The 114,356-nt window shown below is 73.1% G+C and carries 114 protein-coding genes, 1 pseudogene and 1 riboswitch (2 of these 116 cut by a window edge); of the genes and pseudogenes, 42 read left to right on the plus strand and 73 right to left on the minus strand.

Features of this window, described 5'->3' with window-relative positions:
• The 3 genes from tilS to dacB form a co-directional block, all read right to left on the minus strand.
• Positions 1-760 carry the 5' portion of a tRNA lysidine(34) synthetase TilS gene (tilS, locus tag GV155_RS17155; protein WP_160009923.1) on the minus strand. 248 nt of this gene lie to the left of the window's left edge, so 760 of the gene's 1,008 nt are visible here — the first part of the coding sequence; it begins with the start codon at positions 758-760; its stop codon lies beyond the left edge, outside the window.
• A 16-nt stretch (positions 761-776) separates the two neighbouring features.
• Positions 777-1,850, minus strand: coding sequence for a zinc-dependent metalloprotease (locus GV155_RS17160; RefSeq protein WP_236554392.1), 1,074 nt, complete (start codon positions 1,848-1,850; stop codon positions 777-779).
• Positions 1,851-1,965: 115 nt separating this feature from the next.
• Entirely contained in the window at positions 1,966-3,390 is a 1,425-nt protein-coding gene (gene dacB, locus GV155_RS17165; protein WP_160009925.1) for a D-alanyl-D-alanine carboxypeptidase/D-alanyl-D-alanine endopeptidase, read from the minus strand.
• A 118-nt stretch (positions 3,391-3,508) separates the two neighbouring features.
• On the opposite strand from dacB, the gene GV155_RS17170 reads away from it, so the two are divergent.
• Positions 3,509-4,000 carry an inorganic diphosphatase gene (locus GV155_RS17170; RefSeq protein ID WP_160009927.1) on the plus strand — a complete coding sequence of 164 codons (492 nt, stop codon included), beginning with the start codon at positions 3,509-3,511 and terminating at the stop codon, positions 3,998-4,000.
• A gap of 54 nt (positions 4,001-4,054) precedes the next feature.
• On the opposite strand, the gene GV155_RS17175 is transcribed toward GV155_RS17170, so the two are convergent.
• From GV155_RS17175 to GV155_RS17210, 8 genes are all read right to left on the minus strand, one after another.
• The gene (locus GV155_RS17175; protein ID WP_160009929.1) at positions 4,055-4,732 is read right to left on the minus strand and encodes a class I SAM-dependent methyltransferase; all 678 of its coding nucleotides are present in this window, start codon (positions 4,730-4,732) and stop codon (positions 4,055-4,057) included.
• Positions 4,729-5,310 carry a hypothetical protein gene (locus GV155_RS17180; RefSeq protein WP_201300221.1) on the minus strand — a complete coding sequence of 194 codons (582 nt, stop codon included), beginning with the start codon at positions 5,308-5,310 and terminating at the stop codon, positions 4,729-4,731. The genes GV155_RS17175 and GV155_RS17180 overlap by 4 nt, the downstream gene beginning before the upstream one ends.
• A 17-nt stretch (positions 5,311-5,327) precedes the next feature.
• Positions 5,328-7,376, minus strand: coding sequence for an acyl-CoA dehydrogenase family protein (locus GV155_RS17185; RefSeq protein WP_160009933.1), 2,049 nt, complete (start codon positions 7,374-7,376; stop codon positions 5,328-5,330).
• Positions 7,377-7,441: 65 nt separating this feature from the next.
• Entirely contained in the window at positions 7,442-8,839 is a 1,398-nt protein-coding gene (locus tag GV155_RS20525) for a C40 family peptidase (RefSeq protein WP_201300222.1), read from the minus strand.
• A 283-nt stretch (positions 8,840-9,122) separates the two neighbouring features.
• Positions 9,123-10,178 (minus strand): phosphatase PAP2 family protein, encoded by a 1,056-nt coding sequence (locus tag GV155_RS17195; protein ID WP_236554393.1) that lies wholly within the window; start codon positions 10,176-10,178, stop codon positions 9,123-9,125.
• Between the two features lie 34 nt (positions 10,179-10,212).
• Positions 10,213-11,235, minus strand: a complete 1,023-nt coding sequence (locus tag GV155_RS17200) for an ABC transporter ATP-binding protein (RefSeq protein ID WP_160009935.1) — start codon at positions 11,233-11,235, stop codon at positions 10,213-10,215.
• A gap of 19 nt (positions 11,236-11,254) precedes the next feature.
• The gene (locus GV155_RS17205; protein ID WP_236554394.1) at positions 11,255-12,922 is read right to left on the minus strand and encodes an ABC transporter permease; all 1,668 of its coding nucleotides are present in this window, start codon (positions 12,920-12,922) and stop codon (positions 11,255-11,257) included.
• Positions 12,919-13,959 carry a thiamine ABC transporter substrate-binding protein gene (locus GV155_RS17210; protein ID WP_236554395.1) on the minus strand — a complete coding sequence of 347 codons (1,041 nt, stop codon included), beginning with the start codon at positions 13,957-13,959 and terminating at the stop codon, positions 12,919-12,921. Before GV155_RS17210 ends, GV155_RS17205 begins: the two co-directional genes overlap by 4 nt.
• A 52-nt stretch (positions 13,960-14,011) precedes the next feature.
• Positions 14,012-14,118, minus strand: a riboswitch (TPP riboswitch).
• Between the two features lie 46 nt (positions 14,119-14,164).
• Between GV155_RS17210 and GV155_RS17215 the strand changes: the two genes are divergently transcribed.
• The 5 genes from GV155_RS17215 (at position 14,165) to GV155_RS21165 (ending at position 17,925) form a co-directional block, all read left to right on the plus strand.
• On the plus strand, positions 14,165-15,106 hold the full coding sequence (locus GV155_RS17215) for an alpha/beta hydrolase fold domain-containing protein (protein WP_160009937.1): 942 nt from the start codon (positions 14,165-14,167) through the stop codon (positions 15,104-15,106).
• A complete protein-coding gene (locus GV155_RS17220; RefSeq protein WP_160009939.1) occupies positions 15,103-15,543 on the plus strand; it encodes a GNAT family N-acetyltransferase in 441 nt (146 codons plus the stop codon). Before GV155_RS17215 ends, GV155_RS17220 begins: the two co-directional genes overlap by 4 nt.
• Positions 15,544-15,548: 5 nt before the next feature.
• The gene (locus GV155_RS17225; RefSeq protein WP_160009941.1) at positions 15,549-16,025 is read left to right on the plus strand and encodes a hypothetical protein; all 477 of its coding nucleotides are present in this window, start codon (positions 15,549-15,551) and stop codon (positions 16,023-16,025) included.
• Between the two features lie 219 nt (positions 16,026-16,244).
• Positions 16,245-16,406 (plus strand): hypothetical protein, encoded by a 162-nt coding sequence (locus GV155_RS17230; RefSeq protein WP_160009943.1) that lies wholly within the window; start codon positions 16,245-16,247, stop codon positions 16,404-16,406.
• A gap of 1,081 nt (positions 16,407-17,487) precedes the next feature.
• Positions 17,488-17,925, plus strand: a complete 438-nt coding sequence (locus tag GV155_RS21165) for an HNH endonuclease signature motif containing protein (RefSeq protein ID WP_442938872.1) — start codon at positions 17,488-17,490, stop codon at positions 17,923-17,925.
• A gap of 104 nt (positions 17,926-18,029) precedes the next feature.
• Here the strand turns inward: GV155_RS21165 and GV155_RS17240 are convergent, their stop codons facing one another.
• From GV155_RS17240 to GV155_RS20860, 4 genes are read right to left on the minus strand one after another with little or no spacing between them, the layout of a single operon-like run.
• Complete coding sequence (locus tag GV155_RS17240; protein WP_160009945.1) at positions 18,030-18,563, minus strand: hypothetical protein; 534 nt, start codon at positions 18,561-18,563, stop codon at positions 18,030-18,032.
• Entirely contained in the window at positions 18,560-18,838 is a 279-nt protein-coding gene (locus GV155_RS17245) for a hypothetical protein (RefSeq protein WP_160009947.1), read from the minus strand. The genes GV155_RS17240 and GV155_RS17245 overlap by 4 nt, the downstream gene beginning before the upstream one ends.
• Positions 18,835-19,416, minus strand: a complete 582-nt coding sequence (locus GV155_RS17250) for a MafI family immunity protein (protein ID WP_160009949.1) — start codon at positions 19,414-19,416, stop codon at positions 18,835-18,837. The genes GV155_RS17245 and GV155_RS17250 overlap by 4 nt, the downstream gene beginning before the upstream one ends.
• Positions 19,417-19,468: 52 nt before the next feature.
• Entirely contained in the window at positions 19,469-19,717 is a 249-nt protein-coding gene (locus GV155_RS20860) for a hypothetical protein (RefSeq protein ID WP_236554396.1), read from the minus strand.
• Positions 19,718-19,740: 23 nt separating this feature from the next.
• Between GV155_RS20860 and GV155_RS17255 the strand changes: the two genes are divergently transcribed.
• Entirely contained in the window at positions 19,741-20,355 is a 615-nt protein-coding gene (locus GV155_RS17255; RefSeq protein WP_236554397.1) for a DUF4291 domain-containing protein, read from the plus strand.
• Here GV155_RS17255 and GV155_RS17260 read toward each other — a convergent pair.
• The 12 genes from GV155_RS17260 to GV155_RS17315 form a co-directional block, all read right to left on the minus strand.
• Positions 20,324-20,881: an SMI1/KNR4 family protein gene (locus tag GV155_RS17260; RefSeq protein WP_160009951.1), complete on the minus strand. Its 558-nt coding sequence runs from the start codon at positions 20,879-20,881 to the stop codon at positions 20,324-20,326. The genes GV155_RS17255 and GV155_RS17260 overlap by 32 nt on opposite strands.
• Positions 20,878-21,282 (minus strand): DUF7919 family protein, encoded by a 405-nt coding sequence (locus GV155_RS17265; protein WP_160009953.1) that lies wholly within the window; start codon positions 21,280-21,282, stop codon positions 20,878-20,880. Before GV155_RS17265 ends, GV155_RS17260 begins: the two co-directional genes overlap by 4 nt.
• Complete coding sequence (locus GV155_RS17270) at positions 21,279-21,770, minus strand: hypothetical protein (protein ID WP_160009955.1); 492 nt, start codon at positions 21,768-21,770, stop codon at positions 21,279-21,281. Before GV155_RS17270 ends, GV155_RS17265 begins: the two co-directional genes overlap by 4 nt.
• Positions 21,771-21,803: 33 nt before the next feature.
• Positions 21,804-22,124 carry a hypothetical protein gene (locus tag GV155_RS17275; protein WP_160009957.1) on the minus strand — a complete coding sequence of 107 codons (321 nt, stop codon included), beginning with the start codon at positions 22,122-22,124 and terminating at the stop codon, positions 21,804-21,806.
• The gene (locus tag GV155_RS17280) at positions 22,121-22,621 is read right to left on the minus strand and encodes a HEAT repeat domain-containing protein (protein WP_160009959.1); all 501 of its coding nucleotides are present in this window, start codon (positions 22,619-22,621) and stop codon (positions 22,121-22,123) included. The genes GV155_RS17275 and GV155_RS17280 overlap by 4 nt, the downstream gene beginning before the upstream one ends.
• Positions 22,618-23,040: an ankyrin repeat domain-containing protein gene (locus tag GV155_RS17285; RefSeq protein ID WP_160009961.1), complete on the minus strand. Its 423-nt coding sequence runs from the start codon at positions 23,038-23,040 to the stop codon at positions 22,618-22,620. The genes GV155_RS17280 and GV155_RS17285 overlap by 4 nt, the downstream gene beginning before the upstream one ends.
• A gap of 103 nt (positions 23,041-23,143) precedes the next feature.
• Positions 23,144-23,545, minus strand: coding sequence for a hypothetical protein (locus tag GV155_RS17290; RefSeq protein ID WP_160009963.1), 402 nt, complete (start codon positions 23,543-23,545; stop codon positions 23,144-23,146).
• On the minus strand, positions 23,536-23,922 hold the full coding sequence (locus GV155_RS17295; protein WP_160009965.1) for a hypothetical protein: 387 nt from the start codon (positions 23,920-23,922) through the stop codon (positions 23,536-23,538). Before GV155_RS17295 ends, GV155_RS17290 begins: the two co-directional genes overlap by 10 nt.
• A 44-nt stretch (positions 23,923-23,966) precedes the next feature.
• Positions 23,967-24,314 (minus strand): hypothetical protein, encoded by a 348-nt coding sequence (locus GV155_RS17300; RefSeq protein WP_160009967.1) that lies wholly within the window; start codon positions 24,312-24,314, stop codon positions 23,967-23,969.
• Positions 24,315-24,458: 144 nt separating this feature from the next.
• On the minus strand, positions 24,459-25,058 hold the full coding sequence (locus tag GV155_RS17305; RefSeq protein WP_160009969.1) for a hypothetical protein: 600 nt from the start codon (positions 25,056-25,058) through the stop codon (positions 24,459-24,461).
• A 49-nt stretch (positions 25,059-25,107) separates the two neighbouring features.
• Positions 25,108-25,461: a hypothetical protein gene (locus GV155_RS17310; RefSeq protein WP_201300224.1), complete on the minus strand. Its 354-nt coding sequence runs from the start codon at positions 25,459-25,461 to the stop codon at positions 25,108-25,110.
• On the minus strand, positions 25,458-25,730 hold the full coding sequence (locus GV155_RS17315; protein ID WP_160009971.1) for a YrhB domain-containing protein: 273 nt from the start codon (positions 25,728-25,730) through the stop codon (positions 25,458-25,460). The genes GV155_RS17310 and GV155_RS17315 overlap by 4 nt, the downstream gene beginning before the upstream one ends.
• A 259-nt stretch (positions 25,731-25,989) precedes the next feature.
• On the opposite strand from GV155_RS17315, the gene GV155_RS17320 reads away from it, so the two are divergent.
• On the plus strand, positions 25,990-26,280 hold the full coding sequence (locus GV155_RS17320; protein ID WP_160009973.1) for a DUF6572 domain-containing protein: 291 nt from the start codon (positions 25,990-25,992) through the stop codon (positions 26,278-26,280).
• 52 nt (positions 26,281-26,332) lie between these two features.
• Here the strand turns inward: GV155_RS17320 and GV155_RS17325 are convergent, their stop codons facing one another.
• From GV155_RS17325 to GV155_RS17345, 5 genes are all read right to left on the minus strand, one after another.
• Positions 26,333-26,497: a hypothetical protein gene (locus GV155_RS17325; protein ID WP_160009975.1), complete on the minus strand. Its 165-nt coding sequence runs from the start codon at positions 26,495-26,497 to the stop codon at positions 26,333-26,335.
• Between the two features lie 147 nt (positions 26,498-26,644).
• On the minus strand, positions 26,645-26,821 hold the full coding sequence (locus GV155_RS17330; protein WP_160009977.1) for a hypothetical protein: 177 nt from the start codon (positions 26,819-26,821) through the stop codon (positions 26,645-26,647).
• Between the two features lie 308 nt (positions 26,822-27,129).
• Positions 27,130-27,498: a hypothetical protein gene (locus GV155_RS17335; protein WP_160009979.1), complete on the minus strand. Its 369-nt coding sequence runs from the start codon at positions 27,496-27,498 to the stop codon at positions 27,130-27,132.
• A complete protein-coding gene (locus tag GV155_RS17340; RefSeq protein ID WP_160009981.1) occupies positions 27,498-33,053 on the minus strand; it encodes a DUF6531 domain-containing protein in 5,556 nt (1,851 codons plus the stop codon). Before GV155_RS17340 ends, GV155_RS17335 begins: the two co-directional genes overlap by 1 nt.
• An 82-nt stretch (positions 33,054-33,135) precedes the next feature.
• Positions 33,136-33,420 (minus strand): pyrophosphorylase, encoded by a 285-nt coding sequence (locus GV155_RS17345; protein WP_236553877.1) that lies wholly within the window; start codon positions 33,418-33,420, stop codon positions 33,136-33,138.
• A gap of 278 nt (positions 33,421-33,698) precedes the next feature.
• Here GV155_RS17345 and GV155_RS17350 point away from each other — a divergent pair, with 278 nt between their 5' ends.
• The gene (locus GV155_RS17350; RefSeq protein WP_160009983.1) at positions 33,699-35,711 is read left to right on the plus strand and encodes a serine/threonine-protein kinase; all 2,013 of its coding nucleotides are present in this window, start codon (positions 33,699-33,701) and stop codon (positions 35,709-35,711) included.
• 11 nt (positions 35,712-35,722) lie between these two features.
• Here GV155_RS17350 and GV155_RS17355 read toward each other — a convergent pair whose 3' ends face one another.
• The 4 genes from GV155_RS17355 to GV155_RS17370 form a co-directional block, all read right to left on the minus strand.
• Positions 35,723-36,205, minus strand: a complete 483-nt coding sequence (locus GV155_RS17355) for an Imm26 family immunity protein (RefSeq protein WP_160009985.1) — start codon at positions 36,203-36,205, stop codon at positions 35,723-35,725.
• 21 nt (positions 36,206-36,226) lie between these two features.
• On the minus strand, positions 36,227-37,123 hold the full coding sequence (locus GV155_RS17360; protein ID WP_160009987.1) for a hypothetical protein: 897 nt from the start codon (positions 37,121-37,123) through the stop codon (positions 36,227-36,229).
• Entirely contained in the window at positions 37,120-42,552 is a 5,433-nt protein-coding gene (locus GV155_RS17365; protein ID WP_160009989.1) for a DUF6531 domain-containing protein, read from the minus strand. The genes GV155_RS17360 and GV155_RS17365 overlap by 4 nt, the downstream gene beginning before the upstream one ends.
• A 144-nt stretch (positions 42,553-42,696) precedes the next feature.
• A complete protein-coding gene (locus tag GV155_RS17370) occupies positions 42,697-42,981 on the minus strand; it encodes a pyrophosphorylase (protein ID WP_236553877.1) in 285 nt (94 codons plus the stop codon).
• Between the two features lie 169 nt (positions 42,982-43,150).
• Here GV155_RS17370 and GV155_RS17375 point away from each other — a divergent pair, with 169 nt between their 5' ends.
• A complete protein-coding gene (locus GV155_RS17375; protein ID WP_160009991.1) occupies positions 43,151-43,588 on the plus strand; it encodes a hypothetical protein in 438 nt (145 codons plus the stop codon).
• Positions 43,589-43,613: 25 nt separating this feature from the next.
• On the opposite strand, the gene GV155_RS17380 is transcribed toward GV155_RS17375, so the two are convergent.
• The 3 genes from GV155_RS17380 to tmk are packed head-to-tail and all read right to left on the minus strand — an operon-like array spanning position 43,614 to position 47,085.
• Complete coding sequence (locus GV155_RS17380; protein ID WP_236554398.1) at positions 43,614-45,239, minus strand: alpha/beta hydrolase; 1,626 nt, start codon at positions 45,237-45,239, stop codon at positions 43,614-43,616.
• Entirely contained in the window at positions 45,236-46,396 is a 1,161-nt protein-coding gene (locus GV155_RS17385) for a DNA polymerase III subunit delta' (protein ID WP_160009993.1), read from the minus strand. Before GV155_RS17385 ends, GV155_RS17380 begins: the two co-directional genes overlap by 4 nt.
• The gene (tmk, locus tag GV155_RS17390) at positions 46,393-47,085 is read right to left on the minus strand and encodes a dTMP kinase (RefSeq protein ID WP_160009995.1); all 693 of its coding nucleotides are present in this window, start codon (positions 47,083-47,085) and stop codon (positions 46,393-46,395) included. The genes GV155_RS17385 and tmk overlap by 4 nt, the downstream gene beginning before the upstream one ends.
• Before the next feature lie 134 nt (positions 47,086-47,219).
• On the opposite strand from tmk, the gene GV155_RS17395 reads away from it, so the two are divergent.
• A complete protein-coding gene (locus GV155_RS17395; RefSeq protein ID WP_160009997.1) occupies positions 47,220-47,606 on the plus strand; it encodes a DUF805 domain-containing protein in 387 nt (128 codons plus the stop codon).
• Between the two features lie 151 nt (positions 47,607-47,757).
• On the opposite strand, the gene topA is transcribed toward GV155_RS17395, so the two are convergent.
• The 5 genes from topA to GV155_RS17420 form a co-directional block, all read right to left on the minus strand.
• Positions 47,758-50,517 (minus strand): type I DNA topoisomerase, encoded by a 2,760-nt coding sequence (gene topA / locus GV155_RS17400; protein WP_160009999.1) that lies wholly within the window; start codon positions 50,515-50,517, stop codon positions 47,758-47,760.
• Between the two features lie 109 nt (positions 50,518-50,626).
• Positions 50,627-52,129, minus strand: a complete 1,503-nt coding sequence (locus GV155_RS17405; protein WP_160010001.1) for a DUF7059 domain-containing protein — start codon at positions 52,127-52,129, stop codon at positions 50,627-50,629.
• Between the two features lie 76 nt (positions 52,130-52,205).
• The gene (locus GV155_RS17410) at positions 52,206-53,012 is read right to left on the minus strand and encodes a metallophosphoesterase family protein (RefSeq protein WP_236554399.1); all 807 of its coding nucleotides are present in this window, start codon (positions 53,010-53,012) and stop codon (positions 52,206-52,208) included.
• A gap of 85 nt (positions 53,013-53,097) precedes the next feature.
• Entirely contained in the window at positions 53,098-55,470 is a 2,373-nt protein-coding gene (locus tag GV155_RS17415) for a sodium-translocating pyrophosphatase (RefSeq protein ID WP_160010005.1), read from the minus strand.
• A gap of 154 nt (positions 55,471-55,624) precedes the next feature.
• Positions 55,625-55,963, minus strand: coding sequence for an STAS domain-containing protein (locus GV155_RS17420; protein ID WP_160010007.1), 339 nt, complete (start codon positions 55,961-55,963; stop codon positions 55,625-55,627).
• Positions 55,964-56,160: 197 nt separating this feature from the next.
• Between GV155_RS17420 and GV155_RS17425 the strand changes: the two genes are divergently transcribed.
• Positions 56,161-58,440: a DEAD/DEAH box helicase gene (locus tag GV155_RS17425; protein WP_236554400.1), complete on the plus strand. Its 2,280-nt coding sequence runs from the start codon at positions 56,161-56,163 to the stop codon at positions 58,438-58,440.
• Positions 58,441-58,474: 34 nt separating this feature from the next.
• Here GV155_RS17425 and GV155_RS17430 read toward each other — a convergent pair whose 3' ends face one another.
• The 8 genes from GV155_RS17430 to GV155_RS17465 form a co-directional block, all read right to left on the minus strand.
• A complete protein-coding gene (locus GV155_RS17430; protein ID WP_160010009.1) occupies positions 58,475-58,843 on the minus strand; it encodes an Rv3654c family TadE-like protein in 369 nt (122 codons plus the stop codon).
• Positions 58,840-59,205 carry a TadE family type IV pilus minor pilin gene (locus tag GV155_RS17435; protein WP_236554401.1) on the minus strand — a complete coding sequence of 122 codons (366 nt, stop codon included), beginning with the start codon at positions 59,203-59,205 and terminating at the stop codon, positions 58,840-58,842. The genes GV155_RS17430 and GV155_RS17435 overlap by 4 nt, the downstream gene beginning before the upstream one ends.
• A gap of 2 nt (positions 59,206-59,207) precedes the next feature.
• Entirely contained in the window at positions 59,208-59,441 is a 234-nt protein-coding gene (locus tag GV155_RS17440; protein WP_160010013.1) for a DUF4244 domain-containing protein, read from the minus strand.
• Positions 59,442-59,581: 140 nt separating this feature from the next.
• Complete coding sequence (locus GV155_RS17445; RefSeq protein WP_236554402.1) at positions 59,582-60,352, minus strand: type II secretion system F family protein; 771 nt, start codon at positions 60,350-60,352, stop codon at positions 59,582-59,584.
• Positions 60,349-61,170, minus strand: a complete 822-nt coding sequence (locus GV155_RS17450) for a type II secretion system F family protein (RefSeq protein ID WP_160010015.1) — start codon at positions 61,168-61,170, stop codon at positions 60,349-60,351. Before GV155_RS17450 ends, GV155_RS17445 begins: the two co-directional genes overlap by 4 nt.
• On the minus strand, positions 61,167-61,535 hold the full coding sequence (locus tag GV155_RS21050) for an ATPase, T2SS/T4P/T4SS family (RefSeq protein ID WP_442938850.1): 369 nt from the start codon (positions 61,533-61,535) through the stop codon (positions 61,167-61,169). The genes GV155_RS17450 and GV155_RS21050 overlap by 4 nt, the downstream gene beginning before the upstream one ends.
• Positions 61,536-61,891: 356 nt before the next feature.
• Positions 61,892-63,310 (minus strand): MFS transporter, encoded by a 1,419-nt coding sequence (locus GV155_RS17460; RefSeq protein WP_160010017.1) that lies wholly within the window; start codon positions 63,308-63,310, stop codon positions 61,892-61,894.
• The gene (locus tag GV155_RS17465) at positions 63,307-64,098 is read right to left on the minus strand and encodes an acyl-CoA thioesterase (protein WP_160010019.1); all 792 of its coding nucleotides are present in this window, start codon (positions 64,096-64,098) and stop codon (positions 63,307-63,309) included. The genes GV155_RS17460 and GV155_RS17465 overlap by 4 nt, the downstream gene beginning before the upstream one ends.
• Positions 64,099-64,152: 54 nt before the next feature.
• On the opposite strand from GV155_RS17465, the gene GV155_RS17470 reads away from it, so the two are divergent.
• From GV155_RS17470 to GV155_RS17480, 3 genes are all read left to right on the plus strand, one after another.
• Positions 64,153-64,776 (plus strand): TetR/AcrR family transcriptional regulator, encoded by a 624-nt coding sequence (locus GV155_RS17470; protein ID WP_160010021.1) that lies wholly within the window; start codon positions 64,153-64,155, stop codon positions 64,774-64,776.
• The gene (locus GV155_RS17475) at positions 64,764-65,534 is read left to right on the plus strand and encodes an alpha/beta fold hydrolase (RefSeq protein ID WP_160010023.1); all 771 of its coding nucleotides are present in this window, start codon (positions 64,764-64,766) and stop codon (positions 65,532-65,534) included. Before GV155_RS17470 ends, GV155_RS17475 begins: the two co-directional genes overlap by 13 nt.
• Before the next feature lie 82 nt (positions 65,535-65,616).
• Positions 65,617-66,027, plus strand: a complete 411-nt coding sequence (locus GV155_RS17480) for a MaoC/PaaZ C-terminal domain-containing protein (RefSeq protein WP_160010025.1) — start codon at positions 65,617-65,619, stop codon at positions 66,025-66,027.
• 60 nt (positions 66,028-66,087) lie between these two features.
• Here the strand turns inward: GV155_RS17480 and GV155_RS17485 are convergent, their stop codons facing one another.
• Together GV155_RS17485 and GV155_RS17490 are read right to left on the minus strand one after the other, a co-directional pair.
• Positions 66,088-67,572 (minus strand): aldehyde dehydrogenase family protein, encoded by a 1,485-nt coding sequence (locus GV155_RS17485; RefSeq protein WP_160010027.1) that lies wholly within the window; start codon positions 67,570-67,572, stop codon positions 66,088-66,090.
• A 113-nt stretch (positions 67,573-67,685) separates the two neighbouring features.
• Positions 67,686-69,050, minus strand: a complete 1,365-nt coding sequence (locus GV155_RS17490) for an MFS transporter (RefSeq protein ID WP_160010029.1) — start codon at positions 69,048-69,050, stop codon at positions 67,686-67,688.
• A gap of 221 nt (positions 69,051-69,271) precedes the next feature.
• On the opposite strand from GV155_RS17490, the gene GV155_RS17495 reads away from it, so the two are divergent.
• The 4 genes from GV155_RS17495 (at position 69,272) to GV155_RS17510 (ending at position 73,170) form a co-directional block, all read left to right on the plus strand.
• Positions 69,272-70,204: a LysR family transcriptional regulator gene (locus GV155_RS17495; protein WP_201300225.1), complete on the plus strand. Its 933-nt coding sequence runs from the start codon at positions 69,272-69,274 to the stop codon at positions 70,202-70,204.
• A 154-nt stretch (positions 70,205-70,358) separates the two neighbouring features.
• Positions 70,359-71,261: an NAD(P)-dependent oxidoreductase gene (locus tag GV155_RS17500; protein ID WP_160010031.1), complete on the plus strand. Its 903-nt coding sequence runs from the start codon at positions 70,359-70,361 to the stop codon at positions 71,259-71,261.
• Positions 71,262-71,380: 119 nt separating this feature from the next.
• Complete coding sequence (locus GV155_RS17505) at positions 71,381-72,601, plus strand: serine hydrolase domain-containing protein (protein WP_160010033.1); 1,221 nt, start codon at positions 71,381-71,383, stop codon at positions 72,599-72,601.
• 275 nt (positions 72,602-72,876) lie between these two features.
• Positions 72,877-73,170, plus strand: coding sequence for a YciI family protein (locus GV155_RS17510; RefSeq protein WP_160010035.1), 294 nt, complete (start codon positions 72,877-72,879; stop codon positions 73,168-73,170).
• A gap of 368 nt (positions 73,171-73,538) precedes the next feature.
• Here GV155_RS17510 and GV155_RS17515 read toward each other — a convergent pair whose 3' ends face one another.
• Both GV155_RS17515 and GV155_RS17520 read right to left on the minus strand, forming a co-directional pair.
• On the minus strand, positions 73,539-74,069 hold the full coding sequence (locus GV155_RS17515; protein ID WP_160010037.1) for a flavin reductase family protein: 531 nt from the start codon (positions 74,067-74,069) through the stop codon (positions 73,539-73,541).
• Positions 74,066-75,403, minus strand: a complete 1,338-nt coding sequence (locus tag GV155_RS17520) for an NtaA/DmoA family FMN-dependent monooxygenase (protein WP_160010039.1) — start codon at positions 75,401-75,403, stop codon at positions 74,066-74,068. Before GV155_RS17520 ends, GV155_RS17515 begins: the two co-directional genes overlap by 4 nt.
• A 217-nt stretch (positions 75,404-75,620) precedes the next feature.
• Between GV155_RS17520 and GV155_RS17525 the strand changes: the two genes are divergently transcribed.
• The 5 genes and pseudogenes from GV155_RS17525 (at position 75,621) to GV155_RS17545 (ending at position 81,384) form a co-directional block, all read left to right on the plus strand.
• Complete coding sequence (locus GV155_RS17525) at positions 75,621-77,183, plus strand: DHA2 family efflux MFS transporter permease subunit (RefSeq protein ID WP_160010041.1); 1,563 nt, start codon at positions 75,621-75,623, stop codon at positions 77,181-77,183.
• A gap of 32 nt (positions 77,184-77,215) precedes the next feature.
• Positions 77,216-77,977 (plus strand): annotated as a pseudogene (locus GV155_RS17530) (NADPH-dependent F420 reductase); the annotation flags it as partial.
• A 159-nt stretch (positions 77,978-78,136) separates the two neighbouring features.
• Positions 78,137-78,718, plus strand: coding sequence for a TetR/AcrR family transcriptional regulator (locus GV155_RS17535; RefSeq protein ID WP_160010045.1), 582 nt, complete (start codon positions 78,137-78,139; stop codon positions 78,716-78,718).
• Between the two features lie 260 nt (positions 78,719-78,978).
• Complete coding sequence (locus tag GV155_RS17540; RefSeq protein WP_236554403.1) at positions 78,979-80,760, plus strand: exonuclease domain-containing protein; 1,782 nt, start codon at positions 78,979-78,981, stop codon at positions 80,758-80,760.
• Positions 80,761-80,877: 117 nt separating this feature from the next.
• Positions 80,878-81,384 (plus strand): hypothetical protein, encoded by a 507-nt coding sequence (locus GV155_RS17545; RefSeq protein ID WP_160010049.1) that lies wholly within the window; start codon positions 80,878-80,880, stop codon positions 81,382-81,384.
• Between the two features lie 277 nt (positions 81,385-81,661).
• Here GV155_RS17545 and GV155_RS17550 read toward each other — a convergent pair whose 3' ends face one another.
• The gene (locus tag GV155_RS17550; RefSeq protein ID WP_160010051.1) at positions 81,662-82,306 is read right to left on the minus strand and encodes a TetR/AcrR family transcriptional regulator; all 645 of its coding nucleotides are present in this window, start codon (positions 82,304-82,306) and stop codon (positions 81,662-81,664) included.
• Between the two features lie 103 nt (positions 82,307-82,409).
• Between GV155_RS17550 and GV155_RS17555 the strand changes: the two genes are divergently transcribed.
• The 3 genes from GV155_RS17555 to GV155_RS17565 are packed head-to-tail and all read left to right on the plus strand — an operon-like array spanning position 82,410 to position 85,170.
• On the plus strand, positions 82,410-83,951 hold the full coding sequence (locus GV155_RS17555; RefSeq protein WP_201300226.1) for a DHA2 family efflux MFS transporter permease subunit: 1,542 nt from the start codon (positions 82,410-82,412) through the stop codon (positions 83,949-83,951).
• Positions 83,952-84,009: 58 nt separating this feature from the next.
• Positions 84,010-84,708: an SDR family oxidoreductase gene (locus GV155_RS17560; protein ID WP_160010055.1), complete on the plus strand. Its 699-nt coding sequence runs from the start codon at positions 84,010-84,012 to the stop codon at positions 84,706-84,708.
• 39 nt (positions 84,709-84,747) lie between these two features.
• Entirely contained in the window at positions 84,748-85,170 is a 423-nt protein-coding gene (locus GV155_RS17565; protein ID WP_160010057.1) for a tautomerase family protein, read from the plus strand.
• Between the two features lie 849 nt (positions 85,171-86,019).
• On the opposite strand, the gene GV155_RS17570 is transcribed toward GV155_RS17565, so the two are convergent.
• On the minus strand, positions 86,020-86,424 hold the full coding sequence (locus GV155_RS17570) for a hypothetical protein (RefSeq protein ID WP_160010059.1): 405 nt from the start codon (positions 86,422-86,424) through the stop codon (positions 86,020-86,022).
• A 189-nt stretch (positions 86,425-86,613) separates the two neighbouring features.
• Here GV155_RS17570 and GV155_RS17575 point away from each other — a divergent pair, with 189 nt between their 5' ends.
• Positions 86,614-87,063, plus strand: coding sequence for a hypothetical protein (locus tag GV155_RS17575; RefSeq protein ID WP_160010061.1), 450 nt, complete (start codon positions 86,614-86,616; stop codon positions 87,061-87,063).
• 83 nt (positions 87,064-87,146) lie between these two features.
• On the opposite strand, the gene GV155_RS17580 is transcribed toward GV155_RS17575, so the two are convergent.
• Genes GV155_RS17580 through GV155_RS17590 form a run of 3 tightly spaced genes read right to left on the minus strand, consistent with a single transcriptional unit; the run spans position 87,147 to position 91,400 of the window.
• Positions 87,147-88,040: an ATP-binding protein gene (locus tag GV155_RS17580; protein ID WP_236554516.1), complete on the minus strand. Its 894-nt coding sequence runs from the start codon at positions 88,038-88,040 to the stop codon at positions 87,147-87,149.
• Complete coding sequence (locus tag GV155_RS17585) at positions 88,030-90,150, minus strand: hypothetical protein (protein WP_160010065.1); 2,121 nt, start codon at positions 90,148-90,150, stop codon at positions 88,030-88,032. The genes GV155_RS17580 and GV155_RS17585 overlap by 11 nt, the downstream gene beginning before the upstream one ends.
• On the minus strand, positions 90,147-91,400 hold the full coding sequence (locus GV155_RS17590; protein WP_160010067.1) for a hypothetical protein: 1,254 nt from the start codon (positions 91,398-91,400) through the stop codon (positions 90,147-90,149). Before GV155_RS17590 ends, GV155_RS17585 begins: the two co-directional genes overlap by 4 nt.
• A gap of 161 nt (positions 91,401-91,561) precedes the next feature.
• Between GV155_RS17590 and GV155_RS17595 the strand changes: the two genes are divergently transcribed.
• A complete protein-coding gene (locus tag GV155_RS17595; protein ID WP_160010069.1) occupies positions 91,562-91,972 on the plus strand; it encodes a hypothetical protein in 411 nt (136 codons plus the stop codon).
• A 303-nt stretch (positions 91,973-92,275) separates the two neighbouring features.
• On the opposite strand, the gene GV155_RS17600 is transcribed toward GV155_RS17595, so the two are convergent.
• Entirely contained in the window at positions 92,276-92,590 is a 315-nt protein-coding gene (locus tag GV155_RS17600; RefSeq protein WP_160010071.1) for a hypothetical protein, read from the minus strand.
• Positions 92,591-93,104: 514 nt separating this feature from the next.
• Between GV155_RS17600 and GV155_RS17605 the strand changes: the two genes are divergently transcribed.
• Complete coding sequence (locus GV155_RS17605) at positions 93,105-93,917, plus strand: HAD family hydrolase (protein WP_160010073.1); 813 nt, start codon at positions 93,105-93,107, stop codon at positions 93,915-93,917.
• 268 nt (positions 93,918-94,185) lie between these two features.
• Here GV155_RS17605 and GV155_RS17610 read toward each other — a convergent pair whose 3' ends face one another.
• Positions 94,186-94,935 carry an oxidoreductase gene (locus GV155_RS17610; RefSeq protein ID WP_236554404.1) on the minus strand — a complete coding sequence of 250 codons (750 nt, stop codon included), beginning with the start codon at positions 94,933-94,935 and terminating at the stop codon, positions 94,186-94,188.
• Positions 94,936-94,979: 44 nt separating this feature from the next.
• On the opposite strand from GV155_RS17610, the gene GV155_RS17615 reads away from it, so the two are divergent.
• Positions 94,980-95,879: a class I SAM-dependent methyltransferase gene (locus GV155_RS17615; protein ID WP_160010075.1), complete on the plus strand. Its 900-nt coding sequence runs from the start codon at positions 94,980-94,982 to the stop codon at positions 95,877-95,879.
• On the opposite strand, the gene GV155_RS17620 is transcribed toward GV155_RS17615, so the two are convergent.
• Positions 95,863-96,612, minus strand: a complete 750-nt coding sequence (locus GV155_RS17620; protein ID WP_160010077.1) for a sirohydrochlorin chelatase — start codon at positions 96,610-96,612, stop codon at positions 95,863-95,865. The two genes, GV155_RS17615 and GV155_RS17620, sit on opposite strands and share 17 nt — an antisense overlap.
• Positions 96,613-96,651: 39 nt before the next feature.
• Here GV155_RS17620 and GV155_RS17625 point away from each other — a divergent pair, with 39 nt between their 5' ends.
• The 9 genes from GV155_RS17625 (at position 96,652) to GV155_RS17665 (ending at position 106,732) form a co-directional block, all read left to right on the plus strand.
• A complete protein-coding gene (locus GV155_RS17625; RefSeq protein ID WP_160010079.1) occupies positions 96,652-97,764 on the plus strand; it encodes a sensor histidine kinase in 1,113 nt (370 codons plus the stop codon).
• Positions 97,761-98,540, plus strand: a complete 780-nt coding sequence (locus GV155_RS17630; protein WP_160010081.1) for a LytR/AlgR family response regulator transcription factor — start codon at positions 97,761-97,763, stop codon at positions 98,538-98,540. Before GV155_RS17625 ends, GV155_RS17630 begins: the two co-directional genes overlap by 4 nt.
• A gap of 40 nt (positions 98,541-98,580) precedes the next feature.
• Complete coding sequence (locus tag GV155_RS17635) at positions 98,581-98,946, plus strand: hypothetical protein (protein WP_160010083.1); 366 nt, start codon at positions 98,581-98,583, stop codon at positions 98,944-98,946.
• Positions 98,943-100,481: a sodium/solute symporter gene (locus GV155_RS17640; RefSeq protein WP_160010085.1), complete on the plus strand. Its 1,539-nt coding sequence runs from the start codon at positions 98,943-98,945 to the stop codon at positions 100,479-100,481. The genes GV155_RS17635 and GV155_RS17640 overlap by 4 nt, the downstream gene beginning before the upstream one ends.
• Before the next feature lie 131 nt (positions 100,482-100,612).
• A complete protein-coding gene (locus GV155_RS17645; protein ID WP_160010087.1) occupies positions 100,613-100,969 on the plus strand; it encodes a DUF485 domain-containing protein in 357 nt (118 codons plus the stop codon).
• Positions 100,966-102,582: a solute symporter family protein gene (locus tag GV155_RS17650; protein ID WP_160010089.1), complete on the plus strand. Its 1,617-nt coding sequence runs from the start codon at positions 100,966-100,968 to the stop codon at positions 102,580-102,582. The genes GV155_RS17645 and GV155_RS17650 overlap by 4 nt, the downstream gene beginning before the upstream one ends.
• A gap of 193 nt (positions 102,583-102,775) precedes the next feature.
• Positions 102,776-104,755 (plus strand): acetate--CoA ligase, encoded by a 1,980-nt coding sequence (acs, locus tag GV155_RS17655; protein WP_160010091.1) that lies wholly within the window; start codon positions 102,776-102,778, stop codon positions 104,753-104,755.
• A gap of 138 nt (positions 104,756-104,893) precedes the next feature.
• Positions 104,894-106,237 carry a Na+/H+ antiporter NhaA gene (gene nhaA / locus GV155_RS17660; protein ID WP_160010093.1) on the plus strand — a complete coding sequence of 448 codons (1,344 nt, stop codon included), beginning with the start codon at positions 104,894-104,896 and terminating at the stop codon, positions 106,235-106,237.
• Positions 106,238-106,327: 90 nt separating this feature from the next.
• Positions 106,328-106,732 (plus strand): phage holin family protein, encoded by a 405-nt coding sequence (locus tag GV155_RS17665; RefSeq protein WP_160010095.1) that lies wholly within the window; start codon positions 106,328-106,330, stop codon positions 106,730-106,732.
• A gap of 36 nt (positions 106,733-106,768) precedes the next feature.
• On the opposite strand, the gene GV155_RS17670 is transcribed toward GV155_RS17665, so the two are convergent.
• Genes GV155_RS17670 through nth form a run of 4 tightly spaced genes read right to left on the minus strand, consistent with a single transcriptional unit; the run spans position 106,769 to position 109,966 of the window.
• A complete protein-coding gene (locus GV155_RS17670; protein ID WP_160010097.1) occupies positions 106,769-107,944 on the minus strand; it encodes a MarP family serine protease in 1,176 nt (391 codons plus the stop codon).
• Positions 107,941-108,669 (minus strand): NUDIX hydrolase, encoded by a 729-nt coding sequence (locus tag GV155_RS17675; protein WP_236554405.1) that lies wholly within the window; start codon positions 108,667-108,669, stop codon positions 107,941-107,943. The genes GV155_RS17670 and GV155_RS17675 overlap by 4 nt, the downstream gene beginning before the upstream one ends.
• Entirely contained in the window at positions 108,666-109,220 is a 555-nt protein-coding gene (locus tag GV155_RS17680; protein WP_160010099.1) for a TlpA family protein disulfide reductase, read from the minus strand. Before GV155_RS17680 ends, GV155_RS17675 begins: the two co-directional genes overlap by 4 nt.
• On the minus strand, positions 109,217-109,966 hold the full coding sequence (gene nth, locus GV155_RS17685; RefSeq protein ID WP_160010101.1) for an endonuclease III: 750 nt from the start codon (positions 109,964-109,966) through the stop codon (positions 109,217-109,219). The genes GV155_RS17680 and nth overlap by 4 nt, the downstream gene beginning before the upstream one ends.
• Positions 109,967-110,150: 184 nt before the next feature.
• On the opposite strand from nth, the gene GV155_RS17690 reads away from it, so the two are divergent.
• Positions 110,151-110,828, plus strand: coding sequence for a Crp/Fnr family transcriptional regulator (locus GV155_RS17690; protein WP_160010103.1), 678 nt, complete (start codon positions 110,151-110,153; stop codon positions 110,826-110,828).
• A 34-nt stretch (positions 110,829-110,862) separates the two neighbouring features.
• Here the strand turns inward: GV155_RS17690 and GV155_RS17695 are convergent, their stop codons facing one another.
• The 4 genes from GV155_RS17695 to GV155_RS17710 are packed head-to-tail and all read right to left on the minus strand — an operon-like array spanning position 110,863 to position 113,224.
• Positions 110,863-111,726, minus strand: a complete 864-nt coding sequence (locus GV155_RS17695; protein WP_328820813.1) for an MBL fold metallo-hydrolase — start codon at positions 111,724-111,726, stop codon at positions 110,863-110,865.
• Positions 111,723-112,607, minus strand: coding sequence for an NUDIX hydrolase (locus tag GV155_RS17700; RefSeq protein ID WP_160010105.1), 885 nt, complete (start codon positions 112,605-112,607; stop codon positions 111,723-111,725). The genes GV155_RS17695 and GV155_RS17700 overlap by 4 nt, the downstream gene beginning before the upstream one ends.
• Entirely contained in the window at positions 112,604-113,065 is a 462-nt protein-coding gene (locus GV155_RS17705; protein WP_160010107.1) for a RidA family protein, read from the minus strand. Before GV155_RS17705 ends, GV155_RS17700 begins: the two co-directional genes overlap by 4 nt.
• A 3-nt stretch (positions 113,066-113,068) precedes the next feature.
• Entirely contained in the window at positions 113,069-113,224 is a 156-nt protein-coding gene (locus GV155_RS17710) for a DUF4177 domain-containing protein (protein WP_160010109.1), read from the minus strand.
• 43 nt (positions 113,225-113,267) lie between these two features.
• On the opposite strand from GV155_RS17710, the gene GV155_RS17715 reads away from it, so the two are divergent.
• Entirely contained in the window at positions 113,268-113,966 is a 699-nt protein-coding gene (locus GV155_RS17715) for a hypothetical protein (RefSeq protein ID WP_160010111.1), read from the plus strand.
• Here the strand turns inward: GV155_RS17715 and GV155_RS17720 are convergent.
• Positions 113,963-114,356, minus strand: partial view of a CoA transferase subunit B gene (locus tag GV155_RS17720; RefSeq protein WP_160010113.1) — the 3' portion only. Its footprint extends 239 nt past the window's final position; only the last 394 of its 633 coding nucleotides appear in the window; its start codon lies off the right edge, out of view; the stop codon is at positions 113,963-113,965. The two genes, GV155_RS17715 and GV155_RS17720, sit on opposite strands and share 4 nt — an antisense overlap.

Here is a 114,356-nt window from a genome sequence, read left to right on the forward strand (position 1 = left end):
AGACCGTGGCCAGGGCGCCCTCGGCCCACGCGTCGAGCGCCTCGGTGTCGGCCCGCAGCTGACCGGCCGTCCGGGCCAGGGTCTCGGCGACGCCGGGACCGAGCTCCTGCTCCAGGACCGGCAGCACCCGGTGCCGGACCCGGACCCGGGTGAAGCGGGGGTCCTCGTTGTGCGGGTCGTCCCACACCTCGAGGCCCTCGGCGGTGCAGTACGCCCGGGTCTCGGCGCGACGGACGTCGAGCAGCGGCCGCAGGAACGGCCCGAAACCGGGACGCATGCCGGCCACGGAGCGGCCGCCGGAGCCGCGGGCCAGTCCGAGCAGCACGGTCTCGGCCTGGTCGTCGAGGGTGTGGCCGAGCAGGACCGCGGCGGCGTCGAGGCTGGCCGCGACCTGCTCCAGCACGGCGTACCGCGCCTCGCGGGCGGCGGCCTCCGGCCCGCGTCCCTCGGTGGTGACCTGGACCCGTGCGGTGAGGGTCTCGTCGGCGCCGATCGCGGCCATCTGCGCGACCACCCGGTCCGCGTGCCCGGCCGAGCCGTCCTGGAGGCCGTGGTCGACCGTGGCGCCGACGACCCGGGGCGCCGGGGCGCCCGCACGGGCGGCGCGCGCCACCTCGGCGACGGTCGCGGACAGCAGCGCCAGGGAGTCCGCTCCGCCGGAGCAGGCGACCACCACCGGTCCGGTGCTGCGAGGGTCGAGACCGGCCAGGGCGTCGCGGACCGCGCGGCGGACCGCGACGACGGCGTAGTCGTGGCTCATCGGGGGCGGGCCCGGATCAGAGGACCCGGCGGATCCACGCCCCGTGGTCGAGCAGCTCGGCCTTGGTGGGCAGGTGCTCGGGTCGCTCCCAGACGGCGTTGAAGCGCTCCATGCCGACGGTGTCGACGACCCCGCGGACGAAGGCGGCGCCGTCGCGGTACTGCGCCATCTTGGCGTCGAGCCCGAGCAGCCGGCGCAGGACACGGTCCAGCGTGCCGACGCCCTGCCGGCGCCGGTCGAAGGAGGCGCGGATGCGCTTGACCGACGGGATCACCTGCGGTCCGACGCCGTCCATCACGACGTCCGCGTGCCCCTCGAGCAGCGACATCATCCCGGTGACGCGGTCGAGCACGGCCTTCTGCTCGGGGCTGCCGAGCAGGTCGAGCAGCCCGCCCTGTCCCATGCCGTCGCGGCGCACGGCCCGCACGGTCTCGGTGAGCCGCTTGAGGGTCTCGTCGATCGGGGCGTCGGGTCGCACCGTGGCGGAGAGGTTCTCGATCTCGGAGAAGAGGTGCTCGCGCATCCACGGCACGGCGGTGAACTGCACCCGGTGCGTCTCCTCGTGCAGGCAGACCCACAGCCGGAAGTCGGTCGGGTCGACCCCGAGCTCGTCCTCGACGGCGACCACGTTGGGCGCCACGAGCAGCAGGCGTCCGGCCGGGTCGGCGAACGGGTCGAACTGGCCGAGCACCTTGCCGGCCAGGAAGCCGAGCAGGCCGCCGACCTCGGCGCCGGTGATCCGGGAGCCGACGGCGCGGGTGAGGCCGCTGGGGGGCTTGGCGCTGGTGATCCGGTCCGCGAGGGGGTCGATGATCCGGCGGAACCCGTCGGCGTTGGCCTGGATCCAGCCCGGCCGGTCGACGACCAGGACCGGGGCGCCGTGGTCCTCGGCCTCCAGGCCGGTGAAGTCGCGCACCAGCCCGGTCGAGCGGTCCGCGTCGGCGCGCAGCTCGGCGACGGCCGCGACGGCGCGGTCCCGCGGCACCCGCGGCCCCTCCCCCGCGAGCCGGGAGGCCAGCGAGACGGCGAGGTCCCAGTCGATCATCGACGGGCCGGAGGAGGACGGGCCGGTCGTGGCAGGGGAGCTCATGTCCTGCAATCTAGCCGGGCCCCTCCGCCGAGATGACCCTCGCGGACAGCCGAGATGACGCTCGCGGCGCGTCGAGATGACGGTTGCGGACACCCGCCGGGGGCGTACGGAGGCCTCAGCGCGTGCAGCGACAGCCGGCCAGGGCCGCGGCAGCACGGTCCAGCGACTCCAGGGCCAGCGAGGTGCGCGAGAGCCGGATCCGGTCGGCCATCAGCGCGAAGACGACCGGCCGCCCGTCGGCGCCGACGGCCAGACCGGCGAGCCCGAAGACGTTGGACAGGGTCCCGGTCTTGGCCCGTACGCGCCCGGGTGCCCGCGGGTCGCCGGTGTCGAACCGGTCGGCGAGCGACCCGTCGAAGCCCGCGACGGGCAGGCCCGTGACGACCGCCCGCAGGTCGGGACGGTCCTCGGAGGCGGCCAGCTGGAGGACGTCGACCAGGAGGTCGGGGTCGAGCAGGTTCTCCCGCGACAGCCCGCTCCCGTCCCAGAGCACCGACGGCGCGGCCAGGTCGACCCCGGCGGCGGCGAGCTCCTCCTGGACGCCGGCCCGACCGCCGTCGAAGGAGCCGGCCCGCCCGGTCGCCAGGCCGACGTGGCGCAGCAGGACCTCGGCGCCCTCGTTGTCGCTGACCCGCAGCACCTGCTCGACGACCGCCGAGAGCGGGGCGGACTCCACCGAGGCCAGGTCGCGCGCCGCCGCGGGAGCCGTCACGGGCGCCGGAGCGCCGCGGACCCGGATCCCCTCGGCGCGCAGGGCGGCGGCGTAGGCGTCCGCGGCCGACCGCGGCGGGTCCACCACCCGGAAGCCATTGGTGTCGATCCCCTGATCCACCCACAGCGCGTGGATCGGCGTCACCACGTCGGGCAGGTAGGTCGCGGGCCACCGGGGGCTCACCGACGGACCGGCGAACAGCGTGTCGTCGTAGCCGACCCGGACCGCTCGCACGCCGTCGGCGCGCAGGGCCCGGGCGCTCTGGCGGGCGAGGTCGACGACGTCGGCGACCGGCGGGTACGCCTCCTCGCCGTCACCGGGCGGGGCGGTGGTCAGGAAGGGGTCGCCCCCGCCGACCAGCACCACGCGGCCGGGGCCGCCGGCCACGACCCGGGTCCTGAAGGTGTGCTCGGGGCCGAGGGCGAGCAGCGCCGCGGTCGCGGTGACCACCTTGGTCGTCGAGGCCGGCACGGCGACCTGGCCCGGTCCCGTCCCACCCAGCTCCCAGCGGGGACCCCCGTCGAGCCCGGCGACCGAGGCGACGACGTGCCGCCCGAGGTCGGGGTCGGCCAGGGGCCCGGCCAGCGCCCGCCGTACGGCCTCCGGAGCGACCGGTGCGGAGGGCGCGGCGTCGGCCACCGCGGGGGCCGGACGGGCCTGCGGCAGGTCGAGCCCGGGGGGCGGGGCGATCCCGGCCGGACCGGGCGGCTGCCGGGGCGGCTGGCGCAGCGCGAGGTCGGTGGTCACGGCGAGGACGACCGCGAGGACGGCGACGACCAGGACCACGAGGGCGCCCCGGCCCCGACGCCGCCCGGTCTGCTCGCTCACCGCTCCATCATGGCGTGCCGACGGCCGGTTCCGGGCGGGCGCCCCGGGCCCGGCCCCGGCCTGGCAGGATGAGCGCGCCACGGCCGCGGCGGTCGCGGCAGGCGAGAGAGGTGGACAGGTGCTCGAGTTCGACGTGCTCATTGAGATCCCCAAGGGCGAGCGCAACAAGTACGAGGTCGACCACGAGTCCGGGCGCATGCGCCTGGACCGGATGCTGTTCACCTCCACGCAGTACCCCACCGACTACGGGTTCATCGAGGGCACGCTCGGCCAGGACGGCGACCCGCTCGACGCCATGGTGCTGCTGCAGGCCCCGACCTTCCCGGGCTGCCTGATCAAGTGCCGCGCGATCGGGATGTTCCGGATGACCGACGAGGCCGGCGGCGACGACAAGGTGCTGTGCGTGCCGTCCACGGACCCCCGCGCGGAGCACATCCGCGACATCAACCACGTCCCGAAGTTCGACCGGCTCGAGATCCAGCACTTCTTCGAGGTCTACAAGGACCTCGAGCCCGGAAAGTCCGTCGAGGGCGCCGACTGGGTCGGGCGCACCGAGGCCGAGGCCGAGGTCAAGGCGTCCTTCCAGCGCCAGATCGACGAGGGTCACTGACCCCTCCGGGTCTGCCTGGCGCGCCGAAATCGTCATCTCGGCGCGCCGCGAGCGTCATCTCGGCTGTCCGCAAGCGCCATCTCGGCGGGCGCGGAGGTAGCCGAGCGCGCCGCTGACCTCCAGCTCCACGTCGACCATCCCGTGCGCGGCGAGCAGGTCGCGGACCTGGGCGGCGGTGACGCCGGGGCCGAGGATCCCGCCGATCCGGCCGCCCACGCGCATCGGCCACCAGCGCGGGCCGGCGTCCTCCAGCACGGTGCTGCCGGTCAGGACCCCGCCGGGCCGCAGCACGCGGGCCATCTCGGCCACCGCGGCGGCGGGGTCGGGGAAGCAGTGCAGCCCGGTCAGGGTCAGCACCCGGTCGACGTGCGCGTCGGGGTACGGCAGCGCGCCCACGTCGGCCCGCACCGTCGTGACCTGGTCGCCCACCCCGCGGTCGTGCGCGGCCTCGCGGGTGCGCCGCAGCATCGCCTCGCTGACGTCGACCGCGAGGTAGTCCAGGCCCTGCCCGGGCCTCAGCCCGCGCAGCGCCACGCCCCCACCGCACGGCACGTCGAGCACCCGCGTGCCCGCGGGCAGGCTGCCGAGCTCGTACGTCGCCTCGTGCAGCAGCCGCAGCGGTGAGCCGAGGCCGACCCGGAACGCCGCTCCCCCGGCCACGGGGTGCTCGACCATCCAGTCGTAGACGTGCGCCCACAACGGGTCCTCGGACCAGCCGCCCACGACCTTCACGGCGTCACCCCCACCTGGCGGGCGAGCGCCGCCAGCGCCTCGCCGACCCGGTCGAGCACCGCCGCGGAGACCGCGGCCTCCCCGGGCAGGGCCAGGCCGTGGTCGGCGGCCTCGACCTCGAGCACCTCCACCGACGCCGCACGACCCAGACCGGCCGCGACGGCTGCGTCCCAGTACGCGTCGGCGGTGCCGCCCACCAGCAGCTGCGGCGCGGGGTTCGCGGCGATCCCGGCACGGCAGGACGCGTCGTCCAGCAGCGGGGTCAGCCAGGCCGCGGACCAGCCGCGGGAGGCGGCGTTCGCCGCCGCGCGGGTGCCGAGCGACTTCGCGACGACCAGCACCGCGCCCGCCCTCCCGGGCTGCAGGTCGGCGGTGGCGGCCCGGAGGTGCCGGACGACGAAGTCCTCCGCGACGCCCGGGTCGACCTCCCCGGGCAGGGGCGCCGGGCCGTCCCACGCGAGGCGCCGGACCTCCCACCCCTCCGCGGCCAGCACCTGGCCCGCACGGGCCAGCAGGGGCGCCGAGACGTCGTAGGCCCGACCGGGCAGGAGGACGGCGCAGCCACGCTCGCCGGGCACCACCGGAGCCCCGCTGCCTAGTGGGTCTCGCCGGGCGCCGTGCGGGTGGCGTTGGCGTAGGCGTCGACCAGCGCGGGCGCGCGGAGCATCTCCGGCGGCACCCCGAAGCCGTCGACGTAGGCCTCGGCCAGCGGGCGCACCCGGCGGCACAGCGCGTTGACCTCGCGGCTGATCGCCTTGGACCGCGGCACCGAGAGCCGGCCGTGCTCCATGAACCAGGCCCGGTCGTCCTCGATCGTGCAGAGCGCGTGGAGGTCGCAGAGCAGCTGCAGCGCGTCGCGCAGCTCGCCCTCCGGCAGGCCGCGCACCTTCGCCACGAACGCCTCCAGCACGACCCGCTGCACGTGCGAGCGGGCCGCGGCGATGACGTGGTCCTGCACCTCGGAGAAGACCACGCCCGGGTTGCCGCCGGCGTCGATCCCGCGCTTCAGCCGGCGGGCCACGCCGCCGACCTGGTGCTCCTCGCGGAAGCGCAGCATCGTCAGGTGGTAGTCGGTGTCCCGGACCCCCTCGACGCCCTCGTCGTCGCCGCCGGGCAGCACGCCGCGCAGCCGCTCGAGGAGCTTGTGGACGCTGGTGCGCTCCACGACGGTGTCGACGGCCATCCCGGCCACGAAGCGGGCCATCCCGAGCGAGTCGAGGTCCTCGAACTCCTCGGCGTAGTTCGTCAGCAGGCCCTTGGCGACCAGCTGCAGCAGGACGTGGTTGTCGCCCTCGAAGGTGGTGAAGACGTCGGTGTCGGCCTTGAGCGCCGGGAACCGGTTGACGGCGAGGTAGCCCGCGCCGCCACAGGCCTCGCGGCACTCCTGGATGGTGTCGGTGGCGTGCCAGGTACCGAGCGCCTTGATGCCCGCAGCCATCGTCTCCAGCTCGCGACGGCGGGTGTCGTCCTCGACCTGGTCGGTCAGCACGGTGTGCAGCTCGGCGGCCAGCGCCTCCTGGGCGAAGTGCATCGCGTAGCCGCGCGCCAGGCGCGGGAAGAGCCGGCGCTGGTGCATGCCGTAGTCCATGACCAGCTGCTCCTCGTCCTTCGACGCCGCCTCGAACTGGCGGCGGCGCAGGCCGTACTTCACCGCGACCGCCAGGGCGACCTTGGCGGCGTTGATGCCGGCGCCGCCGACGCAGACACGACCGGTGATCAGGGTGCCGAGCATGGTGAAGAAGCGCCGGTTCGGGTTCTCGATCGGGCTGGAGTAGACGCCCTCGGCGCTCACGGCGGCGAAGCGGTCCAGCAGCGCGTCACGCGGCACCCGCACCTGGTCGAACCACAGCCGCCCGTTGTCGACGCCGTTCAGCCCCATCTTGAGGCCGTCGTCCTCGATCCGGACGCCCGCGCAGGCCTCCCCGCCGGAGCGGATCGGGACCACGAAGGCGTGCACGCCGTGGCCCTCGCCGGCGACGCGGAGCTGGGCGAAGACGACGGCGACCTCGCCGTGCTGCGCGGCGTTGCCGATGTAGTCCTTGCCGCCCTGCTCGGTCGGCGTGTGCAGGACGAACTCCTCGGTGTCCGCGTCGTACGTCGCGGTCGTGTCCAGGGCCTGCACGTTGGAGCCGTGGCCGGTCTCGCTCATCGCGAAGCAGCCGAGCAGCTCGCCGGTGATCAGCGGACGGAGGTAGGCGTCGTGGTGCCGCTTCGTGCCGAGCTGCTGGATCGCGCCCCCGAAGAGCCCGAACTGCACACCGGTCTTCACCAGCACCGACAGGTCGCCCAGGGCCAGCGTCTCGAAGGCGGCCACGGACGCGCCGATGTCGCCGCCCCCGCCGTACTCCTCGGGGAAGCCCATCCCGGTCTGGCCGGTGGCGGCCATCTCGAGCACGATGTCCTTGACCCGCTCGCGGTAGTCCGCGCGGCTCATCGTCTCGGCGTCCTCGAGCACGGAGGCGTACTCCGCGAGGTTGGAGCGCACCAGCGCCCGCACCTCGGTGTAGCGCCCGTCGAGCAGGCGGGTCATCGCGGCGGGGTCGAACGCCCCCTCTACCGGGGTGCCGCCGGGGGCGTGGGTGGCGTCGGTCACGCCCTCGCCCTCCGGCGTCGTGGAGCGCGGGGTCACGGTGTCAGTGGACATGTGTGCACGCTACCGCCAGCGAGCGGGTCGGGGGAGGTCTCCGCAAGGGCGGGTGCGCGCCCGGCTCAGGGGCGGGCGTAGAAGTCCGGCAGCCGCCAGTAGTAGATGGACTCCTCGACGACCGGGCGACCCGTGCGCGGGGCGTGGATGATCATGTCGTCCCCGGCGTAGAGCGCCACGTGGAAGATCGACCCGGGGTCGGAGGAGTCACCCCAGAAGACGAGGTCGCCGGGCTGCAGGTCGGACGGCGCGATCGGCGTCGAGGCCTCGTACTGTGCGACGGAGTAGTGCGGCAGGGGCGTCCCGCCGGCGGCCCAGGCGCCCATGGTCAGGCCCGAGCAGTCCCAGGAGTCGGGACCGTCGGCGGCCCAGACGTACGGCTCGCCGAGCTGCTGGCGGGCGAAGGCGACGGCAGCGGCTCCGCCGGTGGCGGACGGGGCTGCCGCTGCGGCGGCCGGAGCGGGGGCGGCCGGGACGGCGGGGAGGGCCGGCAGCGGTGCGGGCGCCGGCGGGACGTCCGGGATCGCGGGCAGGTCGGTGAGGTCGGGCGTCACGGGCGGCGGGACCGACGCCGGGGCGCGGTCCGTGGCGACGTCGAGTCCCTGGTCGGCCTGGTCGGTCGCGTCGGACTGGCCGGACTGGCCGGCAGCGGCGGCCTGCTCCGCGGCCTGGGCGGCGACCTCGGCCTGCGCCCGGGCGGCGGCGCGGGCCTCGAGCCCGGCCTGGCGCCGGGCGGCGAGCGCGGCGCTGACGCCCTGCAGCGCCGCGGCGCGGGCGACCAGGGCGTCGCGCTGGTCGGCGACCAGCGCGGCCTGGCTCGCCGCGGAGCGGGCGGTGGCGGCGGCGAGGTCGCGGGCCTGCTCGGCGTCGTCCGCGGCGGCGTCGGCGGCGAGCCGGTCGATCACGGCGGTGGTGCGCTCGGCGGAGGCGCTGCGAGCGGCGCCCTCGGCCTCGCGGGTGCGCTCGTCGAGCGCCTCGGTGGCCATCCGCAGCGCGCTGGTGCGGTCGACCACGGAGCCGATGCCGTCGGCGCGGGTCAGCGAGGACAGCGCGGTCATCGTGGGGGCCTGCTCGTAGCCGGTCAGCACGGCGTCGGCGTAGGACTGCCGCAGGTCGGCGGCCACGTCGGCGGCCACGTCGGCGAGCACCTCGCGACGGTCGGCGGCCTCGTCGGCCTCCTCGGCGCGCCAGCGGGCGCCGTTGTAGGCCTCCGCGGCGCGGGCGGCGCGCTCGGCCGACTCCTGGACCTCGAGGTCGGCCGCGGCGAGCTGGGCCCGCACGGTCGCGAGGTCCATCTCCGCGACGTCGGCCTCGCCGGCGGCGGCGTCGATCTCGGCGCGGCTGGGGACCGGGACAGCTGCCGGGTCGGCCTGGGCAGCCGGCACGCCGAGGACGCCGGACAGCACGGTGAGCGCGATCAGGGAGGGGGCGAGGCGACGGACCGTTCCGCGGGGGCGGTGCACGTGAGGGACTCCTGGCTGACGACGGACACGGGAGCGCTCGCGAGGTGGGTTCCCATGCGGCACTCGCGTCACGCTAGTGCTCACGAGTCACAAAAGAAACATCTTCACCAAGAAAGTCACCTCGACGCGGCGTGTCGACTTGCGAACTACAACGATGTAATTCACGTCGTACGGGTCGTGGGACGTCATGCGGTCCGCGCGCGGGCCGACCGCACAGGCGTATGACGTCCCGCGCCGGGAGGCGGGGACGCGGTGACGCGGTGACGCGGGGTCGGTCAGGACCTCAGCGGTCGACCGGGACCTTGTCGGTCGTCGTGGTGGGGTGGGAGCGCAGGCTGCCGCGCTCGAACTTGTGCCCGCTGGCCAGGCCGCCGACGTAGAAGGCGACGAAGGCGATGAAGATGCCGGCGACGTCGTCGAGGATGTAGTGCCAGCCGAAGTAGAGCGTGGCGACCACCGTGATCCCGAAGTTCGCCCAGAACACGATCTTCAGCGTCCGCGACTGCAGCGTGAACTGGACCATGAGGGCCACCAGCAGCGTGATGGCGGTGTGCAGGCTGGCGAAGCCGGCCACCGAGTTCACCAGGCCCTCGGCCCCGTCGAGCTGGCTGAGCACCGTGGCGCGCGAGTTGGACAGCGAGTCCATCAGGTCGCCGCTGGGCGTCCCTGCGTCGACGACGTCCTTGTACTTCGCGGAGTACTCGAAGCCCGGCCCCAGCGTGGGCAGCAGGTAGTAGGACAGCGTGCCGAGGGTCCAGGCGATGCACTGCGAGGTGGCGAACCAGTACCCGTACGACAGGTTCTTGGGGAAGACCAGCCAGGCGGTCAGCGCGATCGGCACCAGCGGCAGGAACCACAGGTAGATGTAGGACAGCACGTGCGCCGAGATGCCGGTGCCGAGCACGGCGTGCAGGACGTCGGAGGGGTCGCCGCCGAACATCAGCACCCGGTCGACGAGGTGCAGCTCGCGGTCGTACTTGGTGTCGATGACCTCGGGCAGCACGGACTTGAGGTTCCGGTAGCTGACGTAGGTGATGTAGAAGCAGAAGACGCCCAGCGCGACCAGCGTCAGCCGGTCGCGGTCCCAGTGGGTGCGCAGCCGCTCCCGGACGATGCCGGGCATCGTCTTCGGGTTGCCGCGGGAGAACCACAGCGTGCGGGGCAGCAGGTCGAGCAGCAGCGCGCCGAGCAGCAGCAGCGGCAGGCGCAGCCACGTCGGGCCGAGGAAGCTGCCCTCCGGGTCCAGCAGCGGCCGGTCGTAGAGGTAGGACACCGCGAAGGCGAGCACGCCCATGGTGGCGGCGATGCCCACGAGGAGGGTCCAGGCTCTGCGATGCACGGGCGTCAGTCTAGGTGGGCCGTTCACGGCCCGTTCACACGACGGCGAGGCGGTCCGCGTCGACCGTGACCCGGACCTCGTCCCCGACGGCGAGCCCGGCCGGCGGGCCCGACGCCCCCGCGACGGCGTCGACCTCCCCCGCGCCGGGCACGTCGAGCACCAGCCGGACCTGGTCGGGCGTGGCCCGCCAGGAGACGACGCGCCCCCGGAGACCCGCCGTGCTGCCCCGGTCCGCGAGGACCAGCGCCGAGCGCCGCAGGGCCACCGCGGACGACGGCCCCAGGCCGGCGGCGGCCAGCACCGGGGTCGCCGCGTCACCCTCCAGCACCCGGGCGTAGCCGAGGAACAGCGCCGTCGCCGCGTCGTGCGGGTGCCGCCAGACCTCGGCCGTCGCGCCCTGCTGGACGACGACGCCGTCGCGCATCACCGCGAGGCGGTCGGCCACGGCGTACGCCTCCTCGTGGTCGTGCGTGACCAGCACCGTGGTCGTGCCGGCGGCGCGCAGGATGTCGCGCAGGTCGGTGGCCAGCCGCTCGCGCAGGCCGGCGTCGAGGGCCGAGAGGGGCTCGTCGAGCAGCAGCAGCCGCGGGTCGGCGGCCAGGGACCGGGCCAGGGCCACCCGCTGCCGCTCGCCCCCGGACAGCGTCGTGGGCAGCCGGTCGGCGTACCCCCCGAGCCCGACCAGGGCGAGCAGCTCGGTGGTCCGCCGGCGCCGCTCCGCGCTCGGGGCGCGCCGCAGGCGCAGCGGGTACGCCACGTTCCGCCCGACGGTCATCTGCGGGAACAGCTGCCCGTCCTGGAACATCAGCGCGAAGCCGCGCCGGTGGGTGGGGACCCGGGTCAGGTCCTCGACCCCGCGCCCCTCCCCCGCGACCCAGCCGATCGTCCCGGCGTCCGGCGGCTCCAGGCCGGCCACGGCGCGCAGCAGGGTGGACTTGCCGCAGCCGGACGGGCCGAGGACGGCCAGGGTGGACCCGCCCGGCACCTCGAGGCTGGCTCCCCGCACGGCCGGCACGCCGTCGTACGACACGGACAGGTCGCGCACGCTGAGTCCCACGGTCCTCCTCACGTCCCTCTCACCAGGCCCCGAGCGACGGCACGCGCAGCCGCTCCACGGCGAGCATGACGCCCGCGGTGGTGGCGGCGAGCACCACCGACGCGGCCAGGGCCATGCCGTAGTTGAGCTCGCCGGGGTTGCCGAGCAGCCGGAAGATGACGACCGGGACGGTCGGGTGGTCGGGGCGGGCCAGGAACGAGGTCGCACCGAACTCCCCCAGCGAGACCGCGAAGGCGAACCCGGCAGCCCCCACCAGCGGCTTCCACAGCACCGGCAGGTCGACCGCGAGCAGGGCACGGGCCGGGCTCGCGCCCAGCGACGCGGCGGCCTGGCGGAGCCGCTCGTCGACCGAGGCCAGCACCGGCACCAGGGTGCGGACCACCAGCGGCAGGGCGACCAGGGCCTGGGCGACCGGGACCAGCAGCGGGTTGTCGCGCAGCTCCAGCGGAGGCCGGCCGAGGGTGACCAGGAAGCCGAAGCCGAGGGTGACCGCGGAGACGCCGAGCGGCAGCATGAAGAGCCCGTCGAGCAGGGACCGGACCCGCCGCTCGGCGCGCGAGCGCGACCGGCGGGTGACCACGGCGGCGACGAGCAGCCCGAGCAGGACCGACATCCAGGTCGCGTCGACGGCGGTGCGCAGGGAGTTCAGCAGGGCGTCGGTGACCGGGACCAGCAGCGCCTGCCCGCCCGCGTCACCGGGGTCGGCGCCCAGGGCGCGGTACGACGCGAGGCTCCACGCCCCGTCGACCCGCAGCGACCCGACGACCAGCGCAGCGATCGGCGCGGCCACCGCGAGCAGCACCAGCGCGGTGACCACGACCGGGACGAGGTCGCCGCGGGCCGGCCGGCGCGGCGCGGCGACCACCCGCGAACGGGTCGGGTCGGCGGTGGTGCGCAGCCGCGCCGAGACCAGCAGCAGGGCGACCACGGCCAGCAGCTGCACCAGGGAGAGCGCGGCGGCGGCCTGGAGGTCGAGCAGGTTCGCGGTGAGGAGGTAGATCTCGGTCTCCACCGACGCGTACCGGACCCCGCCGATGACCAGCACGACGCCGAAGGCGGTGGCGCAGAAGAGGAAGACGACGCTGGCCGCCGAGACCACGGCCGGGCGCAGCGCCGGGACGGTGACGGTCCACCAGACCTGCCACGGGCCGGCCCCGAGCGCCGCGGCCGCCTCCGCCGGCCGACGGTCGAGCCCCTCCCAGGTCGCGCCCACGCTGCGCACGACCACGGCCACGTTGAAGAAGACCAGGCCCGCGACGATCGCGGCCGGGGTGCCGGCGAGGCCGAGCCCGGCCAGCGGGCCGCCGTCGCGCAGCAGCAGGTCGAAGGCGACCCCGACCACGACGGTGGGCAGCACGAACGGCACCAGCAGCAGGGCCCGGACGAGCCCGCGCCCGGGGAACCGCAACCGGTGCAGGACGTAGGCCGCGGGCAGGCCGAGCACGACCGCGACCACCGTGCCGAGGGTTGCGGTCCACAGCGTGAACCAGACGACCCGTCCGGTGCGCGGCCGGGTGAGCACCTCCAGCACCGCACCGGGGTCGAGCACCCCATCGGGGCGCAGGCCGCGGTCGACCATGCCGGCCACGGGGAGCAGGAAGAACAGCCCGAGGACGGCCAGCGGGAGCGCGGCCAGCGCCGCCGTGGTGGCCAGCCGGCGGGTGGTGGTCGAGGTCGCGGCCGTCACCGGCTGGTGACGTCGGCCCACTCGCGCAGCCAGGTGTCGCGGTTCGCGGCGATCTCGGCGGGGTCCACGGCGTACGGGTCGGTCGGCCGGTCGGCGAAGCGGGCCCAGTCGGCCGGCAGCGGGGTGTCCTCGACGACCGGGAAGACGTACATGCTCTCCGGCAGCGCCTCCTGGACCTCCGGCGAGAGGAGGTACTCGACCAGCGCCGCACCGCCCTCCGGGTTCTCGGCCCCGGCGAGCACCCCGGCGTACTCGACCTGCTGGTAGCAGGTGTCGAGCAGCGCGCTGGTCGCACTCTCGCCGCCGTCGACGGTGAAGGCCGGCGAGGAGTCGTAGGAGACGACGACCGGGCGGTCGCCGTCGCCGCCGCCCTGGGTGAAGCGGGACTGGTAGGCCTGCTCCCACCCGGAGGTGATCTCGGCGCCGTTGTCGACCAGGGCCTCCCAGTAGGTGGGCCAGTCGTCGCCGTACTCGTCGATCGTGGCCAGCAGGAAGGCCAGGCCGGGCGAGCTGGTGGTGGCCGCGGGGAGCGCGAGCAGGTCGGCGTACGCCGGGTCGACGAGGTCGTCGAGGGAGGCGGGGGGCTCGAGGTCGCGCTCGGCGAACCAGGTGTCGTCCACGTTGACGCAGACGTTGCCGTCGTCGACCGGCGTCAGCAGGCCCTCGTCGTCGCCGGGCATCAGGTCGTCCTCGACCCCGGCGGGGAGGTCGTCGGGCAGGGCCGGCACGAAGACGTCCTCCTCGAGTGCCCGGGAGGCGAAGGTGTTGTCGACGCCGAAGGCGACGTCCCCGGGGGGCGTCCCGGCGGCGAGGACGAGCTGGTTGGTCATCGCGCCGGCGTCGCCGAGCGGGCGCTGCTCGAGGTCGTAACCGGTCTCCTCGGTGAAGCCGCGCAGGACCTTCTTCGGCAGCACGAACGAGTCGTGGGTGACCAGCGTGACGGTCCCGCCGGCCTGGCCCGCGGCGCCGTCGGAGCTGCTCGTCGCCTCGTCGTCGTCACCGCCCGCGAGGCTGCAGGACGTGGTGAGCAGCAGCACGGCGGCCCCCACCCCCGCCAGGAGCGGTCGCGCGGCACCTCGGGTGCGTGCAGGCAGCATCATCATGACTCCCTTCGCCGGTACTAGCCGGAGCAGGTTCAAGGGTCTGCGGCTGGTCCGCACTCTCAGCACGCTGCGCGTGCTCCCCTGTCGTACGGCCACCATACGGGGCGTTCCGCGTGGATCGGCGTGGGAGGCTGCGGCGGTGACCCCGAGCCTGCGCCACCAGCTCCTCGCCACCCTCGTCCCGCGGTTGCGCGGATCAGCCGACCTCGACGTCTCCGGCGGGGTCGAGGTCGCCGCCGCGGCCGAGCGCGACCGGGTCACCCGCCACCAGGAGGGCCTCGACCGGTCGCTGCCGACCGGCCTGGTCCCCGGTCTCGGGCGGCGCTGGGTCGTGCGTCGCGAGCTCGTGGCCGGCGCGGACGGGGAGCTCCCGGTCTGGGTCCTCGAGCCCCGGGGCGCCGAGGCCACCTCGACCGTCTACCACCTGCACGGCGGCGGGTTCGTGTCGCCGACCGACGCGGCGCACGTGCGGTGGGCCACGAGGGTCGCCGGGCCGCTGGGGGCCCGCGTGGTGCTGCCGGACTACCCGCTGGCCCCCACGCACGACTGGCGGTCCTCGCGCGCGGCCCTCGTCGACGACGTCGCGCGGTACGCCGCCCTCGGGCGGGTGGTCCTGACCGGCGACTCCGCCGGGGGCAACATCGCCCTGGCCGTCGCGCAGGAGCTGCGCGACCGCGGCGGGCCGGCGCCCTCGCGGATGGTCCTGGTCTCGCCCTGGGTCGACCTCAGCGAGTCGACGCCGCGGACCGCCACCCTCGACGGCACCGACCCCTGGCTGCACCTCGCCAAGCTCCGGCTCTACGCCTCGTGGTGGGCCGGCTCCGACGACCCGGCCGAGCTGGCGCGCCCGGAGCTGTCACCCGCGCTCGGCGACCTCGACGGGCTGCCGCCGACCCTCGTGCTCTGCGGCACCCGCGACCTGCTGCACCCCGGCTGCCGGCTGCTCGCCGACCGGGCCGCCGCGGCGCGGTGGCCGATGACCTACGTCGAGCGACCGGACCTGATCCACGTCTACCCGCTGCTGCCGGGCGTCCCCGAGGCGCGCACGGCCGGCGCCGCGGTGGCAGAGTTCGTCCGGTGACCAGCACCCGCGTAGAGGTCCGGGCGTTCGAGGACCTCGACGTCGCGACGGCGTACGACGCCTGGCGGCTGCGGCAGGACGTCTTCGTGATCGAGCAGGACTGCCCCTACCCCGACCTCGACGGGCGCGACCGCGAGCCGGCCACGCGCCACGTGCTGCTGCGCGAGGGCGACGTCCTGCTCGGCTACCTGCGGGTGCTCGACGACGGCGACCACGCCCGGGTCGGGCGGGTCGTGCTGGCCCGCGCCGGGCGCGGACGGGGGCTGGCGGACCTGCTGATGCAGGCCGCGCTGGCCGAGACCGGGGACCGCGCCGTCGTCCTCGACGCGCAGTCGCCGCTGGCACGGTGGTACGCCACCCACGGCTTCGCCGTCTCGGGCCCCGAGTTCCTCGAGGACGGCATCCCCCACCTGCCGATGCAGCGCGAGGGGCGCTGAGCGCGGTGCGACGGCGTACGGGCGCGGTCCTGGGCGGTGTCCTCCTCGCCGGGGCCGCCGCGCTGTCGGCACCCGGCGGCGCCCCGCCCGCGTCGGCGTCCTGCGCCGGCCCGACCCTGGCGGTCGAGGACGCGCCGGGATCGCGCGGAGCCGTGCCCGAGGTGGAGGCCGGGGGCACGCTGGTCGTGGACGGCAGCTACTTCGTGGACGGCTGTGACGACACCGGCAGCCAGGCCGGTGGCTGCTCGGCGCCGGAGGTCACCGAGCGACCGCTCACCGACGTCACGCTGACCCTGAGTCGCGCCGACCGCGTCGTCGACCTGGGCGCCCGCGACGCCGGGACGGCGGCCGAGCAGCAGCTCGGCGACGTCCGCTGGGAGGCCACCCTCCCCACCGACCTGGCGCCGGGCCGCGCGGTGCTGGCCACCGACGCGGTCGAGGGCGGTCGGCTCGTGGTGCGGGTCGTGACCCCGCCCGGCTGACCCGCGCCAGGTCGGCGGTCGAGGAGCGAGCAGCACCGCGGCGGTCGAGGAGCGAGCGCCAGCGAGCGTCACGAGACCCGCGCCAGCACCCCGACGGTGGTCGAGGACGGACGCCCGCACCACGGTGGTCGAGGAGCGAGCGCAGCGAGCGTCACGAGACCCCTCCACAAGGACATAGGTCCACTGACGATCGAACGCATGTTCGACTATACTAGATAAATGACCACCACCGCCCACACCAACGACGACAGCACCGGGCCCGACCCGATGCTCGACGTCCAGGTGGAGGCCGTCATGTCCCCGGACCCCTCGTTCCTCGACTGGGTCACGAGCTCGACAACCGCCGCGAAGCCACCAGGGCCGACGCACTCGCAGTCGTGAAGAACGCACGTGCAGTCCGCGCAGCGGCCGAGGTCGCGGTCCTGCAGTCGATCGTGGAGTGGTGCGTGATCAACGAAGCCCTCCGTGACGACGAGGCGATGTGGATCGCCGGGTGCGGCGACCACGGCCTGTCCCTCGGCGGCGTCGGGTGCCCCCTGGTCCGCGAGTCCGCGGTCATCGAGATCTCCGCGGCGTTGGAGGTCTCGACGAGGTCCGGTGCCGACCAGATCGCGATCACCCTCGAGCTCCGCTACCGCCTCCCCAGGCTCTGGGAACGCGTCGTGTCCGGGGCCTGCCCGGCGTGGCGGGCCCGGCTCGTCGCAGAGAAGACCATGGCCCTGTGCGAGGACGGTGCCGCGGAGGTCGACCGGCTCGTCGCTCCGTTCGCGCACTCCATCTCCTATGCCCAGCTGAGCCGCCTGACCGACGAGGCACTCCTGCGGTGGGACCCCGCCGCGGCAGAGGAGAAGCGGAAGGCTGCCGCCGACGGCCGGTACTGCCGCATCGGCCTCTCGCAGCACGTCGACGGCACCGTCCAGCTCGACGCCGGCCTCGACCTCGCCGACGCCATGGCATTGGAAGCCGCTGTGCGGGACCGGGCGAAGGCCTACGCCCAGGACGGGTCGACGGAGTCCCTCGACGTCCGCCGCTCAATGGCCCTCGGCTCGCTGGCCACCGGTCAACCCACCCTTCCCGAGGGTTCGGAGGGGCCGGCGGCGCCGGTGGGGCCGGCCCTGGTGCTGTTCGCCCACATCCCCGGCGGCGTGTTCAACCCGCTCTTCTGTGCCGGCGCCGGCGACGTCAACGACACCCTCGTCTCACGCCTGGACAACCGGCACCCCGCCAAGGGCCCGATCACCACCGCCCAGGTCCGCGAGTGGGCTCAGACCGCGGCCAGCATCACGATCCGGCCGGTCCTTGACCTGGCCGAGACCATCCACTGCGACTCCTACGANTCAACTGCACCCCCGATGAGTCCGGGGAGAAGCGCGACTGGGTCAAGGGTCGGCCGGGTCCGCAGAAGCTCGGTGAGGCGTTCTGTGAGCTGATCGAGAACTACCCCCGACAGAACGCACCCAAGCTGGGGCGCACCGACGGGACCTTCATCGCGACCACCACCTTCGAGCTCCTGACGACCGCCCTTGGGACCGCCACGTTGGACGACGGCACACCGATGACCGCCGCCCAGGCCATGCGCCTGGCGTGTGAGGCGCGGATCATCCCCGTGGTCCTCGGCGGAAACGGTGAGGTCCTCCACCAGGGCAAGGCCCGACGCAAGTACACCGCCGCGCAGACCTACGCCATGCACGCCCGGGACAAGTCCTGCACCGCCAAGGGCTGCGACTGGCCACCGGGGCTGTGTCACGCCCACCACGACACCATGTTCTCGAAAGGTGGGAAGACGGACATCGAGGACGGACGGCTGCTGTGTCCGCACCACCACGCCCGCGCTCACGACCCCGCCTACGACATGACGATCCATGCCGACAACAAGGTCACCTTCCACCGGCGGACGTAGGCCGAGGGTCTCGTGACGCTCGCTTCGCTCGCTCCTCGACCGCCGGTTCGGCGCGCCCTCGACCACCGGGGACCCGCGAGTGCGCCTCGGCGAGGCCTGACGGATCAGCGGTCCTTGCGGTGACGCTCCAACCGGTCGAGCAGATCGTCGGCGTCGAACCCCGCCGGCACTCGGCGGTAGCGGAACGTCCGCCCCTCTCCCACCTCGTCGTACAGCGACGCGCCGACCGGACGCTGCAGCAGCCAGTCCCGGCAGGACTCACCGCGCTCCCCGGCCCGTACGCACCCCGCCCGCACCGCGGCGGCGAAGTCCAGGCCGGCCCGGTCACAGGCTCGTGGGAGCAGGTCGGCCACGACGATCACGTCCCGCCGGTCCAGGGGTCCGCCCTGCAGCAGCGCCAGGGCGAAGGCGGCCTGCTCGGCGAGCCGGAGGCTGCCCTCCCGGCCCACGAGCGAGGCAGCGAGTTCCACGAACCCGAGCAACTGCCAGGACCTCCCGTCGTCCAGCTCGTCCACGGCAGCAGTCCACCGATCAGGTTCGCGAGACAGCGAGTCGGCGATGTCCAGCGCCCACCGCGTCGGTACGTCGTGGTCGCGCTCGTCGGTCGGCTGCGACAGCAGCTCGAAGACACCACTCATCGAAGGCTCCTCAGCGCCTGCGCGCACGCGACCACGTCGTTCGCGGGCGGGGCGTAGGCCCAGCTGTCGACCACCTCGTGCGCGAGCTCGTCGAGCAGCCGTACGGCTCCTACCCGGTCGCCGCCGCGCAGCCGGTCCCCCGCCCTGGTCACCCGGTCGACGGCACCGTCCAGCGACTCGTCGCTCGCGCCGGTCGCTCGCTGCGTCCGCGGACGGGTCCGCTCGGCCTGCAGCGCCACGAGCAGGTTCGCGAGGGCGTCACGGGTGGACGTCACGACCCGGGTTCCTGCTCGGCGGACCCGACCACGGCACTCGTCGTGCGTTCGTGCACCGCCTGCTCGTGAAGCGTCCGACGCAGGACGTCCAGGGCGGTCTGCTCCGGGCGTACCCCGGATGCGTCCTGGAGGACGAGGTCGTCGAGCCCGCCCATCCCGCGGTAGAGGCCGAGCACCGTGACCAGCAGCTGACGCCGCTCGTCGGCCGGACGGGGCGCGACGGCCTCGTCGGCCAGGGAGCCCAGCAGTGCCGCCCAGCGCGGCTCGCCGGTGCGGTGGAGCAACGACGACAGCGCGCGCAGCGACCCGGCGACCCCGTCGGGTGCGGCTGCGGTCGTCCCCCGCAGCGAGCGCCAGACCTCGTCGCGCAGGCCCATCTCCTCGCACAGTGAGCGGACCAGCCGCACCGTCTCCTCGTCGACCGCCGCGTCGTGCTCGACGAGCTGGGTGGCCACCAGCTCGACGGCGACGCCGGTCTCGTTCGCGTCGAGGAGGTCCCAGGCGTTCTCCACGTCGCGGCGGGTCAGCTGGTCCTCGACCAGGACCACCAGGCCACGAGCCCGACCCAGGACGTCCACGCCGCCATGATGACAGTGGGCAACCCGCCTCCGCTCCGACCGGCCCCGGTCACTACCCACCGGGTCCCCGAGCGGGAAAGGCCCGGGCCAGGCGCGCCAGCAGGTCCTCGGCGGCCTCCTCGAGCGTGGGGTGGCGGCGCTCCCCGGTACGTCCGCCGCGCTCGGCGTAGTAGACGCTCCACCGGCTGCCCTCATCGCACAGGACCCACGCCTCGTTCGCCGCCGCACCGTGGCCGAGGACGACGGCGTCAGAGGGCACGTCCAGCCGGGCCACCCGGGCACGCACCTCGTCGAGCGTCATCGTCCTGCCTCCATGATGGTCCCGTGTCCCCGTCGACCCCGCCGCTGCGCCAGGTCCGCGCCGCCTACGACGACCAGACCATCACCGTCTACCAGGCCTACCCCGACCGGGTCGCCGACGCCGCCCTGGAGGCCGGGACGTTCGTGCCGCCCTTCAAGCGCGAACGGATGACCTGGGTCAAGCCGTCGTTCCTGTGGATGATGTACCGCTGCGGCTGGGCGACCAAGCCCGACCAGGAGCGCGTCCTGGCCGTCCGGATCACCCGCGCGGGCTTCGAGGAGGCACTTGCGTCGTCCTGTCTCAGCCACCTCGACGCCGAGATCCACCCCGACCACGACACCTGGGCCCGGCTCAAGGCGACCAGTCCCGTACGCGTCCAGTGGGACCCCGAACGCTCCAGGACCCTCGACCCGCTCCCGTGGCGCTCGATCCAGGTGGGCCTCGGTGGCCGCACGGTCGCCTCCTACGTCGGCGAGTGGATCGTCGACCTGACCGACCTCACCGCCGAGGTGCACGCCATGCGTGCGGACCCCGTGCTGCGCCGCACCCGACCCGACCGCGAACGGCCCTACCCGCTGCCCGAGGCCGTGGGCGCGCGGATCGGCCTCAGCCGGCCCCTTCCGCAGCACGAGCAGTGAACCGGGGCTGCGCGGACGGCACGTCCGACGGGAATGCGCGTACTCGCTCCCGGCCCGAGAGCACCGCCAGCAGGAACCCCGTCGCGGTCAGGTCGAAGGTCTCCCACCCCGGCCCGCGGGCCTCGTTCACGACGACTCCCCACCGGTCCGGGTCGTGACGCGGGGAGCACCGCCAGAAGCAGACGTCGCCGTTGTCGGTCACCGCCCACGGGAGCAGCTCGCCGCCGTCCTCGCCGACGTCGTACGGCACCACCTCGCCGCCCGTGGCCAGCGACCGCAGCGCCTCGAGCCTGACGCGTGCCTGCTCCACCAGGTCGAGGTGCCGCTCCTCGGCGCCGGGCGCGAGCAGCCACAGGAAGTCGTCGAACGCGCCCGGCCCGTAGGTGTCGAGCAGCGCGCGGTGGTCGTCGGGGAGGGTGACACCGAGGGACGCCTCGGCAGCGAGCCGTGCGGCCGGGGTGGCGTACGCCCCCGGCGCCGGCGGCGGTGGGACCAGCGCGACGAGCTGCTGGAGGTCGGTGGTCACCGCACTGTCCCGTAGGTCTCGACCAGCGGCGCCGGCGGCAGGTAGCCGTGCGCCGTCACGTAGTGCAGCACCAGGTTCGGCGCCTGCCAGGTCCGACCACTCATGTCACGGACCTCGATCGCGGCGCTCCCGAGCCACAGCTCCGACCCGTCCGTGGTCCGGTAGTGCGTCGGCCAGAACTCGGCATCCGGGCAGAACGGGCATCGGTGGAAGCCGCGCGTGCGCCCGACCGGCGACCGGGCCGCGTCCTCCAGCACGCGCAGGAGGGAGTCGGGACACTGACGGGGAGGTCCGAGATCACCGGGTCCGAGCCAGCCGAAGGCCAGGCTCCCCGCGGCCGGACCACCGGCTTCGGCGTAGCCGTCGTCGGGGACCTCTGTCCCGTCCTCGTAGACGGTCATCCGGAGCTCTCGTCCTCGGTGACGTCGACGGCGCCGGACGCCTCGAGCACCCACGCCAGCGCGCCCAGAGCGACCGGCCACCCCGGCACCTCCACCCGGACCCGGACCAGGTCGGGGGCGACGACCTCGGCGTCCCACCACCGCCACGGGCGGTCCGACGGGTCGAACCAGGACAGCCAGCTGCGCGCCGTCCAGCGTCGCTCGTCAGGTGAGCGCGCGCCCTCGGGGGCGCAGGCCTGCCGGAACCACGGCGGGAGGTGGCGGTCGGCGTCGGGCGATGCGTGCTCCTCCGCCGGCAGCAGGACCGCGGCGAGGAGCACCTCGTTCACGCGTCGCAGGACCGCCCACGCCTCGTCCTGGGCACCGTCGACGGGTGGCGGCACCCGCGCCCGGACGGTGACCAGGCCCGCTCCACCCGGGCTGCCCCCTGCGGCCGGGTCGCCCCGCAGCCGCATCAGCTCGGAGCCTGCAGCCGCTGCGTCGGTCATGCCCCGGAGCGTAGGAGACCCCACCGCGCCGGACTACCGCCCGCGCCCCCACCACGGCCCGAAGATCGCCACGCGCAGCGCCTCCTGGTAGCCCGCGGCGGCCCTCCTGATCGCGCCGGCCTCCGCACGCGCGTGGTCGGCCTCGTCATGCATCGCGTAGAAGACGAACCACAGCTTGCCGGCGAACGCCGTCGGGATGGTCTCGGCGACGGCGCCGCTGTCACCGATCTCGTGGACCAGCGCGCGCAGCTCGTCCAGCGCCTGACCGTTCAGGGACTTGTCTGCCCGCAGCGGCATCAGGACCCGCGTGGTCAGCTCGTCCAGACGGCCCTCGAAACCGCTGAGGTCGGTCACGGGTCCACTCCTTCGACGTCGGTACGGCGGTCGAGCACCCGTCGCACGCGGGGACGCAGGGCGTGGTCCTCGTGGCTCAGCAGGGCCTGGAGTGCATCGCGGGCCTCGTCGGCGGGGATCCGTCCCAGCGAGTGGATCGCCTTGACGGCCAGCTGGCGTGACTCGTCGTAGTCCAGGTAGTCGGGCACCCACCGGGTCGCTCCGACCAGGGCGGGGACCGCGTCCACGCACCCCACCCGGCCCAGCATGAAGGCAACGTCCTCGTGCCGCGTGTGCCAGTCCTGGCCGAGCAGGTCTGCGAGCGGGTCGCACCAGCGGTGGTCGTACCCGAAGGCGTCCCCCAGCTTCAGGGAGGCCTCCACCGTGGCCGGGTCCTGCGCGGACCGCGCGCCGGCCAGCTCCTCCCACGCCCACGACGACACGTCCCCGACGCCCAGTGCGTCCGCGAGGTCGTGCTTGCCGAGGGTGAAGACGAGGTGCTGCTGGTCCGGGCTCATCCGGACAACCGGATTCCCATGAGGTCGGCCAGGTCCTGCCGCTCCATCAGGCGGACCATCGTGGCCGTGCTGGAGCCGTGGGCGTTCGGGGACTCGGGGTCGGCCCCGTGCGCCATCAGCTCGTTGATGACCAGCTCCAGGTCCTGGGGCGCCTGCATCGCGGACCTCAGCGGGTCGTTGCCCAGGGCGTTCTGCGCCCTCGGGTCCGCGCCGGCCGCCAGCAGCACCCGGACACCCTCGAGATTTCCCTGCTGGGCCGCGAAGTGCAGCGGGGTGAACCCCCGCCCGTCCACGGCGCGTACGTCCGCGCCCTCGTCGAGCAGACGGCGCACCGTCACGTTGTCGGCGTCGACGGCGGCGTAGTGCAGGGCGCTGCGGCCCATCGCGTCCCTGCGGGCGGGTCCGGACGGCGAGGTCACCCCGCCATCCTCACCCATGAGTCGCTCCGGCAGCGGCTTGAACAGAAGAGCGTCTCCCCGCCGGACCGCGCCGGACCGCGCCGGACCGCGCCGGACCGCCCCGTCAGCCGAACAGCTCCTTCGACCGCTGCACCCGCAGCTCCCGCAGGCGAGCCCTCGCCGCGGGCCACCCCTCCCCCGCGAGCAGGTCCTCGATCTCGTCGAGGTGCAGCTGCAGGAACCGGGCGTACGACGCGTCGAGGAGTGCCGAGGACTCCGGCCGGCCGGTCCACAGCCGGCGGAGCAGGTCGATCGAGTACCAGTCCCCCGGGTCCTGGACCGGCTGGACGTCGGCCATCAGCTGCCGACGGTCGCAGGTGAAGCGGATCCGCAGGCCCTCGGACTCGACGACCAGCAGGCCGTCGCCCCCGTTGCTGCGGTCCGCGCGGGAGTCCGTGATCTGGAAGCGACCTCCGCGCCACAGCCACGACAGGTGGTCCGCCACGAAGCTGAGGATCAGGTCCACGGCTGCCGTCCCAGGACGAACGACACGACCGACGGAGCCTCCGCCGGGTGGACGAACACGGCGAGACGGTGCTCGCCAGGCGCCACCGGGACCGTGACCAGGTCAGACGCGACGACCGATCCCACCTCGATCGCGGTCGAGACCGTGATCCGGCCGTCGAGCACGCGGGTCCCGGCCTCCGCGTCGTCACCGAGCAGCACCCGTACGAGCACGTCACCCGCCGTGTCCGGTCGGGTCGCGACCACGACGGCCCGCTCGGAGTGCACCGCCGCCTCCGACCCGGTCACCCAGTCCGGGAGGTCGGTCGTGCCGCGGTCGTGTGCGGAGACCTGCGCGTGGAGTGGCAGGACGCGTGCCTCGGCGAGCAGCTCGTTCATCGTCCCGACTCCTCTGCCGCGGGCCTGCTGGGCCGACCCGTCCGTCAACCCCATGAGGCGCCCCGGATGCCCTCGGTGAGGATGAGCCCGGGGAGGTGCATCACCCACGGCTCGTCGTCGTCGCCCTCCACCAGCGCCAGCTCGTGACCGGCGGACAGGGCGAAGACCGCTCCGACGCCCGCGCGGGCCTCGACCCCGACGATGCTCATCCCGACGAGGTCCCAGACGCGGTCCTCGAGGTCGGGAGACGATGAGCCCAGTGCCAGTGCGTCGATGGTCCAGTCGCACCACAGGGTCAGGCCCCACCCGTCGCCGAACAGGGTGACGACGGGGTCGGTCACCTCGGTGCCGCGGATCAGCAACGGAAGCGCCTCCCGCAGGAGCTGCCGCACAGGTCGAGGAGGTGGGCTCCAGCTCGACATGACTGCGCTCCCTCGTCCCCGCCCTGGGGCCGGCAGGCTCACGACGGAGCGTACGACCTCGTCACCCGGATCGCCCTCGACGCCCGCCGGACTTGCCGGCCGACCGGTCGCTGCTCACTCGACATCCGCAGCGATCGCCGAGACCGACACCAGGCACTCGTCCAGGACGTCCTCGTCGGGCTCCGGATGGCGTGCCAGCAGTCGGATCGCTCGATCGAGGCCCTGCCGCGCACCTGCGAGCACCGGGTCGTCGAGCGCCGCTCGCTCGGCATCCTCCTGGGCCGCCGAACCGGTGTCGTAGACCCCGGACGACCGCTCCGTCACACGGTGGAACGCGGGCTCCAGCAGGAACCACGCCCCGTCCTCCGCCTCGAGCCGGCCCAGCGCCAGGCGCAGGGCCGAGTCGACGCAGATCCAGCAGTCCTGGGCTGCCGTGAAGCCCACGACGTCCGACGGCCCGGACGGCACCCGTGACTCGACCTCGGCCAGGAGGACCGCCGAGGCCGGTCCCAGTCCCAGGGCGATCTCGCGCGCCGCCACCTGCGCCTCCTCCAGACGCTCGATCTCCGGGTCGGCGGGGACCGCCGCGCACCACTGGACGTAGTCACGGGTGAGGGCGGTCGAGCCTGCCCAGAACAGGCCGACGGCCGATCGGACCGACAACCCTCGGACCTGCGCTGCCACCTCGTCCGACGCTGCCTCGAACGGGCTCACACGACCACCTCGATCTAGATCCGTCGTTGCTGACGACCCCCACCCTCCGTCACTCGAAGGCCAGGAAGTCCTCCACCGCCCGCCGGAGCCACGCGTCGAAGCCCGGGAGGTCGGCTCTCTGCTCCCAGCCGGGAGCAGCGAAGTCATGGATGACGGAGACCCGCCCCGGTCCGCGGTCGAGGTCCCAGCAGGCAAGGTCGTCGTTGTCACCACGGCGGGCGAACACCACCAGGCGCCGGTCCGGGTAGCGGGTGCCGACGCCCTGCTGATGGCGGCGCAGGAGGTGGCCGTCGAGCACCTGCCACGGTTCCAGGTTCGTCAGCCCCAGCCGGACCACGCGCAGGAAGGGCGCGGGGTAGCTGAACCCGGGCGGCAGCTCACCCGCGGTCAGCAGGCCCGTCACGGCAGCTGCTCCGTCCACGGTCGCCCGGACCCGGCCACACGACACGCACCGGTCACCCGGTCGACGATGACGGGGCCGTTCCCGGCGAGGGCGTGCTTGACCTCCCCGGTCTCCAGGAAGGCGACGGTGTCGTAGAAGAATACGAACACGTCTGCTGTCTCCTGCGTCGCGCCGTCGTCGATCGAGACCGGTTGACGCAGCGACGTCCTGATGCCGCGGTCGAGCTCGCCCTCGGCGGCGGCACGAGCCTCGTGCCTCCCGATGGCCACTAGGTCGTCCCCAGCCGTCGACGACGCAGCAGGTCCGGAGTCATGGGGACACTCAACAGGGCGGGGCGGTGATCAGGAAGGTCACCGGAGGGGCGACCCGACACGCGCCTCCGCCGCGGTGCCGGACACGGTCCTCCTCACGGTCTCCGGGCCACGGGGACCATCGCTGGCCCGCCCCAGGCTTGCTCAACGCAGGACGAACCGGACCCAAGCAGCAGACCCACGTGACAGGCCTCGATGACCCGCCACGGTCGACCTGGTGACCCAGGACGCCGAGGGCGACGTCGCCCTCATCCTCGTCCACGCCGAGCCGTGGAGCGCCGACGGCCACGACGGCACGCGACTGCGGGAGAAGCTGAACAACGACGCGACGTACGCCCTCGACGGACAGCTCGTCGACACCTACCCCGAGGCCTCCGGCGCCCGGGTGCGCATCCAGGTCGACAGCGTCGAGGAACCCACCGGGGACGTGGCCGAGCTCCTCGCCACGGCCCGACGAGGGCTCGCGAAACACTCCATCGACCTCACGACGAAGATCATCACGCTCTGACCCCTGGACGGCCGTGCGCGACAGGCCTCCGGCGCCGACCGCGCCGGCACCCTCACGACAGAGCAGCATCGATCGCACGTCGCAGCTCCGCCGCCCGGTCGGCGAGCGCACTGTCACACTCCCCGCTCTCGACCAGGTTGCCGAGCACGAACCTCAGGCCCATCAGGATCTCCGTACCGGTGGCCCCCCCGACGGTGACGTCGTCGATGCGGGACACCCAGGGCCCGTGCCCGAGCTGCCCCAGCTGCCCGCTGAGAAATCGGCATCACCGATGTAGTCCCTGGCCACGAGGTGTCCTTCCGTCGACAGATGATCCGCGGACTGGCCTCAGGCGGTGCCGTTCAGCGTCCACCGGCTGCCGTCGTCAGCGCGTGAGTACGCCGGGTCGAGCGGGTGGCCGACCCACGTCGTACGGGTCCCACTCCATGTCCCAGAACGGGCCCAGCCCGTGGGCCGCGATCAGATCCGCCTCCGCCGCGTGGATGGGGTAGAGGCCCTGCAGGTTGATCGGCAGGTCGTCCCCGACCTCGATGCGCCGCACCTCCGCAGGAACGAAGCCGACGCGAAACTCAACCAGGACGTCATCGTCGTGCCTCCGGCCAGCGGAGTGCGCGAGCCGATCACGTCACCGACCCGGAAGGGACAGACCTCTCTCATCGACTGCGCGTGCGTGGCGACCGCCGATGCCCACCCGGGGCCGCCCCGGCCCCGGACTCGTCGGTCACACCTGGACCGTCCCCACCCCGGGCCTGCACCCGCTCCGTGCCGCCGCCGAGGAACGCCATGTCGATGCTGTCCGACACGGTGGACCGCGTCCGTCCACCACCTCGGGCCACGTTCGCCGTGGTGTCAGTCGAAACGGTTCGACTCGGCGTCGTCAGCGGTCCGGTAGAGCTCGCCCCACCCGATGATCGTCAGGTCGGCAGCGTCGAGGGGACTCACGACGGGCTGGTCCTCCTGTGTCGTGATCGCGATGTGCACGAAGCACGGGAATTCGTCGATCGGGCGCAGCGAGGCCCCCACGTGCCGGGGAGTGAGGATGACGGAGCTGATGTCGGCGGGACGGCCGAACTCCTGGCCGAGCACGGGCGGCTCGATCCTCGCCACGACCGCGCGCTTCCCGGTGTCGAAGTCCACGTCCGAGCCGAGCTCGCAGCGTCGGACGGGCATGAACCGTCGGCTGTCGAGCGAGCTGAGGAAATAGGTCTCGCCCACCATCAGAACTCCGGGTTGACGCCGCTGACGCGGTCGGTCGTGATCGCCCCGGTGTCCATCCACTTCGGGACGATGTATTCCGGGATGCCCCCGGCGTTGCCGTCCAGCGGCAGCGCCTCGCGCACCTTCACCACCGCCGACGGGTCGTTCAGCGTGCCTTCGATGACGAACCTCCCCGTGTTGTTGTAGCCGCTCTCTCCACCCGACGGAAGGCCCGCAGCGTCGCGGTAGTCGTCGACGGCGCGCGGATCCATAGGGGACCACGACGCCCCCTCGGGCAGGGAGTCGCCACCGTAGACCCGGTAGAGCCGCTGCCCGGCGGTCGGCTCTGGCAGGACCGAGGCCGGCACGTCGGACAGGCTCCGCGTCCCGGCCCGTGCCACGTCGTCACCCATGGCCGGGCCTGGGAGCACCCCGGTCCCCGCACCCATCGCGGTGCTGCGCAGCAGTCCCTCCGGGGTGTGCGGCCCCGGGCCGGTCAGGTATCCACCCGCACCGGAGACGACACCCTCGGTGACGCCCTCGGCCACGGCGACCTTCACCGCGCTCGCGCCCCCACGAGCAAGCAGGCCACCGGCCCCGAACCCGATCGCCCCCGCAGCACCCGAGACCGCGACCTGGCCCCAGTTCACCTCACCGGTCGTGGCCTTCTGGATGCCGGTGTCGATGCCCGCCGAGATCAGCGCCATGCCCGCGGCCTGGGCCACGCCCGGCACCGGCGCGATCATCAGCGCCGCGCCGGCGACGATCATCGCCCCGGCCGCGACGTACTCCCAGTTGTCCTTGGCCCAGTCCCCCACCGCGTCCGTGGCGTGACCCAGCGGACCCTTGGTCGAGTCGATGTAGGCGTTCAGCTCCGCGTCGCTGATCGGCCGCAGGCCCGTCGGGTCGACGGCGTGCACCGGGTCGTTACCGGCGTAGGAGTACGGGTTGCCCGACCACCCCGACCCGACCACCGGGTCGAGCGGGTCGACCGAGAGGAACCCCCGCGAGGCCGGGTCGTAGACCCGGGCGCCCAGCAGCTCGAGCCCGCCCGCACCCGGCAGGGAGATCTCGCCCGAGGTCCCGACCTCCAGGCCGCCAGGCAGCTCCATGCCGCCCCCGACGCCCCACGGGTCGTCGGCCGCCGCGGCCGAGCGCGCCGTCCGCCACCCCGCCGCCGACCAGCCACCGGACCCGTCGGACCCGCTGTCGGACGAGCCGACACCGGTGACCGGACCGGCCCCCACCACCGACGTCCCGCCGGCCTGGACCAGGCCTGGCGCGTAGGGGTCTGCGGAGTCCCAGAAGACCTCCGTGCCGTCCACGTCCGCGAGCTCGCCGTGGGCGTCGACGTGCACCTCGGTACGCCGCTCGACGACGTCTCCGGCACCAGCGGCGGACTGCTCGCCCACCGCCGAGAGGAACCCGGTCGAGGACCAGGAGAACCGTCGGACGCCACCGTCGGGCAGGTCCGTACGCACCCGGCGCCCGGCGCCGTCGTAGGCGTGCCGGGTGGCCGTCCCGTCGGGCCCGGTGACGCTCAGCAGCTGCCCGGCCGCGTCGTGGACGTACTCCCGCGTCGACCCGTCCAGCGACTCCGAGACCAGGCGGCCCGCGGCGTCGTAGCGCCACCGGGTCTCCGAGGCCCGACTGCCCGGGGACGTCGACCCGGTACGGGTCGCGATGAGCTGGTGCGCCCCGTCGTACTCGTAGGAGGTGACGCGGTCCTCGCGGGCGACCGTGGCCACCCGGCCGAGCTCGTCGCGCTCGATCGTGGTGCGGGTGGCGCCCTCGGCGTCGGTGACGGTGTGGCCCACGACGAACCCGTCGGCGTGCTCCCAGGTCTGCAGGGTGCCGCCGGCGCTGGCCGAGACCACCCGGCCCGCCGCGTCGCGCGTCAGCGACACCCGGCCCAGCAGCGGGTGCTCGACCGCGAGCAGCCGGCCGGCCGCGTCGCGCTCGTAGGAGGTCGTCGACCCGTCCGGGGTCGTCATCGAGGTACGGCGGCCGTCGGCGTCGTACGTCCAGGAGACCCCACGGCCGTCGCGGGTCCGCGAGACCATCCGCCCACGCCGGTCCCACTCGAGCTCGTGGCGCACCACGGCGCCCTCGTCCGGGCCGTCGGTGCGAGTCCGGTCGGTCAGCACCAGGCGGCGGGCGCGGAGATCACGGCTGATCGACGACACGACCCGCCCGTCGACCGCGGTCGAGGCCAGCCGGCCCTGCGCGTCGTAGGTCCACTCGGTGAGGCGGCCGTCCGGGTCGGTCTGCCAGACCTGCCGCCCGGCGGCGTCGTAGCCGGCACGGGTGGTGCGGCCGAGCGGGTCGGTCTCGGCCGTGCAGTGGTTCATCGCGTCGAACTCGCGGCGCGTCACCTGGCCCAGCGGGTCCGTGATCGCGACGGCGCGGCCGTTGGCGTCGTACTCCCAGCGGGTGACCCCACCGTTGCCGTTGGCCACCTCGACCAGCTGGCCCGCGGCGTCGTAGCGGTAGCGGCGCTGCCCGTGCCAGGTGTCGGAGGAGCGGACCACGCGGCCGGCGGCGTCGTAGGCGTACCGCGCGATGCCGGCGCCCGGGGTGGAGCGGGCGGTGACGCGACCCATCGCGTCGCGCTCGACCCACGCGACCTCCCCGGTCGGCAGCACCTGGCGCGCCACCCGGCCGTCGGCGTCGTACTCCTGGGTGGTGCGGGCACCGGTCGGGTCGACGACCGCGACCAGCCGCCCGCACTCGTTGTAGTCCCGGCGCGTCACCGCACCCGACGGAGAGGTGATCGCCACGGGGCGCCCCGCGGCGTCGCGCGCGACGAGCGTCAGGCCGCCGTCGGCGTCGAGCAGCTCGACGGGCCGCCCGCACCGGTCGTAGGTCGCCATCGCGGCCGAGCCGTCGGCCTGCTCCGAGCGGGTGGCGCGGCCGAGCGGGTCGAAGGAGGTGGACAGGGTGGCCGAGCCGTCGTCGACGCTGACCGTGCCCGTGGCGCGGTCGGCGCTGACCTCCTTGCGCACGCCGGTGGGGTCGACGGTGGCGGTCAGACCGCCGGTGGCGTCGTACTCGTTGCGCCAAGTGCCGCCGGCAGGGTCGGTGGTCGCCACGAGCCGCGACAGCGCGTCGTGGGCGAACTCCCAGGTCGAGCCGTCGGGCAGCTCGGCCGCGTCCACGTTGCCGAGGTCGTCGACGCGGCGGGTGATCGCGCGGCCCAGCGCGTCGATGGTGCGCGACTCCTCGCCGTGCGCGTCGCGCTCGACCTCGGTGCGCGCGCCCGTGGGGTCGACGACGGCCGTCAGTCGGCCGGCGGCGCTGTGCTCGTAGCGCCACACGGCACCGTCGGCGTCACGGCGCGAGACGAGCTGTCCGGCGTCGCCGTACGTGTAGGTCGTGCGGTGCCCACCGGGGCTCTGGGCCGCGACCACGCGGCCGGTGCCGTCACGCTCGAGCCGGGCGGTGCGCCCGGCGGCGTCGGTGGTGGCGACCAGGTCGCCGTGCTCGTCGTAGGAGAAGCGGACGGTGACGCCGGTCGGGTCGACCAGGCCGGTCATCAGCCCGTCGGACCAGGACAGCTCGGTGACGCCGCCCTCGGGGTCGACGACGCGCACCGGGTTGCGCGGGGCGCCGGTCACCGGGTCGGACGCCTCGTCGGCTGCGGGGTAGGTGTACTCGGTGACCGCGCCGGACTCGGCGACCACCGTGGTGACCCGGTCGTGCTCGTCGTAGCCGTAGGTCACGTCGGCACCGGACGGCGTCACGGTCCGCACCCGGCGACCGCGCTCGTCGTGCTCGTGGATCGTGGTCGAGCCGTCGCGGGCGGTCTGCAGGACCGGGTGGCCGTGCGCGTCGTACGACGTGGACTGGCGGTGCTCCTCGGCGTCCACGATGCCCACCACGCGGCCGCGGGGGTCGGAGATCCAGGTGTTGGAGCGGCCTCCGTCCTCGTCGGAGACGACGGTGACGCGGCCGGGCAGGTAGACGAACCGGCTGAGCCGACCGTGCTGCGAGCGCTGGCGGCTGACGCGGCGATGCTCGTCGTAGGTGTTCTCGGCCTCGACGACGCCGTCGGCGTCGGTGACCGAGGTGATCAGCGACGCCTCGTCCCAGGCGTACGACCGGGTGCCGCGCGGGGTGGTGGCCCGCAGCAGCCGGCCGGCGTCGTCGTAGTCGTAGGTCACCTGCCGGCCGTCGGAGGCCAGCGCGGCGACCACGCGGGGTCCGCCGACGTGCTCGACGTCCCACGTGAGGTCGATGCAGCGGCCGCGCTCGTGCTCGAGACGGACCAGACGGGCCTCGCCGCCGACCACCTCGTGGACGAGCCGCACGGTGGTGCCGGGGCCGCGCGAGCTGGTCAGCGGCCGGCCGTCGCGGGCGAAGGTCCAGCGGGTGCCGTCGCTGCCGGTGACGACGAGGCGCTCGTCCCCGCTCGCGGCGTCCCGGGTGCGGTCCAGCCAGAGGTCCTCCCCGGCAGCGCGGTCCCAGGCCTCGCCGAGGCGGCCGAAGGAGACCACGCGGCCGTCGGGCAGGCGCAGCCGGGCGGCCTCGTCGTCGAGGGTCAGCCCGGCCTCGGTCCAGCTCGACCAGCCCGGGCCGAAGGCACCCGTCCCGGTGTCGAAGGAGTTGTAGGTGCGGTCCAGCGACAACGACGCGGCGCCGCCGGCGAAGCCGAGGTCGGCCTCGTTCTCGATGAAGTTGCCCGTCGCGGCGTTCACCGGGTCGTCGGCGTACCCGCTGGTGGGCGGGTTGCCGTAGGCCGAGGGCGGGTCGATGTCGAGGTCCTGGCGCGACGCGTCGACCCCGGCGGCCTGGAGCGCGGCGGCGAGGGCACTGTCACTGAGGGTGGAGACGTCCGCGTCACTGCCGGCGATGGCGAAGGCGTCGGCGACGGCCGTGGCCCACGCGACGTCCTCGGTGTTCGCGTCGAGCCAGCGGTCGAAGCCGGTCATCACGCTGCTCGCCTCGAGGTGGCCCCACCCGCAGCCGGCCACGAACGTGTCGTAGGCGGTGCGGCAGGAGGCCGGCTTGCTCGCGAGGCTGCTGTTGGCGCCCTGCGAGCCGGTGGCGAAGGTGCGCAGGTCGGCCGGGCGGGCCGAGGAGGTGCCGGCGCCCCCGCCGCCCCCGGCGCCGGGGTTGTCGCGGGGTCGGGGCGGGACGACGGTCGGGGCGTAGGACGGCGGCTCGGGCATGTCGCCGACCGGGGGCTTGTCCTCGCCCATCCCGAGCAGGCTCTTGCCTCCGTCGACGCCCTTCTCGAAGAGGTTCCGGTCCTCCTGCTCGCGCTGCCACTCGCGGGCCGTCTCGCGCCGGGCCTGCTCCTCGCGGGCGGAGTCGGCGAGCTGACCCACGAAGCGGGCGACGTCCCGCAGGCCGGCGACGACCTCGGCGGCGTCGGCATCCGCGGTGTCGGCGTTGCCGGCGAACAAGGTCGAGAAGTGGCCACGGAACTCCGTCATCGCCGTGCTCGCCCACGCGAGCCGGGAGCCGCGCTGGCCCTCGACCGTCGACGCCGTGCTGCTCGCCAGGGTCACCAGGCTCTCGGCCGCGCCGTGGTCGAAGCGCACGTCCTCCTCGATCGGACCGATCCCGCTCATGCCGCGTGCCTCTCGTGGTGCTTCGTGGGTGTCGACCGGGGGCGCGCGCCGACCATGCGGTGCGCGCCGTGCTCCCGGTCGGTCAGGAGCCGCCGCCGGCCGACATGATATTGGCGCTGATCTTGTCGAGCTGCTGGCGCAGGTCGTCGAGCTCGACCTTGGCCTTGTCCAGCGCCGACTTGGCCTCGGGCCAGGTCGAGTTGCGGAACGTCTCGGCCAGCGGGCCGTCCCAGTTGTTGGGGTCGGAGAGCTCCTTGCCCTTGGCGTCGAGCTGGCTGATCTGGTCGGCCAGGCCGCCGTTGATGATCGAGGACATCTGCTGGATGGCCGCCTTGGCGGTTCCGGAGGAGAGGACGCGGTCGGACACGGGTGCCTGCCTTTCGCCGACCCCGTGGGCCGGCTCGTGCGAGTGGTGGTGCGGACCCCGGCGATGATGCCCGCCCGACCTCGACACCGCACCTGCTCGACGGCGAATTCCTGGGGTTCGACGCTGATCCCCGCCTGAACAGGCACTTCTGCGTCTCGTGGGCTGGACAACACGGGTCTCGTGACCGAGACAGACCCACCTTCACGCGTTCGCCGGTCCCCTCACCGGCCGCTCCGTTACGCTCGCCGTCGACCCCATCGGACCGGACAGGAGGGGACGTGCAGCCAGAGGGCTTCGACGACGCCCTGGGCGCGTCCTACCGCCTCCTCGACCGTCTCGGCGAGGGTGCCAGCGGTGAGGTCTGGCGGGCCGTGGACAAGCGGACCGACGAGGTCGTCGCGACCAAGCTGCTGCGCCGCGAGCACCTCACCGACCGCGACCTGGTGGGCCGGTTCGTCCAGGAGCGCTCGGTGCTGACCACGCTGCGCCACCCCGCGATCGTGGCGGTGCGCGACCTCGTCGTCGAGGGCGAACGCCTGGCGATCGTGATGGAGCACGTCGACGGCGGCTCGCTGCGCGACGTCCTCCGCGAGCGCGGCACGCTGACGCCCGCCCTGGCCGTCGACGTGGCCGCGGCCGTCCTCGAGGGCCTGGCCAGCGCGCACCAGCGCGACGTCGTCCACCGTGACGTGAAGCCCGACAACGTGCTGCTGTCCCGCGAGTGGGAGGCCGGTGAGCCCGGCTCGGTGAAGCTGGTCGACTTCGGGATCGCGCGCATCATCACCGACCGGCAGCGCACCGCGACCGGCCTGCTGGGCACCCCGGAGTACATGTCCCCGGAGCTGCTGACCCGCGGCACGGCCGAGTCCCCCGCCGACGTCTACGGCGTCGGGATCATGCTCTACGAGCTGCTGGCCGGGCGGACCCCCTTCGCCGGACCGGGCAACGAGTACACGATCGCGCACCGCCACGTCACCGCCGAGGCACCGCCGCTGGACGTCCCGGCGCCGCTGGCTGCCCAGCTCGACGCGCTGCTGGAGAAGGACCCGACCCGGCGCCCGTCTGCCACGGCCGCCGCAGCAGCGCTCCGCGGCACGCGTGCGGCGGTCGCCAGCGCTCCTGCCCTGCCGCTCCAGGCCGGGCCGGAAGACTTCGACTCCGCTCGCGGACCGTCCACCATCGTGCGCGGGCTCGTGCCCGAGGCCCCCGCCGAGCCGAGCGGCAGCGACGACGGGCCCGGCACCCCCGCCGACCTCGGCACCCCGGGCCAGCAGACGGTCGTACGCCCGATGCAGCGCCGGAAGGTGGTCGAGGAGGACGAGGACGCGCCCGCCGCGCCGGCCCGCCGCGCGGCCGTGCCCGGGTGGAAGGACCCGAAGCTGATCGGGGTCGTCGCCGCGGTCCTGGTGGTCCTCGTCGGCGCCGTCCTCTTCGTGACCCTGAGCGGCGGCGAGGACGACGCCCCCACCGAGGACCCCACGGACCCCGGTGTCCCGGCCGCCGGCCCGGTGGAGGCCGAGCTGACCAGCCAGCTCCAGGCGGCCTCGGGCCTGGGCCTCGAGCGGTCCGCCGTGTGGGACCCGGACACCGGCCAGGTCCAGCTGACCCTCACCTACTCCGCCGACCGCGCGCCGTTGTCCGGACCGATCCTCGAGATCCTGGCCAACCCCGACGGCACCTGCCCCGTGGACTTCGCCTGGGAGGGGCCGGTGCCGGAGCAGAACATCCAGACGAACACCGGCATCGACGCCGACTGCGCCCTGAGTCTCGACCTCGGCACCATCCAGCCCGGGGACACCGCGGTGGTGCAGACCTCCTTCACGCTCGCGCTCGAGGTCGACGAGAGCGGTGACGGCTCGGCGCCGCTGCAGGACTGGCTGGCCGGCGTCGACCAGACCACCAACGACGCACTGACCGACGCCGACGTCAACGTCACCTACGACTCCTACCCGGTCCAGCGGTTGCTGGGCATCTCCGTCGTCGTCCCGGACAGCACCTTCATCGAGAGGGTCGTGCCGGTGACGGTGTACCCGGAGTGGCCGTCCGGCAGAGGGACCGTGGCGATCTTCCAGACCGGGGCGACCGGCGAGCCCAACTCGGTGCTGACCGCGGTCGCCGGCGGCACCGACGGCGTCGGCCTGTCCACCAGCTGCACCCCGGCGGTGACGGTGACCCAGTCCGGCATCGTGAACGCCCAGTTCCAGACGCAGGGCTGCACGATCGACGTGGAGCTGGGCAACGTCCCGTCGACCGCAAGCACTCCCTTCGACGTCGACTTCCGCGACAGCTGACCGTTCCGCCCTCAGCCGAAGAGGCGGGCCGTGGTCAGGTCGAGATCGGGGGCGAAGTCGTTGAACCGCTCCCTCCACGGCGTCAGACCGGCCTTCGCCTGCAGCGCCTTCTCGAGTGCGATGGGGGCGACCGTCGTGCGGACCGGCAGCAGCACCGCCTCGTCCGCGGTGGCCGGACGGGTCCTCTCACCGAGGTGGTCCACCACGTGGGGCACTGGTGGGAACCCGAGGTCGACCTTGTACGCCGGGAAGGGCAGGTCGGCTGCGATGTCCCGGGGCCCGAGCACCCGCCACATCCCGTGGTGGAGGCGTGAGCCCAGGGTGAGCGCCAGGAACATCAACCGGGACGTGCGAGCCTCGTCCGCCGACTCATCGGCGACGGCCTCGTCGACGATATGGTCGAAGATCGCGACGTAGTGGGCGCCCTTCTTCCGATACTTCGCCACCACCTGGCCGAACCCGCACCGGCCGTCGCCCAGGGGGATCGAGAACATGTTCGCCCTCCAACCGGTCCTTCACCCGTGCTGCGCGTTCACCGACGCCCCACCGGCGCTCCTGGGGAGCAGCGCCTGGACCTCCGCCAGCGTGGGCCGGTACGAGCGGCGGCTCCGCATCCGCACCTCCTGCAGGACCGGCAACCCCACGAGGGGCGACAGGTCTTCGTCGAGGACCTTCGTGGTGCCGTAGAAACGGAGGAGCTCGGCCTCGACCATGCCGGAGACCGGGCCGAGCGAGGCGATGTCGCCGCAGTCGCTGACGTTCAGCTTGACCAGGGACGTGCAGTCCACGAGGTCGTCCAGGTGGCTGATCCCCGAGCAGGCCTCGAGCTCGAGCACGCGCAGCGCCCGCTTGCCAGCCAACTCACCGATGTCCTTCAGACCGCTCGCGCCGAAGATGCTCAGCTGCTCGAGGTCCTCCAGCTGCGCTGCCCCGGCCACGGACTGAAGCTTCGGCCGGTCCTTCATCGTGAGGGCCCGCAGGCCGGTCGATGCCGTCAGCGGGGTGAGGTCCTCCCGGTCGTAGCGCCGTAGGAACGCGCGACGCAGCCCGGTCGCGGAGGGGAACGAGGACGCTACCTGTGACCAGTCGGCCCCGACCTCCTCCAGGAGCGGGAGCTGGGCGAGGTCGACCTCGAGGCGCGGGTCCGTGGTGACGTGGAGCACGCGCAGCGTCCCGCCGAGCGACTCCACCGCCCGTAGGTCCGCCACCCGCCGGTCGATGACTGTCAGCTCCGCGATGGGCAGGCCCGTGAGGAACCCGAGGTCGGGGGCCTCGGCTCCCAAGGCGTGGTTGACCACCAGCCGCTGGGCCCGACCGGAGGTGAAGGGCTCGGCGGCCTCGTCGACCCACGGTCCGGTCAGCACCACCTCGACGACGTCTCCCCGGTCGCCCTCGGTGAAGGGTTGAGTCATGGTCGGGAGTATGGCTGATCGGGCATCAGGTGGAACCGGGCCGGGCCGATCGGGTTGACCCGGTTCAACAGGTTGTCGACACCGCCGAGGCGGTCGACCATCTGCTGCTCCGCGACCTCCCGGGACGTCTTGCCACCCAGCACCTCCTGGCGAGCGGCGTTCCCGACCTCGGCGGGCGTGAACTTCCCATCCCGGACGTGCTCGGCGAACCGTCGGTCGATGTCGTTCGACTGGCCGACGTAGACCCCGTCGACGGAGTCCACGACGTAGATGCCCTCGGTCGGTCGTGGCCCGGGGGTCGGCGGCTGTGGTGCCGCCGGGGTCGGGGGGACGTCCGCCAGCACCGGCGAGGACGTCGGGCTCGGCACCGAGCTCGGCGTGAGCGCGTGCCCGGCCCCACCCGCGGCGCCCCCGGTCAGTCCGCCGATGCCGACGCCCTGGGCGGTGGCCGAGACGAATCCGCCGGGCGTGTGCGGCCCGGGACCGGTGGCGTAGCCGTACGCACTGGAGACGCCGCCCCCGGTCCCGCCCGAGATCATGCCGCCGACGACCGCCTGACGGAGCGGCCCGGTGACACCCATCCGCGCAGCGGCACCCACACCGCCCCAGGCGCCGAAGGCACCGGAGATCGCGACCTGGCCCCAGTTCACGCTGCCGGTGGTCGCCTTCTGGATGATGGTGTCGGCGCCGGCGGAGATCAGCATCATCCCGGCCGGCCCACCGACACCCGTGGCGATCAGTACACCGCCGGCGATGACCATCGCCCCGCCGGCGAGGTACTCCCAGTTGTTCTTGGTCCAGTCCGCGACCGCGGCGAACGCGCCCGCGTTCTCGGACATGTAGGTCTGGAGGTCGGCGTCGGTCATCGGGCTGAGACCGGACGGGTCGAGGGCGTGCATCGGGTCGTTGCCCGCGAACGCGTAGGGGTTGCCCGACCAGGCCGCACCCGACGTCGGCTCCCACGGGTCGACGGAGAGGAAACCGTGGCTGTCCGGGTCGTAGACCCGGCGGCCCATCCACTCCAGGCCGGCGAAGGTCAGCTCTCCCGACGCGCCCAGGCCGATCCCGTGGTCGTCGAACCCGGCGGCCGCGTCGACGTCCCACGGGTCGTCGCCGGTGGCCCTGACCTGACGCCAGCCGGGGGTGTTCCACTCCGTGCCGACCCCGAGCACGGGTCCGGTCGCCACCACCGCGGCGCTACCGACCTGGGCCGGCGCGCCTGCACGAGGGTCCGCGTTGTCGAAGAAGACCTCCGCATCGTCGAGGCGGCTCAGCTGGCCGAGGGCGTCCACGACGGAGGTGACCCGGCGCTCGCGCCCCTCGGGGTCCCGGTCGACGACCTCCGCCAACGACCCGAGACGGCTCCACACGAGATCACGGGTCGAGCCGTCAGTGCGCTCCGCGCGGGTGCGCCGACCGAGCCGGTCGTAGGAGAAGCGCGTGCTGCGGGTCGCGTCCCCGTCGCGCTCGACGGCGGTGAGCAGCTGTCCCGCCGCGTCGTACGACAGCTCGCGGGTGCGTCCCGCCGCGATCTCCGCCACGATCCGCCCGGAGGCGTCGTAGCGCCACCGGGTCGCCGACTCCCCATCGGCCCCGGTGGTGCGGAGAGCGACCAGCTGGTGCGCCTCGTCGTGCTCGTAGGCGCTGGAGGAGCCGTCGCGCGCGACGGTGGTGATCCGGCCTAGGTCGTCGCGGTCGACGACCGTGGTGGAGGAGCGCTCGCCGTCGGTGACGGTGTGGCCAGCGAGGAAGCCGTCGCCGAAGGTCCAGGTCTGTCGGACACCACCTGCGTCGGCCGCCACCAGGCGCCCGCTGAGGTCGCGCTGGAACGCGGCCCGGCCCAGGGCGTCGTGCTCCACGGCGACCACCCGGCCGGCGGCGTCGCGCTCGTATCGGGTGCGTCTGCCGTCAGGGTCGACGCGCGCCACGCGACGGCCGTCGGCGTCGTAGGACCACGACAGGCCGCGCCCGTCCCGGGTCTGCGACACCAGCAGCCCACGGGCGTCCCAGGCAAGCTCGTGGACCGCCTCCCGGTCCCGCTGGGTGTGGTCGACCACCCGGGCGGTGCGACCCCGTACGTCGCGCGTGGTGTGCGACAGCACCTCGCCGTCGATCGCCACGGTCGTGACCCGGCCATTCTCGTCGTAGGTCCACTCCGTGCGGGTCCCGGTGGGGTCTTCCTGCCAGCTCTGGCGGCCGGCGGCGTCGTACCCTCCCCGGGTGATCCGGCCGAGCGGGTCGGTCTGGGCGACGGCCCGGTTCATGGCGTCGAACTCGCGACGGGTCTCCCCGCCGTCGGGGTGGACGATCAGCACGGCCCGCCCGTTGGCGTCGTACTCCCACCGGGTCGCGCCTCCGTTGCCGTCGACGGCCTCGACGAGCTGGCCGGCGGCGTCGTAGCGGAACCGCCGGCGCCCGAACTGGGGGTCGCGCGACTCCACCACTCGACCCAGGAGGTCATAGGTGACCAGGGTGGTCCCCGCGCCGGGAACCCGACGCTTGGTGACCCGCGCACAGGAGTCGTACCTCCAGGTCGCCTGCTCGCCGGTGGGCATCGTCTGCGCCACGACCCGTCCGTCGGCGTCGTAGGTCATCGTCGTGCGGGCGCCGAGCTCGTCGACGACGGCCGACGGGCGACCACAGCGGTCGTACTCGTAGGAGACGACCCCGCCCCCGGGCCGGGTCAGGGCCACCGCACGGCCGGCCGCGTCCCGCTCGACCGCGGTGCGGCCGCCGGCGGCGTCGACCAGCTCGACGGCGCGACCGCAACGGTCGTAGCGGGTCAGGACGCTGGAGCCGTCGGGGCGCACGCTGGCCACGAGGCGGCCGAGCTTGTCGAACTGCATGCCGGCGGCGACGGAGCCGGAGACGACCTCGGCCGTGCCGGCGGCGACGTCGGCGCGCGCGGCGCGCTGCTCGCCGGTCGGTGCGGTGGTCGTGACCAGGTCGCCGTTGGCGTCGTAGTCCCGCGTCCAGACCGCCCCGGTGGGGTCGGTCGTCTCCCGCAGCCGGGAGAGGGCGTCGTGCGCGAAGCGCCACTCGGATCCGTCGGGCAGCTCGACCGCAGCCAGGTTGCCGAGGTCGTCGAAGTGCCGCGAGACCGCCCGCCCCAGCGGGTCGACGGTCGTCTCGAGGTCGCCGGCGACACCGTGCTCCATCGTGGTCCGGGCGCCCAGCGGGTCGGTCACCGACGACACCCGGCCGTCGACGGTGTGCTCGTAGGTCCAGGTCGCCCCGTCGGGGTCGACCCGGGTGCGGAGCAGCCCGGTGGCGTCGTCGAAGGCGAAGGTGGTCCGGTGGCCCGACGGGGTGACGGCGGCGACCACCCGGCCGGCGTCGTCACGCTCGAGCCTTGCTGCGTTGCCGTCGGCGTCGGTGGTCGAGACCAGGTCGCCGTGCTCGTCGTAGGCGAAGGACACGACCACCCCGGTCGGGTCGACGACCTCGGTCAGCAGGCCCGCGGCCCACGCCATCCGGGTCACGCCCCCCTCGGGGTCGGTCAGGGTCGCGGGGTTGCGCTCGTCGCCGTCGTAGGTGAACGAGGTGACCGCGGGGGTGCCGTCCTCGGTCGCCACCTCGACGGTGCGGACGCGGTCCTGGTCGTCGAAGGACTGGGTGATGTCGGCGCCGTTCGGGCTGACGGTGCGGACCAGGCGGCCGCGGGTGTCGTACTCCCGCACCGTGGTCGAGCCGTCGCGCTCGGTCACCATGACGGCGTTGCCGTAGGGGTCGTACGACGTCGACTGCCGGCGGTCGTCGCTGTCGATCGCGCCGACCAGCCGTCCGCGCTCGTCGGCGACCCAGGTGTTGGAGCGGGTGCCGTCCACGTCGGAGACGACGGTGACCCGGCCGGGCAGGTAGGCGTAGCGCGTCACCCGGCCGTGCGGGGAGCGCTGGCTGGTCACCCTGGACCGGTCGTCGTAGGTGTTCTCGACCTCGACCACGCCGGAGGACCCGATGACGGCGTCCACGAGGCCGTGCTCGTCCCACCGGTAGCGGCGGGTCCCGAGGGCGGAGGTGGCCGCGACCAGACGGTCCTGGTCGTCGTAGTCGTAGGTGACCTCGCGTCCGTCCGAGGCACGGACGGCGAGCAGACGGGTGTCGCCCCAGACCAGCTCGAGCCGGCGACCTCGCTCGTGCGACATGCGCACCAGCCGGCCCTCCGCCCAGGTCAGGCGGACGGTGGTGCCGGGCCCGGCGGTGCGTGCCAGCAGCCTCCCCGCGCGGTCGAAGCGCCAGCGGACGCCGTCGTTGCCGCTGACCAGGTAGCCGTCGCCGGACCGCTCGAGCCACCGGCTCTCGCCCGACGCGCGGTCCCAGGCCTCGCCGAGCCGCGGGAAGACCAGCTGGCGGCCGTCGGGCAGGGTGCAGCGGGCGGCCTCGTCGTCCAGGGACAGCCCGGTGTCGGCCCAGGAGGACCAGCCCGGGCCGAGGGCGCCGACCACGCAGGTCATCGAGTTGTACATCCGGGTGAACGCCAGCGAGGCGCAGCCGCCGGCGAACCCGAGGTCCGCCTCGGGCTCGAGGAAGTTGCCGGTGGAGGTGTTGACCGGGTCGTCGGCGTAGCCGGAGGTCGGCATCGCGCCCACGGCCTGCGCCGGCTCGATGACCAGGTCCTGCCGGGCCGCGTCGACGCCGGCCGCCTGCAGTGCGGCGGCCACGGAGGCGTTGGACAGGGTGGACACGACGCCGTCCCCGCCGGCGGCCTCGAACGCGGAGGCGACGGTGGTCGCCCAGGCGACGTCGTTCTCGTTGGCCTCCAGCCACCGGTCGGCACCGGAGAAGACGCCGTCGGCCGACAGCGAGCCCCAGTGACAGGACGACCGGAACGTCGAGAAACGGGCCTTCGCCGTCGCGAGCGGCGTGCGGGCACGCTCGTCGGCGCCGGCCGAGGCGGTGGCGAAGGACGTGAGGTCGGCCGGCCTGGCCGAGGACGTGCCGCCCGCGCCACCCGTCCCGCTGGCCGGGGTCTGACGCGGGGTGCTGCGCGGGGCGGAGACGGGCACCTCGATCGGGCTGGCCGGCGGGCCGACCGGGGGCTCGTCCTCACCGGTGAAGAAGTCGCCGATGCCGTCGCCGACCTTCTCCAGCCCGCTGCGGCTGTCCTGCTCGGCCTTCCAGGCACGTGCGGTCTCGCGACGCTCCTGCTCCTTCTGCGCCTCCTCCGCCAGGCGACGGGCGCCCTCGGCGACCTCGCGCAGCCGGTCGGCGAGCTCCCGGGCGTCGGCGGCCGCGGTGCTGGCGTTGTCCTGGAACAGCGTCGAGAAGAACCCGCGGAACTCCTGCATCGCCACCGACACGAAGACGTTCCTCGACCCGAGCTGACCCTCGACGGTGCCGGCAGCGTCGTCGGCCGAGGTGCTGAGCGCCTCGGCTGCTGCGAAGTCGAACGGGACGTCCTGCTCGATACCGGTCAGCTCATCGCCCACGACACACCACTCCTACCCGCGGGGCCTCGCCCCGCGACACGTTCTGCTCGACACCACCAGGACTGCACGCTCACCGCCCGCCACCCCGAGCGCCCGGCGTACGCGCGGGCGGCGGGATGGCGGACGGTCAGCGGGTGGTCCGGGTCAGGAGCCGCCGCCGGCGGACATGATGTTGGCGCTGATCTTGTCGAGCTGCTGGCGCAGGTCGTCGAGCTCGACCTTGGCCTTGTCCAGCGCCGACTTGGCCTCGGGCCAGGTCGAGTTCCGGAACGTCTCGGCCAGCGGGCCGTCCCAGTTGTTGGGGTCGGAGAGCTCCTTGCCCTTGGCGTCGAGCTGGCTGATCTGGTCGGCCAGGCCGCCGTTGATGATCGAGGACATCTGCTGGATGGCCGCCTTGGCGGTTCCGGAGGAGAGGACGCGGTCGGACACGGGTGCCTGCCTTTCGCCGACCTCCTGGGCCGGCTGGTGCTGGTCGTACGGACGCGGCGACGATGCCAGAGATCGGGACCTGAGTCCTTGCTCCGTCCAGGATGCTGGACATGCGTTGTCTCGTCACCGAGACGCGGCACGCGATCAGCCGCGCTGGCAGACTCGCCCCGTGAGGAACCGACCCCAGCAGGCCGATGCCCCGTCGCCGCCCAGCACGTCGCTGCCCGTCGTCCTCGTCGCGCTGGTCGTGGTCGGGGTCGTCGCCGTCCTCGGCGCCGAACGGACGCTCGACCGGATCCGGGCCGACACCGCGGTGCAGGCCGTCGGGCAGGGCGAGCCCGGCTGCGTGAACGCTGCCACGTTCACGGGGCCCGACGGCGTCGAGCGCCGCGTCGACGTCACCGTCTATAAGGCCAACTGCCTCGACCGGGACCCGGGCGACCCCGTCACCGTCTACTACGACGCCGGCGACCCGTCGGTGACCGCGCCGAGCCGGGCCTGGTGGTGGACGCTGCTCCCGACGCTGGTCGCCACGGGTGCTGCCGCGTTCCTCGTGCGCACCGCGGTGCGGCACGTGCGTGGGGTGCGCCGGGATCGCAGCGCCTGAACCCCCGGCGCCTGGACCCCGCCGGTCAGCAGCGGAGGTCGTCCTCCGGCGCGGTGCCGTCGAGCAGGTAGTCCTCCACCGCGGCGTCGACGCACGCGTCGCCCTGGCCGTACCCGGTGTGACCGTCGCCGTCCCGGGTCACCAGCACGCCGGACTCGAGCTGCTCGGCCAGCGCGACCGACCACTCGTACGGTGTCGCGGGGTCCCTGGTGGTGCCCACGACCATGATCGGCGCGGCGCCCGCGGCGTCGATCTCGGGGCGCGGCTCGGCCGCCTCCTCGGTGACGCCCTGGCAGCCGACCATCCCCCAGGCGAAGGTCTCGCCGAAGGTCGGCGAGGCCTCCTCGAAGGCGGGGACGAGGTCGGGGACGTCCTCGACCGGGACCGTGGTGGGGTCGTCGAGGCAGCGCACGGCGTAGATGGCCTCGGCGCTGTTGTCGGCGTAGCTGCCGTCGGTGCGGGAGAGGTAGAGGTCGGCGAGCATCCCGAGCGCGGTGCCGTCGCCGTCGAGCGCGGCGCGCAGGGCCTGGTCGAGCAGCGGCCAGAGGTCCTCGCTGTAGAGCGGGAACACCAGGCCGTAGAAGGCCAGGCCGTAGAAGGCCAGGCCGCCGCTCAGCTCGCGGTCGTTGCTGGTCGGCAGCGGCTCCTCCTGCACCCGGTCGAGCAGGTCGGAGATCGTGTCGAGGCCGCCCTGGAGGTCGTCACCGAGGTAGCAGCCGGAGATGTTCTCGGTGCAGTTGCCGACGTAGGAGCGCAGCGCGGTCTCGAACCCGCCGGCCTGGCCGATCGCCTCGTCGACGGCGCCGAGGCTGGGGTCGACCCCCGCGTCGAGGACCATCCGGCCCACCCGCTCGGGGAACAGCTCGGCGTAGGTCGCGCCGAGGTCGGTGCCGTAGGAGGCGCCGAGGTAGACCAGGCGCGGGTCGCCGAGCGCGGCGCGCAGCACGTCCATGTCGCGGGCGGCCTCGACGGTCGAGACGTGGCCGAGCACCTCCCCGGTGCGCGCGGCGCACCCGGCGAAGAAGTCCTCCTGGGCGCTCGCGTAGGCCGCGGCCTCGGTCGCGTCGTCGGGCGACGGGTCGGTCTCGGTGAAGGCGTCCAGCTCGGCGTCGGTCAGGCAGTCGACGGGGGCCGAGCGGCCGACGCCGCGCGGGTCGAAGCCGACCACGTCGAGGTTGGCCAGCAGGTCGCCACCGAGGATGCGGCCCGCGGCGGCGGCGTACGACGTGCCGCGCGCGCCGGGCCCGCCCGGGTTGACCACGAGCGAGCCGACGGCCTCACCCTCGGCCGGCAGCCGCAGCAGCGCGAGGTCGATCGTGGCGCCGTCGGCCTCGGCGTAGTCGACCGGGACGGTGAGGGTGGCGCACTCGGCGGCGTCGTCCTCGTAGTCCCCCGCCGGGCAGGTCTCCCAGGCGAGCTCCTGGTCGTAGTACGACGCGAGAGTCTCGTCGGGGGGCGTCCGGGCGTCGCCCGCGTCGGCGTCGAGGGGCGCGGCGGTCCGGGTGGGGGTGTCGGCGGGCGCGTCGTCCTGGTCGTCGTCGCCGAGCACGACCAGGCCGGCGGCCAGGCCGGCGCTGAGCAGCAGGGCGAGGGCCAGCAGGCCGGCCACGACCACCACGACGGCGCGCTGCTGGCGCATCCCGAAGCTCACGACCGGACCTCCTCGGGCACCAGCAGGGCCACCGTCATCGACTCCAGGGCCAGGGCGACCGGCACGTTGAACTCCATCATCTGCTCGCGGGCGGTGAAGATCGCGTCGATCCGACGCAGGTTGACCTCGGGCGTGGAGTGCCGGGCGAGGTCCTCGACCTCGCCCCGGATCTCCTCGTTGACCAGCGCCTGCGGGGACCCGAGCCCGACCGTGATCGCGTCGCGGTAGACCGACGCGAGGTCCATCAGCCCCCGGTCGACCACGTCGAGCACCCGGCGCTTGGCCCGGGTCTTCTGCGCCTTGTCCATCTCGGCCAGCGCGGGGGCGTACTCCCGGGGGCGTCGGCCGCGCTCGACGACGCCGTACGCCGCGTCGAGGTCGGCCTTCTCCCGCGCGTCGAGGGCCGAGGTCAGCGCCTCCGCCTCCTCCTTGGCCCGCTCAGCCAGCCCGGTGGCGGCCCGCATCGCGGCGCCGAGGGAGACCAGCGCCGCCGGCAGCCCGACGACCTCGCGGCGCCGGGTCCGGGTGGCCTCGTCGGTGGCGAGGGCGCGGGCGCGGCCGATGTGGCCCTGGCTGGCACGGGCGGCGTGCAGCGCCAGCGAGTCCGAGACCCCGAGGGTGCGCTCGAGGAACGCCGCGACCTCGGGCGTGGCGGGCGTGGTCAGGGTGACCAGCCGGCAGCGCGACCGGATCGTGGTCAGGACGTCCTCGACCGTGGGGGCGCAGAGCATCCACACGGTGCGGTCGGTGGGCTCCTCGATGGCCTTGAGCAGCGCGTTGCACGCCCCCTCGGTCAGCCGGTCGGCGTCCTCGATGACGATGATCTGCCAGCGGCGGCCGTTGGGGGCCAGCGCGGCCTTGCGGACGAGGTCGCGGGCCTCGGCGATCCCGATGGAGAGCTTCGCGGTACGGACGACCTGCACGTCGGCGTGGCTGCCGACCAGCACGGTGTGGCAGGCGTGGCACTCCCCGCACCCGCCCCGCTCGCACTGCAGGGCGGCGGCGAACGCGGTCGCGGCGTTGGAGCGACCGGAGCCGGGTGGCCCGGTGAAGAGCCAGGCGTGGCCGACCCCGCGGCCGTCAGCGGCGTTCTGCGCGGCCTCCTGCAGGACCGCGACGGCCCGGCGCTGGCCGACGAGGTCGTCCCAGACGCTCATCGGAGGGCCTCCTCGTCGGCGGGGCCCGGGGTCGCGCGCTCGGCGGCGGCCAGCCACGGACGTACGGCCGCCCGCACCTGCGCGGCGATCTCCTCGACCGGCGCCCGGGCGTCGAGGACGAGGTAGTGGCGCGGGTCGTCGGCGGCCATCGCGACGAAGGCCGCGCGGACGCGCTGGTGGAAGTCGAGCGACTCGCCCTCGATCCGGTCGCGGCCCTCGAACCGCCCGAGGCCGGCCGCCGGCTCGAGGTCGAGCACCACGGTCAGGTGCGGGCGCAGGTCCTCGGTGGCCCAGCGCGCGACGTCGTCCACCTCGCCGACCTCGAGCGCCCGGCCGGCGCCCTGGTAGGCCAGCGTCGAGTCGACGTAGCGGTCGGTCACCACCACCTCGCCCCGCGCCAGCGCCGGCAGCACCACGGTCTCGACGTGCTCGGCCTTGTCCGCGGCGTAGAGCAGCACCTCGGTCCGGTCCGCGAGCACCCCGGTCTCAGGGCTCAGCACGATCCGCCGCAGCTCGGCCCCGACCGGGGTGTCGCCGGGCTCGAAGGTCGGCCGGACGGCGTACCCCTGCTCGCGCAGCCAGGCGGTGAGAAGCCGCGACTGCGTCGACTTGCCCGACCCCTCGCCGCCCTCGAAGCAGACGAAGACGCCACGCTCGGTCCACCGCCCGGGCCAGGTCGCTGTGCTCACGCCCCAGAACCTACGGGGCGGTGCCGACGCCCGCCCGGGGCGACCGGTCCAGACGGGTGCGGCAGCGGGCGCCCCCGAGAGGCGGGGACCACTAGCGTCACGCCCGACCGACCCCAATCCACGGAGGCTCCCGCATGAACATGCCCGACGCCGTACGCCACGTCCTGTCCAACTACGCGACCTTCTCCGGGCGTGCCCGGCGCTCCGAGTTCTGGTGGTGGTACCTCGCCACCCTCATCGCGGGCGTGGTGCTCAACATCGTCGACAGCGCCCTCGGCACCGGGGGCATCCTCGCCGGGATCTTCGCCCTCGCGATCATCGTGCCCCAGCTCGCCGTGGGCGCCCGACGCCTGCACGACACCGGCCGCAGCGGCTGGCTCCAGCTGCTCGGGATCATCCCGATCATCGGGATCATCCTGCTCATCGTCTGGTGGGCCGGCGACTCCAAGCCCGACAACCAGCACGGCCCGAACCCGAAGGGCGCCGGCCTGCCCGGCACCTCGCCCTACACCGGGATCTGAGCCCCACCACCGGATCTGCGGTCGCCCCGGACTGGGTGGGCGTCTCCCGCGCCGTCTTGACGGGCAAGTTTCGAACATGTCGGCCTTTGCAAAGGCCGACATGTTCGGAAGTCCCCGGCCGACCGGGGACTTCTGCACCCGGCCCGCCGGCCTACGCCTTCTTGGCCGCAGCCTTCGTCGTCTTCTTCGTCGCCGTCTTCTTGGCGGTGGTCTTCTTGGCGGCCGTCTTCTTCGCCGCCGTCTTCTTGGTGGCGGTCTTCTTGGTGGCGGTCTTCTTGGCCGGCGCCTTCTTCGCGCCCTTCTTGGCCGTCTTCGCCGGGCCCTTGGCGCGGCGCTCGGCGAGCAGCTCGGCGGCGCGCTCGATCGTCACCTTCTCCACCGAGTCCTCCTTGCGGAGGGTGGCGTTGTACTCGCCGTCGGTGACGTACTCACCGAAACGACCGGCCTTGACCACCACCGGGAACCCCGAGACCGGGTCCGGTCCGAGCTCCTTGAGCGGCGGGGCCGCGGCGGCGCGGCCGCGCTGCTTGGGCTGGGCGTAGATCGTCAGCGCCTCGTCGAGGCCGATCGTCAGCAGCTGGTCCTCCGAGGTCAGCGACCGCGAGTCGGTGCCCTTCTTCAGGTACGGCCCGTAGCGGCCGTTCTGGGCGGTGATCTCATCGCCCGACTCCGGGTCGGTGCCGACCACGCGAGGCAGCGAGAGCAGCGTGACCGCCTCGTCGAGGGTGATCGTGTCCAGCGACATCGACTTGAACAGCGACCCGGTGCGCGGCTTGGCCGACTTGGCCGCGTCCTCCGGCAGCTGCTCGGTGACGTACGGGCCGTACCGGCCGTTCTTGGCGACCACGGCGAGCCCGGTCTCCGGGTGCGCGCCGAGCGGGATCTCCTCGCCGGCCGGGCTGGCGAACAGCTCGGCGGCCTTCTCGAGGGTCAGCTCGTCGGGCGGCAGGTCGTCGGGCACGTTGGCGCGCTTGGCCAGCGCGTTGCCCTCGTCGTCGGGACCCTCGAGGTACGGCCCGTAGCGGCCGACCCGCAGGTTGATGCCCGACTCGGGACCGCCGATCGGGAAGGTGGCCAGCTCGCGGGCGTCGATGTCGCCAAGCTCGTCGACCAGCCGCTTGAGGCCGGTGACCTCGCCCGCGCCGTAGTAGAACTCCGACAGCTCGGTGCTGCGGTCCTTGCGGCCGCCGGCGATGTCGTCGAGGACGTCCTCCATCGCGGCGGTGAACTCGTAGGAGACCTGGCGCGGGAAGTGCTCCTCCAGCAGCCGGGTGACCGAGAAGGCCAGCCAGGCCGGGACCAGCGCGGTGCCCTTCTTGTAGACGTAGCCGCGGTCGACGATCGTCTTCATGATCGAGGCGTAGGTCGAGGGGCGGCCGATCTCGCGCTCCTCGAGCTCCTTGACCAGGGTGGCCTCGGTGTAGCGGGCCGGCGGCTTGGTCTCGTGCCCGTCGGCGCTCAGCGAGGCCGCCGAGACGGCGTCGCCCTGCTCGAGCGCGGGCAGCCGGCTCTCCTGGTCGTCGGAGGTCGCACCGTGGTCGGTGCCCTCGACGTAGGCCTTGAGGAACCCGTGGAAGCTGATGACGCGGCCGCTGGCGGAGAACACGACGTCCTCGCCGGTCGAGGCGGCGCCGCCGAGGCGGATCGTCACGCTCTGCCCGGTCGCGTCGCGCATCTGCGAGGCGACGGTGCGCATCCAGATCAGCTCGTAGAGCCGGAACTGCTCGCCGGTCAGCCCGGTCTGGGCGGGGGTGCGGAAGGTCTCGCCGGCGGGGCGGATCGCCTCGTGCGCCTCCTGGGCGTTCTTGACCTTCGAGGCGTAGACGCGCGGGGCGTCGGGGACGTACTCGGCGCCGTAGAGCTCGCGCACCTGGGCACGGGCGGCGTCCACCGCCGCGCTCGACAGGGTGGTGGAGTCGGTCCGCATGTAGGTGATGTGGCCGTTCTCGTACAGCCGCTGCGCCACCGACATCGTCACCGAGGCGCCCATCCCGAGCTTGCGGCTGGCCTCCTGCTGCAGCGTGGTGGTGCGGAACGGCGCGTACGGGGAACGGCGGTAGGGCTTGGCCTCGACCGAGCGGACGTCGTACGTCGAGTCGGTCAGACCGGAGACCAGCGCCTCGGCGCGGGTGCGGTCGAGGTGGACGACCTTGCCCTCGGCCGAGGACTTCAGCAGCCCGTCGGGGCCGAAGTCGGAGCCACGGGCCACGCGGGCGCCGTCGACCGAGTGCACCCGGGCACCGAACATCCGCTGGTCGTGCTTGCTGCCGGCGTCGAAGGTGCCCTCGAGGTCCCAGTACGAGGCGACCTTGAACTTGATCCGCTCGCGCTCGCGGTCGACGACCAGGCGGGTGGCCACGGACTGCACGCGCCCCGCGGAGAGGCCGGACATGACCTTCTTCCACAGCACCGGGCTGACCTCGTAGCCGTAGAGGCGGTCGAGGATGCGCCGCGTCTCCTGGGCCTCGACGAGGTCGTCGTTGATGGTGCGCGGGTTGGCCACGGCGGCCTGGATCGCGGGCTTGGTGATCTCGTGGAACACCATCCGGTGCACCGGGACGCCCTTCTTGGGCTTCAGCTCGTCGAGCAGGTGCCACGCGATGGCCTCGCCCTCGCGGTCCTCGTCCGTGGCGAGGTAGAGCTCGTCGGCGTCCTTCAGCAGCTTCTTCAGCTTGGCGATGTGCTGCTTCTTGTCGCGCGGCACCACGTAGTAGGGCGTGAACTCGTTGTCCACGTCGATCGCCAGCCGCCCCCAGGGCTTGTCCTTGATCTCGGCCGGGGTGTCCGCGGCCGACATCGGCAGGTCACGGATGTGACCGATGGAGGACTCGACGACGTAGCCGTCGCCGAGGAATCCGCCGATGTTGCGGGCCTTGGCCGGCGACTCGACGATGACCAGCTTGTGGGACACGGGGGCGTCATTCCTTCGCGGAGGGGTGGGGCGCCGCAGACCGGCACCCGGCGGTCACGGTAGCGCGTGGTGGTCACCCCGGCCTCCGCACGCCTCCGCGGGGTGGCCCTCAGGTCAGGAACCCCTCGGCCACCAGGTCGGCCACGACCGGCAGGTAGCGGGCCCGCAGGTCGTCGGGCTCGCGGTCGGTGAGCACCGCCAGCGCGTCGAGGACCTGACCGACGCTGAGGTCGCCGTCGCAGGCCCCGACGAGGGCGGCCTCGACGGTGTCGACCTGCCGGGCGCGGCGGAAGCCGAGCTGCTGGCGGAGCACGATCGCCTCGGGGTCCTCGGCGCCCGGAGCGCCGGCCGTCTCCTGGCGTACGTCGGCCCGCGCCACCAGGTGGTCCTCCGGTCCGACCGGGCGGCGCGCGGCGCGACCCCACGCGGCGATCGCGGGCGCGATCGGCTGCTCGAGGTCGAAGGGCCAGTCGAGCAGGGTGTGGACGGCGCCGCCCGTACCGGCGCCGGCGGACGTGGCGTCGTCGGGCCGGCGGTGCAGGTTGACCCACCCGAACCCGACGCCCTCGACGCCCTGCTCGTCGAACCACGAGAGCCACGTGTCGTAGCGACGGCGGTAGGCCGCGGCCGAGGCCGGGTCGCCGCCGCTGGTGGCCGGGTGGGCGCCCTCGTCCTTGAGCCACAGCTCGACGTAGGCGGCCGGGTCGAGCACCTCGCGCTGCACGACCAGGGCGTCGCAGCCGGGGTCGAGCCAGCCGGCGAGCCGCTCGTCCCACGTCTGGTCGCGGGTGACGACCCAGTCGGCCAGCACCTGGCACCAGCCGTCAGGGGCGAGGTGGCCGGGCGCGGCCCGCACGATGTCCTCCACCACGCGGTCCCCGGGCAGCCCCGAGTCGCGGTAGACCAACCGCTCGCCGGTGGCCGGGGAGATCACGAACGGAGGGTTGGTGGCCACCAGGTCGAACCGCTCGCCGACGACCGGCTCGAAGTAGGACCCGTCGCGCACCTCGACGCGGTCCTCGACGTCGTTGAGCGCGGCGTTGAAGCGGGCGATCCACAGCGCACGGGGGTTGACGTCGGTGGCCACGACCCGGCGGCTGTGCCGGGCCAGGTGCAGGGCCTGGACCCCGCAGCCGGTGCCGAGGTCGAGCGCCGAGCCGACCTGCTCGCGCAGGGTCAGCTGGGCCAACGACGTGGAGGCGGCACTGATCCCGAGCACGTGGTCGGCGCCGACCCGCTGGGCCAGGCCGTCCAGGCCGGGGGTGAGGTCGCTGACCACCCAGAACGCGTCGTCCTCGGAGGCGTACGGCCGCACGTCGAGCCGGGCGGCGACCTCCCCGACGGACTGCTCGAGCACGCCCTCGACCGCGAGCCGGTCGACGAGGCCGGGCAGCGCGGCCTCCGCGGCGTCGGTGGTCACCGCGGTCTGCAGGAGGAACAGCCGCACCAGCGTCTCGGCCCGCGACCCGCCCCGGGTGGCCATCAGCCCCGGCGTGGTCTCGTTGCGGCCGAGCGCGGCGTGCGCGCGGGGGCCGAGCAGGTCGGCGACGGTCGCGTAGTCGAAGTCGGCGTCGAGCAGGGCCTCGCGCAGGCGGTGCGGCAGGTCGGTCACCCGTGCATCCTGCCCGACCCGGGTGCCCGACCCGGGTGCCCGACCCGGGTGCCCGACCCGGCTGGCCGCACCGGGGTCAGCGGTGGTGGTAGTCGTCGGTGGACCAGGTGCCGTCGCGCCAGGCCTGCGCCACGCCGCGGTAGACGCCGTGGCGCAGCTCGTCGGCCCACCCGTCGTACGCCGGCATCCCGACCGTCCGGGCGTGGGCCAGCTCGGCCTCGACGTCGTAGGGGACCCGGACGAAGGAGGTCCCGAACGGCGCGGGCTCCTCGCCGTCGACGACGCCCTCGAGCACCACGTAGACCGGGGTGGGGTCGTAGACGCAGTTGCCGACGCTGCCGGCGTTGACCAGGGTCCGACCGAACTGGGTCTCGTAGAACGGGTCGTGGCTGTCGCCGTAGACGACGACGTCGGGGGCCGGGGCGTCCCCGACGGCGGCCCGCGTCGCGTCGGTCGCGGCGAACTGGCCGAGGAACTCCTCGGCGTCGTGGTCGTAGCGGACCCGGCGGTGGACGCTGTGGGCCGAGGCGTGCATCAGGCGTACCCGGCGACCGCTGAGCAGGAGGTCGTGGCAGAAGGGCAGCGAGCGCAGCCACTCCCCCTGGCCCGGACCGAGCTGCGCCGACCACCAGGCCAGCGCCTCGTCGTCGTAGGTCCGGCCGGGGTCGGGCAGGAAGTCGTCCCAGTTGCCCAGGACGTTGACCTCGCACCGCTCCCGGGCCAGGTCGACGACCTCCCGGCCGCGCGGGCCCTTGCCGACGTGGTCGCCGAGGTTGAGCACCCGGGTGATCCCGCGGGAGGCGACGTCGGCCAGCACGGCCTCGAAGGCGCCCAGGTTGCCGTGCACGTCGGAGACGACCGCGATCCGCTCCAGCCCGCTCACACCTCCGAGCATGCCACCGCGCCGGCGCGGCCCCCGGGGCGGCGCCCGGCGCGGCCTGCGGCGCGGCCGGCGGCGCGGCCGACGACTAGGGGGTGCTGAGCGGCTGGGTGGGCGACGGGTCGCCCGAGCTGGCCGCCGGCGGCGGGGGCGGCGGGGTGGTGGGGCCCGTGTCGTCGTCGCCGATCACCGTCGAACGGCGCTTGGAGAGCACGACGGCCACCACGATCCCGGCGGCGGCGAGCACGCCGATCGTGATCGAGGCACCTCGGTTGGCGTCCTCGCCGAGGGTCAGCGAGACCACCGCGCCCACGATCAGCAGCGAGACCAGGTTCATCACCTTGAGCAGCGGGTTGATCGCGGGCCCGGCGGTGTCCTTGAACGGGTCGCCCACGGTGTCGCCGATGATCGTGGCCTCGTGCGCGGGCGAGCCCTTGCCGCCGTGGTGGCCGTCCTCGACCAGCTTCTTGGCGTTGTCCCAGGCCCCGCCGGCGTTGGCGAGGAAGACCGCCATCAGGGTGCCGGAGGCGATCGCCCCGGCCAGGAATCCCGCGAGCGGTCCGACGCCCAGGCCGAAGCCGACCGCGATCGGAGCGAGGATGGCCAGGATCCCGGGCGTGGCCAGCTCGCGCAGCGAGTCGCGGGTGACGATGTCGACCACGCGCCCGTACTCGGGGCGACCGGTGCCCTCCATGATCCCGGGGATCTCGCGGAACTGTCGGCGCACCTCCATCACGACCGCACCGGCGGCCCGCCCGACGGCGTTGATGGCCAGGCCGGAGAAGAGGAAGACGACCGAGACACCGAGCAGCATCCCGACCAGGACGTCGGGGCTGAACACGAAGAAGGTGAGCACGTCGTCCTCGGCCGGGACGATGTCGGCGAGCGACTCGAGCACGGTGCCGATGTAGGAGCCGAAGAGCGCCGAGGCCGCCAGGACCGCGGTGGCGATCGCGATGCCCTTGGTGATGGCCTTGGTGGTGTTGCCGACGGCGTCGAGCTCGGTGAGGATCTGCGCGCCCTCGGGGCTGACGTCGCCGGACATCTCCGCGATGCCCTGGGCGTTGTCGGAGACCGGGCCGAAGGTGTCCATGGCCACGATCACCCCGACCGTGGTCAGCAGTCCGCAGCCGGCCAGGGCCACGGCGAAGAGCGCGATCGACAGCGACCCGCCGCCCAGCAGGAAGGCGCCGTAGACGGCGGCGCCGATCACCAGGGTCGTGTAGACCGCGGACTCGAAGCCGACCGACAGCCCGGAGAGGATCACGGTCGCCGGACCGGTGATGGAGGTGCGTCCGACGTCCTTGACGGGCTTGAAGTCGGTGCCGGTGAAGTAGCCGGTCAGGGCCAGGATCACCGCGGCCAGCACGATCCCGATCAGCACCGCGACCGAGGCGATCAGGGCCGGGTTGCCGGTGGGGGCGTTGAAGCCCGCGAGCAGGTCGAGGGGGCTGGTCTCGGCGCCGTCGAGCTCGGCGAACGTGGTGGGCAGGTAGAGGAACGACAGCGCCACCGAGGCGATCGCGGCGATGCCCGCGGAGAGGTAGAAGGCCCGGTTGATCGTGGTCAGGCCGTTCTCGCCGGGTCGCGGCTTGCAGAGGTAGACCCCGGCGACCGCGGTGAGCGCGCCGATGCCGGGGATCAGCAGGGGGTAGACCAGGCCGGCGTTGCCGAAGGCCTGCGAACCGAGGATCAGCGCGGCGACGAGCGTGACGGCGTAGGACTCAAAGAGGTCCGCGGCCATCCCGGCGCAGTCCCCGACGTTGTCGCCCACGTTGTCGGCGATGGTCGCGGCGTTGCGGGGGTCGTCCTCGGGGATGTTGTTCTCGACCTTGCCGACGAGGTCGGCGCCGACGTCGGCGGCCTTGGTGAAGATGCCGCCGCCCACCCGCATGAACATCGCCAGGAGCGCCGCACCGAAGCCGAAGCCCTCGAGCACGTCGGGCGCCGAGTCCTGGAAGAGCAGCACGACCAGCGACGCGCCGAACAGGCCGAGGCCGACGGTGCCCATGCCGACGAAGGCACCCGTGCGGAAGCCGATGTGCATCGCCGGGTCCCGGCCCTGGTCCTGCGCCGCGGCCGCCACCCGCAGGTTGGCCCGCACCGCCAGAGACATCCCGAGGTAGCCGATGGCGGCGGAGAACCCGGCGCCGACCAGGAAGAACACCGACCGGAAGATCCGGACGACGGTGTCGTCGGCGGGCAGGAAGAGCAGCAGCACGAACGCGATGGCGGCGAAGACCGCCAGGGTGCGGAACTGGCGCTGCAGGTAGGCGTTGGCGCCCTCCTGCACCGCCTGGGCGATGGCCCGCATGCCCTCGGTGCCCTCGGGGGCGCGCAGCACCTCCTGGCGGAACATCCACGCCATGGCGAGCGCGCCGCAGGAGATCAGCAGGACCAGCAGGACCCAGACCAGGTTGCCGCCGGAGACCTCCACGACGGCGGGGTGGACAGTGAGCATGCTTCCTCCTGCTGAACAGGCATGAGGGCCCCGGCCGTGTGACCCGGGTCACGTCAGCCAGGAGTGTACGCAGGCTTCCGGGCGCGCGTCATCGGCTGCGCGCCCTGCGGCGCGGCGCTCCGGCGGGTCGGCCGGCGGGTGCGCGAGAGGTTGCTCAGCCTGCGGAGAGGGCCTGCTCGGTGTCGTCGTGGATGACGAACACCTTCGCCAGACCGGTGATCCGGAAGATCTTCAGCAGCCGGTCCTGGTGGCACACCAGCTCCAGCGACCCGTCGTGGGCGCGGACCTTCTTCAGCCCGCCGACCAGCACGCCCAGGCCGGTGGAGTCGAGGAACTCGACGGCCTGCATGTCGACGACGAGGTGGTAGTGCCCGGAGGCGACCAGCTCGGAGATGGTGTCGCGCAGCTTGGGCGCGGTGTAGACGTCGATCTCGCCACCGACCGCGACGACGGTGCGGCCGCCGACGTCGCGCGTCTCGAGGCTGAGGTCCACGGTGCTTCCTTCGATCGATCCCGCCGGTGCGGTGCCACCGGTGCGGCAGCCTATGAAACCACGGCGTGCTGCCGGGCGGTGTCGGCGCGCCTTGTCACACTGGCGGGGTGTCCGTGCCCCCGCCCCCACCAGCCGGTCCAGCGCCGCCCGTCCCCGCCGCGGCCCCGCCGCGTGGTCGGGCGGCGCTGGACCGGCTGGTGGCGCTCCCGGGTCGGGCGGAGCGGCTGACCCACCTGGAGACCCTCGCCCCCCGGGCGGCGCGCCACTCGCCGTGGCCGGCCTGGGCCCCGCCCGAGGTCGTGGCGGCCTTCGCGGCGCGTGGCGTGGTGACACCCTGGGTGCACCAGGTGGCCGCGGCCGAGACCGCCCACCAGGGCGGCCACGTCGTGCTCTCGACCGGCACGGCCTCGGGCAAGTCGCTGGCCTACCAGCTGCCGGCCCTCTCCGACGTGCTCGCCGCCCGCGGGCCCCGCCTGCAGCGCGGCGCCACCGCGCTCTACCTGGCGCCCACCAAGGCCCTCGCCCAGGACCAGCTCGCCGCCCTGGACTCCCTCGGCCTCGGCGTCCGGGTGACCACCCACGACGGCGACAGCCCCCAGGAGCAGCGCGACTGGGCGCGCGACCACGGCGAGTACGTCCTGACCAACCCCGACATGCTGCACCGCTCGCTGCTGCCCGGCCACGAGCGGTGGGCGCGCTTCCTCGGGGCCCTGAGGTACGTCGTGGTCGACGAGTGCCACCACTACCGCGGGGTCTTCGGCGCCCACGTGGCCCAGGTGCTCCGCCGGCTGCGCCGCATCTGCGCGCGCTACGGCGCCTCCCCCACCTTCGTGCTGGCCTCGGCCACGGTGGCCGAGCCGGAGGTGGCGGCGCGCCGGCTGACCGGGCTCCCGGTCACGGCGGTCACCGACGACGCCTCCCCGCGCGGCGAGGTCTCGCTGGCCCTGTGGGAGCCGCCGCTGTCCCCGGGCGGTGGCGAGAACGGCGCCCCCGTACGCCGGGCCGCCTCCTCCGAGGTGGCCGACCTGCTGACCGACCTCGTGCTCGACGACGTGCGGACCCTGGCGTTCGTCCGCTCCCGGCGCGGGGTCGAGCACGTCGCGATGACCACCGCGGGGCTGCTCGCCGAGGTCGACCCGTCGCTGGCCCGGACGGTCGCGGCCTACCGCGGGGGCTACCTGCCCGAGGAGCGCCGCGAGATCGAGCAGGCGCTGCGCCGCGGCGACCTGCGGGGGCTCGCGGCCACCAACGCCCTCGAGCTCGGCATCGACGTCAGCGGTCTGGACGCCGTGCTGATGGCCGGCTTCCCCGGCACCCGCGCCGCGCTGTGGCAGCAGCTCGGGCGGGCCGGGCGCGGCGGGCAGGAGTCGCTCGGCGTGCTGGTGGCGCGCGACGACCCCCTGGACACCTACCTGGTCCACCACCCCGAGGCGCTGCTGGGCCGTCCGGTCGAGGCGTCGGTCTTCGACCCCGACAACCCCCACGTGCTCGGCCCGCACCTCTGCGCGGCCGCCGCCGAGCTGCCGCTGACCACCGAGGACCTCCCGCTCTTCGGGCCGGCGACCGCCGACGTCCTGGCCCGGCTGGTCGACGCCGGGCTGCTGCGCCGCCGGCCGCGGGGCTGGTTCTGGACCGACCGCCGCCGCCCCAGCGACCTGGTCGACATCCGGTCCGCCGGTGGAGCCGCGGTCTCCCTGGTCGAGGCCGGCACCGGCCGGGTGGTCGGCACGGTCGACGGCGGCCGCGCGCACGGCGACGTCCACACGGGCGCGGTCTACGTGCACCGCGGGGAGACCTGGCACGTCGACGACCTCGACCTGGACGAGCACGTCGCCACGCTGACGCGCACGCCGGTCGACTACTCCACCTCCGCACGCGAGCTCACCGACATCACGATCGTCTCCGAGCGCGAGCACCGCTGGTGGGGGCCCTGCCGGCTGTCGGTGGGCGAGGTCGACGTCGCCCACCAGGTCGTCGCCTTCCTGCGCCGCCGGGTCCCCGGCGGCGAGGTCCTGGGCGAGGAGCCGCTGGACCTCCCGGAGCGCCGGCTGCGCACCGCGGCGGTGTGGTGGACCGTCCCCGACGAGGTGCTCGCCGAGGCCGGGCTCGGGACCGTCGACCTGCCGGGCGCGGCCCACGCCGCCGAGCACTGCTCGATCGGGCTGCTGCCGCTCTTCGCGACCTGCGACCGGTGGGACATCGGCGGCGTGTCCACCGCGCGGCACCCCGACACGGGGCTGCTGACGGTCTTCGTCCACGACGGCCACCCGGGCGGGGCCGGGTTCGCCGAGCGGGGGTACGCCTCCGCCCGCGCCTGGCTCTCCGCGACCCGCGCGGCGATCGCCGACTGCGAGTGCCTCGAGGGCTGCCCGTCCTGCGTGCAGTCGCCCAAGTGCGGCAACCAGAACAACCCCCTCGACAAGGACGGCGCCGTCCGGCTGCTCGACGTGCTGCTGGCCGGGGCGACCACCGACTGACACGGCGGACCGAGCCCGACGAGCGTCCCCCGGCTCACGGGACCGTCGCGGCGGCGGGACCGGCACGCGCCCGCGCGGTCGGGTCCGCGGACAGGCCGAGCCACCGCGGGCCGTCGACCCGCACCTCGAGGGCCACCTCCCGACCGGACGGGGTGCAGGACGTCAGCGCCGCACCGTTGGCCACCGCGACCGCTCCGGCCGCCGCGCACGGGTCCTCCCCCGTCCCGGCCGCCACCGCCCCGGCGAGGGCGGCGAGGTCGGCGGCGGACTGGGCCCGGCGCAGGTCGACGACGACCGCGGCCACCACCGCGAGGACGCACCCCAGGAGCAGCACCACCCCGACCACGACGGCGGCGTACGCCGTGGCCGCGCCCCGCTCGGAGCCGCCCCGGCCCGGGCTCACCCGGCGACACCCGGCTCGACCCGGGCGACCGCCTGCGACCCGACCGTGGCGCCCGGCAGCCAGGAGACCAGGCCTCCGGGTCCGGCCACCCGGCCGGTCACGGTGACCACGACCTCCTCGGCGCCGAGGGCCACGTCGACCGTCGCCCCGTCCGGCGCGACCCGCAGGGCCAGGTCGCGGACCGCCCCCGGGTCGTCGCCCCGGGCCGCGGACCGGGCGGCCTCGCGTGCGGCGTCGACCGTGCGCACCTGCGCGGCGCCCACCGCCAGCAGCCAGCACAGCGCCACGGTCACCGCGACGAGGAGCGGCAGGACCAGGGCGGCCTCCGCCGTGACGGCGCCGCGCTCCTGCTCCCGCCGCACCGTCACCCGATCCCGAGCAGGCCCAGTACGTGGTCGAACAGGGTCCGCAGCAGCCGGTCGCCGAAGCCGCCGGTCAGCAGGGCGTAGAGCAGCCCGGCCAGTCCGGCGCCCGCCGCGGTGCCCACGGCGTACTCGGCGGTGGTGATGCCCTGCTCGCCGCGGGCGTGGACGCCCGGGCCGCGGGGCAGCTCGACGGTCGGTCCGGTCGGTCCGGTCGGGTCGGTGGTGCGGGCCATCGGGTCCTCCTGGTGCGTCGTGGGCCGCGGCGCGGCCCCGTCGGACGAACCTCCCGCGCGGCCACCGCTCGCGGCCACGGGCCGGCGGCGGCCTGGGGACGGCGTCGCCGGGGAGCCGCCTGTGGAGGTGGGCGGGCCGCTCACCACAGCGAGCCGAGCAGCCCGGCGACCAGCGGCACGATCCCGACCAGGAGGAACGCCGGGAGCAGGCAGAGCCCGAGCGGGAGGGCGGCGCGGACACCGACCGTGCGCGCCCGGTCCTCCACCTCGACCCGGGCCGTGGCGGCCAGGTCGTCGGCGAGACGCTCCACGACGTCGACGACCGAGGCCCCGCTCTCGTGCGCCCGCGCCATCGCTCGGCCCCACGCCTCGAGCCCGGGCTCGGCCAGCAGGCCGCGCCACGCCCCGGCGGGGTCGGCACCCAGCGCCAGGCGCGAGGCCACGGCGCGCACGGGGTCGGTCGCCGGGCCGGGCAGGGCGTCCGCCACCAGCAGGAGCGCGGCCGCCGGCGCCGCACCGGCGCGCAGCGCCGCGGCGAAGAGCGCCACGACGTGCGGAGCCCGGCGGCGGACCTCCTCACGACGGGCGCGGAGCCCGGCCGGCTCGACCCGCCCGGCAGCCCACCAGCAGCCGACAGCCGCGGCGGCACCCAGCACCACGCCGGCGACACCACCGAGGACGGCGACGACGCCGCTGCCGGCCAGCAGGGCCAGGACCGGGCGGTGCCGCAGCAACGGCCCGCGGTCGTCGCCGCGCGCGGCGGCGGGAGCCGGCCCGCGCCCGCTCCGCTCCGACCACCGACCGGGCGCGCGAGCCACGTGGGCATCCGACGACGGCAGCAGCAGCACCGCCGACGAGGACGCCAGCGCCGCCACGACGGCCAGGAACGGGCCGAGCGAGGTCGCGGTCACGGCCCCGTCCGCTCCACCCCGGCGGCGATGGCCTCGATCCAGGCCAGCCCCAGCCCGCCCAGCGCGACCCCGAGGGCCAGGCAGACCAGTCCCGCCGGCGAGTCGAGGAGGAACCCCCACGGGTCGCCCCCCGCGCCGGTGCCCATCAGCAGGGAGAGCAGCGGCAGGCCGGCCACGAGCCTCGCCGTCGCACGGGCCGAGGCGAGCTCGCCCTCCACCACACGGCGCAACGACCGCTGGGCGGTCAGGTCCTCGGCCACCCGGCCGAGGGCGTCGGCCAGGCCGGAGCCGGTGCGGTGGGCCACGTGCCAGGCCGCGGCCACCGGCACCAGGTCCTCGGCACCCGGTCGGCGTGCGGCGGTCCTGAGCGCGGCGGGCACGTCACCGCCGAGGCGGTCGGTCTCGGCCACCGGCCCGAGCGGCGCCCACTCCGCTGCGGCCCGGGCCAGGGCCTGACCGGTGGTGCGTCCGGCGACGAGCTCGGCGCGCAGCTCCTCGCACGCCTCGAGGACCCGCCCCCGCGTCGTGGCCGCCTCGCGCCGCCGACGGCGACCCGCCGTCAGCCGGGCCGCGGCCAGGGCGGCGCCGAGCAGCACCAGCAGCAGGGCGAGCCGACGCGGGGGCAGCGACCCGGACCCGACGGCCCCGGCCGCGACCCCCACCGCACCCACGGCCGCCAGGCGCGCGGCGCGCGCGCCGCCGCCCGGCCGGGCCCGGTCCGGACGGGCTGCGACACCGCCTCCCCCGCCCGGCACCAGCACCGTCGCCGCGGCAGCCGCGAGCAGGACCGTCGCGACCAGGGCGGGGTTGGTGCTCACGCCCGGGCCGGGGCGCCGTCGAGCAGGTCGAGCAGCTCCCGGGCGGCCCGGTCAGGCACGAGCACGCCGTCGGGCCCGACCCGCAGCGCCGCCCGGCACTCCACCAGGCCGGTCGGGTCCCGTCCGACCAGCGCGACCTCGGCCACCCGACGCCGGCCGTCTCCGTCCCGGGCGAGGTGCACCACCACGTCGAGAGCGGAGGCCAGCTGACTGTGTGCGGCCTCCCGACCGAGGCCGGCCGCCAGGGCGAGCGCCTCCACCCGGGCCGGCACGGAGGCCGCCGTGTTGGCGTGCAGCGTCCCGCAGCCCCCCTCGTGACCGGTGTTCAGCGCCGCCATCAGCTCCACCACCTCCCCGCCACGCACCTCATGCGGCCTCTACGAGGAGTGTCTCGAATCGCAGGCGGGCGACTCTCACTCGGACAGTCCCGCGGTTGACGGCTTTCCTCCGCATAGGACACTTAGGCCTCCGGCCGGGACACTTCCCAATCCGTGCCGGACACTCGCGCCAGTCCAGCAGCCGGACCCCGCGACTCCTGACCGCGCTCAACGCTGGGGAACACCACTACCCACCCGAAGTCCAGAGGGGCAGTCCGACCGGCGCCAAGGTGTAGAAAGCGCTGTCTGGCAGTGACCAAGCCGTCGCGTTTGTGACGCCACCCCTCACGCCCCTGTCGTTGCAGCGGATTGACATTCGCCGCAGCCGGATGGAAGCCGATACCTCAAGTCACGGGTCGTCTCACCGGCCGAGCAGCCAGTCCCAGGCTCAATAGGGCGCACGCTGCAGCCGTTGCCGTGACGACCCACCACGATCGGTGGAAGGCCCCGAGAGCCCCCGCAGGATCGGGCTCGCCAAGCACCGCGATGAGGACGGCGACGCCCAGCACCGCACCGAGCTGCCGGGCGGTGGCGCCGACTGCGCTGCCGGCACCGAACTGGTGCGGTTGCAGCGACTGCGCCCCGGCGGCTCCGAGGGTGGGCAGGGCGAGACCGATCGCCAGGCCAACCAGGATCGAGCCGGGAAGGAAGTCGGTCAGGTAGGCAGGGTCAGGTCCGGTCCTGGTGGCGAACCAGGCCGTGCCTGCCGCCATCGACGCCGCCCCCGGGACCACGAGCACCCGGAACCCGTAATGGTCCGCCAGCCGCCCGGTCACCGGTGACAGCGCGGCAGCGATCAGCGGGCTGGGCAGCACGGCGAGGGCGGTGCGGAGGACGGAGTACTGCCAGACCTCGGTGAGGAACAGCACGTTGCAGAGGATGACGGCGAAGAACGCCGCCGCGAACAGCAGCAACGCTCCGGTGGCCACCGAGAACGTACGTACGGTGAAGAGACGCACGGGCAGCACCGGACTCGGGTGCCGCAAGGCGCGGAGCACCAGAACCGGGACGAGGACCGCAGCGACTGCGAAGGATCCGACGACGCGCCACGATCCCCAACCCCAGCTCTCACCCTGCACCAGGCCGAGGGAGAGCAGTCCGAAGACCGCCGTCACCAGCAGCACGCCGGCGTAGTCCCGCGGTCCGGCCGAGGGCGTGCCCGTCGTCTCGCGCAGCACCCGGCGGCCGAGGAGCACCGCGACGACGCACAGCGGGACGTTGACCAGGAACACCCAGCGCCAACCGGGACCTTCGATCAGCAATGCCCCGAGCGTCGGCCCGACCGCGGCGGCCACGCCCCCGGCCGCCCCCCACAGGCCCACCGCTCCGGCGCGCCGGGAGGCGGGGAACTCGGGCAGCAGCAGGGCCAGGGACGCCGGGACCAGCAGGGCGGCGCCGACGGCCTGCACCGCCCGGGCCGCCACCAGGAGCAGCACCGACGGCGCCAGCCCGCACAGCGCGGACCCCAGGCCGAACACGGCCAGGCCGAGGAGGAAGGTCTGCTTGCGCCCGCGGTCGTCGGCGATGCGGCCCGCAGTGACCAGGAGCGCCCCGAACACCACGGCGTAGGCGTTCAGCACCCACGACAACCCGGCGCGGGTGACCTCGGGGAAGTCCGCCGAGAGAGCGGGGAAGGCGATGTTCACGACGGTGGCGTCGAGAAAGACGACGAACACCCCCGCTGCGGAGATGGCCAGGACCTTCCACGCGTGGGCCGGGACCTGCTCGCCGACAGCCCCCTCAGTCTTGTCGGTGGCGCTCACTGCCACTCACCCAGGACACGACGCGTCTGACGCCCCTGGGCCAGCAGCCGCCCTTCGCGGTCCCACACCTCGCTGTCCTCAACGCACCAGCCCCCGGCAGCCGTGCGGGTCGAGATGCGCAGCAGCACCCACCCCGAGGCCACCGGGGCCTCGGCGAAGGAGACGGCGAGGTCGACGGTGGGCACGGCGACCGGGTTGGCGGTGGCCCCGTACAGGGCCGGTGGCATCGCGTCGACCAGCATGGCCAGCGCCGCGGCGTCGAGCGGCGCGTCCTCGAGCAGCCGCACCCAGGCCACGAGCTCCGGATCGTCCCCGCCGGCCAGGGGCCGCGCGTCCGTGGCCGCCCGGAAGTGCAGGTGCTGGCTGAAGGGGACGAACTCGACCGGGAGGACCAGGTCGGGGCAGTCCTCGGGTCCCGGAACGTCCGGCGCTGCGACCCGGGCCACGACCGACTCCCCGCGGGAACGGCCCCCGACCACCGTCGCCCGCACCGCTGCACCGCCGGCCACCGCGACGACGGCGGAGGAGCCGCCCTCGCGGACCAGCGTCGCGGTCAGCTCCAGGGGGCCCTCTGCCGCGGGTTCGAGGAAGAGCACGTTCAGCGACCGGGGCACCCGACCCTCGCCGAGCAGACCCGTCGCCGCGCGCACGCAGAGCCCGGCGACGAGACCGCCCTGCGGCCCTGCCCAGGACCACCACGACCGATCCAGGTCAGCGTGACCGTCGGTCACGAGCAGCGCTCGGGTCAGAGCCGCTGCGGCGACGGTCGGCGGGGTGTCTGCAGTCACGGTGTCGTCCTCCCAGGTACGACCCGGTGGCCGCCGGTCAGGTATAACAGTGTTATGACGGCGTTGTCGAACCTGCCCCACCCCGACGACCTCCGGCGCCGCGAGGTCGTCGAGGCCGCCGCCGGCCTGTTGGCCGAGGACGGTCCGGCAGGGTTGACCCTGCGGCGGGTCGCCGCCTCGGCCGGCGGCTCGACCCAACTGGTCTACACGCTCTTCGGTGGCAAGGCTGGGCTGGCCGATGCCCTCTACGCCGAGGGTTTCGTGCGCCTGGCCGACCTGACCACGCGCTCGCTGTCGAACGCGCCGCCGCCTGGCGACCCGGATCGCGTGGTGGCGTGCGGGCGGGCGTACTGCGACTTCGCCCGGGGCGACTCCGCGCTCTTCTCGCTGATGTTCGGGCGCGCGATCCCCGGGTTCACACCACGCCGTGAGACCCGCCGCGCCGGCCGGGACGCCACGATGGGCCAGCTCGTGCGCACCGTCGCGGAGTGCCAGGCGGAGGGCACCCTGGTCTCCGACGACGCCGAGAGGGTCGCCCACGTCTGCTGGGCCACTGCCCACGGGGTCGCGAGCCTCCTGGTCGCTGGCCTGCTTCCCGACGACGACCACGCCCTGACCACGATGCTGCGCACCCCCGTGCTGGCCCACCTGCCCGGAGGTGCGACGTGGCCGTCCTGATCACGCCCGGCGCCTTCACCCGCGCCTCCTCCTTCGCACGCCTCGCCGAGAGACTCGACGCAAAGGTCGTGGAGCTGCCCATCCGGGCCCGGCGTCTTCCCCAGCTGGATCGAGGTGGGCTTGCTGCCAACGACGCGGCCCTGCTTGCGGCCATCGACGAGGTGCAGGATGACGAGCGTCCTCTCGTGCTCGTAGGCCATTCGATGGGGGGTCTGCTGGCCCTCCGCGCTGGGCAGCATAGAAGGATCGACGCCCAGGTCCTGCTGATGCCGGCACCCCCCGACGGCCTGCTCGGCGACATGACCAGGCTCACGCTGAGCGACCCCGTCACCGCGTTGAAGTACGCCATGCTCTCGGTGAGCACGGTGCCGGCCCGGTTCTGGTGGCTGGCTCCGCCGCGCGGGCTCTTCACTCCGGAGGCCACCCCGGAGGCGCTGGCCGACACGCGACGACACCGGGCTGATGAGTCGTTGCTGACGCTGCTTCAGCTGCTGATCGGCTCCCGTGAGCCTGTTCGCCCGGCCGGCGTGCCCACCCTTGTGGTGGGTGGGACTGGCGACGGCCTCGTGCCAGCATCCACGACGCGGCGCCTCGCCGAGCAACTGGGAGCCGACTACCTCGAACTCCCTGTCGGCCACAACTTCTCCGAGGAACCAGCCGGCGAGGTGGTCGAGGTCGAGGTTGAACGATGGCTTGGTACCCAGGGTCTGTTGACGACTACCGTTCCCCGCTCGAGCCCCATCCCTCGCCTGACGTGAACTTCGGGCGGCGGGTTTGCCCCTGAATCGGAAAGAAGTGTGAGCTGTGACGCGCTACGGGGTCGACCTACGTACCGGCGAGATGTTCGAGACTCAGCGACGAACGCTGCTGGAGAGCGACATCGCGTGGTTCGCGGAGTGGAGCTGGGACACGAATCCGGTGCACACCGACGCGGTGTCGGCCGCTGCCGGGCGGTACGGATCCCCGATCGCGCACGGCATGCTGGGGCTCTCGGTGACCATGGGCCTCATCTCGCGTCTGGGGGTCTTCGAGGGCAGCTCGGTGGCGATGCTGGGTGTGGAGGACTGGCGCTTCCTGCGTCCGCTCCGTGCCGGGGACACGGTGTGGGTCGAGCTGGAGATCGTGTCGGTCCGCCAGGCCTCCGACGCCTCGACCACGGTCGTCGACCGCAGGGCCTCGCTGCTGACCGCTGACGGCGTGGCGCAGCAGGGTCGGCTGCCGCTACTGATGTCGACGCACCCGCCGTCCTAGCCGAGCCGAGCCAGGTCCCCAGGCCCGGGGAGCCCGGGAGCGAGGTGCTGTGCCACGTCGTCAGCCGGTGATCTTGATGTTGACCTGCTTGGTCTGGGTGAAGCCGGCGATCATCCCCTCCAGGGACACCTCGCGTCCGATGCCGCTCTGCTTGTACCCGCCGTAGGACTGGCCCACGACCTGCCCGCCGCCCTGGTTGACCTGCACCCAGCCCGCCTCGAGGCGGTGGGCGGTGGAGATGGCCAGGTTGACGTCGTTGCTCCAGACGTAGGCCGCGAGGCCGTAGGCGGAGTCGTTGGCCATCGCGACGACGTCGTCGACATCGGTCCAGGGGATGGCCACGACGACGGGGCCGAAGATCTCCTCGCGGGCGAGGCGGAAGGAGTTGTCGCCGCCCGAGAACAGGGTGGGCAGGTGGAAGTAACCCTCGCTGAGCGGGCCCTCGGCCGGGGGCAGCCCTCCGGCTTCGAGGTGGAGGGCCGGGTTGGCCAGGCCGTCCTCGATGTAGCCGCGGACCGAGGTGAACTGCTTGTCGTTGATGATCGCGCCGATGTCGGTCTGCTCCTCGGAGGGGTCGCCGACGACCTGGTCCCGAAGTCGCTGGCTCAGTCGGGCGACGACCTCGTCGTGAACCTCGCGGTGCAGGAAGAGCCGTGAGCCGGCCGTGCAGCTCTGTCCCTGCCGGTGCACCCGTGAGGAGATGAGCAGGCCCTCGATGAGCTCGTCGGTGACCTGTCCGGGGAAGACGATGGAGGGGTTCTTGCCGCCGAGCTCGAGGGAGACGTGGCGCAGCTTCTCGCCGGCGATGCGGCCGATGCCGCGCCCGACGGGGGTGGAGCCGGTGAAGCTGATCTTGTCGATGTCGGGGTGCTCGACCAGGGCCGCGCCCGCGGTGGCACCCTCTCCGGTGATGACGTTGAGGACTCCGGCCGGCAGCGCGGTGGCCAGGATCTCGGCCAGGAGCAGGATCGACAGCGGCGCGTCCTCGGCCGCTTTCAGGACCATGGTGTTGCCGGCCGCGAGCGCGGCGGGGACCTTGAAGCCGGCGATCATGAGCGGTGAATTCCACGGCAGGATGGCGCCCACGACGCCGAGCGGCTCGTGTCGGGTGTACTGCAGCTGCCCGGCACCGGCGGGCAGGGTGGTTCCCTTGACCTCGCCGGCGACCCCGCCGAAGTAGCGGAACAGGTCCACGAGGGTGGCCACCTCGGGTCGGGCCTGGGTGCGCAACGCGTTGCCGGTGTCGAGCGCGGTCACCCGGGCGAGCTCGTCGGCTCGTTCCTCGATGGCGTCGGCGGCCTTCAGCAGCGCCAGCTGGCGGGCCTTGAAGTGCTGGTCGCGCCAGGCCGGGAAGGCGCGACGGGCGACGAGGACCGCGCGGTCGACGTCGGCGGCCTCGGCCTGCGGCACGCGGGCGATGACCTCGCCACGCCGGGCCGGGTTGAGGATGTCTCGCCTCTGCCCGGCGAGGGAGTCCACCCACTCGCCACCCACGTGCATCAGTCGTGTGGGGACCTGGTGGTCGTGGGTCGCGTTCTGGGTCATGGCGGGCTCCCTGTGGGGGTGGGTGATGCGGGCAGTTCCGGGGTGGTGGGCCCGGGCAGTGATGAGGGCGTCGGCCCGACCGGGAGGTCCCGGACGGGCCGACGTCGGGGTGGTCAGTCCGCGAGGACCACCGGGCGGGTGGTGCGGTTCTGGTTCATCGCGGCGGCGGCGTCGAGGTCGTCGTACTCGATGCCGCGGGTCTCCTTGGCAGCGATCAGCGCGATGGTGCTGATAACGAACACGATCAGCAGGTACACCGTGATGGGGGTGGAGCTGTCGTAGCGGGCCAAGAGGCTGGTGCCGATGATCGGGGCCAGCGCACCGGCGAAGATCGACGTCACCTGCGCGGAGACCGAGATGCCGGTGTAGCGCACCCGGGTGGGGAACATCTCGGAGAAGAACGCCGCCTGGGGTCCGTACATGCACGCCTGGGCGACCAGTCCGAGCATCAGGATGCCCAGGATGGCGGCGGTCTCGTTGGAGTCGAAGACCCGGAACGCCGCGATGGCCCAGACGGCGGCGAGTCCGATCCCCACCGCGGTGACCGGCTTGCGCCCGAAGCGGTCCGACATGTGTCCGCAGAAGGGGACTGCGAACAGGTGCAACAGGTGGGCCAGCAGCATCAGCTGCAGGATGGCCACGGTGTCGGCACCGACGATGACCTTGAGGTAGGTGATCGAGAACGACACCACGACGTAGTAGGTGGTGTTCTCACCCAGGCGCATCCCCATCGCGGTGAGCAGCTCGCGCTTGTTGTGGCGCAGGACCTCCTTGAGCGGGGCGTGCTCGCTGGGCGCGGCCTCGGCCTGGGCCAGTGCCTCCTTGAACACCGGTGCGTCCTCGATCTGGCTTCGGATGTAGTAGCCGAGGAACACCAGCACGCCGGACAGCAGGAACGCGATGCGCCAGCCCCAGCTCTGGAACGAGGCCTCGGACATCAGGAAGGCCAGGATGCCGATGACGCCGGTGGCCAGGATGTTGCCGGCCGGGACGGCGGCCTGGGGGAAGCTGGCCCAGAGTCCGCGGCGGGCCGACCCGCCGTGCTCGCTGACCAGCAGCACTGCGCCGCCCCACTCGCCGCCGAGCGCCAGGCCCTGGATGAATCGAAGCGTGACCAGCAGCACCGGTGCGAGCGCGCCGACCTGGTTGTAGGTCGGCAGGAGCCCGATGGCGACGGTCGAGATGCCGATCATGAGCAGGCACACCTGCAGCAGCTTCTTGCGGCCCATGGTGTCGCCGAAGTGACCGAAGACGATGCCGCCGATGGGGCGGGCCACGAAGCCGACGGCGTAGGTGCCCATCGCGGCGATGATGCCGATGAGCTGAGAGCCGGCCTCGGGGAAGAACACCTCGCCGAAGACCAGGGTGGCGGCGATGCCGTAGATGAAGAAGTCGTAGAACTCCACGACGGTTCCGGCCGAGGCCGCGGCGATGATGCGGGCCGAAGGACGCTTGTCCTTGTCGGTGCGGGTGCTCATCGCCCGACCACGACTCGGGTGTGACTCTGCCGCGTGAGGCAGGTCGGCCTGTGTGCCATGAGTGCTCCGATCAGGTGGTGCCCCGCCGGGACGCGAGACTGTGACGCACACCCTGCGACGCCCGTCACACCGCAGACAAGCAACGCATCCCCACGCGGGATGTGCAAAAGTGCACAGACGACCGGGTCTGATGGCGGACCCGGTGAGACGGAGGAGCTCGCATGGAGGACCACGGAGTCGGCGACAAGCTGATCAACAAGCTGCGGGCCGACGACCTTCGCTACCTGGTCGCGGTGGCCAACACAGGCCGGCTCGTCGCGGCCGCGGGACAGCTCGGCGTCGACCACAGCACCGTGTCTCGCCGGGTTCGGGCGCTGGAGAAGACGCTGGGCGCCCGCCTGCTGGAGAAGGGCTCCGACGGGTTCGAGCTGACCGAGCTCGGCCGGACCATCGCCGAGCGCGCCGCACCGATCGAGGCGGCACTGCAGGGCGTGGCGAGAGCTGCCCGGGGTGCAACCGAGGACGAGGTCTCGGGCCACTTCCGACTCATGGCCCCGGACGGGTTCGCCGCTGCGTTTGTCGCCCCTGCACTGGTCAAGCTGCGAGAGCGCCACCCTGGACTGATCGTGGAGCTGCTCTCAGCCACCCGACAGCTCGGGCTGCACCAGGCCGGATTCGACCTCGCCATCGCCATCGGCATGCCGGCCACGACCCGACTCCTGACCGAGCGCCTATGCGACTACCGACTCGCGCTGTACGCCAGCCCGCAGTACCTGCAGACCCACGGCCACCCGAGCAGCGCCGAGGACCTGCGTGAGCACTCGATCATCTTCTACGTCGAGTCCATGCTGCAGGTCGGCGACCTCGACATCGACCAGTACGTCCCCGGCGCCGACACCCGACTGACCTCGACCAACATCTTTGCCCAGCTCGAGGCCACGGTCCACGGCGGAGGGATCGGACTGTTGCCCCGCTTCATGGCCCAACGCACCCCCGACCTGGTCGAGCTCGTCGAGACCGGGGTCGATGTCCACCTGCCGATCTCGCTGTCCGTGCGCCGCGACGGCGCCGGCAGGCCATCGGTGCAGGAGGTCCGCCGCGCCCTGCACGACGAGGTGGCAGTCCGCCGCGACGAGCTCCTGGGTCGCGACTGAGCGGGCGATGCCGCGCACCACTTCGATCGACCGTGCAGATGTGCACACCGTCGGTGTCACGATGAGGCTTTTCTGCATCACCCTGGGTCTCGCACGATGTGTGGCGTCGGTTACACACATAGGGCCGCACCGCGGTCCGGCAGAAGGAGTCAGCATGAGCAAGGTTGCATGGATCGGTCTGGGGCACATGGGTGTCCCGATGTCGGCGAACCTCGTGAACGCCGGTCACACCGTTCTCGGTGTCGACATCGTCGAGCCCGCCCGTGAGAGGGCCCGCGCCGTGGGCGTGCAGGTCGTCGAGACCGTTGCCGAGGCGGTCCGCGACGCCGAGGTGGTGTTCACGATGCTGCAGAACGGCGACATCGTCACCGACGTCCTCACCGGTGCCGACGGGGCGTTCGCCCACATGCCGAAGGGCTCGGTGGCAGTCGACTGCTCCACGACCGGCATCGACACCGCGATCGCCGTCAACGCCGAGGCCACCGCGCAGGGCGTCTCCTTTGTCGACGCGCCGGTCTCCGGTGGCGTCCAGGGTGCCGAGGACGGCAGCCTGACCCTGATGCTCGGTGGCGAGTTCGACGCCGTCGCGATCGCCGAGCCGCTGCTGAAGTCGGTCGGTTCCTACATCGTCCACGTCGGCCCCAGCGGCGACGGGCAGAAGATGAAGGTCGTCAACAACGCCATGCTCGGCGTCGGCATGGCCACGGCCTCCGAGACCAGTGTCCTGGCCCAGCGGCTGGGTCTGGACCCCGAGGTCTTCTACAACATCGTGCTGCGCTCCTCCGGTGACAGCTGGGCCTTCCGCACCTGGTTCCCGATGCCGGGTGTCGTGGCGACCTCGCCCAGCTCGCACGGTTACGAGCCCGGGTTCATGATCGACCTGCTCAAGAAGGACCTCCACCTGGCCACCGCCCTGGCCGAGGAGTCCGGTGTCCGCCTGGACGTGGCCGCCTCTGCGGAGAAGCTGTTCGCCGAGGCCTCCGCCTCGGGCCGCGGTGAGCAGGACTGCACCGCGCTCGCGCTCGAGCTCGGCCTCGAGGTCGACCCTCCGAGCTGACCGTGCGCGTGGCGAACCCCGCGGACCCAACCCGACGCCACTTGCCCTGAACCCGAGACCCTGGGCCCTGAACCCCAGGGTGCCGCAGCTGCGACCACCGAGAGAACGGCAGAGAACAGATGGTGAATCCCCCCAGCCAGCAGGATCCCTCGGCTGCCGCAGGACCCAAAGAGATTGGGGGGTTCGTCGAGAGCGGCTTCGAGGCGGTCCGTGAGGCGTTCGCCGCAGCTGCCCCTCGTCCAGGCGGCGCGGCGTTCGCCGCCTACGTCGACGGCCGTATGGTCGCGGACCTGTGGCTCGGTGATGCCTCACCGGGCCGCCCGTGGTCCCACGACACGACAGCCGTCATGATGTCGGCGGTCAAGGGCGTCACCGCCCTGGCGGCCCACATCTGCGTCGACCGGGGCCTGCTGGACCTTGACGCACCCGTGGCGACCTACTGGCCAGAGTTCGGCACCTCTGGCAAGGAGGGCATGCTGGTTCGTCACGTCCTGTCCCACACCGCAGGCATCACCACGGTCCCGGGCTACCTGGACCTCCTTCACGTCGATGGCACGGGCTGGGACGAGGACGAGGAGATCCTGCGCCGGCTGGCAGCCGCCGAACCGCAGTGGGTGCCGGGCACCCGGGGCACCTACCACGCGTTCACCTACGGCTGGCTGTTGGGCGAGGTGATCCGACGCGCCACCGGCCGCTCGGTCCAGGACGTCATCCGCGACGACATCTGCAGACCCCTCGGCATCGACATCCGCCTGGGCTCCCCTGCCGGTGACCCGTACGCAGACCGGAGGGCCCGGGTCATCACGCCGCCTCGGGCCACGAAAGATGAGCCCGAGCGGTACGCCTTCGAGCAGGCCCTCACCTCCGCGACGGAGCCCCTAGGCCAAACCGTCTTCGGCACGGGGACCACGAACCCGATCTATGAGTTCAACACCTTCATGAACGAGGGGCCAGGCATCCAGGTGCCGCTCTCCGGGACCAGCGGCATCAGCACCGCGCGCGACCTGGCCCGGATGTACCAGGCCCTTGCCCTAGGTGGGGAACTCGACGGCACCCGCCTGCTGTCGGAGGAAGCAGTCACCCGAGCCTCCGCGACCGAGTTCGAGGGAACCGACGAGCTGTGGGGGATCCCCCATCGCATGGCCCTGGGATTCATCCTGTCCGGGCACATGCACAACCATTACGGAAGAGACGGCTCCGGATTCGGACACCCCGGCCAGGGGGGCCAGTACGCCTGGGCAGACCCCACCCACAAGGTCTCCTTCGCCTACGTGCGCAACTACATCGTCCTAGGTGACGACCTCGGCCCGATGAACGCCCTCTACGAGGCTCTCGACTGATCCGGCCGCACGGTGCCAGCCCGTCCGGTGGCGGCGGGGGCCGGCAGCTCGGTCCCGCACCAGGGATGCGCACGCCACACCCGCTTGGTGGTCCTGCCCAGCAGCTGCGCCGTCAGACCTCGTGTCGACGCCGACCGCAGCACCGCCTCGCCAACTTCACATCGGGCCACCTCACGGTCGTTCACGAGATCGACCTGTCACCTAGGCGCTCGAGTCCGGGCTCGAGACCGACAACTTCCGCTGACTGACTCAACTCACAGAGCTAGGACATCATCGTGGCGCTCTTCGCACTCATCTACCACTACTCCGAGGATGCCGACCTCGTCGCGGCACACCGCCCCGAACATCGCGCCTACCTGGCGGACCTGTTCGACAGGGAGGTGTTGCTCGTTGCTGGTCCGTTGGGCGAACCCGGGCCGCCGCGCGGGCTGCTCGTGCTCGACGTCGAGAGCGAGGCTGACGTACGAGCAATCGCCCACGCCGATCCCTTCACCACTCGAGGAGTCATCCTCGAGCACAGCATCGGCGCGTGGGCCCTTTCCTTCGGCGCAAACCGTCTGCCCACCTGATCCAGCAGGATCGCGCTAGCTCGGGTCCGTGACGACCGCTGCGGCAACCACCAGAGGGCCGCACCGGCCGCAAGCTGGTGTCGCGAGGTGCACGTGAGCCTCCGAGATGGTCCGGGCCAGACCGACGCCGGTTCGCCCGGAGCAGCCGCCACCGTGTCGGCCGCACTCATGGGCCACGACGAGCTCACCGCGCCCGACCTCGAATCATCGAGGGTCCACGGGGCCGGATCTTGGGTTGGGGTTGGTGAGTGCAGACGACGGCCCCTGGCGGCCGGCCACTGGCGCGTGGCGCTTGAAGGTGCGCGTCCGGGTAACGAGCGGGGACCGAAGCCGGTTCCGTGTGCCCCCGGAATGAGTCCCTGTCGGGGTCAGTCCGCAGTGAGCCTGCGATACCTGCTCCGGTAGTAGACGAGCGGGTCGTGGTCGTCCGCGGCCACAGGGCTGATCCCTGTGATGCGCCCTACGACAATGACGTGGTCACCTGCTTCGTGCTCGGCGACGATCTCGCAGTCGATCCAGGCGAGGCTGCCCTCGAGGGACGGGTTGTCCGCCGCCGTGGGTAACCACCTGATGCCTGCCCACCTGTCGACTCCACTGCGGCCGAACTGGTCCGCGATGGCTTGCTGGGCCCCGGAGAGCACGTTGACCGTGAACGAACCGGTCCGGCGGATGCGTGGGTACGACGCAGAGGTCCGTTGGACGGTGATCGAGACCAGTGGCGGTTCGAGGGAGACGCTGTGGAACGACTGGCAGGTGAAGCCGACGGGGCCCTCGTCGTCGAGCCCTGTGACCACGGTGAGGCCGGAGGCATAACGACCGAGGACGTCGCGCAGCGCGGTCCTGCTGAGGCTCGGCGGCGGTGGCTGCTGGGGCGCAACGGTGCAGGTCACCGCCGTCACTGCCGCGCCCCGACGACCCGCTGGTCCACCCCGTACTGGGCGGGCGCCGAGAGGTGCTCGCGCAGGGTGGTGCCGTCGTAGTCGTGGTGGTAGATGCCGCGCTGCTGCAGGATCGGGACGACCTCGTCGACGAAGGCGTCGATGCCGTCGTGGTAGGCGTCGATGGCCAACGAGAACCCGTCGCAGGCGCCGGCCTCGAACCATGCCTGCATGTGGTCGGCGACCTCCTCGGCGGTGCCGGGGACGACCGGGTGGTAGTCGATGACGCCGTGGGCGATGACGTCGCGCAGGCTCCATCCCTCCCGTGCGATGGACGCGGCGCGCGGTGAGCGGGGGTCCATCGGGCTGGTGTGGATGCGGGCGACCTGGTCGGCGGTGAGGGGTTCGTCGAGCTGGGCGGGGTCGAGGTCGAGGTTGAGCATGGCGCCGAGGTGGCGCACCCGCTGCTCGAGGTCGATGGACTCATCGAGGAACCGGCGACGGTCGAGGGCAGCGCGTCGGGAGGCGGCCACGGTCGGCATGAAGCCGGCGAAGAGCTTGACCTCGTCGGGGTCGCGACCGGCGCGTTGTGCGGCGTCGCGCAGGGCACTCCGGTGGGCGATGCCCTCCTCGATGGTGAAGGGGTTGGCGTAGACGCCGGTGGCGTAGCGGGCTGCGAGCTCGAGTCCGTTGTCGCCCCCGCCGGCCTGGAAGATCACCGGCTGGCCCTGCTCCGAGGGCGGGATCGGTAGCGGGCCCCGGGAGGCGACGTACTGGCCCTGCAGGTTGACCGGCTGGATCTTGTCGGTGTCGGCGAAGCGACCTGTGGCGATGTCGAGGACCCACGCATCGGGCTGCCAGCTGCCCCACAGGGCCTGGACGACCTGGACGACCTCGTGGGCGCGCGCGTACTTCTCCGCCCGCGGGGGCACCGCGCTGCCGAAGTTGGCCGCAGCCGCCGGGTTCGAGGTGGTGACCGCGTTCCATCCGGCGCGACCGTGGCTGGCCACGTCGAGGGCCTTGAACTGCCGGGCCAGGGTGTAGGGCTCGTTGAAGGTCGTGGAGGCCGTCATCACCAGCCCGATCCGCTCGGTCTCCCGGGCGATCGCGGTCAGGATCACCAGCGGGTCCATCGAGTGGTGCGGCACGGCGGTGCTGATGTCGTTCTCCAGTGCCGGGGTGTCGACGAAGAAGAGCGTTTGGATCTTGCCGCGCTCGGCTGCCTGGGCGTACTTCACGTAGACGTCGAGGTCGGTGTAGCTGTGCAGGTTCGCCCCAGGCATCCGCCAGGATCCGGGCTGGCTGCCATAGCCGTTCATGAACTGCAGGCTCAGCAGCATCTTCGGGTCGGTCATCGGAGGTTCTCCCACTTGGGTCAGGTGATGTGTCGCAACGCCACCCCTAAGTGGGGCGTTACCCCATTTAGTAAACGGGGTCGGCCCCTGTTTGACAAGTGGGGGCTCACCCCGTCTACTGATCCGGGGGCACCCCCCACTCACAGTTCTTGTGCACACCTCACCGTCAGCGGCGCGATCGCCGACCGGCTCGTGCACCACGAAGGAGCGTTCGACCATGTCCACACCATCGTCTCCCGCAGACACCCGCCGGGAGGACCGCGTCCCCGCCTCGGCCGGCACAGCGGTGGCCGCCACCGACCGCCTGCCCCGCGCCGACGTCCTGGTCATCGGGCTGCTGATGGTCTCGACCTTCATCGTGCTGCTCAACGAGATGCTGCTCGGCGTCGCGCTGCCCACACTGATCCAGGACCTCGACATCTCGGCCACCACCGGCCAGTGGCTCACCACCGGGTACCTGCTGATCCTGGCCGTGCTCATCCCGGCCACCGGGTTCGTCATGCGCAAGTTCCACTTGCGCACCATCTACCTGACCTCGATGTCGCTGTTCGCACTGGGGACCGCCATGGCCGCGGTCGCACCCGGGTTCGGGCTGCTGTTCACCGGCCGGGTCGTGCAGGCCATCGGCACCGCGGTGTTCCTGCCCCTGCTGATGAGCACCACCATGCGACTCGTCCCGGCCGCCCGTCAGGGCAGCGTCATGGCCCTGGTCGTGGTCGTCACCGCCGCCGCACCCGCCGTGGGCCCGGCCATCTCGGGCCTGGTGCTCTCCCAGCTCGGCTGGCGCTGGCTCTTCATCGCGATGCTCCCCATCGCGCTGGCCGGTCTCGCACTCGGTGCGGCCAAGCTGCGCAACATCACCACCCCCGAACCGGTCCGCCTCGACCTGCTCTCGCTCGCCCTGTCCGCCCTCGGGTTCGGCGCCCTCGTCTTCGGGCTGGCCTCGATCGGTGAGTCGCTCTCGGGCCACACGGTGGTCTCGCCGTGGATCCCCCTGGTCGTCGGTGTGCTCGGTGTCGCGGCGTTCGTCCTGCGCCAGCGCCAGCTGCAGCGTGACGCGGCCGCCCTTCTCGACATGCGGATCTTCGCGGTGCGCGGTTTCGCGGTCCCGGCGCTGGCGATGCTGGCCCTGACCATGACGGCCTTCGGGACCGCGGTCATCTTCCCGCTGCTGCTGAACAACGTTCGCGGGCTCAGCTCACTGGAGATCGGCCTGTTCCTGGTCCCCGGTGGCGTGACCATCGCGGTCATGTCGGCCATCGGCGGCCGCATCTACGACCGCGTCGGACCCCGCCCGCTGGTCACCCCCGGTGCGGTGATCGTGGCCGCGTCGCTGTGGTTCCTCTCCCAGGTCAGCGCCACCACCAGCACCTGGACCCTTCTGGCCGCCTACATCCTCATGTTCGTCGGCCAGGCCCTGATGTGGTCACCGCTGACCACCGCGGCACTCTCGGCACTCCCTGAGCACCTGTACCCGCACGGCAGCGCCGCCTTCGGCGCGATCCAGCAGCTCGGCGGCGCAGCGGGCGCAGCGGTCCTGATCTCGGCCTACACCCTCGGCTCCGACACCGCCGACACCGGCGCCCTCGACCTGGACCAGTCGGTCTCAGCAGCCGGTGCCGCCTTCACCGCCGCCGCCGTCATCGCCACCGTCTCGATCCTCGTCACCCTCGCGGTACGTCGCACGCGGAGCCCCGCCACCCACCACGAGGGGTTCGGCACCGCAGTCACCGTCGCCGAAGGCGGCGTAAGCACCGACCACCCGCCCGCGACCCACTAGCCAGTCCTTCCAGCACGGATCCTCACCACACAACACAGGAGAAACACATGAAGATCGGCATCATCGGAGCAGGCAACATCGGCGGGGCCCTGGCCCGCATCCTCGCCCAGCAGGGCCACGACGTCCGCCTCGCCAACTCCCGCGGAGTGGAAGGGGTCCGCGAGGTCGCCGAGCAGGTCGGCGCCACCCCGGTCGACGCCAAGGACGCACTCGAGGGTGCCGACGTCATCGTGCTGTCCATCCCGCAGCCCGCCGTGGCCGCCCTGCCCGACGACATGTTCAGCAACGTCCCCCAGGACGTCCCGGTCATCGACACCGGCAACTACTACCCCGGTCTTCGAGACCCGGAGATCGCCGCGCTCGAGGCCGGTCAGGCCGAGAGCGAGTGGGTGGCCGAGCAGATCGGTCACCCGGTCATCAAGGCGTTCAACAACATCCTGGCCTACTCGCTGGCCGAGCAGGGCCGTGCGGCCGGTGAGCCCGGGCGCCTCGGGATCACCGTCGCCGGCGCCGACGGGCCCGCGAAGCAGAGGGTCATGGAGCTCGTCGACACCGTCGGGTTCGACCCGGTCGACGGCGGGACCCTGGCCCAGTCCTGGCGCCAGCAGCCCGGCACGCCGGGGTACTGCTGCGACTACGACGCCGAGACCCTGCGCCGGGCCCTGGAGGTCGCCGAGCCCGGGACGGCCCCGGCGCGCCGTGACGAGATCACCCGCACCCTGACCGCGCCCGGCCAAGCTGTCGGCTTCGCGGACATCCTCGCGCTGAACCGCTCGTTCAACGCCGTCCCGTGACCCCGACGGTCGGCACCGCGGTGGGTCCTCGGGAGCGGTCCCCGGCGGCTCCTGCGCAGTACGCTGTGCGAAACGGGGCCGCCCCCCGGCCCAGTTGCGGTGCCGGTCGGCCCGGGTCGGGTGGCCCGAAGAGCGGACACGATCTAGGAGGCGCTGGACATGGCTGGTGAGTCCAGGGTGCGTCGCACCAGGTCCGACTCCGAGCGGAACCGCTCCGGGATCTTGGACCAGGCCGAGAAGCACTTCACCGACCACGGTGTCAGTGCCTCGCTCGAGGCGGTCGCACGCGACGCAGGCGTCGGCTCAGCGACGCTGTACCGGCACTTCCCGACCAGGGACGCCCTGCTCGCCGAGCTCCTGCAACGACGCGCATCCCAGATCGAGGCAGAGAAGGAACGCATCGACGCCCTCGAGGACAGCGCTGCGGCACTGCAGGAGTGGACCGCGGCCCTGGAGGAGTTCTTCGCCGCCTTCGACGGGCTCCCAGGGCCGCTGCGCAGCGCTTTCCAGGAAGAGCACAACCCGCTGGCCGTCACCTGCACGGGCTTCATCGAGTCCACCGACCACTTCCTGTCCGCCGCCCAACGCGACGGGCGGGCGCCGGACTGGCTGCGCGGCCGCGACATCTTCCTCGCCGCTCTCGCAGCCAGCTGGGTCCGAGGATCGTCACTGGCCGACGAGTCCTCACAGGAGAAGGTGCGGGCATTGCTGCAGAACGGGTACCTCCTCGGCCCCGTCTGACCGAGACCTGACGAACCACACCAGCGACTGTCGGCCAACCGCGACCACATTCGTATCGAAAGACACAAAGCTGGGGGTGGTGAAGTCGGCACCCTGTGGCAACACGCATGTTGGCGTTGTCGCAGATCGCCACGCGCCAGCACCGGCAGTAGATCGCGCCGCGCTGCGCACCAGATGCAACGATGCGCGGATACGTCAGGCACCACCCACTGCCCGCCGGCCATCGCCCAGCCGCTGGGGAACATCCATCGGGGGACGACATGGGACTCATCGACCGTCTGCGTAAACACCTCCGTAGCACCGGCAGGTCCGGTGCCGATGCGGTGCCGTTTCGAGACACGGCCCCTGCAGACCACAAGGCGGCCCCCGTCCGCCGCTCTGAGTCTCCCGTCGCACCTGCCGTGCCGACGAGGTTCAAGCCGGCCTTCCCGTACATGCACCCACGGTTCGCCGTCGTTGATGTCGAGACGACCGGCCTGTCCGCGACCTCCGACCGCATCCTCGAAGTCGCCGTCGTTACCACCGATACGAACGGCCGCATCCTCGACACCTGGGCCACCCGTCTGAACCCGCAGGGCCCGGTCGGTGCCACCCACATCCATGGCATCACCGACGACGACGTCGTCCACGCGCCGCTGTTCGCCGACATCATCGAGGACCTCAACGCCCGCCTTGCCGGTGCTGCGCTGGCAGGACACAACGCCCGCTTCGACCTTGCGTTCCTTCGTGCCGAGTACGCCCGCTCCGGATGGCAGATGCCTTTCGTGCCGGCCCTATGCACCCTCGAGGCATCGACCCACCATCTGCCCCACCTGCCGCGGCGCCGCCTCGTCGACGTGTGCGCCGCCGTCGGCCTGCCGCCGCACCAGGCCCACTCCGCACTGCACGACGCCACCGCCACCGCCGCACTCATGGCCGCTTTCCTCCATCCCGGCCGGCCGCCGCGCCACGTCGACACCGACCTGCCCAACCAGGGACATGCCGTCGTGTGGCCCACCGCCGGCGAAGGCGCCCCACTGCCCGTGCCTACCGGTGGCGGAGCCAGTGGGCGTCGCCTCTCCGACCGGGCTCGTCGCAACATGGCCACGGCCACCACCGCACCGGCTACGAAGCCCCTCGTGCACCTCATCAGCCGGTTCTCCCTGCTCGACGCCCGCGACGAAGGCGCCCCGGAAAGGACCGTGGCCTACCTCGAGAAGCTCGCCGAAGTCCTCGAGGACGGTGTCCTAGACCCGTCTGAAGCCGCCTCCCTAGCCGAGGTGGCCGCCACCTACGACCTCGCCACCGGACACGTCGACGACGCACACCTAGCGTTCGTACGGGCGCTAGCACGAAAGGCCCTGGCAGACGGGAAGCTCACCCGCGCAGAGCGGACAGAGCTCACCGGCGTCGCCGAGGCCCTCAGAGTGCCAACAGGCGCCATCACCGCGGTCCTGGCCGAGGCCACCAACCACCACTACGCCCGGCACTCCGCGAACCTTGCACCGCTTCCCGAAGACTGGGCGCACGGCGAACCCCTCCGCGTCGGCGACCGCGTCGTTTTCACCGGCTGCGACCCGAACCTGCGTGAACGGCTCGAGAAGCAGTCCGAGGCTGCCGGGGTCCGCGTGATGAACGGTGTAGCCAAGACGACCGCGGTACTCGTGACCGACGGATCGATGGCCGGCACGAAGACTCGCAAGGCCGCCGAGATCGGCACCCGCGTGGTTGACCCGGGTACCTACGCCCACCTGCTCCACCACCTGCAGCCCGCAGCTGCAGCACACGCGCCGCGTCCGCACAATCGCGCCGCGAAACAGGCTGGCAGCTCGCCAGTGCCGGCTGTACCCGCCGCCGGCTCAGAACCGGGCCCCGAACCGGCCGGAGAGCAGGGCCCAGAAGCGGGTCGAGGGCCGGCCGCAGAACCGGGCCCAGGTCAGTCGTCCAGCCCGACCCCAGCCGAACTGCGAGCGTGGGGTCGGGCCAACGGTTGGGTGCTCGGTCAGCGGGGCCGGCTCCCACAGGAGCTCTGGGAGGCCTACGAAGCCGCCCACCGCAACTGACCCCGCGTAGCGGACCGGGCCTGCGTGCCGCTGTTGGTGGCCCATCCAGTGGCAACGCGTACCCGTCTCGTAACAGCGACCACAGCGTTGTCGGCGGGCTAGATCAGCATGAGGCGAATGGACGACCACACAGACAACGGTGGCCGCACCGAGCAGACGATCGGCACAGCCGCCGAGGTCGAGAACAGGGCCGGGCAAGCCTGGCATCCGGGGCAGTACGCCCCGAGCCCGGTGCCGAGCGATGAGCGGCTGTGGCCCGGGGAGCTGCCGTTCACGGCATTTGGACAGCTCGGCGTCGACCGGCTGGACTTGCGCGTCTTCGATCAGGACCAGTGGTGGGTCGACCGGACCGGCACCCCGCACCTGCTGCAGGACATGAGCGTTGAGTACCTCGGCAACGTCATCGAGTTCCTGCTCGAGCACCGAGACGGGTTCTACGCCGACACCATCCGCCGCTGGTTCGTCCAGTCGCTGGGAGACCAGCTGCTGTTCGACGAGCCTGGCGGCGAGCTCCTCGCTGCCGTCGCCGGCGGGCCGGACTGGGACGAGGTTGCCCCGGAGGAGTGGTTGGAGTCGACGCCGCTGATGCGCAAGCTGCGAAGGTCGGTAACCGTCGAGCCCTGACTGCGGGGACCGGGGCACGAGGTGAGGAAGCGCTACCGGCCGCCTCGTCGGGTGCTGATGTAGACGGTGACAAAGGCGAACAACAGCGCGTCGCCAACCACCACTGCGATGAGGAGGCCGCGGGCGCGGTCACCGAATCCTCGGGACATGGCCAGCAGCGCTAGCGCCGGTGCCGGACTTGCCCATCGGCCCTGCGCCGGCGGGAGACCCTGCAAGGCGTCTCCCTGCTGCGCGGGCAGTGCCCCTCCCGCTGGGTGGAGGGACCAGCAGGCCGGGGTTACCTGTTCAGGTCGTGCAGGTCAGCGATGACGCCCGTCGAGGCCCCGTAGGACCTGTCGAGAGCGATCAGGACCCTCTCCAAAGCAGCGAGGCGCTGGTCGGATGACGAGTGACGCAGAGGTCCTTCCAGGTTGAGGACGGCGAAACCGTGCATCGCAGACCAACACGTCTGCTCGGCGTCGACCCTCGCCGCGGGCGACAGGAAGCCGACGGAGACGAGATCGTCCAGGACGACTCCGAGCTCGGCGTAGGGGTCCGCGTCGGGTGAGGCGGTCTTGCCCAGGGCCTCGGTGGACCCGAAGGCGACCCGGAACAGTCCGGGCTCGGCCAACGCGAAGGCCACGTAGGCCCGCCCCGTCTCGGCCAGGCGGAGGCGAGCACGCACGACCGGGTCGGTGGCGCTAACCGCAGCGACCCGCTCCCGGATCGCGTCGACCAACAAGCCCATCCCGACACCGGCCACCTCCGCCACGATCTCGTCGCGGTGCGCGAAGTGCCGGTAGGCCGCATTGTGCGAGACACCGACGCGTCGTGCCAGGTCTCGCAGCACCACCGCCTCAGGACCCCGGTCCCGAACGCCCTCGACCGCGGCCTCGATCAACGCCTCCCGGAGGCGGCCATGGTGGTAAGGCGAGGCAGGCACCGCACCACCGTAGACCACAAGAGTCCCTCCTGCGGCCTGGATCTTGACACCGTCAACATTGGCCCTCATGCTCCATGTTGACATCGTCCACTTAGGAGCATTCGTGCCGCGTAAGTCCCTGACCCTGCTCACCGTGTGCCTGGCCGCGTTGACCATCAATCTCAGCACCATGATCGTGAACATCGCCCTGCCCACGCTGGCCCAGGAGCTCGACGCCGGAACGCGGGACCTGCTGTGGATCGTCGACGGTTACAACCTGGCGTTCGCTGCGCTGGTCCTGGCCATGGGCAGCCTCTCGGACCGCTTCGGTCGCCGCCCGGCACTCGTCCTGGGGCTCGCCGGGTTCGCAGCGAGCAGCGGCGCGGCGGCACTCGTGGACACCAGCGCCGCCCTGATCGCGACCCGGGTCGCCATGGGCATCTTCGCTGCGGTCATCTTCCCCACGACGCTGTCAATCATCGCCAACACCTTCACCGAGCGCCGCGAACGCGCCTCAGCGCTCGGGCTCTGGGGTGCCTCGGTCGGGATCGGCGTCGCCCTCGGCCCCGTGGCCGGCGGGGTGCTGCTGACCTACTTCAGCTGGCACAGCGTCTTCGTGGCCCTCGTGCCCCTCAGCCTGGCGACCATGGCCATGGCCCTGCGCTACGTGCCGGAGTCCCGCGACCCGTCGGTGCCCCGGATCGACAAGGCAGGTTTCGTGATCTCGGTGGCGGCGCTGGCGACCCTGACCTGGACCATCATCGAGGCCCCCGAGCACGGCTGGGGCAGCCCGACCACCATCACCGGGTTCGCCCTGGCGGCAGGACTGATCGCGGTGTTCGTCGCCGTCGAGCGACGCGTGAGCGACCCGATGATCGACGTGACCCTCTTCCTGGACCGCCGGTTCAGCGCCGCGTGCGGCGCGGTCACCATCGCGTTCTTCGCGCTGTTCGGATTCATCTTCCTGATCGCGCAGTTCTTCCAGTTCGTCCGGGACTACACCCCCCTCGAGACCGGCGTCCGCTTCCTGCCCGTCGCGGTGGCCATCGCGGTCGCCTCCGTGCTCGGTGCACGCCTGGCACCTCGCCTGGGGACCCGCGCCGTCGTCACGCCGGGCCTGGTGCTGATGGGCGTGGCGTTCCTGTGGATCTCCACGCTGACCGCCGAGGTCCCCTACTTCTCTCAGGTCGTGCCGCAGATGGTCCTGCTCGGTCTGGGGGTGGGCCTGGTGAGTACCCCGGCCACGGAGTCGATCCTGCAGGTGCTGCCCCCGGCGCGTGCCGGAGTGGGGTCCGCGGTCAACGACGCGACCCGGGAGCTCGGCGGAACGCTCGGGGTCGCCGTGGTCGGCTCGCTGTTCGCCTCGCAGTACGCCGATCAGCTCCTGGCTCTGGTCAGGGGCAGGGTGGACGGCCCCACCGCCGAGGCCGCCAGCGAGTCGGTCGGCTTCGCCGACGCAGTCGCCGCACAGGTGCCCGGCCTCAGCGAGGCCGTCAACGACGCGTTCCTCGACGGCCTCGCACTCGGGTGCATCGTCGTGGGCCTGCTCTGCCTGGTCGGCGCGGTCGCCGCCTTCATGTCGCTACCCACCGACCGCTACGACCCGCTCTCCGAGGACACCGCGCACGACAGCCAGGCCGACGCGCCCGTCACCACCCACCGCTAAGACCCCGCCCCATCTCGACCAACCGACCCACAGCACCCCCGACCCAGAGGAGAACACCATGACCGACATCCAGGACGCCGTAGCAGTCGTGACCGGCGGACAACGCGGCTTGGGTCGCGCCTTCGCCGCCGAGCTCCTCGCGCGCGGCGCCGCGAAGGTCTACGTCACCGCGCGCGACCCGCGAGCAGACGACGACGCCAGGATCGAGGCCGTCGCCCTCGACGTCACCGACGACCGATCCGTCACCGCTCTGGCCGAGCTGGCACACGACGCGACCGTCGTCTTCAACAACGCCGGGGTGCTCCACCCCAGCTCGCTGCTCACCGGCCCCATGACCGACGTCACCGGCACCTTCGAGACCAACGTCTTCGGCGCGCTGCGCATCGCCCGCGCCTTCGCGCCCGTCCTCGCCGCCAACGGCGGAGGTGCCCTGGTCGACATGCACTCCCTGCTGTCGTGGGGCTCCGGCGCCGGCGCCTACGGAGCCTCGAAAGCAGCCCTGTGGTCGATCACGAACTCCTTACGCACCGAGCTCGCCAGCCAAGGCACCCACGTGGTCGGCGTGCACCTCGGCTTCGCCGACACCGACATGGTCGCCGCCATGCCTGGCGACAAGCTCGCACCCGCCGAGGTCGCCACCATCGTGCTCGACGGCATCGAGCAGGGCGAGATCGAGATCCTCGTCGACGACGTCACCCGCCACTTCAAGCGGGCCCTCTCGGGACCGGTCGAAGGCCTGGCCGTCCCCCTCGGGTGACCCACGAACGACTTCCACCAACACGAACGGACCACCTCCATGCCGCTCTGGACCATCCACCACACCCCCGGTGCCTACGGCGCACAGGACAAACGCGCCTTCGCGCGTGACATCACCGGTTACTACACCCGCATCGGCCTACCGGCGTTCTACGTCGTCGTGGTCTTCCACGAACACCAACCGGACTCCTTCCTGGTAGGTGGCGAACCCGCCGTCGACACGGTCCGCTTCGCCATCGAGCACATCGCGGTCCACAGCGACGGCCCCCGCCAACGCCAACAGATCAGCGAGTCCCTGGTCGCTCTCATCAAGCCCTGGACCAAGGACCGCGGCCTGTACGCCGAGTTCCACGTCGACGAGACCCCTCGAGAGCTGTGGATGGTCGACCACCTCGAACCCCCGACCTTCGGGAGCGAGGAAGAAGCCCGCTGGGCACAGGCAAACCGACCCCTGTCCCGTTGAGACGCAGCGAACCCCACCACTCCGCGCAACCGGGTCGACTACGCACTGAACGCTGACGGGTTCTTCTGGAGGGCGCAGACAGCGTTGCCGTCGACGCACCCTTCGGGCCGCCGAGCACTGGCGATCACGGTCACCGCGCAGGCTGAACAAGGACCGCCGCCGGGCGCGTCGCTGGGTGCGGCGTGGACGCAGCAGCCAAGTCGAGGACCTTAGCTTCCGGAATCAGCCGCCTCGCGGGCGCTGCGTTGACGGTGTCTGGTCCGAAGCCGTGACCCATTGCCCAGATCACGGTCTGTGCTCGGGTCTGTGCCCCGCTTTGCGGTAGGCCGAGCGGACGTAGGTCTTCACCTGTTCTTGTTGCCGGCCGGGACGAGGGCCGACAGGTCTGGCAGCGCGCCCTTGGGTGCGGGGGGTGGCATCACGGCCTGTTCTCATCAAGGTCGACCGCGCGCCAGACCCGGGGACCCTCTGCGACAAGGGTGGTGAGGCCGCGACCAGTGAGCGCGGCCAGGATCCGCGGCGTGTTGCTGCGAGCAACCCCAGATGCCTCTGAGGCGGCCCGGGCGGTGATGCCCTCCTCGCCGGCGCCACGGACCGCCTCAAGGACAAGGGTCTGGGCGGCACCGAGCCCTTCCTGCACCGCTGCGGCAGACACCGGCGCGGTAGTGGACCCGGCCCGGTGCGGACCTGCTCGGCGAACTTCAGGAGCGCGTTTCCGACCTCCTCGGCGAGGTCGGCGACCGGTCCTGCATCAGGGTTCATACCGTCGTCATACCTGATGCTGTTTGGAACAGATGCAACATCCGTTCCACCGTGATGCAACCTGACAGGTCCGCGCTTCGTCTTACCTCACGTTGAAGGGGCCCGGCGTCGGGGACGTAGGCCACGGTCGTTGTCGAAGACCCCGTCGATTCCGTCGGTCTCGACGCACCCGGCAAGGCGTCGGCTGGTGCGCAGTGCTGCTACCGGCTGTCGGCCGGCGGGGACGACAGGGACCCAGCTGCCGGCGACGTAGACGGCGGACCCGTCAGGGGCGACCTCGGCCAGGGTTGCGTGCTGGGCCTGGGGATGGGTGTGGCCCAGTGCGTCCATGCCGGCGGTCCAGAAGTCTCGACTGGCGGCGGAGAGCGCCCACCGGTGGTCGACGGTCGTCTCGAGGTGGTCGAGGTACTCGCAGAGCCGGGCGCGCACGTGAGTGGCGGTCGTGTGTCCGCTGGTCAGGGCGCGGCGGACCTGGCCGAGCAGACACCGCACCTGCTCGCGGGCCCCACCGTGCGATGCGGGGTCTTGGCATCGGCTGGTCCACGCACCTGCGAGCGGCAGCGGCCGGTGCCACCAGCCCGGTGGCGGTAGCGGGCAGTCGCGTGGCGGGGGTCGGCGGCGCCACTGCGCCAGCACCGCATCGGCTGACCGAACGGTGCACACGTCGCCCACCCACTCCAGGTGCCGACCGCCTCCTGGGCGGGCACCGGCAGCGACACGTGCGAGGTGGGGTTCCTCAGCGCTGTCGAACAGCAGCCACAGCTCGGTGTGCGAGATCAGTGCGGCCTCGTGGAGCGCCGACAGGGTGGCCAGGTCCAGGGCGGTGGAGTCGTCGATGACGATGTGTGCGACGGGACCATGAATCAGGTGCACCAGCGGTCGCAGAAGGTGCCGCTCCCCAGCAATGCGAGGGTGGCTGAGTCCGACGGCGCCGATGGCGTCACACAGGTCCTGGCTGGTGTCGGCGAGCTTGTCGCGACCCAGGGCAGGGCAGGGGTGGAGCCAGGCGGTGTCGCTGTACCGGGCCGCGGTGGTGCGCAGGTCATCAACCATCGCTGCGATCTGACGTGGGTGTGCCACGACGGCGACCGGACCTGGTTGCGGGTCGAACCACTGCGTCGCCTCTGCTGACGACTCCGGCTCCGGGTCGGGCGTCGTCGGGACGTGGGGGTCGGAATGGGCGCGGTTCGCTTCTGGGGGACAGGCATCGTCCATCAGCGTCCGCGTCGCGTGTCTCGAGAGCCAGCGCCGGTAACTGCCAGTGGGAGGCCGGTGCGGTCGTAGACGACGTCGGCTACGGTCTCGAAGGTCAGTGGCCCGGTGTGGCCGAACTCGAGGGTGGCCTTGAGGATCAGTTCGGACCAGTTGCGCCAGGACCCGTGACCGTAGGCCTCCTCGATCTGGGCCAGTAGTTCTCGTGGGGTGGCGGCGAGGTCGGGGTTGCTGCGGCGCAGCAGGTCGAGCATCCGGTCGGTGCCCAGTCGCTTCACCGCGATGCGCCGGTTGACCCGGGTGGCGACGGACTGGTCCTTGGCGATGTGTGCGTCGAGGTTCGACCCGGCGAGCACGATCGCGAACCGGGGCAGCCGGGCAGACCACAGCCATCGCAGCTGGCGCAGTGCGGCGTGGGTGAGGTGTTGGGCCTCGTCGACGACCAGGAGCGTGGGCACCACGGTGAGGTAGTCCAGGGCGGCGCATTGCATCGCTCTGGCGGTCCCGGATGCCGTCCCGGTCAGGGCGGTGGTGAGGACCGCCCACTGGGCTGCGGGGGCGTTAGCGCTTTCCGGGATCTCGACCTGGACGGTGTTGACGTCCGCGACCGCGATCAGCGCTTGGAGCAGGGTCGACTTGCCGGCACCCCAGGGACCTGAGACGACGGTGCACAGGCCGCTGCGCCGACCAGCGACCCGCTCGGTCCCGACCCGGGTCGTGGAGTCCTCTGGAACATCGGACTCAAGGTCGGTGGCGACGCCGTTGATCAGCTGCCGCAACGCCGGTGTGAGGACCAGGGTGCTGCCGGTTGCCATGTACTGGCGGCGGAAGCCGGGGTCGAGGTGCTCATCAGCGTGTTCGGCCTTCCAGGCGTGCGGGTGTCCCTCAGGAAGCATCGTCGTCACCACCCTGATCCTCTGCCGGGTCCGGAGCCTGCTGGACCCGACGACGCGCTCGTTCAGCCCGGGCGGCCTCGAGACGTCGCACCGATGCCTCGGCGAAGTCCTCGGAGTCGTCGGAGTCGCCAGTCAGTTCGTCGGCCCCCGAGGGTCGAGCCGTGTCGGCCGTTCTTGGCGCCGTGTGACGACGGCCGCGTCGCGTGGGACGGACGACCTCGCGCCGGTCACCAACGTCCAGATCGCTCGTCCCATCGGCCTTTGCGTCCTCGGCTATGTCCTCGGTCATGTCCTGGGCGTTGGCCTCTGTCAGCGGGTCGCCCTCGGCAAGGATGACGGGGGTCCCGGGGTCGGCGGCCTCTCGCTGGGCGTTGATGGCTCGGACCGCCTCGTCCTCGGCTTCCTCAGCGGCGTCAGCGAGGCCGTCTGCGACCTGGTCCCACGCGGTTGCCGCGTCATCGTTGGCCTCTACTGCGCGTCGGGTGCCGGCGTCGGCGACGAACCGCTCGCGTCGATTGCGGTCCTGGTAGAGCCCGTGCTGGTCAACGGGGTCGGGCTGGTCGCGGGGTTCGACGACTGCGAGGAAAATGTTGTGCTTGTCGAAGACGTAGAGCACGTCGGGGTTCAGCAGTCGGGCGATGACGACCTTCTGGCCATCCACAGCCCTGTTGGCCAGGTCGCGGCTGAGCCAGTGCCGGCGGTCCCACTGCAGCCCTCGGGTGACGTCGAAGATGCGCTCTCCCACGATGGTGGCCAGGGCGGCCTCGTCCTCTGCGAGCAGGTCGTGGCCGGCATAGACCCGCCCCTCGTCCTGGGCCTGGGCGTAGACCTCGAGGCGACTCATGCCGGCCCGCTCGCCCTTGGCGTAGACGGCGTGGGCGAAGGTCGCAAACCACTCCTCGACAGCTTCCTCGACGTCCTCGTAGGGGAGCTCTCCGTGGTCGAGACGTTGACCTGCCCGGTCTACCCATCCACGCCGGGACCCGGCGCCGTCGCGGAAGAGCCGCAAGAGTGACTGGTGCATGACCTCGTGGTCGCCGTTGGCCTGCGGCTGGTGGGAGGGGATGGGTGCGTTCCCGATGCCGAGCCTGCGCGCTGCGGCGGCACCGTTCTCGCCCATGAACGTGCCGCCCTGGTCGCTGTTCAGGTAGCGGGCCACGCCCGAGACCCGTAGCTCGCGGCTGGGGTCGGTGGGGTGGGGCACGGTGTAGCCGATGGCGGCCGCCGCCAGGACGGTGCCGGTGTCGGTTCCCGTCGCGGCGCGCGGGGTGACGATCTTGGCCAGGGGCAGCCCGCTGTGTCGTTCGCGGACGATGAGGACCTTGGGCTCGACGGTGACCCCGCGGTAGGAGGCGACGACCTTGAGGTCGTACTCATCGATCGACCAGGAGTCGTTGAGGCTCTCGGCCCCGGACAACGGGAAGGTCGCCTCGTTCTTGCGCTGCCGGGTGGCGTCGTACTTCGCACCGATGCGGACAGGCTCGGACACGTCGGCCCAGGCCCGGTACAGCGTCGAGGTGGCGTAGTGCCGCAACCGGCTCGTGGGGTCCTGATGGACTGCCTCGATGGCGTCGATGATCGTGGAGTGGGTCGCGAAGAACGCCACCTCGTCGGGGGTCAGCTGGAGCCGGTCGACCTCGTTGAACTTGTAGAGCCAACCGGGCAGGGACCCCGTGGTGAGCCCGGTGCGGCACCCCCGCCCGTGGGTGAAGTCGCTGCAGGTGGGCACACAGCCGTCGGTCTCGGTGCCTGCGTCGTCGGGCTGGTCAGTGGGCGCCCGGGGGCCGGGATGGGTGTCGCGGGCGTTGTTGAGCTTGTACTGACAGGTCTGCTCCCACCACCGGTTGATGGTGCGGAGGGCGACACCAGCTGCGGATGCGCACGCATCCTTGTCGGCGGCGGTGACTTCGCCCCGTAGTGCGAGGACCTCCTCGAGCTGGGCGATCGTTGCGACCCTCATGGGCGCTGAGGCCCGGTTTCCGTGGTTGCCCTTGCGGCGACCGTCCGAGAGGCGTTCGACCTGCCGCTCCCCGGGCAGCCTTTCTCTCGCTGCGGCCAGGTCGATGACCTGTGCGGTACCGGTGTCGACCTGCCCCTTCGCGGGCCTCATCGCACGGCTCCTCGGCCGCTGCGGGCGCCGGTGTCGCCGGCCGGGTGGGCGTTGGTCGCCTCACCGTTGGGTCGGGCGTCGGGGCTGGTGTTCGGCTGGCACAGCCGGGGACGACAGTCGCGGCAGCCACCGATGCGGTGCTCCTCGCCGATGCTGGGCCGTCCGCTGCTGAGGTCGGCAACGAAGTGCAACCCGGTGTTGGGGGCGCGGTGCGTCAGGACCCGGACGCCGAGCACACCGGTGTGCGCGGCGGCGGTCGTGGTGGTGGTCGTGTTGGCTCCGCTCTCGGCGAGCAGGCGGCCGATGCTGGTCATGTCTTCGGCGACCTTGCGCCTGGCCCATGAGTCGAGACCGACGAGACCACGGATGCTGGTGTGGTGGAACCGGTCGATGAGCAGACCGGCCTCAGGTCCGTCGGGATGCGCCCACAGGACCCGCGGGCGTCGAAGGAGACGGTCGACGGTCCCGGGCCCAGCGCCCATCTCGTCTCCGGTCACGTTCTCCGCACCCAGGGCGTCGTCGGTGATGACCTCGTCGGTGTCGCGCTGGTCGTCGAACCAGCGCCGCAGGGCCCCGGTACTGAGGAACCTGAGCCGTTCGGGCTGGGTGAAGTGCACGGCGTAGCGGGCCGCGGCCTCCATGACGGCTGCGCCCCGCCGGTCGAGGCCGTGGCGCGCGAAGGCGGTCTTGACCGGTTCGACCAGGACCGCGAAGGCATCTGCCTGGGCGCCGAGGGAGTTGGGCATCCCGATGGCGTGAAGGTCGTGGGTGAGGCGCTCAGCGGCGAGCAGCCAGGCGTGCTCCTGCTTGCTGGGTCGAGCAGTGATGCTGGCAGAGGGGGCAACGCTGGTCCGGTTGTAGGTGATCAGACCGGGCAGCTGACGCACACGAGCTGCACCGAGGCCGGCCGCCGCGGGACGCGTCTGCTGCGGGCCCCGTCCGGTCAGGGCGTCGTCGCCCGTGGTGCCGCTGGTGGCCTCGCTGGTGGCCTCGTCGAAGGCGGGCCCGAACCCCGGCTCGAGCCGGAGGGCTGCTGCGGTCGCTGGGTCGGTGATACCGAGTGCGGAGCGTCGTGCGGTGCTCATGGTGTTGCGCATCGCGAGCTGTGGGTTGCGGGCGAACAGGGCGGCGAAGTCCTGGTCGACCCCGGGCTCTTCGGTGTTGCCGAGGCTCTGGGGCGCACCGGCTGCGGGGGTGGAGTGGGGGTGGCGGTCGAGCGCGGTTCGGAGGTGATCTTCGTTGGTAGGCACCCTCGGGACGAGTCCGCGATCGGATGCGACCGGCAGTCACTCGGACCGCCGAACTTGCATGCAGCAAAGGTTCTAACGATGCATGCAAGCAGGCGCTGTTCCATGCGTGACTTCGTCGTTGCAGCGCTGCCAGAGTCGGCTCCGTGCCGCCAGGAGAGGGAGTGAAGTCCGCGCCCTTCAGGCGGCGTAGCCCCCTGGACGGCCTCAAGCCAACGGACTTCGATCCGAACTGGCCGCACGGGAGGTTCACCATTCCCCAGGGCCTTCTCGACAACGGCCTCACGCCGGCACAGGCCGAGGTGCAAGCGAACTCGGTGCGTCTGATCCGTCAGCTCGCTCGCGACCTCGTCGCCTACGTCGGTGCCACTGACTCCACCCAACAGGTCCTCGCGACCAGGTGTGGCATCAACGCCGCAGCCATCACCCGCCTCAGGCGAGGTCAGAAGTTCCCTGGGCTGACGACGTTCTTGGCCCTGCGCACGCAGGTGCCGACCGAGCAGCAGGTCGAAGACGGGCTGCTCGAAGGCCGGAAGCCTGCGCCGCAGCGCCCACAGTCCCGCCCCGTCCGTTAGCCCGCCGCGTGACCCCGAGCGGCGGGCGTGCATCGCCAATCGTTCAGTGGACTGCACAGCATCACCATCTGGTGGTCTCGGAGTAAGGAACTGGGTGCCCCGAGAGTAGATCGAACAGGCGTTCGATAGCAACTGATTCCGACTCCGAGGCTGCGTGGTCAGTGGGGCCGAGGCCGCCTGTGGCGCTCAGGCTCAAAGCTTAGGGCTCAGGTCGGGAGCGTGAGCACGCCCCGACTCCATGGGGGGGGTCGGGGCGTGCGGGCTGTGAGCGTTGGAGGGCTGTTGGGCCGTGCCTGGGAGGACTCAGTCGGTGGGCTGGGCGTGCGCGTGGTCGGGGCCCAGGTCGCGCAACCGACCCGGCCATGGGTCGTTGGGTGGTGGGTCGATGAGTGCCCAGCCGTCTGCGGCCCAGGAGTCGTAGGTGTCAGCCTCAGCGAGGAGGCGGTGGGCGTACTCGCGGAGCCGGGTGGCGTGTTCGGGCAGCGTGCTCCCGGCGGGGATGTCCACCTCGTCGGGGCGGGAGAGGAGGCTGCCGACCTTGGTGGGGTCGAGGTCGACGGGGAGCAGGGCGCCGCGTCGGATCGCGCGGTGCTGGCCGAGGCGGTTGGTGAAGACCACGTGGGCGACCCCGGCGCGGCCGTAGTCTCCGCCGAGTTGGTTGCGTTGGTGGGTGCTGAGCTCGGCGGGGTCGAAGGGGCCTCGTACGACGCGGACCGTGCCGATGGGGCCGTCGGTCTCGGGGTCCCACTCGATGTCTTCGCCGGTGTTGCGGCGGGCCTGCTTGGCGGTGTCGCGGACGTGTTCGGCGGCGTGGTCGCGGTCGAAGACGATGACGGGAAGCCGGTTGAAGGGCGCTTTGTCGGGGTCGACGCGCCGGCGCCGGCGAGGTGCTGGGTGTTCGGGGCCTGGGGGGGCCCGGGTCCCGGGTCAGGACCAGCACGGGCGGGCGGGCGGGGTCGTGGTCGGCGTCCATGGATCGAGGCTGCCCCCCCGGACGGCGTCAGCCGCCCCGTGTCGCGGCGGCCTGTGGACGCCCTCCCCCCGACGCCCGGCTGTGGACGTCTCGTGGCCGGACTGGTGGCCGGTCCCGCGACGCACCCCACCGGCGCCGTCCCCGGCCTACGATGGCGCCATGGCCGACGAGACGCCCCGGACGGCGCCGACCGCGGCCTTCTTCGACCTCGACAAGACGATCATCGCCAAGTCGAGCACCCTGGCCTTCTCCAAGCCCTTCCAGGCCGGCGGGCTGATCTCGCGGCGGGCGGTGCTGCGCTCGGCGTACTCGCAGTTCGTCTACCTCGTGGGCGGTGCCGACCACGACCAGATGGAGAAGATGCGCGCGTTCATGTCGCAGCTGTGCGCGGGCTGGGACGTGGCGACGGTGCGCGAGATCGTCGCCGAGACCCTCCACCACGTGGTCGACCCGCTCGTCTACGACGAGGCCGTCTCGCTCATCGAGGAGCACCACCGCGCGGGACGCGACGTCGTGATCGTGTCGACCTCGGGCTCCGAGGTGGTCGAGCCGATCGGCGCCATGCTCGGCGCCGACCACGTGGTGGCCACCCGGCTGGAGGTCGTGGACGGTCGCTACACCGGCGAGATCTCCTACTACGCCTACGCCGAGGAGAAGGCCCGCGCGATCACCGCCCTGGCCGCCGAGCACGGCTACGACCTCGACCGGTGCTTCGGCTACAGCGACTCGGTCACCGACGTCCCGATGCTCGAGGCGGTGGGCCACCCGCACGCGGTCAACCCCGACCGGGACCTGCGCCGCACGGCCGCCGCCCGGGGCTGGCCGGTGCTGGTCTTCAGCCGGCCCGTCACCCTGCGCTCCCGGCTGCACCTGCCCTCGACCCGGCCCACGCTGGCCGCGCTGGCCGTGGGCGGCGCGGTCGCGGTGGGCGGGGTCGTCTGGGCCGGCGCCCGACGCCGCCAGGTGACGTGACCTCCGACCCTGGTCCTGGTCCGACACGCCGGGACCCTCTTGTGCGCCAGGTCACATCGGCGTAGAACAGGGATCAGAACTCCACAGACGGCACATGACCGGGTACCCACGCGGCGAACCACCCTTCCGACAGGGCGCTGACCCCGGCAAGACCGCGGCAGCAGACAACTGCACGCCTGGTAGCCCAAGGCTCATGTGCATCGGTGGCATCCGGGCCCTGCCCGGGTGCCACCACTACGTCCGGGCACAGGTGACCGGCCCGGACGGCTCAGAGCGCCTCGCGGCGCAGCGGGCTGGCCTCGGCCCCCGCCACCCAGGCCTCCGCGGCGTAGAGCGCCCAGGCGTGGACCCCGGCCCGGCCGCCCTCGGCGTACCCGCGCAGGTTCGACTCGTACTCCGCCCGCAGGGCCAGGTGGCCGGCCTCCGGGACCACCAGCGACTTCTCGTCCACCCCGCGGGCGACGGCCACGAGGCGCTCGACGGCGCGGGCCACCAGGCCGTCGTGGCTGCCGAAGCAGGCCGCGGTGGCCAGCTCGGCGTGCACCACGGCGGCCACGAGCAGGGCCGGGGCGGAGGTCGGCGCGGTCAGCAGGTCGGCGACGCCGCGCAGCCGGCGCGCACCGTCGCCGTCACGGGGGCGTCCGCGACGCTCGGCGGGCTGCGAGCCGGTCGCGGCCAGCGCGTGGAGGCGGGCCAGCGCCTGCAGGGGCGCGGCACGCAGGGTGGGGGCGAGCCCGAGGAGCTCCGTGGCCACCCGCACCGCGTCCCCGGCCGCGGCGTCGCCCTCGCCGTCGCGGACCTCGGCCAGGGTCGAGGTGGACCCCTCGAGCACCGCGCTCGCGTGCGCCCCGCGCAGCAGCGACTCGGCGGTGGTCTCGGGGCTCGTGCGGCGCAGGCCGCGGTCGCGCAGCATCACGTCGATGCCGTCCCGGGCGGAGGCGTAGGCGCTCGGCACCCCCTCGGCGGAGGCCAGCCAGGCGAGCGGGTCGGCGGCGGGCACTGCGGGCGGGACGGGCACAGCGGTCGAGCCTAGGAGACGGGCACGGCGGTAACCTCGCCGGGATGAACGACGAGCAGCAGCAGCCCGAGGCCGACCCCGCGCCGGGACGACCCGCACGGGCCTTCGGCGCCGTGGCCGACGCCTACGACCGGGGGCGACCCGGCTACCCCCGCGAGGCCGCGACCTGGCTGACCGGCACCCGGCCGCTGTCGGTGCTCGAGCTCGGTGCCGGCACCGGCAAGCTCACCACCGAGCTGGTCGCCCTGGGCCACGACGTCCACGCCACCGACCCCGACCAGGACATGCTGTCGCGCCTGTCGCTGCGACTGCCCGAGGTGCGCGTCACCCAGGCCCCGGCGGAGGAGCTGCCCGTGCCCGACCGCTCGGTCGACGTGGTGGTCGGCGCGCAGTGCTTCCACTGGTTCGACCTCGACCGGGCGCTGCCGGAGATCGTGCGGGTGCTGCGGCCCGGCGGGCACGTCGCGATGGTGTGGAACGAGCGCGACGAGCGGATCCCGTGGGTGCGTCGGCTGGGGCGGATCCTCGGCGGCACCGGCCAGCCGCGCGACTGGACGACGCTGCTGAGCGCCTCGGGCCTGTTCGGCTTCGTCGACGAGACGTCCTTCGGGGCCTGGCAGACCCTGGACCGGGACCGGCTGCGCGACATGGTGCTGTCCCGCTCGCACGTGCGGGTGCGGGACGAGGAGGAGCGCGAGCGCGTCCTGGCCGAGGCCCTGGCGCTCTACGACGGCTTCGGCCGCGGCTGGGAGGGCCTCCAGCTGCCCTGGAGCGCGCGCTGCTTCCGCGCGACGGTCGCACCGCGTCGTGGCGTCGACCTGACGGCCGGTGCGCAGGACCCGGCAGACGACGCCCCGCCCGCGGAGCAGGCCGGACCCGCTCAGGACGCGGTGGACCCGCCGACCGACGACGACACCGGCACGCTGCTCATCGACTTCCGCTGACCCGTCGCCCCGGCCAGCGCCGGGCCGACTCCAGCGCACCCGCGCGCTGACCGACCAGGGCCACCACCTCGGGGTGCGTCCCGAGCACGTCGGCCACGACCGTCGCCCCGGCCGCCAGGGCCTGCTCGGCGACCCTCCGGGCGAAGAAGCCCGGCGCCAGGAGGTAGGGGGAGACGGCGTCGCCGGGTCGTACGACCTCGTCCACGCGGGGCCCGATCCCCGACATCACCGCCAGCCGCGCCGGGCCTCCCCAGGCCCGACCGAGCAGCTCGGCGGCGCGCGCGAGGTCACGCTGGGCCAGCGGGTCGCTGGACCCGGCGGCGACCAGCACCACGGGGCAGCCCGGCGCGGCGCCGGCCTCGCGGAGCCGGTCGACCTGGGCGGTGGCCAGACGGGCGTGCGGGCCGAGCGAGCGGCCGACCCGGACCGCCACCCGGGCGCCGTCGCCGGCCCGGGGAACGTCCTCGCGGACGTGCATGCCGGTCGTGAGCAGCAGCGGCACGACCACCGCGGGCTCGTCCAGCCCGGCCAGCACGTCGGCGACCAGGGGCTCGGCGAGCTCCACGAAGGAGCCCGTCACCCGGCGTCCCGAGCGTCCGGCCAGGGTGGCCGCGAGGGTCAGGGCGACCTCGTTGCCGGCGGGGGTGCGGGTGCCGTGCGCCACCGTCACGACGTCACCCGCCGCGGCGGGGCCCGGACCCGTCCGGGGGCGGGGCACGGCGTCGTCGGTCACCGGCCCAGCCTAGTCGGCGGCGTAGGGCACCATGCCCTCATGCGCGGCTGGCGGCGACCCCACCTCGGCACCGAGGCTGACCGGGCGACGTTCCGCACCCTGCACCGGGCCTCCCTGGCCGCTCCCGCGCTGCGGGAGGGTCTGACCGCGGCGAGCAGCGAGCGGTCGATCCGCCACCTGCGGATCCTGCTCGGCACTCCTGCCCTGGCCCTGACCGACACCGAGCAGCCCCTGGCCTGGGACGGCGAGGGCCGCCACCACCTCGAGGGTGCGGGCGGGCTCGCGCGCCTGGCCATCGAGCGGGGTCAGACCCGGGTCGTCAGCGGCGCGGAGGTCACCTGTCACGAGGGCGGCTGCCCCGTGCGGGTGGCGGTCATCAGCCCGCTGGTGGTCGAGGACCTCATCGTCGGGACCCTGCAGGCCTACGCCCCGCGCAGCACCGCCGGGCTGGCGCGGGCCGCCGACGAGGTCGCCGGCTGGGTCTCCGGGCAGCTCGCGCTGGCCGAGCTCGACGCCTCGCGGACGCGGCTGATGGAGGCCGAGGTCCGGGCGCTGCGGGCCCAGATCAGCCCCCACTTCGTCTACAACTCCCTCGGCGCGATCGCCAGCTTCGTGCGCACCGACCCCGACCGGGCCCGGGAGCTGCTCCTGGAGTTCGCCGACTTCACCCGCTACTCCTTCCGCCGGCACGGGGACTACACCACCCTGGCCGAGGAGCTGCGCTCGATCGAGCGCTACCTGCTGCTCGAGCAGGCCCGCTTCGGCGACCGGCTGCGGGTCACCCTGCGCGTGGCGCCCGAGGTGCTGCCGGTCGCCGTGCCCTTCCTGTGCGTGCAGCCGCTGGTGGAGAATGCCGTGCAGCACGGGCTCGGCGCCGACGACGGGGTCGGTCACATCACCATCGCGGCCCACGACCGGGGGCAGGACTGCGTGATCGAGGTCGAGGACGACGGCGCGGGCGAGGACCCCGAGCGGGTGCGCCGCGCGCTGGCCGGGGACAGCAGCCTGGACTCGGTGGGGCTCGGCAACGTCGACGCCCGGCTCCGGGCGGCCTTCGGCGACGAGTACGGCCTGGTGGTCGAGACCGCCCCGGGCACCGGCACCAAGGTCGTCCTGCGCGTGCCGAAGTTCGCCCCCGGGGTGCAGGCGTGACCGGCGAGGGCACACCGGTCGCACCGGGCGGGCTGACCGCGCTCGTCGTCGACGACGAGCGGCCCGCCCTCGACGAGCTGGCGTGGCTGCTCTCGCACGACGACCGGGTCGCCGACGTGCTGACGGCCGGCAACGCCGCCGAGGCGCTGGTCGTCCTGGCCGCGCACGACGTCGACTGCGTCTTCCTCGACGTGCAGATGCCCGGGCGCAGCGGGCTCGAGCTCGGCGAGGCGCTGGCCCGGGCCGTGCCGGCGCCGCCGGTGGTGTTCGTGACGGCGCACGAGGAGCACGCGGTCGAGGCCTTCGACCTGAACGCCGTCGACTACGTCCTCAAGCCCGTCCGCGCCGAGCGCCTCGCCGAGGCCGTCCGCCGCGTGGTCGAGGGGCGGGGGGCCGAGGCCCGGGACGCCGAGCGAGCCCCCGCCACCGGCACCGCGGCGCTGATCCCGGTCGAGCTCGGCGGCGTGACGCGGTTCGTCGACCGGGCGGAGGTGACCCACGTCGAGGCCCAGGGCGACTACGCGCGGCTCTTCACCCCGACCGGCTCCCACCTGGTGCGCGTGCCCCTCTCGACGCTCGAGGCCGAGTGGGGGCCGGCCGGCTTCGTGCGGGTGCACCGCTCCCTGCTGGTGTCGCTGGCCCACGTCACGCAGATCCGGATGGACGCCGGACGCTGCACGGTCCTGGTCGGCGCCGACGACCCCGTCGAGCTCGGCGTCAGCCGGCGCCACACCCGCGCCCTGCGCGAGCTGCTCGTGCGACGGACCGCCCCGTGAGCGCCCCATGTGCACCCCGTGAGCACCCCGTGAGCGCCCCGTGAGCGAGGTCCCGCCGCGGGTCCGGGTCACCGGCCCCGAGCGGCGTACGACCGCCCTGCCGCGGTCCTCCGACCTCGAGGAGGAGGCGTCGCTCGAGGCGGTCTACCTCGGCTCGCTGCTGCGCGCGCAGCTCGCGCTGGCCACCCGGGTGCTGCTCCTGCTCGCGGTCAGCGTCGGCTCGCTTCCGCTGCTGTTCCTCGTGGACGGCGTGGCGGCGGTCCGGCTCGGCGGGGTGCCGCTGGCCTGGGTGCTGCTCGGCGGCCTGGTCTACCCGTGGCTGGTGCTGCTGGGGTGGCGCTACGTGCGCCGGGCCGAGCGCAACGAGCGCGACTTCGTCGAGCTCACCGACCGGCGCGCGCGGTGAACCTGGAGAGCCTGCCGGGGGCCGTGGCCGTGGTGCTGGTCGCCGTGGCGACGGTGGTCATCGGCACCTGGGGGCTGCGGCTCTCGCGCACCACCAGCGACTTCCTCGTGGCGTCGCGGACGGTCGGGCCCGCGATGAACGCCTCGGCGATCGCCGGGGAGTACCTCTCGGCCGCCTCGTTCCTCGGTGTCGCCGGGCTGGTGCTCACCTTCGGCGCCGACATGGCGTGGTATCCGATCGGCTGGACCGCGGGCTACCTCGTCCTGCTCGTGCTGGTGGCCGCGCCCCTGCGGCGTTCGGGCGCCTACACGCTGCCGGACTTCGCCGAGGCGAGGCTCGGCTCGCGCGGGGCGCGGTCCGCGTGCTCGCTGCTGGTGGTGGCGATCGGCTGGCTCTACCTGCTGCCGCAGTTCCAGGGTGCCGGGATCACGCTGGCCGCCGCGCTCGACGCCCCGCGGTGGGTGGGCCCGGTGACGGTGGGGGCGGTGGTGCTGGTCAGCGTGGGGACCGGCGGGATGCGCAGCATCACCCTGGTGCAGGCCGTGCAGTACTGGCTGAAGCTGACCGCCCTGCTCGTCCCGGTGAGCGTGCTGCTCGTGGTCTGGCTCGGCGACGGCAGCCCGGGTCCGGTCGGCGGGGGCGACGCCGCCGGCGGTGGGAGCTGGTCGCTGCCGCTGGCCGAGGGCGGCGGCCAGGGGCTGTACTCGACCTACTCGCTGATCGTCGCCACGTTCCTGGGCACCATGGGCCTGCCGCACGTCGTCGTCCGCTTCTACACCAACCCCGACGGCCGGGCCGCCCGTCGGACGACGCTCGTGGTGCTGGGCCTGCTCGGCGCCTTCTACGTCCTGCCCCCGGTGTACGCCGCGCTCGGCCGGGTCTACGGCGCCGCACCGGCGCGGGCGGACTCCCTGGTGCTCGACCTGCCGCGGCTGATGGTGCCGGGGCTCGGCGGCGAGCTGCTGACCGGCCTGGTGACCGCCGGGGCGTACGCCGCCTTCCTGTCGACCTCCTCGGGCCTGACCGTCGCGGTGGCGGGCGTGCTGACCCAGGACCTGACGGCGCGGGCCCGGCTCGGGGGCCTCCGGCTGCCCGACGCCGCGGCCTTCCGGCTGGCCGTCGTCGTGGCGGTCGCGGTGCCGCTGGCCACGGCGCTGGCCCTGCCCGACCTCGGCGTCGCGCGGGCCGTCGGGCTGGCCTTCGCGGTCGCGGCGTCCACCTTCTGCCCGCTGCTGGTGCTGGGCATCTGGTGGCCGGGCCTGACCGCGCCGGGCGCCGTGGCCGGCCTGGTCACCGGGGGCCTGGGGTCGGCCGCGGCGGTGGCGTGGACCCTCGTCGACGGCACCTCGCCCGGGCCGGTGGCCACCGGCTGGACGGCCACCCTGCTCGGCCAGCCCGCTGCCTGGAGCGTGCCGCTGTCCTTCGCGACCATGGTGCTCCTCAGCCTGGCCACCCGCAGCCGCCGCCCCGCCCACACGCGGCGGTTCCTGGTCCGGCTGCACACGCCGGAGGCGCTCGAGGTCGACCGGGGCTGAGGTCCGCCCGCACGACCGCTCGCCGCGCCGGGCCGACCGCTCGCCGCAGCACCGCCGGTCGGCCCTCGTCGGCGCGACGTGACGCCCCTAGCGTGACGCCGGTCACTACTCCCGCACCGAGAGGCGCACCGATGAGCCAAGAAGCCGACACCCCACCGGGCACAGCAGCCCGGCACGACCCCGTCTACGACGAGATCCACGACCGCCCCGAGTTCATCGAGCTGCGCAAGCGCTACCGGGGTTTCGTGCTGCCCGCCACGGTGGTGTTCCTGGTCTGGTTCCTGCTCTACGTCGTGATGTCCAACTGGGCGTCGGGCTTCATGGCCCACCGGCTGGTGGGCAACATCAACGTCGCCCTCGTCTTCGGGCTCCTCCAGTTCGTGACCACCTTCGGCATCGCGTTCCTCTACGCCCGGTTCTCCGTGGCGAAGCTGGACCCGCTGGCCGAGCAGCTGAACGCCGAGTACGAGAAGGGCAAGCGCGCATGAACGACCAGGTGCTGACCACCGTCCTGTTCCTGAGCGTCGTGGCGCTCACCATCTTCATCACCATCCGCGCCAGCCGCTCCACCGAGGGCACCTCGGACTTCTATGCCGGCGGCCGCAGCTTCTCCCCGATCCAGAACGGCCTGGCCATCGGCGGCGACTACATGTCGGCGGCGTCCTTCCTCGGCATCTCCGGGATCATCGCGCTGTCGGGCTACGACGGCTTCCTCTACTCGATCGGCTTCCTGGTCGCCTGGCTGGTCGCCCTGCTCCTGGTCGCGGAGATGCTGCGCAACTCCGGGCGCTACACGATGGCCGACCAGCTCGCCTTCCGGATGCGCCGCCGCCCGGTCCGCCTCGCGGCTGCGACGTCCACCGTCGTCGTCTCGATCTTCTACCTGCTCGCCCAGATGGTCGGTGCGGGCACGCTCGTCGCGCTGCTCCTCGGCGTCGACAACCAGGCGATCAAGAACATCGTCATCTTCGGCGTCGGCGCCCTGATGATCTTCTACGTCACCGTGGGTGGCATGAAGGGCACGACCTGGGTGCAGATCATCAAGGCCGTGCTGCTGATGGTCGGCTCCGCCCTGATCGTCGTGCTGGTGCTGGCCCAGTTCAGCTTCAACATCTCCGACCTGCTCGGCCAGGCCGCCACGAACTCCGGCGCCGGCTCCGCGTTCCTCGAGCCCGGCCTGAAGTACGGCGGCAGCCTCACCAGCAAGCTGGACTTCGTCAGCCTCGGCCTCGCGCTGGTGCTCGGCACGGCCGGTCTGCCGCACATCCTGATCCGCTTCTACACGGTCCCGACCGCGCGCGACGCCCGCAAGTCCGTGCTGTGGGCCATCGGGCTGATCGGCGTGTTCTACCTCTTCACCCTGATCCTGGGCTTCGGTGCCGCGGCGCTGCTCGACACCAGCACGCTCGACCCGGCCGGCAACCTCGCCGCACCCCGCCTCGCCGAGGAGGTGGGCGGTGGAGCCGGCACGACCGGCGGCGCCATCCTGCTCGCCCTGATCGCGGCGGTCGCCTTCGCCACCATCCTGGCCGTGGTCGCCGGCCTGACGCTGACGTCCTCGGCGTCGGTGGCGCACGACGTCTACAACAACGTGTTCAAGAAGGGCATGGCCACCGAGAAGGAGGAGATCCGGGTGACCCGGATCGCCGCGGCCGGCATCGGCCTGGTGGCGATCCTCCTGGCCATCCCGGCCCAGAACCTGAACATCGCGTTCCTGGTGGCGCTGGCCTTCGCGGTCGCCGCGTCGGCGAACCTGCCGACGATCCTGCTCAACATCTTCTGGCGCCGGTTCAACACCCGCGGTGCCCTGTGGAGCATCTACGGCGGGCTCATCGCCAGCATCGGGCTGGTGATCTTCTCCCCGGTGATGTCGGGCAAGACCGACCCGGCCTCGGGCGAGAACCTGTCCCTGCTGCCCGCCGGCATCGACATCTCCTGGTTCCCGCTGGAGAACCCGGGCCTGGTCTCGATCCCGCTCGGCTTCCTCTTCGGCATCATCGGGGCCCTCAGCAGCCGCGAGCCGGCCGCCGAGGACCGCTACACCGAGCTCGAGGTGCGCGCGCTGACCGGCGCGGGCTCCGAGAAGGCGATCAGCCACTGACCGACCACCACCGCTGCATCCCCGCCCCGGACCGCCAGGCCCGGGGCGGGGGTGGCACCGGGGGACAACCCCGGAGCAACCTGGGCACCGACACAGTGTCGGACGACACAGCGTCCCAGGACGGGCGGGGCCACCTGCCGGCCCCGCGCCACCCGTCAGCACCACCCACCCACGACCCACCGGGGAGAAGAACGTGAGCGAGCAGACCCTGTCCAACCTGCTGAAGGAGGACCGGCGCTTCGAGCCGCCGGCCGACCTCGCCGAGCACGCCAACCTCACCGCCGAGGCCTACGAGCGGGCCGACGCCGACTACGAGGCCTTCTGGGCCGAGCAGGCCGGGCGGCTGTCCTGGGAGACGCCCTTCGAGCGCGTCCTGGACTGGGACGACGCCCCCTTCGCGAAGTGGTTCGTCGGCGGGCGCATCAACGCCGCCTACAACTGCGTCGACCGCCACGTCGAGGCCGGCCACGGGGACCGCGTGGCGCTGCACTTCGTCGGCGAGCCCGTCGACGACACCCGCGACCTGACCTACGCCCAGCTCAAGGACGAGGTCTCGCAGGCCGCGAACGCCCTGACCGCGCTCGGCGTCGAGACCGGCGACCGCGTCGCCATCTACATGCCGATGATCCCGGAGGCCGTCGTCACGATGCTGGCCTGCGCCCGGATCGGCGCCCCGCACACAGTCGTCTTCGGCGGCTTCTCCTCCGACGCGCTGGCCACCCGCGTGGTCGACTGCGAGGCCAAGGTGATCGTCACCGCCGACGGCGGCTACCGCCGCGGCGCCCCCTCGGCCCTCAAGCCCGCGGTCGACGCGGCCCGCGAGAAGGCCAGCAGCAACGGCCACGACGTCAGCAAGGTCCTGGTCGTGCAGCGCACCGGCCAGGACCTCGAGGCGTGGGACGACGACGTCGACGTGTGGTGGCACGACGCGGTCGGCTCGGCCTCCACCGAGCACGCCTGCGAGTTCTTCGACGCCGAGCACCCGCTGTTCGTCATGTACACCTCCGGCACCACCGGCAAGCCCAAGGGCATCCTGCACACCACCGGCGGCTACCTGACCGGCTCGGCCTACACCCACTGGGCGGTCTTCGACCTCAAGCCCGAGACCGACGTCTACTGGTGCACCGCCGACATCGGCTGGATCACCGGTCACAGCTACATCACCTACGGCCCGATGGCCAACGGCGCCACGCAGGTGCTCTACGAGGGCACGCCGGACAGCCCCGAGCGCGGCCGCTGGTGGGACATCATCGAGAAGTACGGCGTCACGCTCTTCTACACCGCCCCCACCGCGATCCGCTCCTTCATGAAGCAGGGCCGCGAGATCCCTGACGAGCGCGACCTGTCGTCGCTGCGGCTGCTCGGGTCGGTCGGCGAGCCGATCAACCCCGAGGCGTACGTCTGGTACCGCCACGTGATCGGCGCGGACAAGACCCCCGTCGTCGACACCTGGTGGCAGACCGAGACCGGCTCGATCATGATCAGCCCGCTGCCCGGGGTCACCCACGGCAAGCCGGGCTCGGCGATGATCCCGATCCCGGGCATCTCCGCCGAGGTCGTCGACGACGACGGCAACCCCGTCCCCGACGGCTCGGGCGGGCTGCTGGTGCTGACCAAGCCGTGGCCCTCCATGCTGCGCACGATCTACAAGGACGACGAGCGGTACGTCGACACGTACTGGTCGCGCTTCCGCCAGCAGGGCTACTACTTCGCCGGCGACGGCGCCAAGAAGGACACCGACGGCGACCTGTGGGTGCTCGGCCGCGTGGACGACGTCATGAACGTCTCCGGGCACCGGCTCTCGACCACCGAGATCGAGTCCGCCCTGGTCTCGCACCCGAAGGTGGCCGAGGCCGCCGTGGTGGGCGCGCAGGACGAGGACACCGGCCAGGCCGTGTGCGCGTTCGTGATCCTGCGCGACGAGGCCGGCGACGGCGGCAAGGACATCGTCGAGGACCTGCGCAACCACGTCCGTACGCAGATCGGCCCGATCGCCAAGCCGCGCCAGGTGATGATCGTGGCCGAGCTGCCGAAGACCCGGTCGGGCAAGATCATGCGCCGCCTGCTCAAGGACGTGGCCGAGAACCGTGAGGTCGGCGACGTCACCACGCTGGCCGACTCCTCGGTGATGGACCTGATCAGCAAGGGCTCCAAGGCCTCCTCGGACGAGTGATGCTCGACGACGGGACCGCGGGCCTCCGGGGCCTGCGGTCCCGTCGTCGTCGGGGGTGGCCCGACAGCGCGTAGGCTGGGCCTCGGTGCGCCGGGAAGTCTGGTCGGCAACGTCGTCGTCGACCCTGCAGGAGCACGCATGACCCCCGACCACGCCCGGGCCGAGTCCGAGCACCATGCCGAGCAGGGCCGACTGTTCTCCCGCGGGTCCTTCCTGGAGAGCTCGCGCATCGCCGGCGTGCTCCGCGCCGAGACGACCGGCGGGATGCTGCTCATCGCCGGGGCGCTGGTCGCGATCATCTGGGCGAACACCCCCTGGGCGGAGTACTACACCGCCGCCCGCGACTACGTCATCGGCCCCGAGTCGCTGCACCTCGACCTCAGCATCGGGACCTGGGCCGCCGACGGGCTGCTGGCGATCTTCTTCTTCGTGGTCGGCCTCGAGCTGAAGCGCGAGTTCGTCGCCGGCGACCTCCGCGACCCCAAGCGGGCCGCGCTCCCGATCGCCGCGGCCGTCGGCGGCATGGTCGCCCCGGCACTGATCTTCGTGGCCTGGAACCTCGGCTCCGACGGCGCGCTGGAGGGCTGGGCGATCCCCACCGCGACCGACATCGCCTTCGCGGTCGCCGTGCTCGCGGTCATCTCGACGCACCTCCCCACCGGACTGCGGACGTTCCTGCTGACCCTCGCCGTGGTCGACGACCTGCTGGCGATCACGATCATCGCGATCTTCTACACCGACGAGCTGCAGCCGCTGTTCCTGCTGCTGGCGCTGGTGCCGATCGGCGTCTTCGCCCTGCTGGTGCAGAAGCGCTTCCGCCAGGTCTGGCTGCTGGTCCCGCTCGCCCTGGTCGCCTGGGTCCTGGTCCACGAGTCCGGTGTCCACGCCACCGTCGCCGGCGTGCTGCTGGGCTTCACCGTGCCCGTGCTGCGCAAGGACGGCCAGGAGGGTCCCGGCCTGGCCGAGCACCTCGAGCACCTGGTCCGGCCGGTCTCGGCCGGCATCGCCGTCCCGGTCTTCGCGTTCTTCGCCGCCGGCGTCACGGTCGGCGGGCTCTCCGGGCTGGTCGAGTCGCTGCAGGACCCCGTCGCCCTGGGCATCCTCACCGGGCTCGTGGTCGGCAAGACCGTCGGCATCTCGGGCGCCTCCTGGCTCTTCGCCCGCTTCACCCGGGCCGACCTCGACGAGGAGCTGTCCTGGGTCGACGTCGTCGGCGTCTCGATGCTGGCCGGGATCGGGTTCACCGTCTCCCTGCTGATCGGCGAGCTGGCCTTCGGCCAGGGCAGCGAGCGCGACGAGCACGTCAAGGTCGGGGTGCTGCTCGGCTCGGTCACCGCCGCCCTGCTGGCCACGGTCGTCCTGCGGGCCCGCAACGCGGTGTACAAGCGGGTCGAGGAGAAGGAGACCCGCGACGCGGACCAGGACGGCATCCCCGACGTCTACCAGACCGGGGACGCCGACCCCGCGACACCACCGGCCTGACGACCGGGGTGGGCGCCGCGCCCGCCCGGCACGGATAGGGTCTGTCCGGACCGCACGACACATCCGCCGCGCACGACCTGGGAGCACAGCATGGCCAACACCCCGGTGAAGGACACCGAGCCGACCATCGGTCGCCTCGTCTCCGACGCCAGCCGCGACATCTCGGGCCTGATCTCCTCCGAGATCGCCCTGGCGAAGTCCGAGCTGAAGGTCAGCGTCCGCACGGGCGGGATCAGCGTCGCCATGTTCGCCGCCGCCGCCTTCGTCGGCGTGCTGGCGATCATCATGCTGTCGATCGCGATCGCGTTCCTCATCAACTGGAACGGTGACGGCCTGGCCCTGCACTGGGCCTTCCTGATCGTCTTCGCCTTCTACCTCCTCGTCGCCGGCGTGCTGGGCTTCGTGGGGTACAAGAAGATCCAGCAGGTCGGCCCCCCGCAGCGCGCGATCGCGCAGGGTCGCGAGATCCCGAAGGCCCTCAAGGGCAAGCACTGATCCACCCGCCGGCCCGGGTCGCCCGGGCCGCGCGGATCAGGCGGCGCAGTCGCCGGTGCTGACGGCGTCGGTGTTCTGCGTGCCGATCTCCGCGCTCCGGGTCACCTGCGCCGCGGTCAGGGCGTAGCCGGTGTCGGCGTCGGTCACCGACGCCGCGAACACCAGGCCGACCACGTCGCCCTCGGAGTCGAGGACCGGGCCACCGGAGTTGCCGGGCCGGACCAGCCCGCGCAGCGAGTACACCTCGCGGATCACCGCGCCCTCGCCGTAGATGTCGGGCGAGCGGAGCCGCTGCTCGGCCCGGATCCGGCCGGGCTGCACGTCGTACGGGCCGTCCTCGGGGTAGCCGACGATGGCCACGCCGTCGCGCGGCCGGGCGCCCTCCTCGAGGTCGAGCGTCGGCGTCTCCCCGCTGTCCAGGGCGAGCACCGCCACGTCGAGGTCGGCGTTGTAGTAGACCGTGCTGGCCCCGACGGTGGCGCCGCCGATCTCGACGGTCGGCTCGGCGACCCCCGCCACCACGTGGGCGTTGGTCATCAACCGGCCGGGGGCGTACAGGACGCCGCTGCCCTCGACGCCGCGGCCGCACACGTTGTCGCCGCGGACCTTGAGCACGCTCTGCTCGGCGTCCACGACGTCGGGGTCCTGCAGCAGCCGCTTCGGCCCGGGGCCGACCTCGACGATCCGCTCGGGGGCGAAGGGCTCGAGGTAGCGGGGGAAGAAGCTCTCCCCGACGACGTTGTTGAAGGCCTGCAGCGCGGCGGTCGCCTGGGTCGGCACGACCTGGTCGACCCGGCCCAGCACGGCGGAGTCGCGCACCAGCGGCGTCACCGAGCCGATCCGGGAGCCGGACACCGCGACGCCCAGGGCCCACGCGACGATCAGGACGGCGAGGGCGCTGAGCGCCGCGCCGCCGGCCGCGTCGAGGGCGCGCGCGGGCTGCCAGGTGATCTGGTCGCGCAGCCTCGCCCCGGCGTACTGGAACAGCGCCTGCCCCAGCGAGGCGGCGAGGATGACGATGAACAGCGCGCCGAGCGAGACCAGCAGCGACGGGTCGGCGTCGCCCAGCGCCAGCGGCGCCAGGACGACGCCGAGCAGGCCGCCGAGCAGCAGCCCGCCGGTGGCGAAGGCGCCGGTGACGAAGCCCTGCCAGTAGCCGCTGAGGGCGTAGACGAGGACCAGGACGACCAGGAGCCAGTCGAGGAGGTTCATCCGTCCTCCAGGGCCTGGCGCACCGGCTCGCGGTCGACGCGGCGCCCGACGAGCATGTAGTCCGGCAGGTCGTGCATCGGGGCGTCGTCGACCTCCTCGGTCCAGCCGAGGACGTCGAAGAGCCGACTGATGATGCCGGCGGTGAACCCCCAGCAGATGACGTCCTTGTCATCGCCGATCAGGAAGCCGGGGCCGACCCAGCCCGAGGGCCCACGGACGCGGATCCGGTGCTCGGGGGCGACCAGCTCGTGCAGCGCCACCCGGTGGATGGCGTGCACCTCGTCGGGGGAGGCGACGTGGACCGGGCCGGGCTCGCGCCACCAGGCCAGCACCGGGGTGACGGCGAAGTTCGACGGCGGCAGCCAGAGCTCGGGGAGCTCGGCGAAGACCTCGACGCCGGCCGGGTCGAGACCGGTCTCCTCCCAGGCCTCCCGCAGCGCCGCCTCGGCCGAGGTCTCGCCCGGGTCGATGCCGCCGCCGGGGAAGGAGACCTGGCCGGGGTGGGAGCGCATCCCGTGCGCGCGCTCGGTCAGCAGCAGCTCGGGACCGCGCTCGCCCTCGCCGAAGAGCATCAGCACCGCGCCCCGGCGGGGCTCGGCGTCGTCGGGCGGCAGGAAGCGGGTGAGGTCGTGCACCGTGATCCCGCCGGCGCGCTCGGCGACCGGGCGCAGCCAGTCGGGCATCCCCGCGGGGACCTCGGGCGGACGGCCCGCAGGCACGCTCACAGGCGCACCCCGAGGTGCTCCTCGGCCAGGTCGACGAGCTGCTGCTCGGACTCGATGATCACGAACTCGCGGTGGACCACCCGGCCGTCGGCGTCGACGAAGGCCCAGAACGGGAGGCCCTGGAGGGTCGGGAAGGGCGAGGCGCCGTCGAGCTCGCCGTCGGGGTCCTGGAGCAGCTGGAAGGTCAGCCCGCTGTCCTCGGCGAGGGTCCGGGCCTTCTCGGTCTGGGGGTCGAGGTAGTCGATGCCGAGCACCCTGACCTGGTCACCGTGGTCCTGGGCGAACTGCTCGACCAGCGGCAGCTCCTCGCGGCAGGGGCCGCACCAGGACGCGAACAGGTTGACCACGGCCGGGCCCTCCACGTCGGGCAGGTAGACCTCGCCCTGCTGCTCGCCCGCCTGACGGCCGGGGGCGTCGAAGGTCTGCAGCGTGACCTCGGGCAGCGTCTCGACCTCGTCCTCGGTGGTCGCCGACGTGCAGCCTCCGGCCAGCGCCACGACGGCGCCGGCGGCCGAGAGCGCGGCGGCGACCCGGGTCGTACGGCGTCTCACGCGGGGCCCTGGGTCTTGACGAGCGCGGCCGCGGCGACCGGGTCGGTCGGGCCGTCGCCGAAGGACGGGCACCAGTGGGAGACCGGGCAGGCCCCGCAGGCCGGCTTCTTGGCGTGGCAGCGGCGGCGGCCGTGCCAGATCAGGTGGTGGCTCAGCATCGTCCAGTCACGCCGGGGGAACAGCGCGCCGACGGCGTGCTCGACCTTGACCGGGTCGGTCTCGTCGGTCCAGCCCAGCCGCCGGGCCAGCCGCCCGAAGTGCGTGTCGACGGTGATCCCGGGGACGTCGAAGGCGTTGCCGAGCACCACGTTGGCGGTCTTGCGGCCGACACCGGGGAGCTTGACGAGGTCCTCGAGCCGGGGCGGGACCTGGCCGTCGTGGTCGGCGACGAGGGCGGCGGAGAGCTTGAGCAGCGACTCGGTCTTGGCCCGGAAGAACCCCAGCGGGCCGAGGATCCGCTCGAGGTCGGCCCGGTCCGCGGCCGCCATGGCCGGGGCGTCGGGATAGGCCGCGAACAGGGTGGGACGGGTGGCGTTGACCCGCCGGTCGGTGGTCTGGGCGCTGAGCACCGTCACCACGAGCAGCTCGAAGGGGTCGGCGAAGTCCAGCTCGCACCGCGCGTCGGGATAGGTCTCGGCGAGGGCGCGGTCGACCTTGCGGGCGCGTCGGACCAGCGCGGTCGACGGCCGCTCGACCGTGGCCGACGACGGGCCGGACGGGCGGCCCGACGGGGAGGGAGCACTCACGGGCCCCAGCGTACGGCGCGCCGCCGACGGCCCACGGTCGCACCGGCCGGGGGCACGGTGCTGGACCAGTCAGCGCCACCAGGGCCACCTGCGTCACACTGGCACCGCTCACCCCTGCATTCGCGTGTGAGATGCCGCACTCGATATGCTCGGCCGGAATGTCCGGGAGCGTCAGGAGGACCACGTGGACGACGACGTACTGCGCCAGGCGCCGCTGTTCAGCGCGCTCGACGACGAGGCAGCCGCAGCGCTGCACACCTCGATGGCCGAGAGCCGTCTCCGCCGGGGCGAGGTGCTGTTCCGCGAGGGCGACTCCGGCGACAAGCTCTACATCGTCATGGAGGGCAAGGTGAAGCTCGGCCGGACCTCCTCGGACGGCCGGGAGAACCTGCTGGCCATCCTCGGTCCGGGCCAGATGTTCGGCGAGCTGTCGCTCTTCGACCCCGGCCCGCGCTCCGCGACGGTCACCGCGGTGACCGACGCCAGCTTCGCCTCGCTGTCCCACGACGACCTGCTCCGCTGGCTCGAGGGCCGACCCACGGTCGCCCGGGGGCTGCTCACCCAGCTCGCCAGCCGGCTGCGCAAGGCCAACGACGTCGTGGCCGACCTGGTCTTCTCCGACGTCCCCGGCCGCGTGGCCAAGGCGCTGCTCGACCTCGCCGACCGCTTCGGCCGCTCGGCGGACGACGGCATCCACGTCCACCACGACCTCACGCAGGAGGAGCTCGCCCAGCTGGTCGGCGCCTCCCGCGAGACCGTCAACAAGGCGCTGGCCGACTTCGCCTCCCGCGGCTGGCTGCGCCTGGAGCCCCGCTCCGTGGTGATCATGGACATCGAGCGCCTGGGCCGCCGCGCCCGCTGACGCCCCGCCGTCCGCGGGTGCGCGCACGCAGCGGTCAGCCCGCGAGGTAGGCCAGCTGGGCGCGCACCGACAGCTCGGCGGCGCCCCACAGCACCGGGTCGACGTCGGCGTAGACCGTCTCCACGACCTGGCGGGGCAGGCCGTCGTCGGCGCGGACGTCGCCGGCGGTACGGCCGAGGTCGGCGAGCGCGGCACGCACCTGCGCCAGGCGCTGGTGACGGTGGGCGCGGTAGTGCTCCAGCACCCCCAGCGCGTCGTCGAGCACCGGTCCGTGGCCCGGCCAGACCTGGGTGATGCCGTGCTCGGAGGCGACGGCGTGCAGCCGGTCGAGCGAGTCGAGGTAGGCGCCCAGCTGCCCGTCGGGGTGCGCCACCACCGTGGTCCCGCGACCCAGCACGGTGTCGCCGGTGAGCACCGCGTCCTCCGCGGGCAGCCAGAAGGACAACGAGTCGGCGGTGTGGCCCGGCGTCGCCACCACCCGGACCTCGAGCCCGTCCACCTCCACGACGTCACCGTCGGCGAGGCCCTCGGCGCCCAGTCGCAGCGCGGGGTCGAGGGCGCGGACCCCGCAGCCGACCCGCTCGGCGAACTCGCGCGCGGCCTCGCTGTGGTCGAGGTGGTGGTGGGTGAGCAGCACGACCGCGACCTCGCCCGGTCCGCCGTCGACCTGCGCCACCGACGCCACCGCGTCCAGGTGGGCCAGCATCGAGGGGCCCGGGTCGACGACCACCGAGCGACGGGCGCCCGGCTCGCGCAGCACCCAGGTGTTGGTGCCGTCGAGCGTCATCGTGTCGGCGTTGGGTGCGAGCACGCAGCGCCCGCGGGCGCCGAACGCCCCGCCGGCCCACCCGGAGCCCGCAGAACCCGCAGAGCCCGGCGAGCCCGGAGAGCCGCTCACGCGTCCCCGTGACGGTCGTGCAGCACCGCCCGCTGGTGCTCGGGCACCGACAGCGTGTGCCCGCCGGCGGGGTGCTCGACGACGGTCGGGGTGTGCATGGTGACGCGGCGCCCGACGGCGTCGGCCAGGACCGCCCCGGGGTCGGCGTGCTGGGCCAGCTCGAGGCAGGTCAGGTAGGTCGGCGGCATCATCAGCATCGCGCCGGCCTCCACCTGCTCGACGGCGCCCAGGGCCGGCAGCCAGGTCACCGACGACGACTCCGTCGAGACGTCGCGGGTGCGCTGGCCCTCGGGCAGGGCCGCGGTGAAGAACCAGGTCCGGTAGCGCCTCGGCTCGAAGACGGGCGTCAGCCACGCGCCCCAGACGCCGAGCAGGTCGGTGCGCAGCACCAGGCCGCGCCGGGTCAGGAAGTCGGTCATCGCCAGCTCGCGGGTCTCCAGGGCGACCCGGTCGGCCTCCCAGTCCTCGCCCGTGGTGTCGGCGACGACCTGGTCGTGCGACGGGCCGGCCAGCAGGACGCCGGACTCCTCGAAGGTCTCGCGCACCGCGGTGCAGACCAGGGCACGGGCGAGGTCCTCGTCGCAGTCCAGGCGGTCCGCCCACTCCTGGGGCGCCGGCCCGGCCCAGGCGACCTCGGTGTCGAAGTCCCGGCGGTCGACGCCTCCCCCGGGGAAGACGCACATGCCCGCGGCGAACTCCATCGAGGCCTGCCGGCGCAGCAGGTAGACGTCCGGCCCGGCCCCCGGCTGCGACCCCTCGCGGGTCAGCACCACCGTCGCCGCGTCGCGCGGCTCGACCGGCTCGCGGGTGCCCGCGGCGTACTCCGCCGCGAGGTCCACCACGTCCTGGCCGAGGCGGACGGGCGGGACCGGGATCCTCACCCGACCTCGACCATGATCTCGACCTCGACCGGGGCGTCGAGGGGCAGCACCGGCACGCCGACGGCCGAGCGCGCGTGCACGCCGGCCTCGCCGAAGACCTGGCCGAGCAGCTCGGAGGCACCGTTGGCGACCCGGGGCTGGCCGGTGAAGTCGGGGCTCGAGGCCACGAAGCAGACGACCTTGACCACGCGCCGCACGAGGGCGAGGTCGCCGATCTCGGACTTCACCGCGGCGATCGCGTTCAGCACGCACTGCTGCGCGCAGGCGTACGCCTCCTCCTCGCTCACCCCCGCGCCGACCTTGCCGGTGGCCAGCAGCTCACCGGAGCGCAGGGGCAGCTGGCCCGCGGTGAGCACCAGGTCGCCGGTGCGGACGGCGGGCACGTAGGCCGCCACCGGCGCCGCGACCTCGGGCACGCTCAGCCCGAGCCCGGCCAGGACCTCCTCGGGGTGCGCCACGGCTCAGCCGACCGGGCGCTTGAAGTAGCCCACCAGGTTCTCCGGGTTCATCCCCGGCGCGATCTGCACCAGCTCCCACCCGTCGGCCCCGAAGTTGTCCAGGATCTGCTTCGCCGCGTGCGTGAGGATCGGCGCGGTCAGGTACTCCCACTTGGTCATGCGCGGCACCCTACTCGCGACGGCCTGCTCGTAGGCTCGCCGGATGAGCCCCCTCGTCTCGGTCCACGGCCTCGAGGTCGAGCGGAGCCTGCTCGAGGCCGACGGCGGGCCGTTCCCGACGTCGTACGACGGGCTCGCCGTGGTCCTGGACCGCGGCGGGCAGGACGTGGAGGAGGACGGGCCCGTGCCGCGGACCGGGTGGCGCGTCGTCGCCCGCGGCAACCCCCGGCAGGTCGTCCTGCTCGCCCCGTCGGCTCGGCGACCCCACCACTGGTGGCAGGCCAGCCTCGGCCGCACGGACGACGGCTGGCGTGCCCACGTGTCGTGGGCCGAACCGGAGCGCCCCGCCAGGAGCGAGCGGGTGGCCGGGCTCCGCCTGGACTGGCCGTCGTCCTCCCTCGAGCTGCCCGCCGCGGCCGTCCCCGACCTGCAGGTCCGGGTGGGCCGCTACGCCGACGACGGCGCCCGCCTGCCGCTGGACTGGGACCCCGAGGACGGGACCCACGTCGTGGGCCACGTCCTCGACCCGACCACCGAGGAGCCGCTGCCGTTCCAGGCCTGGCAGGCCTTCGCCGGCCTGGGCCCGGCGACGCTGCCGGACGCGGCCGGCGACGTGTGGCTGCCGCTGCGCTGGACGACCTACGACGTCGAGCGCCTGCCGCCGGGTGACTACCGGGTCCGCGCGCAGCTGTCCTCGCTGCCGGTGCACACCCCGGCCGTCCCGCTGCGCGTGACGCCCTAGCCGGCGAGCACCTCGGGCCCGGTCTTCTCCCGGACCTCCTCGAGCGTGACGTCGGGCGCCAGCTCGACCAGGCGCAGGCCGGCGTCGGTCACGTCGAGCACGCACAGGTCGGTGATGATCCGCTGGACCACGCCGCGCCCGGTGTAGGGCAGCGAGCACTCCTCGACGATCTTGTGGGAGCCGTCGCGGGCGACGTGCTCCATCAGCACGACGACCTTGCGGGCGCCGTGGACGAGGTCCATCGCGCCGCCCATGCCCTTGACCATCTTGCCGGGGATCATCCAGTTGGCGATGTCGCCGGCCCGGCTGACCTGCATGGCACCGAGGATCGCGGCGTCGATCTTGCCGCCGCGGATCATCCCGAAGCTCATGGCGGAGTCGAAGAACGAC

The sequence above is a fragment of the Nocardioides sp. AX2bis genome, from assembly GCF_902506435.1.
GTDB lineage: Bacteria > Actinomycetota > Actinomycetes > Propionibacteriales > Nocardioidaceae > Nocardioides.

What these genes read in the sequence shown, in the direction of transcription:
- GV155_RS17160 (WP_236554392.1), bottom strand. Translation starts at nt 1,850, where the DNA reads ATGAGCTCCCCTGCCACGACCGGCCCGTCCTCCTCCGGCCCGTCGATG.
- GV155_RS17185 (WP_160009933.1), bottom strand. Translation starts at nt 7,376, where the DNA reads ATGTCCACTGACACCGTGACCCCGCGCTCCACGACGCCGGAGGGCGAG.
- GV155_RS17230 (WP_160009943.1), top strand. Translation starts at nt 16,245, where the DNA reads ATGACCACCACCGCCCACACCAACGACGACAGCACCGGGCCCGACCCG.
- GV155_RS17240 (WP_160009945.1), bottom strand. Translation starts at nt 18,563, where the DNA reads ATGAGTGGTGTCTTCGAGCTGCTGTCGCAGCCGACCGACGAGCGCGAC.
- GV155_RS20860 (WP_236554396.1), bottom strand. Translation starts at nt 19,717, where the DNA reads ATGACGCTCGACGAGGTGCGTGCCCGGGTGGCCCGGCTGGACGTGCCC.
- GV155_RS17265 (WP_160009953.1), bottom strand. Translation starts at nt 21,282, where the DNA reads ATGACCGTCTACGAGGACGGGACAGAGGTCCCCGACGACGGCTACGCC.
- GV155_RS17270 (WP_160009955.1), bottom strand. Translation starts at nt 21,770, where the DNA reads ATGACCGACGCAGCGGCTGCAGGCTCCGAGCTGATGCGGCTGCGGGGC.
- GV155_RS17280 (WP_160009959.1), bottom strand. Translation starts at nt 22,621, where the DNA reads ATGAGCCCGGACCAGCAGCACCTCGTCTTCACCCTCGGCAAGCACGAC.
- GV155_RS17295 (WP_160009965.1), bottom strand. Translation starts at nt 23,922, where the DNA reads ATGAACGAGCTGCTCGCCGAGGCACGCGTCCTGCCACTCCACGCGCAG.
- GV155_RS17335 (WP_160009979.1), bottom strand. Translation starts at nt 27,498, where the DNA reads ATGGTGGGCGAGACCTATTTCCTCAGCTCGCTCGACAGCCGACGGTTC.
- GV155_RS17340 (WP_160009981.1), bottom strand. Translation starts at nt 33,053, where the DNA reads ATGAGCGGGATCGGTCCGATCGAGGAGGACGTGCGCTTCGACCACGGC.
- GV155_RS17355 (WP_160009985.1), bottom strand. Translation starts at nt 36,205, where the DNA reads ATGTTCTCGATCCCCCTGGGCGACGGCCGGTGCGGGTTCGGCCAGGTG.
- GV155_RS17360 (WP_160009987.1), bottom strand. Translation starts at nt 37,123, where the DNA reads ATGACTCAACCCTTCACCGAGGGCGACCGGGGAGACGTCGTCGAGGTG.
- GV155_RS17385 (WP_160009993.1), bottom strand. Translation starts at nt 46,396, where the DNA reads ATGAGCGTCTGGGACGACCTCGTCGGCCAGCGCCGGGCCGTCGCGGTC.
- GV155_RS17395 (WP_160009997.1), top strand. Translation starts at nt 47,220, where the DNA reads ATGAACATGCCCGACGCCGTACGCCACGTCCTGTCCAACTACGCGACC.
- GV155_RS17415 (WP_160010005.1), bottom strand. Translation starts at nt 55,470, where the DNA reads ATGCTCACTGTCCACCCCGCCGTCGTGGAGGTCTCCGGCGGCAACCTG.
- GV155_RS17440 (WP_160010013.1), bottom strand. Translation starts at nt 59,441, where the DNA reads ATGGCCCGCACCACCGACCCGACCGGACCGACCGGACCGACCGTCGAG.
- GV155_RS17470 (WP_160010021.1), top strand. Translation starts at nt 64,153, where the DNA reads ATGACGGCGTTGTCGAACCTGCCCCACCCCGACGACCTCCGGCGCCGC.
- GV155_RS17480 (WP_160010025.1), top strand. Translation starts at nt 65,617, where the DNA reads ATGTTCGAGACTCAGCGACGAACGCTGCTGGAGAGCGACATCGCGTGG.
- GV155_RS17485 (WP_160010027.1), bottom strand. Translation starts at nt 67,572, where the DNA reads ATGACCCAGAACGCGACCCACGACCACCAGGTCCCCACACGACTGATG.
- GV155_RS17490 (WP_160010029.1), bottom strand. Translation starts at nt 69,050, where the DNA reads ATGAGCACCCGCACCGACAAGGACAAGCGTCCTTCGGCCCGCATCATC.
- GV155_RS17495 (WP_201300225.1), top strand. Translation starts at nt 69,272, where the DNA reads ATGGAGGACCACGGAGTCGGCGACAAGCTGATCAACAAGCTGCGGGCC.
- GV155_RS17500 (WP_160010031.1), top strand. Translation starts at nt 70,359, where the DNA reads ATGAGCAAGGTTGCATGGATCGGTCTGGGGCACATGGGTGTCCCGATG.
- GV155_RS17505 (WP_160010033.1), top strand. Translation starts at nt 71,381, where the DNA reads ATGGTGAATCCCCCCAGCCAGCAGGATCCCTCGGCTGCCGCAGGACCC.
- GV155_RS17520 (WP_160010039.1), bottom strand. Translation starts at nt 75,403, where the DNA reads ATGACCGACCCGAAGATGCTGCTGAGCCTGCAGTTCATGAACGGCTAT.
- GV155_RS17525 (WP_160010041.1), top strand. Translation starts at nt 75,621, where the DNA reads ATGTCCACACCATCGTCTCCCGCAGACACCCGCCGGGAGGACCGCGTC.
- GV155_RS17535 (WP_160010045.1), top strand. Translation starts at nt 78,137, where the DNA reads ATGGCTGGTGAGTCCAGGGTGCGTCGCACCAGGTCCGACTCCGAGCGG.
- GV155_RS17540 (WP_236554403.1), top strand. Translation starts at nt 78,979, where the DNA reads ATGGGACTCATCGACCGTCTGCGTAAACACCTCCGTAGCACCGGCAGG.
- GV155_RS17545 (WP_160010049.1), top strand. Translation starts at nt 80,878, where the DNA reads ATGGACGACCACACAGACAACGGTGGCCGCACCGAGCAGACGATCGGC.
- GV155_RS17560 (WP_160010055.1), top strand. Translation starts at nt 84,010, where the DNA reads ATGACCGACATCCAGGACGCCGTAGCAGTCGTGACCGGCGGACAACGC.
- GV155_RS17565 (WP_160010057.1), top strand. Translation starts at nt 84,748, where the DNA reads ATGCCGCTCTGGACCATCCACCACACCCCCGGTGCCTACGGCGCACAG.
- GV155_RS17580 (WP_236554516.1), bottom strand. Translation starts at nt 88,040, where the DNA reads ATGCTTCCTGAGGGACACCCGCACGCCTGGAAGGCCGAACACGCTGAT.
- GV155_RS17585 (WP_160010065.1), bottom strand. Translation starts at nt 90,150, where the DNA reads ATGAGGCCCGCGAAGGGGCAGGTCGACACCGGTACCGCACAGGTCATC.
- GV155_RS17605 (WP_160010073.1), top strand. Translation starts at nt 93,105, where the DNA reads ATGGCCGACGAGACGCCCCGGACGGCGCCGACCGCGGCCTTCTTCGAC.
- GV155_RS17615 (WP_160010075.1), top strand. Translation starts at nt 94,980, where the DNA reads ATGAACGACGAGCAGCAGCAGCCCGAGGCCGACCCCGCGCCGGGACGA.
- GV155_RS17625 (WP_160010079.1), top strand. Translation starts at nt 96,652, where the DNA reads ATGCGCGGCTGGCGGCGACCCCACCTCGGCACCGAGGCTGACCGGGCG.
- GV155_RS17645 (WP_160010087.1), top strand. Translation starts at nt 100,613, where the DNA reads ATGAGCCAAGAAGCCGACACCCCACCGGGCACAGCAGCCCGGCACGAC.
- GV155_RS17650 (WP_160010089.1), top strand. Translation starts at nt 100,966, where the DNA reads ATGAACGACCAGGTGCTGACCACCGTCCTGTTCCTGAGCGTCGTGGCG.
- nhaA (WP_160010093.1), top strand. Translation starts at nt 104,894, where the DNA reads ATGACCCCCGACCACGCCCGGGCCGAGTCCGAGCACCATGCCGAGCAG.
- GV155_RS17665 (WP_160010095.1), top strand. Translation starts at nt 106,328, where the DNA reads ATGGCCAACACCCCGGTGAAGGACACCGAGCCGACCATCGGTCGCCTC.
- GV155_RS17670 (WP_160010097.1), bottom strand. Translation starts at nt 107,944, where the DNA reads ATGAACCTCCTCGACTGGCTCCTGGTCGTCCTGGTCCTCGTCTACGCC.
- GV155_RS17710 (WP_160010109.1), bottom strand. Translation starts at nt 113,224, where the DNA reads ATGACCAAGTGGGAGTACCTGACCGCGCCGATCCTCACGCACGCGGCG.
- GV155_RS17715 (WP_160010111.1), top strand. Translation starts at nt 113,268, where the DNA reads ATGAGCCCCCTCGTCTCGGTCCACGGCCTCGAGGTCGAGCGGAGCCTG.